Below are 109,033 nucleotides of genomic sequence, written 5' to 3'. Positions count from 1 at the left end.
CACCTGGACGAGCGTTACGCGCTGGCCGCGGAGTCCGCGCCGCCGCTGTCCATGGAGACGCTGGCCGACCTCGTGGGCAGCTCCCCCGACGTGGTGCAGCGCCAGCTCACGCAGTGGGTCCAGCGGGGCTGGCTGGTACGGCCCGGCTACCGGCGGCTGCGCATCGCGGACCCGTCCGCGCTGCGCGATGTGGCGGGCGGCTGGGAGCACCTGTCGGAGCCGTGGCAGGGACGGGTGACGCCGTTCCTGACCAGGCCGGGAGCGCTCGCGGAGCCGCTGCCCCTCGGCGAGGTGCCGAAGCCGCGCCAGCTCCCCGCCGACGTGTCCGACTTCACCGGCCGCCAGCAGAGCCTGGACCTGCTCACCGCCTGGCTGGAGCGGCCCAGGCGGACGAACACCATGATCGTGCAGGGCCTGCCGGGCGTGGGCAAGACCGCGCTGGTGACGCACTGGGGGCACCTGCACGCCGGCCGGTTCCCCGACGGCCAGATCGTGATCGACCTGCGCGGGCAGTCGCCGAGCCAGCCGCCGATGACCCCGGCCGAGGCGCTCGGGCAGATCCTGCGCTCGCTCGGGGTCGGCGAGCACATGCCCGCCGACGACGAGGCCGAGCTGACGCTGCTCTACCGCAGCAGGATCGCCGGGCGCAGGCTGCTGCTCATCCTCGACAACGCCGCCGACCCGGCGCAGGTGCGGGCGCTGCTGCCGGGCGGCAAGGACTGCGTGGTGCTGGTGACCAGCCGCACGCGGATGGCGCCGCTGCGGGCCACCGGGCACGCCGACCTCATGGACCTGCCGGTGCTCGACCCCGGCAACGCGGTGGCGCTGCTGGTGGCCGTGCTCGGGGAGCACTCCCCGCGGGCCGCCGACCGGGACGCGCTGGCCGAGCTGGCCAGGGTGTGCTCGTACCACCCGTTCGCGCTGCGGATCTCGGCGGCCAAGCTGGCCGAGAGCCCCGGGCTGAGCGTGCAGGAGCGGGTCCAGGAGCTGCGCAGGCCGGGGACGCTCCTGGTGGGCGATCCGGAGGAGGCGTTCAGGTCGGCGCTCGACCTGGCGTATGAGTCGCTGAGCCCGGGGCAGCGGCGCGCGTTCCGGCACGTGGGGCTGCTGCCGGGCCGGGACTTCACGCCCGAGGTGCTGGCCGCCGCGCTCGGCGCCTCGGTCAGCGAGGCCGTGGTGGCGGTGGAGGGGCTGCACCGGGCGTATCTCGTCGAGCCGCTGGCCGGGCCGCGCTACCGGGTGCACGACCTGGTCAAGCGGCTGGCCAGGGAGCTGGGCCGGCATGCCGAGGCAGGCGTGCGGGAGGCCAGGGCGCGGCTGCTCGACCACTACCTGGCGGTGGCGACCGACCCCGCGACGGCGCCCGAGTGGTTCGAGGCCGAGCGGCGCTCGCTGGTCTCGGCCGTGCGGCTGGCCGAGGAGAGCGGCGCCCAGGGGATGGCGTGGCGGCTGGCCGAGGCCGTGTTCGAGCCGTTCAGGAAGCTGCGGTACAACGAGATCAACCTGGAGATCCAGCAGGCCGGGCTGACCTCGGCGATGCAGGTGAGCAACCGGCGGGCGATCGCGCGCATGCGCAGCAACCTGGGCTCGATCCACCGGGACATCGGGCCCTCGACGCTCGCGGCCAGGTTCATCGGGGAGGCGCTGGAGGAGTTCGCCTCGCTCGGCGACGCCGAAGGGCGGGCCCGCGCGCTCAACGACCTGGCCGAGGTGCACGGCATCGCGGGCCACAACGAGGAGGCCCTGCGGTGCGCGGACGAGGCGCTCGACCTCTACCGCGAGATCGGCGACCTGACCGGGGTGGCGAGCAGCCTGCACACGCTCTCGCGGCTGCACCTGTCCCAGGAGCGCTACGAACTGGCGTTGCAGCACGCGGGTCAGGCCCTGGAGGTACGCGAGGAGCTCGGCGACCGCAGGGGCACGGCACAGAGCCTGATCATCCTGGCCACGGTGCAGCGGGACCTGGGCGAGCCGAACGCGGCGCTGTCCGAGGGCCTGGAGGCGCTGTCGATCTGCCACGAGCTGGGCGACGAGCACGCCGAGGCCGAGACGCTGCTCTGCCTGGCCGAGATCTACGACCTGCTGCGGCTGCCGCACGACGCGCAGCGGGACGCCGAGCGGGCCCTGGCCGGGTACACGGCGACGGGCGACCAGCACGGCTGCGGGCGCGCCCTGTGCGCGCTCGGCCGGATCGCGCGCAACGGCTCCCGGTACGACGAGGCCCTGGCCTACTACGAGCAGGCGCTGGCCGTGCAGGTGGAGCTCCACCACGAGCAGGGCAAGGCGGAGACGCTCGGGGACATCGGGCTGGTGCACTGGCGGCTGTCCGACTACCTGCGGGCCGACGACTACCTCAACCAGGCGCTGACGATCAGCCGGGTGATCCGCGACGAGCCGGTGGAGGCCCGCATGCTCAACCGGCTGGCCAGGGTGCGGCGGCGGCAGGGGCTACCGCACGTGGCGTTCGTGTACGCGCTCGAAGCCCTGGACATCGTGCAGGGCATGGGCAACCGGCGGGCCGAGGCGGACGTGCAGGAGACGCTGGCGAACACGTACCTGTCGCTGGGGCAGCACCAGCCCGCGCTGCGGGCGGCCAAGTCGTCGCTGGCGATCAGGGAGGAGCTGCGGGACAACCGGGCCAGCGCGCTGCTGTCGATGGCGCAGGCGCTGCACACGGCGGGCGAGCCGCAGGAGGCGCTGAAGCTCGCGTGGGAGACGGTCGAGCTGCAGAACGAGACCGGCACGAAGGACCGGTGGGCGGCGGCGCTCACGACGCTGGCCATGGTGCTGCTGGACCTCGGTCTGGCCGGGGAGGCGCTGGTCCACGCGCGCCAGGCCAGGGACGTCCATCTGGAGTGCGGGACCAGGCGGGACCTGGGGTGCGCGCTGCGGGCGCTGGGGCTGATCTCGGCCAGGCTGGGGAACCGGGGCCCGGCCGGCGGCTATCTGCGGGAGGCGCTGCGGCTGCTGGAGGAGGTGGGGGACGTCTTCGAGGTACGGCGGGTGTCGGAGGATCTCCGCGAGCTGGGGGCCAGCCCCACGTCCTGAAATATCGCTAAAAGTCGTGAAATCTAGGATGTGAGGTCGCAGATCTTCTCCGGAAATTTCCGTTAGCTGGTGCTACCAGCTACTCCAACGGGGGTGATCCGGATGCTCAAGAACCATCTGCGTCGAGACCTTCAGTGGCTCAAACGCCAGGCGCGCAAGGACCGGCGGATCACTGTTGTCCTGCTCACCGGCGTGCTGGCCGCCTGGGTCCGCCAGCTCCCGCCGTCGGACCTCCTGGGCGGCTCCCCGATCCTGCTGGCCCTCTCCCTGGGGCTGCTCGGCGGATCGGGGGCGGCCTGGCTGATGTCGGCGTACTTCGTCACCAGGACCCTCAAGGCGCGCAGGGAGCCCGCGGAGGAGCTCCGGTGGATCTCCAGGATCAGCCGGGGCAAGGAGTGGGCCTTCTGCTCGCTGAGCGCCTACGTGGCCTGGCACCTGCTGCAGTTCGTCACCGCGGTGGTGCTGGGCTGACCTGGACGACGGCGGGGCGCCATCCTCGGAATGGGGCCGGGTGGCGCCCCGCCGTCACGCCCGGCCCAGCCGGGCCTCCTCCAGCGCCTTGACGTGGATGCTCGTGTCCGCGAGCACGAACTGCACGATCTCCGCCGTGTCCAGCTCGGCCAGGCCGAGGTCGACGTCGGCGTGGGCGTCGCACCATTCGACGATCGGGCGGGGGCTGGCGAGCGGGCCGGCGAAGTGGACGAGGCTGACGTACCAGCGGTCGCGTACGCGTCCGTGCTCCAGGTCCCGCACCCCGCGCGAGGCCATCGCGACCGCGAACCGCTCCCACAGCCTGACCAGCGTGTCGTCCTCCGGATGGCCGCAGACCAGGACGCCGCCGGGATGCGGGCTCACGCCCGCCAGCCGCACCCGCGCGGCCGGGACCCCCTTCGCCGCCTCGGCCAGCGCGTCCCGGTAGACCGCGCGGAGCGGGTCGCCGGCCGGGATCCGGTCGCGGTAGGGCTCCAGGGACCTGAGCGTGACGTGCAGGGTCCGCCTGCCGTGCACCCAGTGCCCCGGCGCCTCGATGGTCCCGGCCAGCGTCGCCAGCCGGTCCAGCACCTCGCCCGAGGGGCGGAGCACGGCCGCCGCTCCCCACCGCCTCGCGCCCTCCACCATGGGACTGTCGTGGGTCGCCCGGCCCGCCAGCAGAGCCGCCCGCCCCTCGATCCGGAAGTCGGCGAAATCGGACATCCGTGCAGTATGCCTGATCACCCATACCGGCGCGGATAGACCAGGGCTTGTACGGGCAGTGGCAGGTGGACGGGGAGGGAGGTGGGGCACGTGTCCGGCGATCTGGTCGTTCCCGACGCCGCTCATGGAGTGGTGGTGTTCGCGCACGGCAGCGGCAGCAGCCGGCTCAGCCCGCGCAACCGCTACGTGGCCGGGGCGCTCAACAAGGCGGGGCTGGGCACCCTGCTGTTCGACCTGCTCACGCCCCAGGAGGAGGCCGACAGGGCGAACGTCTTCGACATCGCGCTCCTGGCCGAGCGGCTGCTGGAACGTACGCGCCGGCTGCGCGAGGAAGAGGACGCGGCGGGGCTGCCCATCGGCTACTTCGGGGCCAGCACCGGCGCGGCGGCGGCGCTGTGGGCGGCGGCCGAGCCGGACAACGCGGTCTCCGCGATCGTCTCGCGCGGCGGGCGGCCCGACCTGGCGGGACCTCGGCTCGCGGCGGTACGCGCGCCCACGCTGCTCATCGTGGGCGGCCGGGATCCGATCGTGGTGAAGCTGAACGAGGAGGCCCAGCAGCGTCTGAGTGCCGAGAGCCGCATCACCGTCGTGCCCGGGGCCACTCACCTGTTCGAGGAGCCCGGCGCGCTGGAGACCGTGGCCGAGCACGCCAGAAACTGGTTCACGACCCATTTCAGGAGTCCCGCATGAGGTTCAGGTGGTCGACCGTCTGTCTGGAAGCGCTCGACGGGCCGGCGCTGGCCGCCTTCTACCGCGAGCTGCTCGACTGGCGGGTCAAGGACGAGGAGCCCGACTGGGTGCTGCTCGCCGCGCCGGAAGGCGGCCCCGGGCTGGCCTTCCAGAGCGACCCCGGCTTCGTCCGCCCGGCCTGGCCCGCGCCGCCCGGCGGGCAGCAGATGATGATGCACCTGGACATCGAGGTCGACGATCTCGAGTCGAGCAGCGCCCGCGCCGTCGAGCTGGGCGCGACCGTGGCCGATTTCCAGCCACAGGACGACGTACGCGTGCATTTCGACCCGGCAGGGCACCCGTTCTGCCTCTGGGTGAGCGGGTAGCGCCGGATCGACACGTTGCGGAAGCGGTCAATTACGTTGCCGTGATCCACTGTTTGTGAAAACGTCGAATGGTGGTCGAGGTCGCGCCGGTTCTTGAGCTGTCCGGCCTCGCCTGGCAGGCGCACGGCACGCGCCGCGCCCTCGCGCCCGATCCCCTGACCGTCGGCCCCGGCCGCACCGCCGTGGTGGTGGCCGCCGACTGCGCCGAGGCCGACGCGTTCACCGACGTCCTGATCGGCCTGGAGATGCCCGACGACGGCCAGATCCGCATCCACGGCCAGGAGATCACCATGCGGCTGCCCGCCGAGCGCGAGATCGGGCTGGTCCCGGCCGGGGCGGGCCTGCTGCCGCACCTGACCGTCGAGCAGAACCTCGCGCTGACCGCCCGCGACGACCAGGCGTCCCCGCCCATCCGCGGCATGGTCGCGTACATGGCCAAGAAGACCGACATCCAGGGCTTCCTGCGGTCGCGGCCGCACGAGCTGGCCCACGACGAGCGGCTGCACGTGGCGCTGGCGCGGGCCCTGTGCCGGCGGACGGCGGTCAAGGTGATGGTGGTCGAGGACCGCACGGGCTGCGGGCCCTGCCACGCGGCCGTGAGCGCGGCGCTGGGCACCGACCCGAGCCTGGCCGTGCTGGTCGTCACCGACGACCGGACCAGGGTGGCCAGCCTTGCCTCCCCCTCGCGCTTCTGGGAGATCGCCGATGCCCCTGACCCGTAGAGCGTTACTGGCCGCGGTGCCTGCGGCGGCCCTGGCCGGCTGCGCCCGCGAGCGGCCGCTGCAGGTGGCGGTGGTGTGGAGCGGCGACGAGCTGCGGCGCTTCCTCGGCGTGGTCAAGGAGTACGGGCGCCCGGTCCACGTCTTCTCGGCGGGCGACAACATCGCCGCCGTGCTGCGCGGGCCCGCGGAGGAGGTCGTCCCCGACGTGGCCGTGATCCCGAGGCTGGGCCTGCTCTTCGATCCGATGATCCGGCCGCGCATCCGGCCGTGGACGGGAGACCACCGGCAGCAGGAGTTCTGGCGCGGGCTCGTGACGCCGCCCGGGAGCCACGAGGAGCTGGGCGCCTGGTTCAAGCTCGCGCACAAGTCGCTCGTCTGGCACCGGGCCGGGGAGTACACGCCGCCCGCCGACCTCACCTCCTGGCAGCCCACCCCGGGCAGCCTGGCGATCGGGGCGGCCGACGGGTGGGTGCTCAGCGACTGGTTCGAGAACGTGCTGCTCGCCTTCGCCCCAGAGGTCTACGGCGGCCTCTTCCCGCCCGGCCTGCCGGGCAATCCCGACTGGTGGAGCGCGCCGCAGGTCGCGGACGCGCTGGAGCTGCTCGGCACGATCTGGCGCGGCGCGTTCACCCCCGAGCAGGCCCGGCGGGCGCTCACCATGCAGTTCCACGACTCGATCTTCGACGTCTTCGCCTACCGCACCGCCGCCGTGGTGGCCGCGCCGGACTTCGCCCTGCCGGTCATCGAGCACTACGGCGGCAAGGGCGTCGCGGCGCACTTCCGCTTCCCCGCCTACGGCAGCAATCTGCCCCCGCTGGTCGTCGGCGGCGACGTGGCGGTGGCGATGCGGGCCGGGCCGGCGCACGCGATCGACTTCGTCAACTGGCTGACCAGGCCGCGGGCGAGCGGCGAGCGCGACGCGCTGACCGGCTGGATCGCCGACGGCGGCTTCCTGACGCCGTTCACGCCGCCCTCCCACCAGTTGCTGCGCGGCCCCGCCCAGGAGCTGAACGCCGCCGTGAACGCCCACTACGACCTGTCCGACCGGCTCATCGGCGGCCTGGAGGGCGGCGACGGGCGCGGGCTGTGGCGGGTGCTCACCGAGCTGTTCACCGACGTCGCCGTCAACGCGGTAGATCCCGCCACGGCCGCGGCTGCGGCCCGCGACAAGCTGGTCGCGGGCAGCAAGGAGGGGGCCCTGTGAGCCGGCGGAACGCCTTCCTGTTCGAGGCCGCCTCGCACCACGACGCCAGGATCCCGCTGGTCGGGCACGGGATCGGCCGCCTGCGCGCCTCGCTCTACCTCCTCCTGGCGGTCCTGCTGTCGGCGGGCGTCATCCTGGTGCCGCTCTGCGCGACGGTCGTGCTCAGCCTCTCCGCCGGGCCCGGCGCGTACGACGTGCTGCTCGACGGCCGGGTGCTCCAGTCGCTCGGCAACTCGTTCATGTGGCTGGTGCTGGCCGTGGTCGTGTGCGCCGTGGGGCTCGGCCTGGCCTGGCTGGCCAGGAACGCGGGCCCGGTGCTCGGCGGCGTGCTGCGCTTCCTGCTGGTGCTGCCGGCCGCGGTGTCCCCGCTCACCACGGGTGCGATCTTCCGGCTGATGTTCGACACCAACCCGCGCCGCGGCCTGGTCAACGCCCTGTTCGGCACGGAGGTGGCCTTCCTCGGCCCCGTGTGGATCTGGCTGGTGTTCGGGCTCGCGCTGGTCTGGCAGTGGGCCGGGGTCGCGTTCCTGGTCTTCCACGAGGCGCTGGCCCGGCTGCCCACCAACCTGCTGCGGATGGCCAGGGCGTTCGGCGTCGGGCGGCGGCGCAGGCTCTGGTCCGTCGTGGTCCCGGCGCTCGCCGGGCCGGCCGCGCTGGCGTACCTGTTCGCGCTGGCGGCGGCGGCCCGCGTGTTCGACGTCGTGCTGATGGGCGCGCCCGGCTCGATGCAGGCCGAGATCGAGGGCGGCGGGCTGTTCTGGTGGCGGCACCACGGCGACCTGGGCGACACGCGGGCCTCCGCGCTCTCCGTGGGGCTGTCGGTCCTCGTGGCCGTGATGGCGGTGCCCGCCCTGTTCGGGCTGCGCGGGCGGGTGACCTGGGCCGAGCCGGTGGTCCCGCCGCAGCCCCGGAAGGGCTGGCGGATCTGGCTGCTGTGCGCGGCGGTGTCGGTGCTCTGGGTGCTGCCGTTCCTGGTGCTCGTGCTGACCTCGCTGCGCGACCCGGTCGCCGCGGCGCTGTCCGGGTGGTGGGGCGGCGGTCCCTGGACGCTGGGCTCGTACACGGAGGCGCTGGCCGACGGCGGGTTCGCGGGCGCGCTCGGCACCACGTTCCTGCGGGCCGTCGTGGTGGTGTGCCTGGTGCTGCTGGCCGCCGTGCCGGCCGCGTACGTGCTGGCGCACGAGCACCTGCTGCCGCGCCGGGCCTGGCGGCCGGTGCTGCTGGTCGCGGTGGCCCTGGCCGTGCTGCCGCCGCAGGCGTTCGCGGTGCCGCTGCAGCGCTGGCTCAGCCCGGTCGTCGGCACCGCTCCGGCACTGGCCATCGTGCACGCGGCGCTGGTGATCCCGCTGGCGGTGCTGGTGCTGTACAACGCTTTCGTCCGCGTGCCGGCTCCCATGCTGGCGCGGGACCGCTGGGAGCTGTTCCACGTCGTACGCGAGGCGCGCCCGGCCCTGGTGCTGGCCGCGGTCCTGGCCTTCGTCCTGGTGTGGAACGACACGGTCGTCGGGCTGCTGCTCAACTGGCCGTCGGGCGACCACCTGCCGCTGATCCTGCTGGAGCAGGCCCGCCACTTCATGAGCGCCGCCGGGCCGCTGGCGGCGCAGTCGGTGATCGCGACCGCGGTGCCCGTGCTGCTGGTGGTCGTCACCGGGCGCTGGCTGTACCGGGGGCTGACGCGAGGAGTGCGCCGATGACGGATATCTCGCGAAAGGACCGGCTGCGCTTCCGCCTGTCCCAGCTCTCCCGGCAGGCCGGGGCGCACCTGCCCGAGCTGGGGCTCGGCGGGCTGCTGACCGCGGGCGGCACGGTCCTGCTGCTGCAGGAGAAGCTGATCGAGCGGGTGACGGAGTGGCTGCCCGTCTGGCTGCTCGTCATCCTGATCGTCTCCCTGCCGGTCGTGGCCGGCTGGCTCACCCATTTCGTACGCAGCCGCCGCAAGGCCCCACCCCAGACGATCTTCCAACGCCTGCCCTTCCCCGACCGGATCGACGGGCTCGTCGGCAGGGACGCCGAGGTCCAGCAGGTCAAGGAGCGCGCGAAGGAGCGCGGGATCGTCGTCGTGCAGGGCGCGATGGGCATGGGCACGTCCTCGGTGGCGACCCTGGCCACGTGGGACCTGACCGCGGACGCCCGCAAGCAGCGCTACGCCGACCTGCGCGGCCCCGACCGGGACCACGCGGAGACGCCGCTGAGCGTGGCCCAGCGGGTCCTGCGCACCCTCGACCGGCCGCCCGGCGCGATCCAGGAGCCGGAGGACGCCACCGCGCAGGTGATCGACGCGCTCACCGGCACGGACCGGGTGCTCCTGCTGGACAACGTCAGCACCTGGAGCCAGATCGCCTGGCTCCCGCCCCGGGTGCCGGGCGCGCACATCGTGGTGGCGGGCACGTTCACCGACGAGCTGCCGCAGCACATCGAGCCGATCCAGCTCGGCCCGCTCGCGCCCGGGGCCGGGCAGGCGCTGCTGGCCCGCCACATCGGCGACGAGCGCGTCAACCGCGACCCGAAGGCGCTCGGGCTGCTGGTGGACGCCTGCCTGGGCAGCCCGCTGGAGATCGTCAGGATCGGCCGCTGGCTGGCCCGCAACCCCGGCGTCGCGCTCCAGTCCCTGGTCGACGACCTGCGAAACCTGTCCGTCGTCAAGACCCTCGACTTCGTGCTCAACCTCAGCATCAGGCAGCTCAGGCCGACGGCCAAGCAGCTGTTCGTCCTGCTGGCGAGCCTGCCGATCGCCGAGGTGGACCACCGGGCGGCCGCCGCGCTGCTCGGCGTGCCCTCCGCCGCCGACGCGATCGGGGAGCTGGCCGACCTGGGCCTGGTGGAGAACGTACGGATGACGCGCGTCAGGGTGACCGGCGCGTTCCCCAGCGGCACGCCCGGGCCTCCTCCCTCGCCGAAGGACGCCGCGGCCTGGCGCCGGCTGGTCGAGCACTTCGCCGACGAGGCCGACTCGTTCGCCGCCCTGTTACCCGGCGAGGAGGCCCGCGCCTGGTTCGCGATCGAGGACAGGGTGCTGCTGGAGGTGCTGGCGCACGGGAGCCCCGCGCCCAAGACGGCCCGGGCGCTGGCGCGCATCGCGGACGGGCTGGAGACCTGGTTCCGGCTCGAACAGCGGCACGAGGACCGGCTGCGGGCCGCGGAGGCGCTGGCCGAGGCGGCCAAGGCGCTGCGCGACGAGCACGTGCAGGCCACGGCCGAGCTGCGCCAGTGCGCGATCCTGCTCACCTGGGGCGACCCGACCACGGCCCGCCAGCACTTCAACCGGGCGGCCAGGCTGCGGGTCAGGGTGGAGTCGTGGCCCGCCGAGCTGCACCTGGAGCACGCGGCCATCCTCCTGGCCGCCGGCGACGAGTTCACCGCCGTCGAGTCGGCGCTCGTACGGTACGGCCAGGCGCTGTCCGGCGGCGACCTGGCCGGGCACTCGCTCCGGCTGATCAACGTGGCCGCGCTGCTCCTGCGCCAGGGGCAGACGCTCGACGGCGACGGGCGCGACCCCGAGGCGCGCCGCCTGTACGCCGACGCCCGCGCCGTGCTGTTCGAGTCGCTCGACCTGGCCACGCGGGCCGGCGACGACGGCGCGGCGGCGCACGCGCAGGAGTTGCTCGCGCTCGCACACCACTACCTGGGGCTGCGCTTCGACGCGAGGTCCAACCTGAAGGAGGCCGAGCGGCTCTACACGGAGACCGCCGACGAGATCGGGCGAGCCCGCTGTCTCGTGCAGCGGGCCGGGGTGCTGCTGGAGGAGCCCGATCACCGTCCCGAGGAGGTCGTCGCGCTGCTGGCGGAGGCCGAGCCGCGGCTGCCCCCGACGGGGGTGAGCACTGCGCTGGCCCACCTCCACCTGGCCCGGCTGCGGGCCGGGAGCGCCGCCGAGCACCGCGACGCGGGGCTGGCGGCGCTCTCCCCCTGGGACGGGATCGCGGAGCCGCGGCAGGTCCGCGAGCTGCGCGCGAGCCTGTCGGAGCTGTGAGCTCACACCGGGATCGTGGCCAGGCTCCTGCCGTCGAAGGTCTCGACCGTGAAGTGGTTCAGCTCGGACTCCGGGAGGCTGGTGCCGCCGTGCAGCAGCAGGGGGTCGGGGGCTCCGGGCACGCCGTACCCCTTGTCGGGCACGCCCCAGCTCGCCACCACTTCGGAGCGGCCGTCATTGCCCACCGCCAGGAGGCGGCACTGCAGCGGGCCCTTGACGCCCTTGAGCTCCAGCGCGACGTGGCTGCCCCAGCCCTTGTCCTCCAGCCCGACGAGAGCGGACACGCCGGTGTTCTTGTCGGTGGCGGAGTAGGTGTGGCCGGTCATGAGGAGCGCGCGGGCCGGGCTGTGGACGCTGTCGGGGTTGGGGCCGCTGGTGACCGAGCTGACGGCGAGGAAGACGCCGGCCGCGACGAGCACACAGGCGGCGGCGGACATGAACGTGCGGTGCAGGCTCCGGCGGCGGCGTTCGGTGGCGGCGCGGCGCACCAGGAGTGATTCGACCTCGGGGTCGGGCGGGCTGGGCAGGAGGTCGTCCGGGTGGACGGTCTTGATCAGCTCCCCCATCGCGGCGAACGCCCCGGCCTCCTCCGCGCAGCTCGGGCAGCCCCTCAGGTGGCGCTCGAAATCGGCCTTCTCCTCCCCGCGGAGCAGGCCGAGCGCGTACGCGGCCACGTCTTCGTGACGCACCTCGGTCATGAGAGCGTCACCCCTCTTGCTGCGTGACGCATCTCCGACATGAGCGCGTCACCCCCCTTTTCGCGGTGGCTTCCGTAGTGACGCGCCTCCCTCGTCATGGCAACGTCACCCCCCTTTCGGTGTGGCTCTCATCGTGACGCGCCTCCCACGTCATGGCAGCGTCACCCCCCTTTCCTCCAGCGCCACGCGTAACGCGCGCATGGCGTAGTACACGCGGGACTTCACGGTGCCCACGGGCACCCCGATGATCTCCGCCGCCTCCTGGACTGTGCGGTCCAGGAGGAACGTCTCCGTGAGCACCTGCCGATGGGCCGGTGAGAGCGACATCATCGCGTCGGTCACGACGATCTCGCGTAACAGCTGCTCGTCCTCCGCGGCCACCGAGTTGAGGCGTTCCGGGACGTCCTCGACGGTGTCGAGCGGGCGCGAGCCGGAGCGGCGCCGGTTGTCGATGACCACGCGGCGGGCGACGGTCGCCAGCCAGGGCATCAGGGAGCCGGAGTCGGTACGCAGGTCGGGAAGGTTACGCCAGGCGCGTACCAGGGTCTCCTGCACGACGTCCTCGGCCCAGCGCCGATCGCCACCCGTCAGCCGGACGGCGAAGGCCATCAGGGGGGCGCCGTATTCGCGGTACAGGGCTCGGACCATGGCCTCGTCGGTCACGCGGTGATTCACCCGCGACTCCTCGCGCTGCGGATACCAGGGAATATCCCGCCGATATTGGAATCATCACTCTAGCCACGGAGGGGGCCAGATGCTGGCAGTTTGCCCTTCTCACCGCTTCGGTGGATTTACCGCCTAAATCATGCTTTGCCCACCTGCGGCGACCCCGCAGACCGACGGCTTAATGATCTTCCGGCTCGGCGGTGAACAGCTCGTAGCTGTGGCCGTTGGGGTCGCGCACGTACACGCCGCGGCCGCCCGCCAGATGGTTGATCTCGCGGTCCCAGCCGTTCATCGGGCCGGAGCCGTACTCGATCGCCGGGTCCCTCTCGAGCCGCTCCATGAGCGCGTCGAAGGTGTCGTCGTCGACCAGGAAGGCGTAGTGGCCGGACTGGGGCGCGCGGCGGTCGTCGAAGTCGAGCGTGAGGTCGTCGTTGACGCTGACGGGCGCGAACGGCCCGGCGGGCGGGCCGACCCGCAGCCCCAGCAGGCCGGCGAAGAACGCCGCCGCCGCCTCGCGGTCGGCGGCGGGGACGATCAGGTGGTTCATGACGATGGCCATGACGGCATGCCTTCCGGAGAAGATGTATGTGAAACGCACATAATCATACGTGCGTATCGCATGCAACCTGTCGTAGGGTTGGGGCATGAGCGAGGAGGCCGACGGCGGACCGGCGCTGTTCCACCTGGTGCGCTTCTGGTCCCGCCGGTGGGCCGGGCGGGCGTCGGAAGAGCTGACCGGGGAGCAGCGTCACGTGCAGCACATCCTGGTGGTGGAGGCCGTGCACACGAACGCACGCGCCGGCGGAGAGGCGCCCGAGCCGCCCACGGTCGGCACCGTGGCGCACCAGCTCGGCCTCGATCATTCGGGCGCCAGCCGCATGGTCAGGGACGCCGTCGAGGCGGGCTACCTCGCCCGCGACACCTCCGAGCGCGACCGGCGCCGCGCCTCCCTGCGGCTCACGGACAGCGGGCACGCGCTGCTGGCCGGGGCCAGGCAGTGGCAGCGCCGGGCCTTCGAGGAGCTGACCGCTTCCTGGGACGAGCGCGACCGGCGGCAGTTCGCGACCTATCTGAGCCGGCTGGCCGACGACCTCGGCGCCTGATCCCCGACCCCCGGTGGTCTCAGGCTCCGCCCGTCTCCGTGAGCCGGTCGAGCCTGAGGCCGAGGTCGATCATCTCGCAGCGCAGCGAGTCGATCTTCCCGAGCAGGTCCGAATGAATGGCCTTGTAGTTCTCGGTCATCTGCACGCGGACCCCGGCGACCTCCACGATCAGAGCCTCGAAGTCCTGGCTCACCTCGGTGCGGATGTCCGCCATCTCGGCCCTCAGCTCGGCCACGCCGATCGACACCTGCGCGACGAGGGCCGGCAGCTCGGACCGGTAGGGGCCGGCCTGGGCGGGGATGATGTCGTCGTGCCGGGCGTTGGAGCGCAGGGCCGCTTCGAGAGCTTCCACCCGGAGCTTCAGGTCGAGGATCTCCGCCTCTACGTTCACGCACACCTACCTTCGCTGCGGTCGGAAGGGATCCCGGCCCAGGTGGCCGGGGCCCTTGCTTTGTGTGAGCACATGATGGCAAGCCGTTCATGATCAGGAGTGATCGATCGTCGAAGCGGGTACGGATTTTTCTCCGCCGGCAGGCGTGCTGTCCCCCCGGGACGTGCAGATTCGACCCGGGCCGGATGACCTCGCCGGTTTGCGGGTGTCATGTCCGCAATGGTGACGGCCATCGCATGAACGCTCCCGCGAAAGAGCCACGCTTCACGTTTCGCGGAGAGCCGACGATGGCCGCAGGGACAGTCTGCTGTCTGGCCGACCGCCGGTGAAGTCCCATCGCGATCGGTGACTCCTACTTGTTGGGTGCGGAGCCGCATGACCGTACTTTCGGCCGGTGCGGCGGGCGGGCGGCGGCTCCTAGCCTGGGCGGTGTGCGGGTGCTGGAGTGGCGGGCCGGGATCGCGGCCGACGTGGTGATCGGCGCGGTGTCCGCGGTGGTGCTCGCCTTCTACGGCTACCGGATCGGCGCGAGCTGGGGTGGCGCGTACTGGGTGTCCGGGTGCACCGCCGGGGCGGCGGTCTGCGCGCTCGCGCTCGTCCGCCGGCGGAGCCGGTTGTGGACGGCGTTCGCGGGGATGGGCGTCGCGGCGGCCGCCATCGTGGTCGCCCGGGTCGCCCACCTGCCCACCGAGCCCGGCCCCGGCGTGACCTTCGGGTTGTCCGTCCTCGTCGGGTCCGCCGTCCGGGTGCTTCCGCCCCGTCCGGCCTGCGCCGTCGCCGGTGGCGGGCTCGTGGTGGTGGCGGGGGCCTTCGCCGCCGGCTCCCAGGCGGCCGTGGGGACGATGAGCGCCGTGGGCTGGGCGGGCGCCGTCGTGGCCGGGCTGTGGCCGCGGCTGCTGGCCAGCCGCCGCCGGGCCGTCGAGGAGCGCGTACGCCGTGGCGAGCGCATGGAGCTGGCCAGGGAGCTGCACGACGTCGTCGCCCACCACGTCACGTGCGTCGTGCTCCAGGCGCAGACCGCGCGGCTGCTCGCGCACAAGCAGCCGGAGCGGCTGGCGACCTCGCTGGCGGACATCGAGACGGCCGGCTCCGACGCCCTGGCCGCCACCCGCCGCGTCGTCGGCCTGCTCCGAGACCCGGCCCGGGGACTGCCCTCCCTCGACGGCCTCGACGAGCTGGTCAGGCGCTTCGGCGGCCACGGACCCGCCGTACGGCTGCGGCTCCCCGAAGGCGAGGACACCTCGCTCTGGCCGCCCGAGGTGGCCACCACCGTCTACCGGATCGTGCAGGAGTCGCTGACCAACGTCTCCCGCCACGCCCCGCAGGCCCGCTCGGTCACCGTCACCGTCACGCGAGCCCGGAGCTCGGTCACCGTCGAGGTCGCGGACGACGCCCCTCCCGCCCCGGCCCGGCGGCTCCGACGCTCCGGATATGGCGGATCGGGCGGATACGGCCTGGTCGGGATGCGCGAACGCGTCGAGGCCCTCGGCGGGACGCTGCGCGCGGGCCCGAGCCCCGGCGCCGGCTGGTCCGTGGTCGCCGCCCTCCCCGTCCCGGCGCGGGAGCACCCATGAGCGCCGCGGACATCACCGTCATGCTGGCCGACGACCAGGCGATGATCCGTGACTGCCTGCGCCTCATCCTGGAGGACCAGCCCGGCATCAGGGTCGTCGCCGAGGCCGCCGACGGCGCCGAGGCGGTCGCCCTGGCTCGCCGGCTGCGCCCCGACGTGTGCCTCGTGGACATCCAGATGCCCGGCCTCGACGGCATCGAGGTCACGCGGGCCCTCGCGGGGCCGGAGGTCGCCGACCCGCTGCGGGTGGTCGTCGTCACCACCTTCGACCTCGACGAGTACGTCCACGGCGCCCTGCGCGGCGGGGCGACCGGCTTCGTGCTGAAGGACGTCGGCCCCGACCTGCTCGTCGAGGCGGTCCGGGCCGCGAACGCCGGCGACGCCCTGATCTCCCCCTCGCTCACCCTCCGGCTGCTGCGCCACCTCACGGCCACCGCCGCCCCGGTCACCCATGCGCCCGCGCAACCGCTGTCGGACCGGGAGTTCGAGGTCGTCCGGGCGGTCGCCAGGGGCCGTACCAACCAGGAGATCGCCGCCGAGCTCTTCATCTCGCTGAGCACCGTCAAAGGCCACGTGTCCGGCATCATGACCAAGCTCGGCCTGCGCAACCGGGTCGAGATCGTCGCCTGGGCCTGGGAGCGCCGCCTGGTCGACTGAGCCGCCACGGATCCCCGGCCGAAGTACGGCGGGATGTGGACGCCGGGCGACGTTTCGGGAGCGGTGGCAGCGGGTAAGGCCGTCGGTAATTTCTGAGCTACCTGGTCTTCAGGAGCCACAGATGCCCCGTGTCACGCTCACGCCGGCCGCCCGTGAAGCACTGCGCGACGACGAAGTGGTGTTCTTCGACTGGCACGTGACCGGCCTCTGCTGCGCCGACGCGGGTGAGTTCTCGGTCCGGCCGTTATCCCGCTCCCGGCTCCCACGGCGAGCGCGCCGGCTCGGCGACGAGGACGAGAAGGTCTACGCCCATCCGACCGCCTGGGTGCATCTCGCCGAACTCCCCGTCACGATCGACTGCCGCCCGCTGTGGCGCTGGCGGCGTTTCACGACCGATCTGCCGCCGGACGCCGGACTGCGCTGCTGCCTGGGGCGACCTCTGTATGGCCCTTCGCATATGGGAGGTAACCGGTGAAGTTACGTTCCATCATCATCTGGACGGCGGTCGCGCTCGTCGGGGCCGTGGGGTGGGCCGTGCTGGCCCTGTCCAGAGGGGAGAACGTCAACGCGGTCTGGCTGCTGGCCGCCGCACTCGGTTCGTACGCCATCGCCTACCGGTTCTATGCTCGTTTCATCGTCCGCAGGGTGCTGGGCGCGGACGACCGCAGGGCCACCCCGGCCGAGCGGCTCGACAACGGCATCGACTACCAGCCGACCGACCGCCGGATCCTCTTCGGCCACCACTTCGCGGCCATCGCCGGGGCGGGGCCGCTGGTGGGGCCCGTGCTGGCGGCCCAGATGGGCTATCTCCCCGGCACCATCTGGATCGTCGCGGGAGTGATCTTCGCGGGGGCCGTGCAGGACATGGTGATCCTGTTCTTCTCCATGCGGCGCAACGGCCGCAGCCTCGGCCAGATGGCCCGCGAGGAGATCGGGCCGATCGGCGGGGCGGCGGCGCTCGTCGCGGTCTTCGCCATCATGATCATCCTGCTCGCCGTGCTGGCGCTGGTCGTGGTCAACGCCCTGGCCAAGTCGCCGTGGGGCGTCTTCTCCATCGCCATGACCATCCCGATCGCCCTGTTCATGGGCTTCTACCTGCGGGTGCTCAGGCCGGGCAGGGTCGTCGAGACCACCGTGATCGGGGTCGCGCTGCTGCTGCTGTCGATCGTGGCCGGCGGCTGGGTGCAGGAGTCGAGCTGGGCGCCGTTCTTCACGCTGAGCCCGTCCGCGCTGGCGCTGTGGCTCATCGCGTACGGGTTCGTCGCCGCGGTGTTGCCCGTCTGGATGCTGCTCGCGCCGCGCGACTATCTCTCGACCTTCATGAAGATCGGCACCATCGTGCTGATCGCGATCGGGATCGCCGTCACGATGCCCACACTGAGGACGACGGCTTTTACGGACTTCGCGTTCAGCGGCAAGGGCCCGGTGTTCGCCGGGTCGCTGTTCCCGTTCGTGTTCATCATCATCGCGTGCGGCGCGCTGTCGGGGTTCCACTCGCTGATCTCGTCCGGCACGACGCCCAAGATGATCCAGAAGGAGACCCAGGTCCGGATGATCGGGTACGGCTCCATGCTGATGGAGTCGTTCGTGGCCGTCATGGCCATCACCGCGGCCTGCGTGCTGACCCCCGGCCTCTACTTCGCGATGAACTCCCCGGCCGGCGTCGTCGGGGCCACCGTGCAGAGCGCCTCGCAGGCGGTCACCGACATGGGCTTCGTGATCACGCCGGAGCAGTTGCAGGCCGCGGCGGCGGCCGTACAGGAGCAGACCCTGATCGCCCGGACGGGCGGCGCGCCCACGCTGGCGGTGGGGATCTCGCAGATCTTCTCCGGGTTCATCGGCGGGGCCGGGCTGCAGGCGTTCTGGTACCACTTCGCGATCATGTTCGAGGCGCTGTTCATCCTCACGACGGTCGACGCGGGCACCCGGGTGGGGCGGTTCATGCTGCAGGACACGCTGGGCAACCTGTGGAAGCCGATCTCCAGGGTGAGCTGGTGGCCGGGGCTGGTGGCGGCCAGCGCCGTCGTCGTGGCGGCCTGGGGATACTTCCTGTACGTGGGCGTCAACGACCCCCTGGGCGGCATCAACCAGCTGTTCCCGCTCTTCGGCATCGCCAACCAGCTGCTCGCCGCGGTGGCGCTCACGGTCGCCACGACGTTGCTGATCAAGAGCGGCCGGCTGAAGTGGGCCTGGGTGACGGGGGTGCCGCTGGCCTGGGACGTGGCCGTCACGCTGACGGCCAGCTACCAGAAGGTGTTCTCCGCCGACCCCACGCTCGGCTTCTTCGCCCAGCGCGACCGGTACCAGACGGCGCTGGATCAGGGGAAGCTGCTCGCGCCGGCCAAGACCCGGGACGCGATGGAGCAGGTCGTGCTCAACTCCACCGTGGACGGGATCCTGGCGGCGCTGTTCGCGGTCCTGATCATCATCGTGATCCTCGACGCGCTGCGCGTGTGGGTGAAGGCGGTCAGGTCGCGTGAGCCGCTGCCGACCACGGAGGCGCCGTTCGAGGAGTCGAAGATCCTCGCGCCCGCCGGGCTGATCCCCACCCGCGAGGAGCGGGAGACGATGGCCAAGGCGGCCCCCTAGAACGCGTTGATGACGCGGCTCAGCGTGGTGTTCAGCTCGGCGAGGCCGTCCTCGCCGAGCAGGGCCGCGAGGCGTCGTTCGACGTCGTCGATCGCGGTGTAGCCGACCCTCAGCGCCTCGTCGCCGCGCTCGGTGAACTCGATGAGCTTGGCGCGGCGGTCGGCCGGGTCGGGCACCCGGCGCAGGTAGCCCAGCTCCTCCAGGTCGTCGACCAGCGCCCCCATCGCCTGCGGGGTCATCTGCGCCTTCTCCGCGAGCCTGCTCAGCCGGATGCCGTCGTGCTCCATGTGGAAGAACACCGCCGAGTGCGCGGGCCGGATGCGGGCGTCGTACGACCTGCCGACCTCGAGCACGACGTCCTGCAGGCGCAGGTACGCCTCGTACAGCAGGGCTATGACGTGCGGTGGATGTGTGGCGGCCAAACCCCTTCTCCAATCGCTCAGGAAGCCTTATATTAAGGCCACCTTAGCAATGGGAGGGTGCGATGAACCAGGAAGAGATCTGGGCCGCCCTCGAGATCGAGCGGCGCGGCGTGGCCGACCTGCTCGGCTCGCTGCCCGCCGACGACTGGGAGCGGCCGTCGCTCTGCGAGGGCTGGCGGGTCCGCGACGTGGCCGCCCACCTCGCGCTCGCCACCAACGTGAACGTTCCGCGGGCGCTGGTGGACTTCGTCCGGGCCCGTGGGAGCTTCGATCGTTTCGTCCGCGACACGGCGGTACGTCACGCCAGGCTGCCGGTCGGCGAGCTCGTCGCTCAGGTGCGCGAGTCGGCCACCTCGCACCGCCGGGCGCCGACGACCAAGCCGCTCGACCCGCTCTTCGACGTGCTGGTCCACGCCCAGGACATCGCCGTGCCGCTCGGCCTCGACCGGGCCATGCCGCTGGAGGCGGCCCGCGCCTGCGCCGTGCACATCTGGGAGCGCGGCTTTCCCTTCCATCCGCAGCGCCGCCTGCGCGGGCTGCGGCTCGTGGCCACGGACGTGGACTGGTCGGTGGGCGAAGGGGACGTGGTCGAGGGGCCCGTACAGGCGTTGCTCCTGCTGATCAGCGGGCGGCCGGCCGCGCTGCCCAGCCTGCGAGGAGCTACAGGCGCAGCTCTGGCGGGAATCCGGTCCACCTGAGCTCGGGCGGCAGGTGCGCCATGTCGTTGAAGAAGAGCACGGAGGACGGGCGGTCGGACGCGTACCGGATGACGGTCAGGGCGGCGTTGCAGTGGTTGAGGCCGAGCCAGCGCCAGCCGGGGGCGTCCAGGGCGGCGCGGACGAGCCAGCCGATCAGGAAGTTGTGCGTGACGACGAGCTCGTGGCGCGTCTCCTCCACCGGACCTGTGAAGAGCTCCTCGGCCTGGCGGACGAGCCGCGCGCCGCCGTCCGCCGGGAAGTTGGCGAGGAAGCCGAGCAACCGGTCCGCGTGCTCCGGCGGCAGCTCACTCCTTGCCGGCACGTACGGGAGGTAGTCCCCGGCCGCCTCCGAGACGCGCACGGGCACGCCGGGAAGGTGCTCGGCGATCAGGCGCGCGGTCTGGGCGGCCCTCGGGAGCGGGCCGTGGTGGACGGCGGAGAGGGGGACGTCCTTCAGCCGCCCGCCGAGCAGCGCGGCCTGGCGGCGGCCGTTCGCGGTCAGGCCGGTCTCGTCCGGCGTGGCCTCGCCGTGGCGGGTGAGGTAGAGGTAGCGAGTCATCGGGCTCCAGTTGTTGACCTCGGACACACGTCATGGGCATCGTAGGGCGGGTGGCCGGCGATGAGACACGTGACGGGGTGGCGCTCACCAACCTCGACCAGCCCCTGTTCGACGGGGCCGGCGCGACCAAGCGCGACCTGGTCGACTACCTCGACGCGGTCGGCGACCGGATCATCCCGGTCCTGCGCGACCGGGCGCTCTCGGTCATCCGCGTGCGGCCGGGGCAGGAGCCGTTCATGCAGAAGAACCTGCCCAAGTACGCCCCCGAGTGGGTGCAGTCGGTCTCCGTGTGGGCCGAGGCGTCGCGCAGGCAGGTGACGTACGCGCTGTGCAACGACCGCAGGACGCTGCTCTGGTTCGCCAACCAGCGGGCGGTGGAGTACCACCCCGGGCTGTTCGTGGGCTCCCATCCCACCCACATGATCCTCGACCTCGACCCGCCCGACGGCAGCGACGCCTTCGAGCTGGCCGTGCGCGGGGCCTTCCTGGTGCGCCAGGCCCTGGACGACGCCGGGCTGGCGGGCGCGGTGAAGACCAGCGGGGCGAAGGGCGTGCACGTGTTCGTGCCCGTGGCCGAGGGGACGGGCGTGGAGGACCTGGCCGCGGCCACGCGCGCGCTGGCGGCCCGGGCCGAGCGGGTGGACCCGGCGCTGGCCACCACGGCGTTCATCCGCGAGGACCGCGCGGGCAAGGTGTTCATCGACTCGACCAGGGCGGGCGGGGCCACGGTGGCGGCCGCCTACAGCCCTCGCATACGGCCCGGCACGCCCGTGTCGTTCCCCGTGGCGTGGGAGTCGCTCGATCAGGTGGTGCCCGCCGACTTCACCGTGCACACGGCGGCCGGGCTGCTCAAGGACGCGGACCCGTGGGCCGAGTCCATGCCCGAGCCGCAGCGGCTGCCCGCCGACCTGGTCGAGGAGGGGCACACGATCCCGGTCGCCCGCGTACAGGCGATGCACGAGGGCAAGCGGCGCGCCCGCGCCCGCCGCGCCGAGTGACCCTCGGCGCGCCCGTGCCCGCCGGGCCGAGTGAACCAACCGGATATGTCCGGATATTGACGCACTAGTGGGCCTTCTCAGTGATCCTCTGCCGGGTTACGTTCACGTGGCGGCTCGGGGGAATCATCGCATTCGTCCACCAGGGGAACCCTTATGCGTCGAATCGCCATCGCACTGATCACCGCACTGGCCCTACCACTGGCTCTGACCACCCCGGCCAACGCCGACGGCCTTGACGACCTCTTCGCCAAGTTGCTCGTCAAGCAGGTGAAGGGCCCGAACGCCAAGAAGCACCTCGACGCCCTGCAGGCGATCGCCGACGCCAACGGCGGCACCCGCGCCGCGGGCACCCCCGGCTACAACGCCTCCCGCGACTATGTGGCAGGCAAACTACGCAAGGCCGGATACAAGGTCACGCTCCAGCCGATCAACTTCGTCGAGAGCTGGACCGAGAACTCCCCACCCACGCTCAACCTCACCGCGCCGGGCTCGAAGACGTACGTGCCTAACGACGACTTCTTCTCCTTCGAGCCCTCCCCCGCCGGTGACGTGACCGCGCAGGTCCAGGCCGTGGACCTGACCCTGCCGCCGACCCCGACGCCCACCTCGACCAGCGGCTGCGAAGCGTCCGACTTCGCCGGGTTCGTGGCCGGCCGGATCGCGCTCATCCAGCGCGGCACGTGCGCCTTCGCCCTGAAGATCCGCAACGCGGGCCGCGCCGGGGCGTCCGGGATCATCGTGTTCAACGAGGGCCAGCCGGGCCGGACCGACGCCTTCCCGCTCGACATCGGCGAGTGGCGGGCCGGGGTCCCGATGATCTTCGCCGACTTCGCGGTCGGCAACGAGCTGGCGGCCACGGCCGGGGCGACCGCACGGCTCAAGGTCGACTCCACCCTCGTGCTGGGCACCAACGACAACGTGATCGCCGAGTCCCGCTTCGGCGACCCGCGCAACGTGGTGATGGTCGGCGCCCACCTCGACAGCGTGCCCGCCGGTCCCGGCATCAACGACAACGGCTCGGGCTCCGCCTCCATCCTGGAGGTCGCCGAGGAGATGGCGCTCTACCCGGTCAAGAACAAGGTCCGCTTCGGCTTCTGGGCGGGCGAGGAGATCGGGCTGCTCGGGTCCGACCAGTACGTCGCGTCGCTGTCGGAGACGCAGCGCGACCGGATCCGGGTCTACCTGAACTTCGACATGGTGGCCTCGCCCAACTACGCGTACAAGCTGTATGACGGGGACAACTCGGACAACGAAGGCTCCCCGGCCGGGCCGCCCGGATCCGATCGGATCGAGAAGCAGCTCGAGGCCTTCTACGGCTCGCGCAACCTGCCCACCGTCGGCACCGACTTCGACGGGCGCTCCGACTACGGCCCGTTCATCGACGTCGGCATCCCGGCGGGCGGAATCTTCACGGGCGCCGAGGGCATCAAGACGCCCGAGGAGGCGGCGAAGTTCGGTGGCACGGCGGGGGTCGCGTACGACGCCTGCTACCACCAGGCGTGCGACACGACCGCCAACATCAACGACACCGCGCTGGACGTGGACCTGGACGCGATCGCGGACTCCGTCGCCCGCTTCGCCTTCAACCTGCGCTCCATCCCGCCGCGAACCGCCCCCGCGGCGGCGGCGCCCCTGGCCGCCAAGACGGCCGCCTGACGGCTCCACACCGGGTGGGCAGCACCCCTGCCCACCCGGGCACCACCTAGGCACCACGGCACTTTGGCACCACCGCACCATCGAACCTTCGCACCACGGCACCACGGCACCACCGGTTCCAACGAGCACCATCTCGGGATCTTCCACCCTCGACCCTCGGATGGAGGCGCCGCAATGCGATCGATCATCGTCGCGGCAACAGCGTTATCCCTGGCCATCACCGCCCTGACGGCCGTGCCGGCGCAGGCCGCAGCAGCCCCGAACATCTCCCTCACCAACGTCAAGGCCCACCTCACCCAGCTCCAGTCCATCGCCACCGCCAACGGCGGCAACCGCGCACACGGCCGCCCGGGCTACCTGGCCTCCGCGAACTACGTACGCGGCCAGCTGGACGCCGCGGGATTCACCACCACGCTCCAGTCGTTCACCTACAACGGCGCCACCGGCTACAACGTCATCGCCGACTGGCCCGGCGGGGACCCCAACGACATCCTCATGGTCGGCGCGCACCTCGACAGCGTCACCGCCGGTCCCGGCATCAACGACAACGGCTCGGGCAGCGCGTCCATCCTGGAGACCGCGCTCGAAGTGTCGCGCCAGGCGCTCCAGCCGGCCAAGCATCTGCGCTTCGCCTGGTGGGGCGCGGAGGAGCTGGGGCTGCGCGGGTCGCAGTTCTACGTGAACAACCTGCCGGCCGCGGACCGGGCGCGGATCAAGGGGTACCTGAACTTCGACATGGTCGGTTCCCCGAACCCCGGATACTTCGTGTACGACGGCGACAACTCGGACGGCACCGGCTCCGGTCCCGGCCCGGCCGGATCCGCGGAGCTGGAGAAGGTCATCCAGGACTACTTCACGTCGATCGGCGTGCCGACCCGGGGCACCGACTTCGACGGCCGCTCCGACTACGGCCCGTTCATCGCGGTCGGCATCCCGGCGGGCGGCACGTTCACGGGCGCGGAGGGCATCAAGAGCTCGGCCCAGGCCACGCTGTGGGGCGGCACCGCCGGTCAGGCGTTCGACGCCTGCTACCACCGCTCGTGCGACACCACTTCCAACATCAACGACACCGCGCTCGACCGGAACGCCGACGCGATCGCGTACTCGGTGTGGACGATCGCCACCGCCGTACCACCCGCCGTGGTCTGGCAGGACACGTTCGAGACGGCCAACGGCTGGACGGTCAACCCGTCGAGCACCGACACCGCCACCACTGGCCAGTGGGAGCGCGGCGACCCCGAGGACACCAACTCCAGCGGCGCCAAGCAGCTCGGCACCACGGTCAGCGGCACGAACGACCTGGTCACGGGCCGCCTGGCAGGCTCGGCCGCCGGTGACTTCGACATCGACGGCGGCATCACCTCGATCCAGTCGCCCCCGATCACGCTCCCGTCCACGGGCCCGCTGAACCTGTCGTTCTCGTGGTACTTGGCGCACGGCTCGAACGCCTCCAGCGCCGACTACTTCCGGGTCCGCGTGGTCGGCAACACCACCACCACCGTTCTGAACCAGGCGGGCGCCGCGTCCAACCGCAACGGCGCCTGGGCCACCGCGACGGCCGGCCTGAACGCGTTCGCGGGCCAGACCGTCCGCATCCTCATCGACGCCGCCGACGCCTCGGGCGCCTCCCTGGTGGAGGCCGGCGTGGACGACGTCAAGATCACCCGCTAACCGCGCGGAGGGCCGGGCCCGTTACGGCCCGGCCCTCGACTCCCTCACGGGCCGGGCCCGTTGCGGCCGGGCCCTCAGCTCCCTCGCGGGCCGGGCTCCACGGCCCGGCCCGCGACGCCCCCGAATCAGGCGGCCTCAGCGGTCCGGTCAGTACGCAACGCCGCCACCACCTTCTCCGGCTCATCCGCGAAGAACCGGATCGACGTGGCCTCCCCCCGGCGGCCGAACGGGCGCACGAAGGCGACCGGCTCGCTCAGCTCCACCGTCATGTTCGTCTGCGAGGAGACCGCCACGCCGAGCCGCCCGTCCTTGACGGTGACCATGCCGCTCTCGTTGTAGTTGCGACTCGTCCGCACGGCGGCGATCCGCTCGACCGGCACGCGCACGTCGAAGTACACGCCGAACCGGATGCGCAGCTCACCAGAGGTGATGACATGCGGCCTGGTGGCGCAGGCGGCGGCCAGCATGACCCCGAACAGCAGCCCGTACACGTCAGCGATCAGCACCGCGAACCGCAGCCACGCCGGCACGTCGAGCGCGACCAGCAGCAGATCGACCACCACGGTCTCGACCGCCATCGCGAACAGCATCAGGGACAGCATGAACGTCTGCGCCTTCGTGTACGTCACGACGGTCGCCCCCGCCGGCACGCCATCACGACACCGGACGATCCACTGCCCGATGGCCAGCAGGCCTTTCAGCTCGAACACCACGATCCGCAGCGCGGCTCTGACCATCGGTCCCCTCACTTTCGGCGCTCTGGGCCCGGTCGATCCCGATTAGACACGTTGACGTCGCGTCAAGGTCAACCCGAGAGGATCCGGTCTTCCCGACTGGTCAGGGGAGGTACAGAAAGTCTTATTGATCTTTGGGAGCCACGGAGACCCAGCCGAGCACGACCGGCAGCGGATCGGCGTCGGCCAGGTCCTCCGGGCCAGCCACTACGCCTCCGGCATACTCGGCTTCGCGGCCGCGGGCTTGTACTTGACGGGCTTCATAGCGGCCTGGACGGACGCGAAGTCGGCCGGGTTGGCGCCCTGGACGTAGCCCGCCGAGACCAGGCGGTGCGCCTGCTCCCACGGCCGACAAGCATCCAGACCGATCACCTCGGTCACGACCCGCCACGGTGGGAGAAAGTGGCAGCCCTCGGTCTGAGGATTCCAACGCATGCGATGCCGCACGTCTTTGGCGCGCGGCAGCCGCTCCTGGAGGACGGCATTGACCAGGAGGCGTGACTGGCGAAAACATCACGTGTTCCACCAACTCGGATTCTTTGTCTCAAGTGCCCAGCTATGGTGAGCCCGTGGGCGAAGATCTTCAGCGGATCTCGGCGGGGCGGTATCGCGTTCTCGGCCCCCTCGGCAAGGGCGGCATGGGTGCCGTGTGGCGGGCGCTGGATGTGGAATTGGGGCGTCCGGTCGCGGTCAAGGAGTTGCAGCTTCCGGAGCACATCTCCGAACAGGACCGGCGCAACCTGTACGCACGGATGGAGCGCGAGGCCAGGGCCGCCGCCAGACTGAAGCACCCTGGGATCGTGACGGTGTACAACCGTCTCGTGGGTGACGATGGACGCCCATGGATCGTCATGGAGCTGATCCAGGGGGGCTCGCTCGAAGACCGGCTCCAGCGCGAAGGACGGCTCCCTATCGGCCAGGTCTCCGACATCGGCGTGAAGATCCTGGACGCTTTGATCGCGGCGCATGCCGCAGGCGTCGTGCATCGTGATCTCAAGCCTGCCAATATCCTCCTCGAGGGCGAGCGTGTCGTCGTCACCGATTTCGGCATCGCCGCGCTCGAGGGCGACACCAAGCTCACGATGTCCGGCGCCGTCCTCGGCACTCCGACCTTCATGTCGCCCGAGCAAGTGTGCGGACTTCCCGCGACGCCCGCGTCCGACCTGTGGTCTCTCGGCGCCACCCTCTACACCGCCGTGGAGGGTCGTCCGCCGTTCTCGGGCCGTACCCTCAGTGCCCTCTTCGTCGCCATCGCGACTCAGGATCCTGCTCCGCAACAGCACTCCGGGCCGCTCACTGCGGTCCTGGACGGGCTGCTGCACAAGAACTCGGCCGAGCGCCTGACCGCCGAAGCCGCTCGTGACCAGCTCAGGCTGCCGACCGGCACGTCCGAACCGCACAGATCGGCGCCCGTCTCGCCGGTGGATGCCGTCGAACCGGCTGTTCTCGTCGACACCTCCGGCCCCGCGTCCTCCAGCATCGCGCCCGTAGCGGGTCCATCGACGAACGTCGCCCCACCTCCCACGGTCGTCGAAAAGCCGATCACAGAGCGGCCGCATCCTCCGCCGCGTCGCCTTGTCCGATCCCGAAAAGTGATCATCCCACTGACTGTGGTTCTCGCGCTCGCTACCAGCGCGGCGGTATGGCTGATGAGAGGTCCCAGCGAATCCGAGCCTCCCGCGACGCAGACCTGGTTTCCCCGGACGGTCAGGCTGCCGATCGAGAACTACGGCTACGGGTTGGCGCTCAGTCCGGACGGGAAGACCGTTGCCCTGGGAGGCGACGACGGCATCGACTTCTGGGATCTCGCTTCACGTCAACGATCAGCGCCCCCCATCCAGCCCAGCGGGGCGCTGAGAGCCGGCGGCAAGATGGCCTTCAGCCCCGACGGGCGGCTCCTGGCCGCGACCGACGACGGACGTGGAGGTGATGACGTCCGCGCCTTCGACCAGGTCAGGTTGTGGGACGTACGGTCACACAAGCAGATCGGCAAGCCCTTCGGCCGGCCGCGCGACACCATCGGCTCGCTGGCCTTCAGCCCGGACGGCCAGGCGTTGGCGACTTCTCACGAAGAAGAAACCCGGCTCTGGAATCTCACCACCCAGCGCCAGATAGGCGCCTCGTTCCCCAACAACGCCGCCGGCCCGGTCATCTTCCTCAACCGGGCCGGAAAACTTCTCGTAACCGACAACGACCTGATCGTCTGGAACATCAAGACACGACGGAAGTCCGGCCGGCCGTTCATGGCCACGACGGTGGGTCTGTGCGGTCTGGCCGCGGTCAGCCCCAACGGCAAGTTCTTGGCCGCCACCATGGATGACGACGAAATCAAGCTCTTCTCGGTCGACTCGCGGAAGAAGATCTCAAACCCCATCAAGATCACCGCTTCGCCCCCGTACGAGGAGGTCATTGCATCCCTCAGCTTCAGCCCGGACGGCAGGCTCCTGATCAGCGCAGGCTCTACCGTACGGATCTGGGATGTGAAAACGGGCAGGCAGGTCGGCCCACCCCTTACCGGGAAGGCGGTGATTGCGGGCTTCGGCCCCTGGAGAAGCGCCGCTGTGTCCCCGGACGGCAGGTCCCTCGTCACCGCCGGCGACGGTGCTCTTGAAGTCTGGGACATCCGCCGTGCTTATCAGTGAAAAGGAGTCTCGGTGAGCGTGGGGCCTGTGCACCTCCTGGCGGACCGGTATCAGATCCAAGGAGCACTCGGCCGGGGCGGCATGGGAACGGTCTGGCAGGCATGGGACACCGATCTGGACCGGGCCGTCGCCATCAAGGAACTACGCCTCTCCGACGACATCCCGGAAGAGGAACGCCGCAACTGGTACGCCCGGATGGAGCGCGAGGCCAGGGCCGCCGCCAGACTGAAGCACCCCGGGATCGTCACGATCTACGACCGCGTGATCGAGGAGGACGGACGCCCATGGATCGTCATGGAACTCATCCACGGTTCTTCCCTCGACGACCTGCTCCGCCAGCGCGGACGTCTGCCCGCGGAGAGGGTGGCCGCGATCGGCCTGCAGATGCTGGACGCGCTGATCGCCGCGCACGCCACAGGCATTGTGCATCGTGACGTCAAGCCGGCCAACGTCCTGTTGGAAGGTGATCGTGTCGTCCTCACCGACTTCGGGATCTCCACGCTGGAGGGCGACGCTCCTCTGACGAGGTCCGGCGCCCTCCTCGGAACCCCGTCCTTCATGTCCCCTGAGCAGGTGCACGGTGGTCCCGCCACGGCGCAGTCCGATCTGTGGTCCCTCGGCGCCACTCTCTACACCGCTGTGGAGGGCCATCCGCCCTTCCCCGGCACCACCCCCGGATCCGTCTTCGTCGCCATCGCCACCGAGCGACCGGACCCCACGCATCATGCCGGACCACTTGTGGCCGTCCTGGACGGCCTGCTGTGCAAAGATCCCACCGTACGGCTGACCGCCCAGGCCACCCGCGACAAACTCACCCACCTCGCGGCCGCCCAAGAAACCCCGCAACCCGTCTTCGGCCGCTCCTCGAAAACCGGTACGGGACCGCCGCCCAGCGGCGTGCCCCAGCGACGCGGACCGCGGACCCTGAGAACGCTTCCCGCCTTAGGGCTCATCGTGACTCTCACCGGCATCTCCGCTGCCCTGGCCATCTGGCTCCAGTCCCCACCCAGCCCGGTGCAGAACAGGTTTCCCAGACTCGCCTGGCTGTCGGAGTCGGAAGCGGACTGGGGGTCTGGGCTGGCGCTCAGCCCAGACGGGACCACCCTGGCGGTGGGAACCAGGACCGGCGTCGAGTTCTGGGACGTCGCCACGCGCCGGAAACTGGGTGACACGGTAGAGATTTCCGGAGTGCACCGCGTGGACGAGCTCGTATACAGTCCCGACGGCAAGAAGCTGGCCGTTCTCAACTATGGCCTCGGCGGCCGGCAGCTCCATCTCTGGGACGCCGTCGGCCGCAAGCCAGATGGACCGGCGCTGATGAGCGGCGGCGAGATCCTGGGAGTCGCCTTCAGCCCCGACGGCAGGACGATCTCGGCCACCAGCACGGAGAGATCGTGGACCGAGCTGTGGGCGGTTGCGTCGCGGCGACCTGTGGGAACGCCGGTCAAGACCGAGCCCCTGGCAGTCTCCATCACATTTCTGGACCCTGGCGGCAAGCTCTTCGTCTCGGACGGCCCTGAGGTATGGGATGCCGCCACGGGCCGCAAGCACCGTCGCCAGTTCCCCATCACTCCCTGTTCGAACAGCGGCTCCCCCTCAGCCCTCGCGCCAGACGGTCAGACCATGGTCATGATGAGCTTTCAAGAAAGGCAGCTCTGCTTCTACTCCACCAAGACCTACACGCAGATCGGGCTCACCCGAGAAGTACCCGAAGAAGCGAAAATGGGCCCGGTCGCCTTCAGCCGGGATGGCGCCATCCTGGCCAGTGGCGGGAAGACTGTCCGGCTCTGGAACACCCGCACCTTCGAGCAGATCGGGCCGGACATGACCCCCGTCGAGACGGAGGTCGTGTCACGCGACGGCGACCGAGTCGCCATCACCCCTGACGGCAACGTCCTCATCAGCCTGACCAGTGCGGGCGTCGAGTTCTGGGACATCAGCTCCGCCCGTTGAGCGATTCCCGGCATCACGCGCCGGGCCGGTCAGCGATCCCAGGACATCTGGACAGGTTCGTCAGGGACATCCTCGGCGAACATACGTTCCAGCAGGTCGGGAAGGCGGACGGGGAGGATCTGCTCCGTACTGCCGCGCAGCTCGTCCAGGGTCCACCAGCGGAAACAATCGAGCTGGGCGCGCCCGTACTCCTACATGCCGGAGGTATCGATCTCCAGGCCGGGGACGCGGTAGTCGGGCGTCAGAGCCAAACCAGGGCTCTATACACCGACAGGCTCAGGGCCAGGGCCAGGATACCGACCAGGACACCCATGGCGCGGCCGGGATGGCGGCGAATGCGCGTGTTGTCCGCCGCGTGTCACGGCTTCTCGGCGGCGCCGCCGCCGGCGCGACTGTGACACAACCATGACGCGGCGCGAACGAGGCGGGGACGCGGCCGGCCGACAGTGGACGGGGTTGACCGGCGGGCGAGTTACGGAGCGTGCTGCGAAGCGATCCGGCCGCCCGCATCGGGACGACGCCGTACGGCCCGGGTGGCCCCGGCACCACGGCGTCGCCCTCATCAAGCAGGGCGAGCCGAACCGGCCGGAGCCGCCGGGACAGAACGTTACGACGAAGGCGATCACGAAAAGGAGAAGGCGTGGCTGATGACGGGAAATGGGACCGGCGTTCGCTGTTTCAGGGCGCCGCTGTGCTGGCCGGTGCCGCCGCGGCCGCGCCGCTGATGGGAAAGGCAGCCACGGCGCTGGCCGGCAGCGGTGACGCCGACGCGCTGTTCAAGGCCGGGAAGTTCGAGCTGGCCGGCCGGGCGTACGAGGAGATCCTTAAAAAGGACCCCACGAACCTGCACGCCGCCCGCCAGCGCGGCTATGTCGGGCTGCTGTCCAACCGGTTCCCCGACGCCGAGAAATACCTCAAGATGGCCCTCCAGTTGGCGCCCGACGACAAGGAAACCAACGGGCTCCTGGGCGACTGCTACATCCGGCAGGACAAGTTCGGCCTGTCCGCACCGCACTGGAAAGCGGCCGGTGAGGACAGCTACGCCAAGTGGTTCGCGGCGGTCAGTGGTGACGCGTACCAGGTCCACGGCGACATCGCGCGGCTGGAAATCAAGCAGATGGACCCGATTCCGCTGGTAGAGGCCTCGGTCAATGGCGGACCGACGAAGCGCTTCATGTTCTACACCGGCGCCCCGAATCTGAGCATGCGGGCGTCGGTGGCCAAGGAGGCCGGGCTGAGTCCCGTTGCCAGTCAGAAGGTGGAGTACGAGAACGGGATCATATGGGCGTACTACGGGATACTGGACTCCTTCAAGCTGGGTGGCATCGAACTGCGCAACGTCCCGGTGGGCTGGTCGTCGACGGAGTCGGGCGAGGATGTCGGAACTGACAGCGACGGCCTGATCGGCACGTGGGTCTTCTACCACTTGCTGACCACCTTCGACTACGCGGGCCGGCAACTGGTCCTGCGCCGCCGTACCCCCGAAACGGCCAGGAAGGCACGCGCCGCCGCCAAGTCGGCGGGCGCACAGCCCCTTCCAATTTGGCTGGCCCGTGAGCAATACCTGCACAGCACGGGCAGCTTCGCCGGCACCGCCGGTTCCCGCACAGGGGTGGTGGGCGTCAACCTCGGCGGAACCAGCGAGATCGTGGCGGGCCTGCGGGGCAAAACGGCCGAGCAGTTGGGAATCCGCAGCGACTACGACCGCGAGATCGGGACTTTCGGCAGCAGCCACCCGGCCGTCGTCTACCCCTGCTACCCGAAGGAGATCCGCCTTGGCAACGCCGTCGCCAAGGAGGTCTACTGCTACACGAACCCCAACCAGCCGGCCAACGTGCCCTGGCCCTATGGGACAGGGTTCGACTCGATGGGCTGGTTTTCCCACTGCTTCTGGAAGCCCTATAACGTCACCGTCGACTTCACCGACATGAACCTCTACATCGCCCGCGGCAAGGCCACCTGATCAGGAGCTACGTGGAGCTGCCGGCTCCTACAGGCGACGGGGTAAGGGCGAACCAGACGCCTTCACCCCCTCGCCCGGTGCCGTACCAGGTAGCTCCCCCGGGCGCCGCCGTAGCCATGCGCGGCCGGAGTCAGGCGCCCGGTGGGGCGACGGCGTCGGGTGGGAGGTGGTGGGAGAGGCGGAGGAGGGTGAGGGCGGCCAGCGCGAGCAGGACGGTGAGCGTGCCCCACAGCAGCGCGGGCGCGGCGCCCAGCAGGGCCGAGAAGGCGGCCGGGGCGACGACGTTGCCGATGGCCCAGGTCTGCTGGTGGATCGCCAGGTAGCGGCCGCGGAGGGCCGGTGGTGCCGTCGCCGCGGCCAGGGCCCATGACGGGGTGGCGTGCATCAGCTCACCCGCCGTGAAGACGAGGGTGGCCGTCACCAGGGCGATGACGCGCGGTGGTCCCGGGGGGAACGCGGCCGCCGCGGCGTACGCGACGCACGACACGATCAGGACCGCCCCGCCGAGGGCCATGGCGTGGGTACGGCGGGCGGCGCGCTGCCGTCGCCGGACCGCGAGCTGGCCCACAGCCACCAGGATCGTGTTGAGCGTGTACAGCAGGCCCAGCAGCCAGGCGGGGGCGCCGAGCACCGTGACGGCGTACACCGGCAGCGCGACCGGAAGGACCAGGCGCGTCAGCGTGAACGCCTGCTCGGCCGCCACCAGCCCGAGGAACGGCCGGTCCGCCAGGACCCGCCGGTACCCGCCCCGCTCCGGGAGCACCGGATCGATCGGTGCGCGCCGCCCCGACAGGACCAGGCAGCCGGTGGCCACGACGAAGCTGGCCGCGTTGACCGACGCGATGATCACGAAGCCGGTCGTGCCGCCCAGCGACACCACCCCCGCTGAGAGCAGCCCGCCCAGGCCGAACGCGACGTTCCTGGCGGTCGACATCAGCGCGTACAGCCGGTCCCGGTCCGCGCCCGTGGCCAGGACCGAGATGTAGCCGCCGGAGGCGGGATAGTAGGCCCGATCTCCGAACGCGACCACCGCCGCGACCACGATCAACGCGGCGAAACCGTCCACGAACGGGTACGCGGCGAAGCCCAGCCCGCGCAGCACGTACGTACCCATCAGCACCCGCCGTGCGTCGAACCGGTCGATGAGCACGCCGGCCACCGGATTGGCGGCCAGCCCCACCGCGGCCGCGGCCGTCACCCCCAGCCCGACCACGGTCATGGGCAGGCCGGTGACCCGGTGGATGAACAGCAGGGTGAGCGGGTAGTACAGGCCGCTGCCCAGGGCGTCCACGAACATCCCGACGAGAAACGGCCGCACGCCCGACTGGCGCTGCGCGGAGGCGATCGACATGTCCAGAAGTATCAGCACGCGCGAGGGCCGTCGCGGATCGGCCGCCCGCCCTAGACGTTCTACGCCGATGGTCCTAGCACCCGGGTGAGCGCTGCGGCGATCCACGTAAAAGGCCAGGTCAGGAACCGTGCGACACGCTCTTTGGGCGAATGGGGCCTATCGCTTGCGGGTATCGGTCGCATGCATCTCCGCCAACACGACCAGGCCTGAAAGGGAATCAGATGACCCAGACCGCAGAGCGTACCGAGACGACTGAGCGCGAAACCGAAGAGCGCGAGGCGTTCGAGTCGCTGATGTTCGCCGCACTCGCGGCCCGCCGCGAGGAAACCACCGAGACGGGCATCGAGCACCCGCTGCTGCTGGCCATGCTCATGCGCCGCCGTAAGGAAGGCGGCACGAGCATGATCGAGCACCCCCTCCTGCTCGCCATGCTCATGCGCCGCCGCGAAGAAGGCACCGAGATGGGCATCGAGCACCCGCTCCTCCTCGCCATGCTCATGCGCCGCCGTAAGGAAGGCGGCACGAGCATGATCGAGCACCCCCTCCTGCTCGCCATGCTCATGCGCCGCCGCACGGAAGGCGAGGAGACCGGCATCGAGCACCCGCTGATGCTGGCCGCGCTCATGCGCCGCCGCAGGGAGAGCGGCATGAACATCATCGAGCACCCTCTCCTGCTCGCCGCGCTCATGCGCCGCCGCACGGAAGGCGAAGAAGCCGGCATCGAGCACCCGCTGATGCTGGCCGCCCTTGCGGGCCGATAAGCACCCGATAACCGCCCGACAACCACCCGACGACCGCCCGACGACCGCGCCCGCCGGCCCGCAAGGAAGAACGCCGTCTCCTGGTTTCCCGGCAAGGGGAAATCGGGAGACGGCTCACACCGACGTAAAGGAGCACCTCATGGCGCCGGAGCAAACCGGTAACTCATCCGAGCACAACCCTCTGGAGTCCATGATCGACGACCTCATCCGCGACATCCTCAGCGAGTCCGGCCAGACCACCAAAGCCCGCACACGCGGCATGGATCCCATGGCGAGCCTGATCGAATCGGCCCTGTCGTCGACCTCGCGTACGGCGTCGAAGGCGTCGCCGATGGAACGGCTCCTGCTCACGCAGGTGTTGTCGTCCGCGTTGGCGGACGCGCTCGCGCCGGCGCTGGCAGACGTCCTGGCACCCGAGATCATGAAGTCCCTGGAGCATCATCTGTCTCCCGGCCCGACCAGCGGCATGGCTTCGACGCGCAGCACCGCCAAAGGAGCAACGGGGAGCAGGAGAAAGACCTGAGTCTCCGGCCGCGGCGACAGGGCCCGGCCGCCGTCCGGCAGCAGCTCCGGGACGGCGGCCGGGCCCTGCTGCCGGACGGACCGGGACAGGCGCCCGAAAACAGGGCCCAGTCGGCTTATGGCGCGTGCTGATCAGGTGGAATCATCGGCGCATGAACGCTGACGTCATCGTCGTCGGGGCCGGGCTGGCCGGTCTGGTGGCGACCTGCGAACTGATCTCCCGGGGCAAGAAGGTCGCCGTGGTCGACCAGGAGAACGCCGCCAACCTGGGCGGCCAGGCCTTCTGGTCGTTCGGGGGGCTGTTCCTGGTCGACTCCCCGCAGCAGCGGCGGCTGGGCGTGAAGGACTCCTTCGAGCTGGCCTGGAACGACTGGCAGGGCAGCGCCCAGTTCGACCGCCTGGACGACGAGGACTCCTGGGCCGTGCGGTGGGCGCGGGCCTACGTCGAGTTCGCCGCCGGGGAGAAGCGGGCCTGGCTGGACGGCCTGGGCATCAAGTTCCTGCCCACGGTCGGCTGGGCGGAGCGGGGCGACCTGCGCGCGGACGGGCACGGCAACTCCGTGCCGCGATTCCACGTGACCTGGGGGACGGGGCCGGGGGTGCTGAAGCCGTTCGTCCGCAGGGTCCGGCAGGCGGTCGGCAGCGGGCTGGTCACCTTCCACCACCGCCACCAGGTGGACGAGCTGATCGTCAGCGGCGGAGCCGTACAGGGCGTGCGTGGCACGCTGCTGGCCGAGGACGACTCGCCGCGAGGAGTGGCCTCCAACCGCGACAGGATCGGCGAGTTCGAGCTGACGGCATCGGCCGTGATCGTCACCAGCGGCGGCATCGGCGGCAACCATGACCTGGTGCGCCGCTACTGGCCGGAGCGGATGGGCAGCGCGCCGGAGAGCATGGTCACGGGCGTGCCGGCGTACGTGGACGGCCGGATGCTCGACATCAGCGCCGAGGCCGGGGCGCGGCTGGTCAACCGCGACCGCATGTGGCACTACACGGAAGGCCTGCGCAACTGGGACCCGATCTGGCCGGGCCACGGCATCCGGATCCTGCCCGGCCCCTCCTCGATGTGGTTCGACGCGCTGGGACGGCGGCTGCCCGACCCCTGCCTGCCCGGCTACGACACGCTGAGCACGCTGCGCCACCTGTGCGGCACCGGCCATGACCACTCCTGGTTCGTGCTCACCCAGAAGATCATCGAGAATGAGTTCGCCCTGTCGGGCTCCGAGCAGAACCCCGACATCACGGGCAACGACCGCAAGGCGTTCCTCCGGGAGCGCCTCCTCGGGAAGGGCGCCCCGGCCCCGGTGGAGGCGTTCAAGCGCAACGGCGCCGACTTCGTCGTGGCCGACACCTTGGACGAACTGGTCGCCAAGATGAACCAGCTGACGCTCGAACCCCTGCTCGACGCCGACCTCGTGCGCCGCCAGATCGAGGCCCGCGACCTGCAGGTGGCCAACCCGTTCAGCAAGGACTCCCAGATCCAGGGCATCCGCAACGCCCGCCGCTACCTCGGCGACAAGCTGGGCCGGACGGTCGCCCCGCACCGGATCCTCGATCCCACCGCCGGGCCGCTGATCGGGGTCATGCTCCACGTACTCACGCGCAAGACGCTCGGCGGCATCCAGACCGACCTCGACTCCCGCGCCCTGGGACCGACCGGCGAGCCCGTCGACGGCCTGTTCGCGGCGGGTGAGATCGCGGGCTTCGGCGGTGGCGGCGTCCACGGCTACAACGCCCTCGAAGGCACCTTCCTCGGCGGCTGCCTCTTCTCCGGCCGCCAGGCCGGCCGCGCCGCGGCACGCTGAGCTACTTCCACAGATAGTCGTGACGCGGCGAGGCCCGGCCGACGAGGACCCCGCCGTCGCGGACCTGCCACTCCTGCTGCCCCTCGACCTCGTGGAACACGAGGAAGAGACCGCAGACGCGATCGCCGTCCGCGTCCGCGGGCGGCAGGGCGGCGATCCGGCGGATCAGCGCGAGAACCTCGCCGGATCGGCTCTCGCGGACGGCACGCGCGTAACAGGCGGCATCGAGCCAGCCCCCTTCGGGGAAGGCCCAGCCCTCCGTCTCGCCCTGCCGGATGATCCGCTCCGCCTCGGATCGTTGACCCGAGAACTCCAGCCAGCCGCGTATGTAGACCCACGCACTCATAACCACATGATGGCTTGCGGGAAGTCGAGAGCATTTGTCGGAATTGCCTGCGAAGGCCACCGCCCGGACGGCAGACTGTTGCCGCGGCCATCACGAGCCTTTCTCCGTTCTCTGACGAGAGCCCGCGGAGGGGGCCGGGGTGGCCGTCACCATTTCCCGGACACCCTCAGCCCAGCAGCCGCGCTTCCACCTCCGGGGCGAGGCCGACGCTCGGCCGGTCCGGGCGCGTCGGGGGCAGGCCGCCGATGCTCCGGAGCCACTCCCACGTGTCGGCCACCGTCTCCTCCAGCGGACGGCACCGCAGGCCCGCCGCCACCGCCTTGGACACGTCGCCCCCGTGCATGAAGTCGTAGCTCTCGCCCACCAGCCAGATCGGCAGGTCCGTCCACGGTTTCACGCCCGCCGCCAGGATGCGCTCGGCCGCCACCCAGCGCAGCTCCGCGTCCGATCCGGTCACCTTGACGCAGGTCTCCAGGAGTTGCCTCATCGTCGCGAACCCCGGCGGGCTCACCACGTCATAGGCCCCGCCGAGCCCGCGCCCGGCCGCCGCCAGGCACCAGCCGGCCAGGTCGCGAACGTCGATGTACTGCAGGCCGAGGTCGCGCGGCTCCGGGGCGAGCACCGGGCCGCCGCGGGCGATCCGGCTCAGCCACCAGGGCAGGCGCCCGATGTTCTCGTACGGGCCCAGGATCAGGCCCGCACGGGCCAGCAGCGCCCGGTCCCCGAACGCCGCGACCGCCCCGGCCTCCGCCCCCGCCTTGTCCTTGGCGTAGTCGCCGTCGCCGTCGTCCGCCGCCACCGCCACGACCGGGGCGCTCTCGTCAGCGCCGAACGGCACCGGCGGCGCGTACACCGACCGGCTGGACACGTAGACGTAATGGCCGGCCCGGCCGGCCAGGAGCGACGCGGCCGCACCGACCGCGGCCCGCGCCCACGACCAGGTGTCGACCACCAGGTCCCACTCCCCGCGCTCCAGCGCCGCCAGCCCGCCGGGGGCCGTGCGGTCGCCGCGCAGCGCCGTCACGCCGGCCCGCGGCTCGTGCGTGCCGCGATTGAACGTCGTCACCTCCCAGCCCAGCGCCACCGCCTCGTCGACGAACGCCCGCCCCACGAACTCCGTGCCGCCCAGCACCAAAATCCTCATGGCATCCACCATGGCCCGCCGGGTTCGGGCGCGGTAGGTGTGCACGCCCTCAGCGGAATCGCCACCAGCGAATATGCCGGGGCGAACGCGGGCCCGGTCATGTTGCGACGGCCCTGCGCGGGTAAATGTCACAGACAGTGATGAAGTCGGGACGGGACGGGATGGTGAGCCGGCTGTTTCCACGCTCGATCCGCGCACGCCTGACCACGGTCGCGACCCTGATAGCGGCCGTGGTCTTCATCGCGACCGCCACCATCACGCTCGCCACCGTGCCCGACAACCTGCGCGACGTGGTCCAGACGAGGGTCGAGCTGGCAGCACGGCGGGTCGCCGCCGAGGCACGTGCCGGAAACCTCCCTCCGGTGCTGGAGACGCCGTCACGCGTCCATGTCCTCCAGGTGGTCTCGGCGGACGGCAGGCTGCTCGCGAGCAGCCCCGGCCTGGCCCAGGGCCTGCGGCTGACGGACCTCAAGCCCACCTGGCCCCAGGTCGTCCGCGTCGGCGAGCGCACCGTGTCCCGCAGCCCCGACGAGCCCGAGACCCACTACCTGGTCATGGCGATCGCGGCGCAGACCCCTCAAGGGCCTGTGACGGTCTACGGGGCGTCCTCGCTGACCGACGTGGACCGAGCCCTCAACTGGATATATGTCCTGGTATTCATTGGCACTCCGCTTGTCCTGGTGAGCGTGGCGGGCATCACCTGGATCTCGGTCGGGTCCGCGTTGCGGCCCGTCGAACGCATCCGTGCGGAAATGGCCGAGATCACCGGCCAGGACCTCAGCAGGCGCGTGCCCGTGCCCGACACCGGCGACGAGATCACCGACCTCGCCGCCACCACCAACGACACCCTCGACCGCCTCGAACGCTCCGCCGAGACCCAGCGCCGCTTCGTCGCCGACGCCTCCCACGAGCTCCGCAGCCCCATCTCGGCCCTGCGCGCCCAGCTGGAGGTGGCCCACGCCTACCCCGACGAGACGGACTGGCAGGCCACCGGCGAGCAGGCGCTGGCCGCAGCCGACCGCCTGGCCGGCATCATCGACGAGCTGCTGATGCTGGCCCGGCTGGACGCCGGCGCGCTCAGCGAGCGCCGCGTGGTGGACCTGGCTCACGTGGCGATGGACCACGTCCGCCGCCGCGAGGGCAATCGGGTGCCCATCATCCCCGACGTGTGCGCCGCGGCGCCCGTCCACGGTTCCCTCATGCAGCTCGACCGCCTGCTGACGAACCTGCTCGACAACGCCACCCGGCACGCCGCCACCCGCATCGACCTGGAAGTGGCCGTGGAAGGCGACAAGGTGATCGTCACGGTGACCGACGACGGCGACGGCATCCCGCCGGAGGATCGGGAGCGGGTCTTCGAACGCTTCACCCGCCTGGCCCCCGCCAGGGCCAAGGACAAGGGCGGCAGCGGCCTCGGCCTGGCCCTGTGCCGCGACATCGCCTCGGCCCACGACGGCGCCCTCACCGTCGCCGACCACTCGCCCGGGGCCCGCTTCGTGGTCGTCCTCCCCCTTTACGGGGAGCCGTGATCGGCCGCGGTCTGCCGTAGGCTCGCGCCCATGGATCTGCGCCAGCTCGCCGCCGAGATCGAACCCATTTCCAGCCGGTACGCGGACAAGCTCGGGATCGAGCGCGACGACGCCTGGTTCCTGCTCAAGCTCCAGGAGGAGATCGGCGAGCTGACCCAGGCGTTCCTCATGCGCTCCGGCCGGGCCAGGACCAAGGGGCGCACGGCGGACGAGCTGGACGCGGGGTTCCGGGAGGAGCTGGCCGACGTGCTGTGCCACGTGGTCCTCCTGGCCCACCATCACGGGGTGGACCTGGAGGCGGAGGTGGCGCGCAAGTGGCTGGCCTGGAAGCGCTGATGCGTGCGCCGTTACGGCGGCCGGGCCCGTGCGGGTCAGCGGGCGTCACCCTGGAGGCCCCTCGCCACGTGCGGCGGGTGGTGCCGCCCGTGCTCTGCCGTACAGGATGAAAGAGCCCCGCCACGTGCGGCGGGAAAAGGGGCGGCCCGCCCGGGAGGAAACGGGCGGGCCGGAGGGAAGAGGGGTCAGTTGACGGCGGTGATCCGGTTGGTGGCCGGCGGGGCGATGGGGTTGTCCTTGCCGAGCTGCTCGACGAAGGCGTCGATGTCCAGCGGCCCGCTCCACAGGTCGGTGCCGTCCTTGAAGCCCGCGAAGGCGTCGCCGCCGCCCACGAGGAAGTTGTTCGCGGCGACCCGGATCGACTGCGTGTCCGTCACCGGCACCCCGTCGATCTTCATGTCCGACACCTTGGAGCCCCAGGCGGCGCTCCGGCTGTAGGTGTAGGTGAAGTTCGCCGACGGCTGCAGGATCTTGGCGAACGGCTGGTTGTTGGGACCGCCGGTGAACTGCTGCTCGAGCACGGTCTTGAGCTGGGCGCCCGTGAGCGTGACGACCTGCATGAGGTTGTTGAACGGCTGCACGGTGAACGCCTCGCCGTACGTGACGACGCCGTCACCCTCGTTCGCCGGGGACGTCGCGTACGTCAGGGGCGCCCGCACCCCGCCCGGGTTCATCAGGGCGATCTGGGCGTTGCCGCCGGTCTTCGTCCCGGCCAGCTGGCCGTCGGCGATGAGGTCGCCGAGCGCGGACTCGCCGGACGCCGCGGCCGCGTTCGTGATGTCGGCGGTGATCTTGCCGACGGGCCTGTTGGCGACGGGGGCGACGCGGTCCCTCCACGTCTGCACGAACGCCGAAATTTCGGGATCCGGGGTGACTGTCCGGGTCACGACGTGGTTGTCCGCGACGACCGAGGCGCGGTCGATGTCCCGCGTCTTGACGTTCACGTTCAGGTCCACCTGCGTGATGACCCGCCCGAACGAGCCGCCCTGCGAGTAGACGCGGTCGTTGCCCGCCGGGTCCTTGACCTTGCACAGGTACGCCTGGTGGGAGTGCCCGCTGAGCACGACGTCGATCTCCGGGTCCACCTGCGTGGCGATGCGGTTGCCCGCACCCGGGACGGCGCTGCAGGCGTCGGGCGACTGGCCCGCGTTCACCTGGTCGCCCTCGTGCACCAGTACGACCTGCGCCTTCACCCCGACGAGCTTGAGCAGCTTCGAGGCGACGTTCGCGGCCTTCACCTCGTCCACGAACTTGAGGTCCTTGATCCCCTCGGCCGTGACGATGTTCGGCGTGGTCTGCGTGACGAGGCCGATGAAGCCGATCGGCACGCCGTTCATCCACTTGATGCTGACCGGCGGCAGCGCGGGCACGCCCCAGTCCGACAGGACCTTCTTGACCTGCGCCGAGTCCGAGCCGCCGAGGGCGGCGAGCGCGTCGGTCTTCTCGTTGCGGTTCTTGAACAGGACGTTCGCGCCCACGTAGTCGAACTTCGCGCCCTTCCACGGGCCGGCGGGCGAGCAGCCGTCCACCGGGTGGCAGCCGCCCTTCATGATGCGCCGCAGCTCGGTGTAGCCCTCGTCGAACTCGTGGTTGCCCACCGCGGCCACCTTGAGCCCCAGCTTGCCCATGAACTCGACCGACGGCTCGTCGTGGTAGGCCGCCGAGATCAGCGGCGTCGCCCCGATGAGGTCGCCCTGGGCCACGGCGATGGTGTTCTTGTCGGCCAGGGCCTTCATGTGGGTGGCGACGTACGCGGCGCCACCGGCGTCCACGGTCTGGCCATTCTCGTCCACCATGCGGCCGGAGGATCCGGTGGGGGGCTCGAGGTTGCCGTGGAAGTCGTTGAGCGCAAGCAGCCGTACGGGCACCGTACCAGGGGCTTTGCTCGCGTCCGCCGGGAGCGTGGCGAGCATGACCGCCCCCGAGGCGACGGCTCCGGCCAGCGCCAGCCGGAGGAAGGAACGAGACGTCATGGCCCAAGACGTTACGTTGGGAACCTATGCAGCCAATGGCGCAAAGGTAACGATTTGCCAGGCTGTCACATGGCGTTATTTGCCAGTCATACGCCTAGAGTTCGTTCTGTGAGCGAACGGGGGGATTGGCGCCACGTGATCGCTCACAGCGAAGGAGGGCCTGTGGGCGGGCATGTGAAGGTCAGGGAACGGCTCGATGACACCGAGGTCGCCTCGGTGCTCGGCCTGGTGGAGGCGGCGACGGAGGCCGACGGCGTCCGGCCGCTCAACGAGCACGTGATGCTCCATCTCCGCTACGGGGGCGACCCGCAGGCCCGGTCCCTGCTCCTGGAGGCGGACGGCACGCTCGTGGGCTACGCCCACATCGACCCGACGGACGAGGTCGAGGGCCCGAGCGCCGAGCTCGTCATCCACCCCGCCCACCGCCGTCAGGGCCACGGCGCGCGCCTGCTGAGCGCGGTCGCGGAGCTGGCGGACGGGCGGCCTCGCCTGTGGGCGCACGGCGACCACGCGGGCGCCGGGGCGCTGGCGGCCGCGTTCGGCTTCGAGCGGGTGCGCTCGCTCTGGCAGATGCGCCGCTCCCTCTTCGCCCCTCTTGAGGCTTCCGCCCTGCCCGACGGGGTCGTGCTGCGCACGTTCGTACCGGGTCAGGACGAGGAGGCCTGGCTCAAGGTCAACGCCGCCGCCTTCGCCCACCACCCCGAGCAGGGCGCCTGGACGATGGACGACCTGCTCCGCCGCGAGCAGGAGCCCTGGTTCGACCCGGAGGGGTTCTTCCTGGCCTTCCGCGGCGACCGGCTGGCCGGCTTCCACTGGACGAAGATCCACGGCTCCTCGTCCCACGGCCACGAGCCCCTGGGAGAGGTGTACGTCGTGGGCGTCGACCCCTCGCAGCAGGGCACCGGCCTGGGCAGGACGCTGACCCTGGCCGGGCTGTGCCACCTGCGCTCGCGTGGCCTCGCCCAGGCGATGCTGTACGTGGACGAGGCCAACACGGCGGCGATCAGGTTGTACGAGTCCCTCGGCTTCAACCGCTGGGACGTGGACGTGATGTACGCGCCCGCCGAGGAGGCGGCTACTCCACGATCGAGTGAAGGATGAAGTAGGAGACGGCGGCCACCAGGGCGGCGGCCGGGATGGTCAGGATCCAGGCGGTCACGATGTTCCCGGCGATCCCCCATCGCACGGCGCTGAGCCGCTTGGTGGCCCCCACGCCCATGATCGCCGTGGTGATCGTGTGCGTGGTGGAGATCGGTGCCCCGAACCCGATGGCCGCCCCGTACAGGACCGTCGCCGCCGCCGACTCCGCGGCGAAGCCCTGGGGCGGGTCGAGCGCGATGATGCGCCGGCCCAGCGTACGCATGATGCGCCAGCCGCCCGCGTACGTCCCCAGCGAGATCGCCCCGGCTGCGGCCAGGATGACCCACTGCGGGATGGGGTCGGACGGGTTGGCGAACCCGCCGACGGTGAGCGCCAGGAAGATGACACCCATGGTCTTCTGCGCGTCCTGCAGCCCGTGCCCGAGCGCCATGGCGGCGGCCGAGACGGTCTGCGCGTAGCGGAAGCCGCGGTTGGTCTTGCCCGGCTGGCTGTTGCGGAAGATCCAGTAAATTGCGATCATGATCAGGGCCGCCAGCGTGAACCCGATCAGCGGCGACAGCACCATCGGGATGACGACCTTCTCGACCACGCCGTCCCAGTGCACCACGCTGGCCGAGGCCAGGGCGGAGCCCACCAGTCCGCCGATGAGCGCGTGACTGGAGGAGGAGGGCAGGCCGAAGTACCACGTGATCAGGTTCCAGGAGATCGCACCGATGAGCGCCGCGGCCACGACGACCAGTCCGTGGGGGCCGTTCGGAGCGTCGATGATCCCCTTGCCGACCGTCTGCGCGACCTGGGTGCCCAGGTGGGCGCCGATGAAGTTCATGGCCGCGGCCATGAACAGCGCGGCCCTGGGGGTCAGGGCCCGGGTCGAGACGGAGGTTGCGATGGCGTTCGCCGCGTCATGGAACCCGTTGGTGTAGTCGAATACCAAAGAGATGACGACCACGCCGATGACGAGGGCGAGCGTAAGGTCCACTACTGGGCCTAGCTTTCCTTGACCGCGATCGACTCGACGGTGTTGGCCACGTGCTCGAAGGCGTCGGCCGCCTCTTCGAGGGCGTCGACGACCTCCTTCATCTTCATGACGGTGAGCGCGTCGTACTCACCGCTGAACAGCTTGGCCAGCAGCCTCCGGTAGACCTGGTCGCCCTGGTTCTCGAGGCGGTTGACCTCGATCCAGTACTCGTTGAGGTTCTTCATGGACCGCAGCCGCGGCATCGCCTCGGCCGTCAACTCGGCGGCCCGCTCCAGCACCTCGACCTGCCTGACCACGTCTTTCGGCAGGTGGTCGAGCTGGTACAGGACGATCAGGTCGGAGGCCGCCTCCATGGCGTCCATCACGTCGTCGAGGTTGGACGCGAGTCGGTAGATGTCCTCACGGTCGAACGGAGTGATAAAGCTCTCATTGAGCCGGTTCATGATCGCATGGGTGCGTTCGTCCCCGGCGTGCTCGCATGCACGCATCTTCTCGGCCAGGGCCTCCCTGTCCGATCCGTCACTAATGATCTCTACCAGCAAACGGGATGCGGTGACCAGGTTGTTCGCGGAGTCTGCGAACAGGTCGTAGTAGCTGTCCTCACGTGGCGTGAGACGCAGGCGCACGTCGTTCTCCAGATGTGCGGGGATGGTCCGTGGAAAGGGTACGGGCTACCAGGCGAAATGCGAACTTCATGTCCCCTTCTCCTACTGGTTACCCTGCGTATGTTGTGCGACACCCGGGACAGAGGGTACTTTGGTGTCTTTTTTGTCACGTTACCGGGGGACCGATATCAAACCTTGGTCCGATGGAAGTCCCGGAACGACCTCGACGGCGTCGGCCCCCGCTGCCCCTGATACCGCGACCCGTACTTCGCGGACCCGTACGGGTGCTCAGCGGGCGAACTGAGCCGGAACACGCACAACTGCCCGATCTTCATCCCCGGCCACAACTTGATCGGCAACGTGGCCACGTTCGACAGCTCCAACGTCACATGCCCGCTGAACCCCGGATCGATGAACCCCGCGGTCGAATGCGTCAGCAACCCGAGCCGCCCCAGCGAACTCTTCCCCTCCAGCCGCGACGCCAGATCATCCGGCAACGTCACCACCTCATAAGTGGAGGCCAGGACGAACTCCCCCGGATGCAGGATGAACGGCTCATCCCCGTCGGGCTCGACCATCCGCGTCAGATCCGGCTGCTCGACCGAGGGGTCGATGTGCGGGTACCGGTGGTTCTCGAAAACCCGAAAGAATCGGTCAAGCCGTACGTCGATGCTGGAGGGCTGGATCATGTCCAGGTCGAACGGCTCCAGCCCGAGCCGGCCGGCTTCGATCTCGGCAAGGATGTCACGGTCAGATAGCAGCACGGTGAGCAACCTACCGTCCGATCGGAAACTCTGTGGGGTTGGGATTGCTGTTGTGCGCCAAGTTTCCGCTACAGTGGGGGACGCGGCTTCGGGTCGCATGCGGGTGTAGTTCAATGGCAGAACATCAGCTTCCCAAGCTGACAGCGCGGGTTCGATTCCCGTCACCCGCTCTCAGACTGAAAAGCCAGGTCAGGGATGGATTCCCGACCTGGCTTTGATTGTTTCAGGGGCTCTCTTCGATCTTCCGTGCAACTAGCGTGCAATTAGCCCACGGGAGCCAGCGCACCCGCCGAGCCGTCATCGTCGCCCTCGTCGTACTTCTTGAGTTGCTGATCGATGGCGTCTGTGATCACCTGGTCAGCGCCCCTGACCGCGTGCTGGTAGATCATGGCCGCCCTGACGTTGTCGTGCCCCATCCGGGCCATCAGGTCCTTGAGACCGGCCCCCGACATCGCGGCCAGCATGTTCCCGGTGTGACGGAGATCGTGGAAGTGCAGGCCGGGGAGTCCCATGTCCTTGACCACGTCCACCCAGCGCGTACGGGTGCTGAACCCACTACGCCGCATCGGCCCGCCCTTCGCTGCCGGGAACATCAGCGCCCCTGGCTCGTCCTGGACGTAGGTGTCCGTGTGCTCCTTGAGGATGGGGATGATGCCCACGGTCCGCCGGCCCGCCTTGGACTTGGGAGGCCCGAGGAGCAGCCTACCTGTGGAGCGTTCCACGAAGGCGACGCGCACGCGAACGGCCTTGGCGACAAGGTCCACGTCCATCGACAGTGCGAAGGAGATCAACGCGGCGGGACTGTCGCTCAACATCATCTGCCAGAGCTACCCCGACCATCAGCTCAGGCGCCTGCTGAACTCCGGCACCCGCATCCGTTGCCTCTTCCTCGACCCCAGGGCCAGGCGATCCGCGCCCGCGAAGCAGAAGAGCGCTACACCGACAACACTCTGACTCACAGCCCTCAACATCACCATGCTGACCAGGCTGCGCGATCGACTCAACACCGCGTCGGCCCAGCGCCTCGAACTCCACATCTACGACGAGACGATCCGCTTCAACTTGCTGATCGTTGACCGTGCGTTCTGCGTGGTCCAGCCGTACCTACCGGAGGCCCGCGGAGTCGACTCGCCAACCTTCGTGATCAAAGACAACACCGCCGCGGAGGGGGTGTTCCCCATCTTCGACCAGGTGTTCAGGGATATGTGGGAGCGGAGCAAACCTGTATGACCATCGACGCCCGAACGCTTCTTCCCATCGCCGAACGCGCTGTATCGATCGCCAGCGAGATCATCAGAACCAAGGCCCCAGGCGTCGTCACCGCCAAGGGCGACCGCGACATGGCCACCGAGGTGGACTACGCCGTCGAGCACGCCGTACGGGAATTCCTGTCTCGCGAGACACCCACCCGGGACAAGCCGAGCAGACCAGGGCGGGCAGGTGCGCGCAGTGCGGCGACAAGACCGTAAGTCACGGGCTGGTTGCCCTGCCATTGGCGACGGCTATAGGGGTGGTTCTGGCACGGCTCCCCAGTAAAAGGTGGAATCTGCCAACAGTTGCCGGGTCAGTGTTATCCCGGTGAGGCGCTCGGCGAGCAAGAAGGCCGGCCCTTCGTAGAGATAAGGTAACCCGGGGTAGAGCCTGTCGATCTCCGCCATGGTGTCTACGAGTTCGTCCGGTGTCTCCATCATGTATCCCTCTTGCGCCCAGAAGCCGAATCTGATCTTGCCGTCCTCGAACCAGTAGAAGTAGTCCAAGCCCTTGATGCTGAGCGCGAACTGGGAGACAAGGCGGGTGCCCTTGGACAGCGAAGGGAGCACGTCTTCTTCGCGGGTGCCAAGCGAGCCAGATTCGACGATGAACGACCATTCGCCGATGGAGGCGATGCCGATCGGGTCGCCGGGGAATGGGAACTTGTCGGGGTTACCGGGGAATGGGCCGGGCGTGAAGTCCTCCCAGCGGCCGCCGAGGCGAGTGATTACCTGCTCGGGCGCGTCACGGACGTAGATGAAGCTGTAGCCATACTCGGTGTACTCTCCGCAGAGCCAGGAGACGTCAAGGGGATGCGTAGTCATGGCGCCATGCTGCCAGCCGCCACCGACAGTCGCAGACGCCCAGCAGTTCGAGGCTGCAGTTGCTCGCTTTGGGACCCTCAGGCATTCGCCGGGCACCGCCTGCGCAGGCCGCATTGCAGGAGCTTCTGGTGATCGTCGTGCCATTAGCGTGCCATTAAGGGCGGTAGCGAGGGGTCAACCACGGTCACTCACGACCGGTCTCAACCGCAGGTCAACGCTCTCACGAGCCAAGATCCCTGCAATTCCCAAGCTGACAGCGCAGGTTCAATTCCCGTCACCCGCTCTCATCGTGAAGGCCCAGGTAGACCGACGAAGTCGGTATCTGAGCCTTGATCTTTGTTGGGGCCAGATGCAACCGGGCCAGGCGGACCATCCACGTCCCCGTCATCATCGTGGCGTATCGGATGAGCCCTACCGCTCCGGACAACGCCAATCTCGACCATCCTGAGTGGATCAACGTCCTGAACTCGGCTGACGCCGCCTACCCCGCCTTGTCCTCCGACAAGCACAGCTTGTGACGAAACTCCGCGCAACGCCCTTGCACATAGGAGCGTCAGGCGCGTGGGGTGCGCGTCGCGCGAACGAGACCAGGTCGCGGGAGAACGGTGGCGCCTCGTGGCGCACCTCCCAGGCGGTTCATCACGTACGTCCTCGGCTGACGGGTGTGAGGTGCGAAAACCGCCGCTATTCGTTCTTCCTCCGCAAAGCCTGGCCTGAAAGCTTCACCAAAGCCGGAAGTGTTACGGCTGGTCGCCATTGGAGAGCTACGCTCCCCCTTTGCCGGGCTCCTATACGAAGGCCGGTGGACCGAGCTAGTAGCGATCGGGGAAGGGAGGCATCGTGGGACAGCCGCCCTACCACGCCGGGCCCGGTGCGTGGCAGCCGCAGGGCCAACCGCGCCATGCCAGAAGCGGGCCGCAAAGCGTATACGGGAATGCGCAACCGCCCTACCCGTTTGGTCCGCCGTATGCGCCTGGCGGGCCACCGCCCCCGCGGCGGCGCAGGAATTCGGGGTGTACGGCGGCGCTGTTGGGCGTCTCAGGGCTGCTGATAGCCGCCTTGGTGATCGCCGTCGGCTTCGTGGCGGTGTCCAAGCTGCGGGGCGATGTCCGTCCGATCGCACGGGGAGACCGCACCGCCTCGCCGGAGCCCGGGCGGGACATCGCCGAGGGCGGCGCCAAGCTGAAGACGGTCGAGCGTGACGGCTACGACGAGCTGAAAGGGGAGGAGGCAGAGGGGATCGCCGATCCTGGGCCGCTGGTGGCGAAACCCGGCCGCTCGCCGCGCCGGTACGCCGGCTCACCGGTCATCTCAGCCTGCACTCTGCTGACGTTCGCCGATCTGAACAAGCTCGGGCTGCTTCTGCACCCCAATCCCCTGGTCGGATCGTACCGGCGTTCCTACTTCGACGGGCAGGGCAATGGTCCGATCGAGAAGGGCGGGCTGTTCGTCCCGACCGACGCGCCGAACAGCTGCAAGTACGTGCTGTGGCCGAAGTCCCCGGTGGAGATCGCGGTTTTTCAGGAGAGCTACACCAGTTCCCGCGCCATGGACTACTCCTTCGATCGCTACAGCACGAGGCCGGCGATCGGCGAAGTGACGGTGCGGGAGCGCAAGCGCAGCTCGAGCCGAGTGAACGAGACCATCGACTACCTGCACTACGTTCTACGGCTGAAGAACACGGTCGTTCAAGTGGAGTTGTCGCTCCAGCGCGGACCCCAGCAGGAGAAGCTCAGGCGGGCGCTGCTGAAGACGATCGCCGGCAACCTGGTGGAGCGCTCGGCGGATCCGGCGGGCATCCCTTCTATCGCCTATGACAGCCCTCTGATCACCGCGAAGCCGGCGCCTGCGTGCGCCCTCATCGAGGCCAAGGACTTCCGGACGCTGTTCCACCGGCCGGCCGCGCCGTTCGTCGGGGAGGAGTTCGGCAGCGCGGCCGGCAGGACGAACTTCAGCATCGGCACGGGCATCCCCGACCAGAACGAGTACGCCTACGTCTACACACGGTGCGAGCGGAGCACGGGGCACAACTACCTCACCGACCGATACAAACTGCAGGTAGAGGTCATCAGCTACATGGCCGATGCCGCGCCCGCGCACTCTATCGACTTCACCAGGCCGCTCGACGGCGGGCAGCCGCTGACCCGTCCTGCGGGCGAGGAGTCGTACTGCGTGACCCGGCCCTATGCCCGATCGGCCGGCGCGCTGGTGTTCCGGAAGGGGCGATTCCTGGTGACGCTGTCGATGACTCAGCCCGATGATGTTCAGCGCTTTGATCCGCGCGAGCGCTGCGGGCGCATCGCCTCCGTGGCTCAGCGGGTGGCCGGCAGGCTGTAAGGCCCCTGCCCTGGAACGCACGCCGACCGCATGCTGCGGCTCGTCGCAACCGCCGAGGCGAACGTTTCCGAGTTTGACGACTGACTCGCCTGTTGCTGAACGGCGAACGCCGCGCGCGAGTTCTGATCGTGGGCCCGTGGCCGTGCCCGTTGCGTGTCCGTCAGGTTGGTGCATAGCGGGGAGTCACGGAGACTCATGGTCGCTCGGCTGGCATTTGCCCAAGCCGGCGTTTTCCCAGTTCAAACCGTGTGATCTTGAAGGCTTCCCAAGCTGACAGTGCGGGTTCGATTCCCATCACCCGCTCCATACCAGAAAGCCCAGGCCAATCGGCATTTTCAGGATCCGAGCTTTGATCTTGTTCGAGCTTATCGATCCTCTCGTGCCATTAGGCGTGCCGTTAGGGCCGATGATCACTCAGCGGGTACCAGCACGCCAGGCGGGTCGTCCTCGCCGTCGCCGCGTGCTCGTTCGTTCCCGATCAGGTGCTTGTCGATCGCTTGCGTGATCACCTGGGTCCGCCCCGCGCACCGCATGCTGATAGATCATCGCGGCGCGCACGTTGTGATGGCCCATTCGAACCATCAGGTCCTTGGGGCCCCGCACCCGACTCCGCCGCGATTGTGTTCCCCGTGTGGTCAAGGTCGCGCAGGTGGAGACTCGGCACCCCGATGGCCCGTACGGCATGCGTCCAACCGCTCACTTGTTGAACCCACTCCGCCGCATCGGGCCGCCCTTGACCCCCGCGAAGATGAGCGCGTCATCCTCCGGCTTCACGTAGATCCTCATGTACTCGCGCAACTCCGGCAGGATGGGCCTCCGGGATACCGATCACGCGCCTGCCGGCCTTGAACTTGGGCGGCCCGAGAATCATCTCCCGGTCCCCGGCGCCTCGGCAAGGACCAGATGTTGGTCCTGGAGTTCACTGGGAGCGAGGATGACGCCCCAGAGGAGCGGAACGTCCTGTGGCGGCTTACGGGATATCTGACCATCGGCCTGATCGGGCCGCCCGTCGCCATCGACGACACGGCGTGGAACAACGGCCGCACCCTCCACCTGCGACAATGTCCTGCCATAGCGGAACGCCCCGGCGTTCGGTGCGCTCCACGGCCGCACTGATGACGCCACCTCCGGGCTATTCCACCAGCGCGCCGAATACGTAGGTTCCGGGAGCGTCCGGGTCGTCGCCGGCCCAGAACTCTGTCCAGTGGGTGCGGAACTCGTCGCGGGTGAGGTGACCGTCACCGTCCAGGTCGAGGCGCGGGAAGATCTCATCGGTCGCTGAGGGCGCCCCGTTCCACGTCTCGATGAGCGCGCCGTATTCCGAACAGGAGATGAGGCCGTCGCCATTGAGGTCGATGGCCTCGAACATCGCGTCGGCAGTGCCGGAGACCGCGTCGGTCATGTCACCAAGTCCATCCACGACGCGAAGCACCTCGTCGAGGGAGACAGCGTCGTCGCCACCGGGGCCGGAGGCGGCTCGGAGCACGGGCCACCAACCGGTCATGATGGAGGCCAGTCGCTCTGGGTCGACGGACCCCCCGACTGCCGTCCAGCGGTGGGCGAGCGCCTGGAAGTCGGCCTGGGTCAGTCGGCCGTCGCCGTCCACATCCATCGCCCGGAAGACTCTGCCGACCTTTCTACGCTGGAACTCACTGGCCACATCCGCCTCCACTCTTCGGGAGACTCAATGTTTTCGAGAGATCACTAATCGCGACCATAGTCATTTGAGTGATGAACACATTACTTAGCGTAGAAGCCCTGGTTCGTGACGTAGGAAATCGCCATCCGAAGGACCGGGTCAACGAGGACCAGAGAGTCGTCCCGGCCGCCCCGAGGGCACGTGCGGTCGATCGCGCCACAGCCACCTTGCGGCCGTGGGACCAGAGCCAAATGGTGGCGACAGTTTCTAGTGGGAGGGAACAGACCGGTCCTGGTCAGGGACTGTTCTCGCACGGTGTATCACCGTGGCACTACACACCGTGCCTATCGAACTCGCTGACCGAGTGCCGTACCGCCGCTCACGCACCAGAGCGCAGCTGCTCCACGGCCGACTCCACCGTCTCGCGGAACCTGAACGCCCGGTCCAGCCTTATCTGTCGGCAGTGTGCCAGCAGGTCAGCAGGAGCTGCCGCGACAACCAGCGCTCCGCCACCTGTCATCACCCGCTTCGCGCTCGAAAGAACCGCTCCGATGGTCCAGCTGTCCCAGGCGTCAACGCCGGCAAGGTCGAGGACCAGATAGGGCGGATCCGGCATGGGCAGCGCCATCATCGCATCGCGAAGACGAGCCCCTAAGCGAGCATCGTGGCAGAACTCACCGCTCCCGTGCAGGACCGCATACCAATCGTGCAGCGCTCCATGTATTTCCAGCGCAGTGCCAGGTTGCTCGCTCATGCTGCAACCCCCGTCTCTGCCGATTGCCCTCCATTCTGCCTCCGGCTCGGGCTCCAACTCCGGCTCCGGCTCCGGGTCCGGGGTGATCGCCGTACTGCGGCAGGATCGTAGATGGCTGAGGTGAAAGCCTGATCATCCCGCCTGTCACCACCCTTGGAGAAGGCGAGCAGGCCGGGAGCCAATGTCGTTCCTCATGCGTCGCGCGAGGAGTGCCAGGTGGCGGGCTGATCGTCGTGCCCGCGCGCAGTTAGGGCGAGCCTCCGGTGAGTGGTGGATTGGGCTGAGGCCGGCTCAGTTCAATGAGCGGCCGAAGCCGATTTCCTGCCCGGGCAGGGTGTTCTGGTCAGGGCTGATGAACGTGGGCCTCGTCGTGTTCACACCGTCTGACGAGCCTGAGCCGCCGAACCCGTCGCCGTCCACGGAACCTGCGAGCAGGCCGCGAGAGTCCTGGGAAATCAGTACGCCCTTGGCTGTCAGTCCCTGGGGTGAGCCGCGGTGAACGTAGATCTGGCCTCCGGGGTCGGCTGCGTCGGCATAGCTGTTGCCCGCGATCACGTCGCCAAAGCCGATCGCCGACGCTCAAGGCCTGTACGCCCCACGCGTCGAAAGTGCGACCGGCCACGTCCTTCAGCCCGCCGGAGGAGCCACGGTAGACCGCCCCCTTACCCTCATCAGCTGGATCGTCGTCAGAAAAGGCGGCCACGAGATCGTCGATCCCGTCGCCCGTGACGTCGCCTGCGGCCAGCGCATTGATCTCGCTGGACTTCTTGACTATTCGAGGCCATGGCGGATGCTGCCGTATCCGGCTGCTCTCATAGACCACCCCGACCGACTGTTCCGTCACCAGTCCCAGATCCTGGTAGCCGTCCCCGTTGAAGTCGCCCGCGGTCAACAACTCCCCGAACGTCGCGTCTTCGGGCTCGAGCAGAACCGCCGAGCGGCTGGACAGCCCCTCCTTGCTGCCGAAGAAAATCGTCACAGCAGCAGGCGAGATTGGATTCGGGAGTCGCGCCGACGGCGAGATCGGCGTATCCGTCGCGATCGAAATCGCCGCTGGCGGACGACACGCCGAAACTGCTGCCATTGGTCGAAGCCCCCGGCTGGCCCGCCTGTTCAGGCTGGAGAAGCTTCTGACGACGCGTGGTGAGTCCGTCGGCTCCGCCGTACGAGACGATGACGTATCCGGAAACCGTGGAAGGTTTGCCCTCCCACCATGGTCCAGGAGCACCGATGGCGAGGTCGGCGTAGCCGTCGCCGTTGTAATCGCGGGCCTTCACCGTGTCGCAGCCCACGCGGCATTTCCGCGGGTTCCCGGCAGCTTCAGCGGCGCCTTCGTCGGAGTCGGTGAGCGGGTCGCAGAGGGAATCTCGGCAGGTTCAGGCGCATGAACGGGGGCGGATGTGATCGGGAGCCGAGCCGCCGGAGCCTCGGCGGAACACGCGGCCAGACCTACCGCGATGGTCATGGTCGCGAACCCTCGCGTGATGGTCGTCCGCATGACCGGCAGGATGAAAGGTCGCCGTGAGAGGAGTACGACGACGGCGCCGATTGAATCTTGGCGCGCTTTCGTGTCGCCACGTCGTTCCAGGTCGCCGTTGCTGGTGGGGCAAGAAGTATGCCGACCGATATTTACCGGTGCGGCTCAAAGGGTGCCGCTCCGCGCGGCCTCGCGGTCCTGCGCTTGCCAGGGGTGGCCAGAGTTGTGCCTGTGCTTGGGGCGATCGGCGGCAAGTTTCGGGACGGCAGATGTACTAATGGCGTTCGGGAGGCAGTTCACCGACTCGCGCCACCGTGTGAGTTCCATTGCCTGTGCATCGCCAGACAGCGATTTTGTGTTCCAGTTCGGCGCGCAGGCCTAGATCATGAGCGGAGCAGACGGGCCAGACCTTCCAGAGCAGCTCCATGATCACCTCTTGGGCGGCGTCCGCGACGCTCGCGAGCGCCTCCTGAGCATCGCGTCCCTCGGCGGGCCTGATGCCGTTGCCGTGGTAACCATCCCGGAACTCCACCCAGGCATGACCGCTGTCGTCCCAGTCAGGGATGACCAATCGGAGGGTTCCAGTGATTCCCCTGCTGCGGACGTCGCGCTCGACGAGCTTCAGTGCCTGTTCCAACGCCACCCACAGACTTGGTTTGAGGGCGAAGGTGGGCTCGAACCGGACGTCACGGAGAAGCCTCTTGCCCAGGCGGGTCACGTCGGCCGTTGTCAGATGAGCGGTTGGGCGTTCGAGGAGTTCCCGCGTGGCAGGGGTACTTATGTCGGCTTCCTCCAGCAAGCAGGCCAGCGCGATGACGGGTTCGGCGTCAAGGGCGCCGTCGCGCAACGCCAGGTAGATGCGGCCCGTCAACTCGTCGATGACCTGCCGGGCTTCCTCATGGGAGTGCACGCTGCAGTGTTGCCGATCGGCTGAAGCCAGGCAACCGAAATCGTGGCGTGCGGCTCGGTCAAGATGGCGGCTGGGCTGTGTCCCCTTCCTGCAGCGCTAGGGAGCCGAAGGTGCTCTTTGAGAGCGTGCCTGCCTGCGAACGTTCCGCCGTGTCGCTGACACTGGATGCGATGCCCCTTGCCCTCTTCTGGAACGAGACGCGCTGGCGTGCGAATCGCTCACTGCTCTGTTTGTCGCAGGTCTGGATAAGGCGCCCATCGGTCGATATGTCGAAATCCTTGACGAGCTCGGCCTGATTCGGTGACCTTGCCGCGGTCATGGCAGTGCGTCCCGGCTCTGAGCGCTCGTCAGGCAGGACAGGAGATTGTCGTACGGGGTGGCTACGGTTCGGGGTGTGACGTATCCCGAGGTCATCCCGATTTCGTACGAGCCCGACTATCACACCGACCGCATCGGCCGATGGCGTGATGGTCAGTTCCTTGGCGGGGTTGTGCCTGCCTTCCGGGAAAGCTACTCAAGAACAGAGGATTGGTTATCCCATAAGCGGTGGTATGCCGCTCTTCACCGCTTCAGCCCCGAAGGTCACTACCTTGACTCTCGTGTCGAATGTACCGGAGCCGATGACAGGCATAGGGAGTCGGTAGACGCCGCAGATCGGCGGCTGGACGAATGGCTCACTGAGCTGCCCGACCTCGAGTTCGGCGACATCGCCATTCGTCCGTTTCGGCTGGAATTCGATGGCGTGGTGTTCGGGCTGATCCTGGAAGACCATGAAGGCGAGGAGTGCGCGGAGCTTTACCCCGACAACCTTGGCTTCTATGCACCCTGGGACGGCCTCTACGACACCTGATCACCATCATTACGGGCCACAGAGAGCCGGAGTGGCCTGGAGTTCGGCCCCGTCGGTCATAGGGTGCTGGGCGACAGGGGGCCAGTCGCCCGAGCTGGGCGTATTTCGGCACGTCAGGTGCAGTTCGGGCCGCGCCTGGACCTTCCCGCGAGGATGGCCTGTTCTGAATACTTCCGGCCTCCATCGAGAGCTAGTGCTTCGCTTCGCATCGACGCCGACAAGGCCAGCTCTCGGCTGATCGTTGCCGTCAACGGGCCGAGGGCGGTCTCCGGCGCAGGTCAGCGCCACTACGAGCCAAGGTGCTTGCGATTCCCGCGTCGGCAGCGCACTCTTCGGGAAGCATCGCGGGACGTTGCCCAATCTGGTGAGGCGGTCTTTCGTCGTTAGGAGAAATGTTTCATGAGCGGTGCGACAGCGGCTGACTATGCGTGGCTGGCGGACGAACGCACTGGTTACGATGGCGAGGCAGGGCTGTGCCTGACTTTCGTGCGGGGGTTACCTCCCGACGAAGCCTTTCGGCGGATCGGGGCCGCCCCTGGAGCTGCCGGCGAGTTCGGAATCGCCGCCTATGCCGTGCAGAGCGGGACCGTTCTTGAGTACGGATGGGCGGGGATGTTACGGGAGCAGTCGGTTCCCTTGTCCGTCGGCACCGTCGTGGCCACCGTATTCGTTGACATCAACCACGATGACTTCTTCTATCTCGTCGGCGGCCGGCGGATCAGCTCATTCAGCTGGTACGCCTACTCCCTTCGCCACGGTCTCGACCCTGATCCGCTCCTGGCCGACGTACACGAGTTGGGGCTCGACCTGGACGATGGCACCGAAGCACCGCTGCCGAGCGCGCTCGCGCTGGCCGAGCGTGCCACCGGAGTGCGGTTGCACCGCGCCGACTACATCAGACCTTCACTGATCGGCTCGGTTGGTCAGGCCTGAGCGAAGCGCGAGGAGATCGCGACCGCCTGCACAGGAACCGCCTACGCACGCTCATCGAATCCCGATGGCCTTCCAGCGACTCGGCGCGGTAGGCGAGGTCATCGGCGGACGCGGTAGCGGAGGTGTGTGGCTTCCCGTCCTCGGATGACCTGGATGGTCTCCAGTTCGATGTGGTCGGCGCCGAGGTGTTCGAAGAGTCGGCGGCCCTCACCGAGCAGGACCGGGACCAGGTGGATCTGTATCTCGTCGAGGAGTCCGGCCAGGAGACAACCCTGGGCAGTACCCACGCCATGGACCAGCACGTTCTTCTCGCCGGCGGCCTCCTTGGCGCGGCGTACGGCGTCCTTGAGGTCGCTCAGATAAGTGACGTTGGGCCACTTCGCGTATCGGGGGCCGGGTTGGTGGCGGCTGAGAATGAAGATGGGCACGCCGTCGTGATGATCTCCGTCCCAGCCTCCGGCTGGTTCGAAGGTCCCGCGGCCGGCGAGCACCGCTCCGGTGGAGAGAGAATCGTCAAGGACCTCACGATCGGCGCCGTCCAGTTGTTCGGCGTCGCCGACGCCTCCCGTCCATTCGTGGAGGCGGTGTCCGCCGTCACCCAGGCCGTTATCGAGTCCCTCATTGGGCCCGGCGACGAAGCCGTCGAGGGACATGGACATGTAGAGGACGGTCGACGACATGACGGGGGTTCTCCCTTGTTCGAATGATGAGCAGGGGTGGCACAAATCTGATATCGCGCGCACAGCCGTGGGACGCCAGGTGTGTGAGTTGACCGACCTGATTCTCTTCGCGATCGGTGGCGTTCAGAACGAGCTGAAGGGGTGTGCGTCTGGAAGGTTGGGATCCTTGTCGGCCTTGCTGGCGTTGGTCGAGCGATGGATCGCCGCCCAGACGCCCAGACGCCCAGAGGTCCGAAAAGTGGTTGGTTGCCGCATTACCGGTCGTGTAGCTGGTCAGGCCATTCGCCAGGTTCGTCGAGGTTTGTTGTGCGGGCGGCCGGGGATGCCGGGGCGTTGCTGCCATGGGCGGGGTCCGTCGGGCGGGCGGTAGGCGACGCCCAGCGCGTCCAGGCGGGCGTAGTGTGCCGCGTTCATCCGGCGCTCGAAGCCGTCGAAGTCACGTTCGTCGGGAGCCGGCAGGTCCGACCAGGCCACTTCGGCGAACGCGACCAGCCGGGGAAACGCCTGGTAGTCCACTCGCCCGCGATTTTCGGCGACTTCCGTCCACAGGTTGGCCTGGGTGCCGATGACGCGGGCCGCGTGAGCCGTGCCCGCCAGCCGGGGCGGTACGGGCTCGAACCGGTAGACGTCCTCCAGCGTGTGCACCCAGCCGAACGGCACGGGCTCCCGGACATCGTGGGACTGGACGTGATCGAGGTAGACCTCCTGTTGAGGGCACATCACCACATCGTGACCGGCCTCGGCGGCGGCGATGCCGCCCGTGTACCAGCGCCAGCACGCGACGGCGGCGCCCTCCGCCAGGCCGCCCTCCAGGATCTCGTCCCAGCCGATGAGACGACGGCCACGCTCGGCGAGCCAGCGGCCGAAGTGGCTGATCATCCAGGACTGGAGCCCATCTTCGTCCTTGAGCCCCAATTCCCTGATGCGTGCCTGCGCCGTGGGTGACTCGCGCCATTGGCCTTTGAGGCACTCGTCGCCGCCGATGTGGATGAACAGGCTGGGGAAAACCTCCAGCACCTCTTCCAGAACGCCCTCATAGAAGCGCAGTACGGCGTCGGTCGGCGCAAGCACGTTCGGGCTCTTTCCCCATTCGGTCCACACCTCCAGCGCGGTGGTGTCGATGACGTCGGTGTTCCCCAGTTCGGGATAGGCGGCGATGGCCGCCTGCGAATGACCTGGGATATCGATCTCCGGGACGACCGTGATGTGCCGCTCCCCGGCGTACGCGACGATCTCGCGTAAGTCGTCCTTGGTGTAGAACCCGCCGTGCGGCCGTTCCTCCCAGATCGCCGGCTCGCCCCAGCCCATGCGGGTACGCGGTCGCCACGCGCCGACCTCGGTCAGCTTGGGATAACGCTCGATCTGGACGCGCCAGCCCTGGTCATCGGTGAGATGCAGATGGAACACGTTGAGTTTGTGCGCGGCCAGCAAGTCGACGTACCGCATCAGGTCTTCCTTGGGCAGGAAATGGCGTGCGACGTCGAGCATGAATCCCCGCCAGGCGAAACGCGGCGCGTCGTGTACGGTCACGTACGGCACCATGACCGGCTCTCGTGCGATGGGGGCACGGCGAAAGGCGTCCAATCCCTGGATCTGCCGTAAGGTCTGACGCCCCCAGAAAACCCCGGCCTCGTCTCCGCCCGCGATCTCGGCGCCGTCGGCCGACACGGTCAGTCGATATGCCTCAGGCCGGAGCAACGGATCGACGCGGGTACGCACGACGCCTGTGAACGGCCCGGAACCTCCGGCCCAGTCGAGCCGGACCGGTGCGGGAATCAAGCCCGGTTCGATCGCCACCGGCCTATTCTGCGCTCGGCCGGCGGCATGGGAAAGGCAGCCGGCCCGGCAGAGATATCCACTGGAAATTTCGCCGCCGGGCCGCGAACCTGGCGAGCATCCATCAAGGCCAGTGTTCGAACATCTGGAAGGCGTACCCGATGACGCAGACCTCCCAAGAGCATCCGGACCTGCTGGTGAAGGGGCATCCTTTCCGGCAGTGGAAGACGTGGCGGATCCCCGGCACCGCGTTCACCCTCACCGGTTACTCCCGGGCGAACGACAAGACCTTCTTCCACATACCGGAGTTGCGATGCGCCCTGGACGCCGGGTTGTGCGAAGGGCGGCAGCCCGAGACGGTCTTCTTGACGCACACGCATCACGACCACGTCAAGGATCTCGACTACCTCGCCTCCAGGCCATCCGGCGCCGACATCTACCTGCCGGCCGAGGCGATGCCGTATGTGGAGGCTTTCCTGCGTGCGTCCGCCGAGCTGAATCACGCGGCGCCGTACGATCCGGCGCTGGCCCCGGCCTATCGTCTTCACGGCGTACGGCAGGACGACGAATTCGCTTTCGGCTCCCATGGCCACCACGTGCGCGTGGTGGGATGCGAGCACAAGGTGCCCTGCGTGGGCTACGCGTTCAGTGAGAACGTCAAAGAACTGCTGCCCGAATTCCAGGACCTGCGGGACGAACTCGTCCGGGACGGACGCGGCGCGGAGTTCGGCCGGATCATGGCGCGGAAACGGCGAGAAGGCGTGGAGGTCGACCGGCAGGTACGCCGCCCCCTTTTCGCCTTCCTCGGCGATACGCATGTGTCGGTGTTCGAGCGGAACCCCTGGCTGTTCACCTATCCGGTCATCATCACCGAGTGCACCTTTCTCCACGACAGCGAGCTGCCTCGCGCGGACCGGGTCGGGCACACGGTGTGGAGCCGGCTCAAACCCGTGGTCGAGGCGCACCCGGACACGCTGTTCGTGCTGACCCACTTCAGCCTGCGCCATTCCGACCAGGAGGTGGTCGATTTCTTTCGGCGGGAACGGCATGACAACGTCCTGGTGTGGGCGCATTCGGAAAGCCATCTGCCCGAGCAGCACCAGTCCAGGCACGTAGACCAGTAGGCGGTCGAAGGAGAGGATGAGGTCATGCTGCCCGCGGACAGTCATGTTCACAGCGAATGGTCGTGGGATGCGCCGGGCGGCTCGATGGAGCGGACCTGCGCGCGGGCGGTGGAGTCAGGGCTGCCCGCGGTCGCGTTCACCGAGCACGTGGATTTCACGGCCTGGGTGGTCCTTGCCGACGACCTCGACGAATACGCGCATCTCAAGCCGTTCGTCACGCCGGCCGGAACGCTGGCTCCACCGAGATTCGAGCCCGACGGATATCTGGAGTGCGTGCGGCGCTGCCGCGATCGGTTTCCGAGCCTGCGCATCATCACCGGGGTGGAACTGGGCGAACCGCATTGGTACGGCGACGAGGTCGCGAGGCTGCTCGACGCCGGGCAGTTCGACCGGGTGCTCGGTTCGCTGCACTGCCTGCCGGTGGGGCGGCAGTTCTCCGAGCCGCCGCACCTGTACCGTCAGCGACCGGCCGCGGAGGTGATCCGTGAATACCTAGCCGAGGTACCTCGCCTGATCAAGAGCTCGGACGCCTTCGGGGTGCTCGCCCACATCGATTACCCGCTGCGTTACTGGCCTGCGCAGGCCGGGCCGTTCGATCCGAACGCGTTCCAGGAGGAGTTCCGTCATGCCTTGCGCGTGCTCGCCGACAGCGGCCGGGCTCTGGAGGTCAACACGCGGGGGCCGCTCCATCCCGAGATCGTTCGCTGGTGGCGCGACGAAGGCGGAGACGCGGTCACCTTCGGCAGCGATGCCCACGACCCGACCGGAATCGCGTACCGCTTCGCCGAGGCGACGGCCATGGTCGAGGCCCAGGGGTTCCGGCCCGGCCGTCACCCCCATGACTACTGGACGCGTACGGGCTGACCGCCGGTGAAGTACTTCCCCGCCATCCGCGTGTGCAGCGGGAACGCCAGCTCCTGCGGCCGGTCGATCACCAGCCACTCCGTCGTTTCGGCCGTGGCCGTCACCGGTGGAAGGGCGGCCGAGCTCGTACGCGGCCCCAAACCGAAGATCAGCACCGTGCCGTCGGGGGCGCTGAGCACGTCGAACAGCCGGACGTCGTCCGCCTCGACGAGGATGCCCGTCTCTTCCCGAAGCTCTCGGGCGGCCGCCTGCTGCCAGGATTCGCCCAGGTCGATGAAGCCGCCGGGCAGGGCGAGCTCGCCGCGGCGCGGCTCGACGTCGCGGCGGATCACCAGCAGTCCCTCGTCCACCGGCAGCACCATCACGGCGACGGGCAGCGGGTTGAGGTAGCTGGTGTTGCCGCAGTCGGCGCAGGTCCGCGGCCACGGCTGATCCGGGACGTAGGCCGTGCCGCAGAAGGAGCAATGTGAGTTTCTGGTCGTCACGATCACGAGGCTAACGCCGTGACCGGAAACAGCCGCCGGCCGCAAGAAGGAAGCGATGGAGAAGAGACACGGAAGCCCCGGCTGCCAGGCTTTCGGCTCAATCGAGAAAGGATGAGTGGCTTCATGCTGTGGAACAAGGTCAGGAACGTGGCGGCGGCGGGGGCCGTCGGCGCGTTCGTAGCGGCAGGGGAGCCGGCGGTGCCGCAAACTGACGGGTGAGCACTGGGACCACAGCGCTTCGGCATCCTGGCGACTCCGCTGAGCAGGGGCTCCTCCCAGGGGGGCGAAGGGCCAGGAGAAGTGCACAACGGCGGGCTTCACCAGTGCGGGCCCGTCGAAGAAGCTGGTGGCGTGGAGCGTCACCTCCAGCGCCTTGGCCTTCGGGGGTTCGGAGGCCAAGGCGCTCTTGGAGACCGGCCAGGTGACTACCCGGCCGGCGCCTGTCCCGAGGAACGAGGGTCCGAGGGCAGTTCGGGTCGTTCGTCGGTTATGGCACGCTCTGACCCATGCAACTCAGAACGGGCATGCCGCGCGACGCCGACCTCATCGCGGCGTTGCACGCCGAGAGCTGGCAGACGGCCTACGCCGGGATCATGCCCGCCTCCTTCCTCGACGGCCCGCTCCTGGAGGACCGCAAGGCGCTCTGGGCCGCCCGGCTCGCGGACAGCGAGCCGGGCACCGTCGAGAACGCCTCCCACCTGCTGCTCGCCGAGCAGGACGACGCGCTGCAGGGTTTCACCTACCTGATCGCGCAGCCCGACGGCCGGGTCCTGCTCGACAACCTCCACGTCCGCCCCACCCGCAAACGCTCCGGCATCGGACGCCTGCTCATGAGCAGCGCCTTCGGCTGGGCAGCCGCCCAGCACCCCGGCAAGGCGGTCTACCTGGAGGTGCTCAGGGACAACGCCCCGGCCATCGCCTTCTACGAGCGATGCGGCGGCAGCGCCACGCGGGACTTCTGGGAGAGCGTGCCCGGAGGGGTCGAACTGCCCGTGATCGAGTACGCCTGGACGCCAGAAAGCGTCAAGGCCCTGGCCGGCTGATCAGGGGTTCAACCAGGAGAATCCGGTGTTGACCAGTTCGGCGAGGGCCTGGGGTTGGGTGAGAACGAGGAATCCGACGAAAAGGAATGCCGGTACGACCACGACGTACCCGAGGACGAGCCCCGCTATGGCCATGCCGTGGCCGGGCCTGATGCCGCGTTTCGTCTTGCCGGTGGCGGCATGGCCCAGGACGACGGCCACGATGGACGGGATCCCGAGCAGGAACCAACTGCTGAAGAGCCCGAGGATGCCGAAGATGAGGCTGGCGACGGCGAGACCTGAGGTGGGCGCCGGACCCCTCAGCGGGGGAAGGTGGTACTCGCCGCCCTCGTGCGGAGGCTGCATTTCGTCTCCGTCCTGAATGGGCTTGGATTCGCCACGATCCCCCACTTCTCCTGGCCGATCAAGAAGCGTTATTCCTTGATGACGTTGTCGCGTGGACCGCCGTAGACAGGGTTGCGGTCGTAACGCTTGTCGGTGACGAGCAGGCGGATCACCCCGGGCTCGCGGATGGACTCCTCCGCCTCCCAGACGACCCAGTCGTCGCCCACGGGAGTGGTCCGCGTGGGGCCCTCGCCGAAGCCGCCAGGGTTGCCCGGCGCGATCTCCATGATGAGGAAGGTGACCTTCAGTCCGCGCTTCCTGAGCTCGGGCAGGACCTCGCCGACGGTCTTCTCGTCCACCCGGAGCCCGGCGAGCGAGCGACCCTCCACGGTCGCCAGCCGGTAGTCGGGCTTGACCTCCTTCTGAACAGGCCTGTCCTCCAGGACGCACGGCCCGACCGGGCCGGTCATCAGGATGGTGGTGGTGAGCGTTTCCCCGATCGTCCAGACGAAGGTCTGGCCGGGCTTGAACAGCTTGGTGTCGATCCGCATCTGCCAGCCGTGCCCCTCTTCTCCGGGAATGTTCTCCGGTGCGGAGTACAGGCCCCGGGGGATGTCCTCGACGTGGGTCCCGCGCGGCTCCCGGCACATCTTGCCCGGAGGCACGTAGTCGACGATGGCGGGGACGTTGAGCTCCTGCAGTTGCCTCGTCAGCCCCGCGGCGTCACGGAAATCCCGCAGCTTGACGTACACGACGCCGTCGGAGTCCTTGGTGACCGCGTACGAAGGCGGCACGCCGGTCCGCAGCAGGCCCTGCCCCACCACGATGCCCACGGCGAGTGTGGCCGCCACCGCCAGCCCCAGGAACAGGCGCCGGGCCCGGTACGGGCGTGGGCGGGCCGCGGGCGGGCCGGGTTCGGTGGCGGTGATCGAGGCCAGCAGCGTCCGCGCCCCCGCGTCGGACGCCTGCCCCCCTGGCCGGCCCGGCTCCACTCGGGCCAGTGAGCGGGTGATCGTGTCGATGTCGTCGGTGTTCTTCACAGCTGCCTCTCCGCCGGGATCAGCCGGCTCTCCGACGTGAAACGGACGTCCGCCTCGGCCAGCGCGCGGGCGAAGCGCTTGCGGGCGCGGTGCAGCCTGATGCGTACGGCGTTGCGCGACAGGCCGAGCACGGCGGCGATCTCCTGCCGGTCCAGGCCCTCCCACGCGACCAGCGCCAGCAGCTCGCGGTCGTCGTCGGACAGGCTCCGGAAGACGTGCGCGATCGCGGACAACTCGACCCCGCTGTCGGGCGAGGCTCCGTACAGGTCGGCCATCTCGGTGTCGAGCTCCACGCTGCGCGCCTGACGGCGGACCTCGCCGCGATAGTGGTTGGCCAGCACCTTGCGTGCCGTGCCGTACAGCCACAGCGTGGCTTCCTCCCCGTCCGGGAGGTCGTGTATCCGCCGCCAGGCGACGGCGAAGGTCTCCGCCACCACGTCCGCCGCGTCCTGCGGGGAGTCGCAACGGCGCGCCGCGTACGCCGTGATCAGGCCGTACGTTTCCTGGTAGACGGACTCGAACCTGGCCCGTTCCTCATCCACGAGGCATCCCCATGCCCGGCTCCTTCATAGTGCGATGTACGGACATCTGTGCCTATGTAGGGAGGCGGGCCATCATTTCGCGTCAGAGCGGAGAAAGTTCGAGGGAGCTCAGTCAGTCGTGCGTTCGAAGGCGCTGAACACGCGGGTGGTCGGGTCCGGCGCCCCCTCGTCTCTGAGGCGGTCGGTGAGGAGGAAATCGGTCAGCTCGAACGCGGCGGCGTGCTCGTCCTCGCTCAGGACGAAGACCCCGCCGGCGGCGTCGGGGTCCCAGCCATGCGTCAGCGCATGGTCGATGACCTCCCGCACGTCCTTCGGGGTCGGGTAGGAGTTGTCGCTCGCGCAGCCCCACGGCAGGACCGCCTTCGACAGCAGGTCCGCCTGGAGCACGCGGCTGTTCTTCCCGGCGCCCCAGACCCGCAGGCGGACGCATCTGTGGCAGTCGCGCCCGCCGGACACGTGGTGGATCTCGCCCTTCCATACGAACTCCCGCCCACCCGCGCGGAGCTTGCGCAGTCTCGTTCGTATGGTGCCCACCCCCGCGCCGAAGCCTAGCCGACCCGGCGAAGGGGAAGGCCTGGTCATCCTTCGAAGCGGATCGTCGCCCCCCGGTCGCTGATCGACAGCACGCGGAAGTTGAGCGTGCGCTTGCTCCCGTACCGGAACTCCCCCCTGGCGCCCTCCCCCAGCGACGAGGTGAGGCCGGGGGCCCGCACGACGACCATGTCCTGGTTGAAGAGGCCCCCCATGTACTCCTTGGAGACGCGCACCCTGCCGAGGCCGTACGCGCTGGAGACGCGGAAGCTCACGGCCCTCGTGAACGTGAACTTACACTTCCCGTCGTAACAGGCCCGCAGGTTCGGGGCGGAGGCGGCTGCCGGGGTCGCGGCGAGGACCGGCGTCGCGACCAGCGCGCAGGCGAGGGTCAGGGCGGTGATGGCCTTCCGGGGGTGCATGGTCTCCCTTTCGTCGGCTGTTGCGGCCCGGTACGCCGTGCTCGCGTGGCTCGGCCGCAGGGGGTGAGGCCTTTCTACAGGGCATGCGCCGGGAGGGGTCCCGAGCGGAGGCGCTAACGCGGGCGGGCGAGGTCGTACACGGCGGCCACCAGGGAGAGGAAGACGAACAGCAGGACCACCGCCAGGCCGTGGCGGAAGGCGATCGCCCAGTCCGCGCCGAGCGCGCCGAAGAACGTGGAGCCGGCCGTCGCGATGCCGATCGCCGAGCCCAGCCGCTGGCCCGTCTGCAGGACCCCCGCCGCGCTCCCGCCGCCCTCGGGCGGCACCTCCGACAGCGTGATGGCCTGGTTGGGCGAGATGACCAGGCCGCTGCCGATGCCCGCGACCAGCAGCGGCAGGGCGGTGGCCAGGCCCGCGCCGGGCCCCGGCACCAGCACGGTGGCGGCCATGGTCGCCGCCAGGCCGGCGATCACCGTGAGCAGGCCGATGACCACCACGCGGCGCCCCGCGCGGGACACCAGCCGCCCGCCCACCACGCTGGACGACGCCGAGCCGAGGGCGAACGGCGTGATCGACAGGCCCGCCAGCAGGGGGCTGTAGTGGAGGCCGCTCTGCAGGTACAGGGTGAAGATGAAGAAAATGCCGGTGAATCCGGCGAAGTAGAACAGCCCTATGGCCGTGCCGAGGCGATAGGAGCGTTTCCTGAACAGCGCCAGGTCCACGAGAGGCTCGCGGCGGTAGAACCGTTCCCACGTCACGAACCCGCCCAGGATCAGGAGCGAGGCGGGGATGATCAGCCATTTGGCGTTGCCCTCCCACTGGTGGCGCTGGATGAAGGGCAGCAGCAGGCCCGCCACCCCGACGCCCAGGAGGAGCACGCCCACCGGGTCCATGCTCTCCCGCCGCCGCGGCACCTCCTGGCGCGGCGCCGGCAGGACGTGCCAGGCCAGCGGCAGCAGGGCCAGCCCGATCGGCACGTTCACCAGGAACACCCACCGCCACCCCAGCTCGGGCCCGGACAGGGTGACCAGTGCGCCGCCGATCAGCGGCCCGGCGGCCGTGGAGAGGCCGATGGTGGCGCCCAGCGCGCCGAACGCCCGCCCCCGCTCGTGCCGCGCGAACATCTGCTGGATCAGCCCCGACACCTGCGGGTTCACCGTTCCGGCGGCCATGCCCTGCACGAGCCTGGCCGCGATCAGCACCTTCATGTCCCAGGCGAAGCCGCACGCCGCGCTGGCGAGCGTGAACAGCGCCACACCCCACATGAACAGCGTCCTGCGGCTCCTGGCGTCCCCCATGCGCCCGGCCGGGACCAGCAGCAGGCCGAACGTCAGCGCGTAGCCGGAGACCGTCCACTGCAGGCCGTCCGCCGTCGCGTGCAGGCCGGCGCGGATCGACGGCAGCGCCACGTTGACGATGCTCACGTCCAGCCCGGTCATGAACGCCGACACCAGGCACACGGCCAGTGCGTGCCGCCGCCTGTCGAACCCGGTGGTCTCCGCGCTCATGCCGTCCAGACTCTCACCGACCGACTGAGGGTTCTCTTACCGGGTATGGGGCGAGTAACGTCCGATCATGGACACGATGACCGTCGAGCAGAACGGCATCAACGCGGTCCCCGAGGCCGAGCGGCACGGCCGGCCGGGGGATCTCTTCTGGCCGTGGGCCGGCTCCAACCTCTCCCTGTTCGGTGTCGCCTTCGGCGTGTACATGGTCGGTCTCGGTCTGGGCGTGATCCCCGCGATCATCACCGGGGCGGTCGGGTACGCGCTGTCGTTCCTGCTGGTGGGCCTGGTCGCGGTCGCGGGGACGCGGTCGGGCGTGCCGACGATGACGCTGGGACGGGCGCCGTTCGGGTACCAGGGGAACAAGCTGCCCGCCGTTTTCTCCTACATCTCGAACGTCGGCTGGGAGATCGTGCTCGTCACGCTCTCCGCGCAGAGCGGCGCGGCGATCCTCGCGCGGCTCGCGCCCGGCGTCCCCGCCACCACGGCCACCGCCGTGTGCTTCGCCGTCGCGGCCGTCGTGGTGATCGCGGTCGGCGTGTACGGCCACGCCCTGATCATGGCGGTCCAGCGCTACCTGACGTACGCGTTCGTCGTGCTGACGATCGTCTACATGGCCCTCATGGTGCCGAGGCTCGGCGGGGCGCTGAAGAGCGACGCGGGTCCCGGCGAGTGGGTCGGCGGGGTCGTCTTCGCCATGACGCTGCTGGGCCTGGGCTGGGTCAACTGCGGCGCCGACTACTCCCGCTACCTGCCCTCGAACTCCCGGGCCAGGTCGGTGGCGCTGTGGACCACGCTGGGTGGCGCGGTGCCGCCCATGGTGCTGCTCGTGTTCGGCGTGCTGCTGGCGGGCGGCGATCCGAAGCTGGCCGAGGCCGCCGGGGGCGATCCGGTGGGCGCGCTGGCCCAGGCGCTGCCGACGTGGTTCCTGCTGCCGTACCTGCTGACCGCCATCGGCGGCTTCCTGGCCGGGGCGATCATGGACATCTACTCGTCCGGGCTGTCGATGCTGGCGCTCGGCGTGCCGGTCAGGCGGCACTACGCGGTGCTGATCGACGGCGTGCTCATGGTGCTCGGCGGCTACTACCTGCTGTTCGTGTCCAGCAGCTTCCTCGGCACCTTCCAGGCGTTCCTGGCGATCATCGGGGTGGTGATGGCGGCCTGGGTGGCGATCTTCCTGGTGGACATGTGGCGGCTGCGCGCGGGCGGCAGGGCGTACGACGAGCGGCTGCTGCGGCCGGGCGCGCCCGCGCTCAACTGGGCCGGGCTGGTCTCGCTGGTCGCGGCGTCGGCCGTGGGCCTCGGGCTGATCACCTCGGGCGACCCGAACATCGCCAGGATCGTCGGCTTCCTGATGAGCGACGAGATGAAGACGGGCACGTTCGGGGGGGCGAACATCGGCGTGGTCATCGCCCTCGTGCTGGCCGGGCTGCTGTACTTCCTGATCACCATCTTCACCGGGCGGCGCCGCGAGGCGTGACGGCGCCGAGTCCTGAGGTTACTCTTGGTGAGTAATGATGGACATTCCGTCGCGGTTGCTGCGGTGGGCGGTGCATGCCACGGCCTGCGGGCTTCTGGTGCCCGCGGTGGTGGGCTCGCTGCGCGAGGACCAGGTGGCCGTGGCCGTCGGGGGGCTGGTGCTCGGCTTCGCCTATGCCGCCGGTCCGCTGGTGTCCGGAGGGCTGCGGGTCGTGTGGCTCGGGCTCGTGACGGCCGGATGGGTCGTGCTGGCGGTGGCGGCGCCGCCGTTCGTGTGGCTGGCGTTCCCGCTGCTGTTCGCGTACCTGGACGTGCTGCCGCTGTGGGGGGCGATGTTCGGGGTGGCGGTGCTGACCTCGGCGGCGATCCTGGCGGCGGTGTGGCACGCCGGTGAGCTGACCCTGCCGCTGGTGCTCGGGCCGGGCATCGGGGCCGCGGTGGTGACGCTGCTGGCGCTGGCCTGCAAGGCGCTGCGCCACGAGGTCGAACGGCCCGAGCAAGAGCCCTCGCTCAGGCCGTGACGGCAGCCCGGCGAAGGCTCGTGTCGTGACGGCCCGAGCGAGGGCAGAGGCTCAGGCCGTGACGATGGCGAAGTCGGGTGTCGCGTGGTCGAGGACGGCGACCAGCCGTTGCAGCGCCCCCGTGTCCCCCTCGCGCTCCACGCCCCCGACCCCCTTGCCCGCCAGCAGCCCCACGAGCTGGTCCTTCGTCAGCCGCAGCGTCAGGTCGGCGCTCTCGTCCGCGGGCTCCCGCTGCTGGATGAGCGCGCCGTTCGAGAGCGTCGTACGGTACCGCTGCCCCAGGTCGGTCAGGTACCAGTCGATCGACAGCCGCTCGTGCCAGGCGCGCGGCCCGTCCACGCGGATGGCGAGCGAGTCGAAGATCTGCTCCACGGACAGCGCGGCGAGCAGGTCGAGCGAGCCGGCGTCCACGCTGGCGGGCACGATGCCGTCGGACAGCTCCAGGGCTCCCATGAGGTAGAAGTTGCGCCACACGGCGTTCTCGGCGCCGTGGCCGAGCCGGGTGTAGACCTCGGCGAGCAGGTCGCGGGCCTCCTTGTTGCCCTCGTCGGCGAAGACGGCGTGGTTGAGCAGCTGGGCGGCGAAGCGCAGGTCGTTCTCGTCGATGTAGCGCCTGGCGAACGCGACCACGGCCGAGCCGCCGCCCAGGCAGTCGACGTACCGGACGGCGCTCTCCCGCGGCGGGTGCTCCCACAGATGCGCCGGATTCCCGTCGAACCATCCCAGGTAGCGCTGGTAGACGGCCTTGACGTTGTGGCTGACCGAGCCGTAGTAGCCGTGCGTGTGCCAGGCCTGCTCCAGCTCGGGCGGCATGTGCATGGCCTCGGCGATCTCGGGCCCGGTCAGGCCCTTGTTGAGCAGCCGCAGCGTCTGGTCGTGCAGGTACGCGTACATGTCCCGCTGCTGTTCGAGGAAGCGGACGATGCCGTCGCGGCCCCAGGTGGGCCAGTGGTGCGAGGCGAAGGCGACGTCGACCCGGTCGGCGAACAGCGTGACGGCCTCGTTCAGGTAGCGCGCCCAGGCGCGGGCGTCGCGGACCATGGCGCCGCGCAGGGTGAGGACGTTGTGCTGGTTGTGCGTGGCGTTCTCGGCCAGGCACAGGACGCGGCGGTCGGGGAAGAGGAAGTTCATCTCGGCGGGGGCCTCGGTGCCGGGCGTGAGCTGGAAGAGCATCCGGATCCCGTCGACGGTCTCCTCCTGGCCGGTACGGGTGATGTCCGTCGTGGGCGGGATGAGCGACACGGTGCCCGTCGAGTTGGTCATGCCGAGGCCGCAGCCGATCTGGCCCTCGGGCGAGCGGGGCAGGGCGGGGCCGTACATGTAGACGGCCCGGCGGGTCATGGCCGGGCCCGCGTAGACGTTCTCCGACACCGCGTGCTCCATGAACCCCTCCGGGGCCAGGATCGGCACGCCTCCCCCGGTGACGCCGCGTACGCCGCCGAAGTGGTCGACGTGCGAGTGCGTGTAGACCACGCCGGTGACCGGGCGGTCGCCGCGGTGCTCGCGGTAGAGCCGGAGCGCGGCGGCGGCGCACTCCGTGGAGATCAGCGGGTCGATCACGAGGACGCCGCGCTCGCCCTCGACCAGGGTCATGTTCGACAGGTCCAGGCCGCGTACCTGGTAGACGCCCTCCGCGACCTCGTACAGACCTTGCCTGGCGCACAGCTGGCCCTGCCGCCAGAGGCTGGGATGGGCCGTCGCCGGGCACTCCCCCTGGAGGAAGTCGTAGGAGTCGTTGTCCCAGATGACCCGGCCGTCGGCCGCTTGGATCACTGCCGGACTCAGCTTCGCGATGAAGCCGCGGTCGGCGTCCGCGAAGTCGTCCTTGTCGTGAAATGGAAGGTCTGCCATGTCTAGCCGAGTGCCCGGGAATCACTCCAGATAGCTCAATAAACACCCCTAATAGCATGAATCTAGGGCAATACGGACAGGCCTGGCCCGGCTCCTCAGCGCCGAGTGATCGGGCCGTGTGGTTGGCTGGTCGGGTGGAAGCGTGCGTGTTCGACCTCGATGGCGTGCTGGTGGACTCCGAGCCCGTGTGGGAGGAGGTGCGCCGGGCGTTCGTCGCCGAACACGGCGGCACCTGGCAGCCCGACACGCAGTCCAGGCTCATGGGCATGAGCACCGGGGAGTGGGCCGCGTACCTGCACTCGCTGGGGGTGTCGATGCCTCCCGACGAGATCGCGCGGGGCGTGGTGGACCAGATGGCCGCACACTACCGCGACGGGGTGCCGCTGATGCCCGGGGCGGTGGAGACGGTGCGGCGGCTGTCCGACGCCGTCACGCTGGGGCTGGCCAGCTCGTCCCCGCGCAGGCTGATCGACGTGGTGCTGGACGCGGCCGAGCTCGAGGAGTGCTTCGCGGCCACGGTCTCGACGGAGGAGGTCGCCCGCGGCAAGCCGGCGCCCGACGGATACCTCGAGGCCGCCCGGCGGATCGGGGCGGACCCGCGCAAGTGCGTGGCGGTGGAGGATTCGAGCAACGGGCTGCGTTCGGCGCACGCGGCGGGCATGCGCGTGATCGCCGTGCCGCACCCGCGCTACCCGCCCGCTCCCGACGCGCTGGCCCTGGCCTGGCGCGTCCTGCCCGGCCTCGACGAGCTGACCGCCGATCTGCTGCTCGTTTGACCGCGCCCCCGGGTCGCTCACGCGAACGCCGAGGCCGGGTGGCTATGCTTACGGAATCGTGCGAGACATCACGGTTTTCTCTGGAAGCGCCCACCCTGAGCTGGCTGAAGAGATCTGCAGGCATCTGGGTACGCCACTCCACCCGGTGCGCATCGAGCGCTTCGCCAACGACGTCCTCGAAGTACAGCTCCAGGCCAACTGCCGTGAACGCGACGTGTTCCTCATCCAGCCGCTCGTACCGCCCGTACAGGAGCATCTGGTCGAGCTGCTGCTGATGCTGGACGCGGCGCGGGGCGCGTCCGCGGCGCGGACCACTGTGGTCCTGCCGCATTACGCCTATGCCAGGTCGGACAAGAAAGACGCCCCGCGCATCTCGATCGGCGCGCGGCTGGTCGCCGACCTGATGGTGGCCGCGGGCGCCAGCCGCGTGCTGGCCATGACGCTGCACTCTCCGCAGGTGCACGGCTTCTTCAGCGTCCCCGTCGACCACCTGCACGCGCTGCGCGAGCTGGCCGCGCACTTCCGCCAGTACGACCTGTCGAACACGGTCGTCGTCTCCCCCGACCTCGGCAACGCCAAGGAGGCCGCCCACTTCGCCCGCCTGCTCGGCACCGGCGTCGCCATGGGCGCCAAGCAGCGCTTCAGCGACGACCGCGTGGTGATCAGCTCCGTGATCGGCGACGTCACGGGCAAGGACGTGATCATCCTGGACGACGAGATCGCCAAGGGCAGCACGGTCATCGAGCTGCTCGACCGGCTGCGCGAGCGGGGGGCCCGCTCGGTGCGGGTGGCCTGCACGCACGGGCTGTTCGCGGGCGGGGCGGTGGAGCGGCTGAGCGCGCTGCCGGAGGTCGAGGAGATCGTCTGCACCAACACCGTGCCGTCGCCCAAGCCCAGCGACAAGCTCACCGTGCTGTCGATCGCGCCCGCGCTGGCCGAGGCCATGCGCCGCATCCACGACGGGGAGTCGGTGAGCGCGTTGTTCAACGCGTCGTGACGACCTGACCGGAGCCGCGCGGAACCGCTGTGATCTGCGCGGCTTTCCCACTCGGCGGTTTATCGATCATAGTGACCAGTATGCACGCGGCCACCGAACGACTGCTGAGCGACTTTCTCCGGGGCGTCGAACCGGCCGTGCCCTTGGTCGCCTTATGGGCACACGGTTCGCTCGCCACCGATGATTATCAGCCCGGCCGCAGCGATCTGGATCTGATCGCGGTCATCGACGCCCCGGTGACGATGGAGCAGTGGCGCCGGATCAAGGCCGTCCACCGGGCGCTCGACGGGCCGCTGGCCGCGCACCTGCACTGCTCGTACCTGGCCAGGGAAGAGCTGGCAGACCTCTCGGTCGAGCACGTGACCTGGGCGCACGAGCGCATCTTCCGCCGTCCCGTCAGCGCGGTCACCCGCCGCGAGCTGCACGAAGGGGCCCTGGAGCTGTACGGCCCGCCGCCCGCCGGGCTGCTGCCGCCGGTGTCGGACGAGGAGCTGACCTACTTCGTACGCGGCGACCTGCGCGACTACTGGCTCGTCAAGACGCGGGCCCGGCGGCGCTGGCTGCGCGACATCTGGGTGGATCTGGGCCTGCTCACGGTCGCCCGGGCCACGGTCACGCTGCGGGAAGGGCGGATGATCAGCAAGCGGGAGGCCCTCGACGTGCTCGCAGAGCTCGGGGCGCCGGAGAACGTGGTGGCCGACATCCGGGCACGCAGGTACGGCACGGCGCGGCCGGTGCTGAGCCGGTTCAGGAGGGGGAGGCTGGCCCGCGCGTTCCTCAGGTCCGCCATCAGGAAGGCCCTGACCTGAGGGTCGCCGTGAGCTCGGCCAGCGCCCGCGTGATCTGCTCCGGGGTCAGGCCGAGCACCGAGCGCTGGTAGCCGTACACCTCGGGGGCCAGGGGCGCGAGCAGGACGTCCACCAGCGCGTCGGGATCCGGGGTGCGGGCCGCGACCAGGAGCGCGCGCACGTGCGCCCGCCAGAAGCCGTACGCGCCCGTCTCGAAGCGCGAGCGGCCCACCTCCGAGCCGAGGACCAGGTGCCGGTGGTCCTCCAGCAGGCGCACCATCGCGGCGTAGAAGGCGGCGAGCCGCTCGGCGGGCGGCGCTCCCGGGCCGAGCGGCGGGTCGCCGCGCAGCAGCCGTTCCTGCAGCGCCCGCTCATGCTCGTCGAGGAGCGCGACGGCGATCGACGCCCGGTCGGGGTAGCGGCGGTAGAGCGTGCCCCGGCCCACCCCGGCCTTCTTGGCGATGTCGTCCATCGTCACGTCCTGCGGGAGCCGCTCCGCGAAGAGCTGCGCGGCCGCCTCCAGGATGCGCGCGCGGTTCCGCGCGGCGTCGGCTCTCTCCATGCGTCCGATTGTATGTGGACACGGCGTCCGGTTATATTGAAGTGGACAGTGTGTCCGCTTAGGGCCTTTCAAGGGAGAGATCATGCTGCTGCATCTGGACGCGAGCGCGCGCCGGGCGTCGTCGTTCTCGCGCAGGCTGTCCGCCGTGTACGCCGACACGTGGCGGGCCGCGCATCCCGATCGCGGGTACGCGTACCGGGACCTGGCCGCGCAGCCCGTGCCGCACATCGGCGAGGCGTGGACCGAGCTCTGCGACCACATCCTCGAACACGAGATCACCGACATTTCGCGCTATCGGGAGGCGGTGCGGACGCCTGCCCAGCGGCAGGCATGGGCCGTCGTGGAGCCGCTGCTCGACGAGGTGGTGGCGGCCGAGGTGATCCTGATCGGCACGCCGATGTACAACTACTCGATCCCCTCCTCGCTCAAGGCCTGGCTCGACCAGATCACGTTCCCGAAGATGTCGCTCGAAGGCCGCTCGTTCGTGGTGACGAGCGCGCGGGGCGGCGCGTACGGGCCGGGCACGCCCCGCGAGCCCTACGACCACCAGGAGCGCTACCTGCGCGACTTCTTCAAGGGGCACTTCAGGGTCGAGGACGTGACGTTCATCCACGCGGAGCTGGTCAACGCGCGGCTCGACCCGGCCCTGGCGCACCTGCGCGACAGCCACGAGCAGTCCCTGGCGGCGGCGCTCAAGGAGGCGGCCCGGTGAACTGGATCGTCCTGTTCCTCGCCGGACTCGTCGAGGTGGCGTGGTCGCAGAGCATTAAACCGACGCAGAACTTCACCCGGCCGGTGCCCACGCTCGTGTCCCTCGTCCTGATGGCCGCCGCCGTCTGGCTGCTGTCCCGGGCGATGAACACGCTTCCCGTCGGCACCGCGTACGCCGTCTTCACGGGCATCGGCGCGGTCGGCGCGATCACCCTGGGCATCGTGCTCAACGGTGACCCCGTCTCGGTCGGCCGGATGGCGGCGCTCGGCCTGATTGTCGGAGGGATAGTCTTGGCGCGAGTTACCACCTAAACCAGGGGAAGGGCGGCAAATGGGGGAAATCAGGCAGTCCTATCTGGTGGCCGCGACGTCGGCAGTCTCGCTGCTGCGCGATCCCGCCGTGGCGGCGGCCTGGGACAAGCCGAGCGCGCTGACCGAGTTCAGCGTCGCGGGGCTGGCTGGGCACCTGGCCCACCAGCTCGTCCGCGCCCGTGACGTGCTCGTCCCCGACGGGGTGGCCGGCGAGCCGGTCGGGCTCCTGGAGCACTATTCGAGGTCGCCGTGGGTGCAGGCGGGACTCGACCACGAGAGCAACGTGAGCGTCAGGCGCGGCGGCCAGGCCGCCGCCGCGGACGGGCCCGGGGCGCTGGTGGACCGGACGCAGGAGCTGCTCGACCTGCTGACCGCCGCCCTGCCCGCCGAACCCGACGACCGGGTCGTGGGCCTGCCGTGGACGGGCTGGTCGCTGCGGCTCGACGACTTCCTGCTCACGCGGCTCGTGGAGCTGGTCGTGCACTCGGACGACCTGGCGGCGAGCGTGGGGCTGGACACGCCGGAGCTGCCGTCCTCGATCATCGATCCCGTGGTCGAGCTCCTGGCCCGGCTGGCCGTCCACCGGCACGGGGCCACGGCGGTCATCCGCACGCTCAGCCGCACCGAACGCGCCCCCGCCACCATCAGCGCCTTCTGACCGTCTCGTCAGGAAGCGAATGAGCGCAGGGCCGTGACGACCTCGCGGCCCGACAGGGCGCTGTCCGGGTCGAGGAGCCACTGCGACAGGAAGCCCGTCAGCAGCGCCTGGTAGAGCGTCCCCGCCAGCCGCTCACGCTCCGGATCACCCCCCAGCTCCACCCCCTCGAACAGCTCGGCCAGCCCCAGCCGCGCCTCCCCGGTGGCCCGCACCAGTTGCTCGCGCACCTCCGGCAGGTGGTCGATCTGCCCCAGCAGCTCGAACTGCGTCAGCCACAGCGGCCGCAGGCGGGTGAACGACTCCACCACCCGGTCCCAGGCCGTCTCGAACCGCTCCAGCGGCGTGGCATCCGGTTTGACGTCGGCCGTCAGGGTCTGCGCCAGGTCGTCTCCCCACTCCCGCATCGCCTCGAAGAGCGCCTCGTTCATCAGCGCCTCCTTCGACTTGAAGTGGTAGCCGATGCCCGCCAGGCTCACCCCGGACGCGTTGGCGATGTCGCGCGCCGTCGTACGCGAGTAGCCCTTCTCGATCAGGCATCGCTTGGCCCCGGCCAGCAGATCGTCCCTGTTTCCCATGCTCGCAGCCTAGCACAAATGTCTTGAAAATTCGTCCTAGACAATCGTCTGAGACATATGTACCGTCAGGGCCATGACGAAGAGCATCCTCATCTCAGGCGCAAGCATCGCCGGCACCGCGACCGCGTACTGGCTCAGGCGGCGCGGCTTCGACGTGACCGTGGTCGAGCGGGCCCCCGCGATCCGCGAGGGCGGCTACAAGGTGGACATCCGGGGCGTGGCCCTCCAGGTCATCGAGCGCATGGGCCTCATGGAGGCGGTCCGCGCGGCGAGCACGGACATGCGGATCGCCACCCACTACGACGCCAGGGGCAGGAAGATCGCGACCATGGACGCCGACCTGTTCGGCGGGCGCACGGGCGACGACGCCGAGATCATGCGCGGCGACCTCAACGAGCTCCTGTACGACCTCACCCGCCGCGACGTCGAGTACGTCTTCGACGACTCCATCATGGGCATCGCAGAGGACGGCACGGTGACGTTCGAGCGCTCGGCGCCCCGCAGGTTCGACCTGGTCGTCGGGGCCGACGGCGCGCACTCCAACACCAGGAGGATCGCCTTCGGCGAGGAGTCCCGGTACGCCCGCGACCTCGGCTACTACATCTCCATCTGCACCGTCCCCAACACCCTGGGCCTGGACCGCGAGGAGGCCGTGCACGTGGCCCCCGGCCGGACCGCGAACGTCTACAGCACGCGCCAGGACACCCGCGCCAAGGCGCTGTTCATGTGGTCGTCCGAGCCGCTGGCCTACGACCACCGCGATGTCGAGGGCCAGAAGGAGCTGCTGGTGAAGGCCATGGCGGGGGTCGGCTGGGAGGTGCCCGCGCTGCTGGAGTCCGTACGCGACGCCAAGGACTTCTACTTCGACTCGGTCACCCAGATCCACATGGACCGCTGGTCCACGGGGCGCGTCGTGCTGGTGGGCGACGCGGCGTACTGCGCCTCGCCGGCCGCCGGGCAGGGCACGAGCCTGGCGCTCGTGGGCGCGTACGTGCTGGCCGGCGAGCTGGCCGGCGGCGGCGGGACGGAGGGCTACGAGCGCGAGATGCGCGAGTTCGTCGAGGCCAACCAGGCGCTCGGGCCGGCCAACGTCAAGGGCATGGTGATCGGCTCGTCCCTGGCCGTCTGGCTCCAGACCAGGATGATCAGGCTGCTCCCGCACCTGCCCGGCCGCGACCGGATGATCGACAGGATCGCCGGCCCCATCCACCGCGCCGCGAACGCCATCTCGCTCAAGAATTACTCGGAATGAAGCGTTCCGTTCTGCTATAGTAAGAGCAGAACATTCCGTTCCGAAGAAAAAGGGGTTCGCCATGACCATCCTCGTCACCGGAGCCACCGGGACCGTCGGCCGTCTCGTCGTCGAGGAGCTCCTCGCGGCCGGGCAGCACGTACGCGCCCTGACCAGGAACCCCGCCAAGGCCGGACTCCCCGAGAGCGTCGAGGTCGTCGCCGGTGACCTCGCCCGGCCCGAGACGCTGAAGGACGCCTTCGAGGGCGTCACCGGCGCGCACTTCATCAACTTCGCGGGCGACGACTATGCGGCCCTGCCGGACGGCGCCGCGATCGTGGAGCTGGCCGTCAAGGCGGGCGTGCGGCGGGTCACCGTGCTGGGCGGCCGCGAGGACGGCCCGCTCGAGCAGGCGCTGGCCGCGACCGACCTGGAGTGGACGCTGCTGCACCCGGTCGAGTTCATGTCCAACACGCTGCGCTGGTGGGCGCAGACGGTGAAGACGGAAGGCGTCATCAAGGAGCCGTTCGGCGACCGGCTGAGCGCCCTCGTGCACGAGCGCGACATCGCCGCCGTGGCCGCGACGGTGCTGGTCGAGGGCGGCCACGGCGGCAGGACGTACGTGCTGACGGGTCCCGAGGCGATCACGCTCAGGCAGAAGGTCGAGATCCTGGGCACGTCGATCGGCAGCCGCGTCGAGTACGTGGAGCTGACCGTGGACGAGGCGCGGGCCAAGTGGGCCGCCGACGGCATGGGCGAGCAGACCATCGAGTTCCTCGTCCAGGCCCTGGGCAACACCCCGGAGGTCGGCTACACGGTGGTCCCGACCGTGCGCGAGGTCACCGGCCGGGACGCGCGCAGCTTCGCTCAGTGGGCCTCGGAGAACGCCGACGCGTTCCGGGTGTGATCGGTGACCTCGGGATGGTCCTCGACCGGAGTCCGCTTGCCGAGCAGGTGCAGGTCGAGGAAGCTGACCAGGTGAGCGCGGGTGATCCGCAGCGCCCGCGCGCCGTCCAGCTCCTGCGCGGGCAGACCGAGCGCCGGCCTGAGCACGGCGTAGTCGACGAACGCCGAGTGGTCGGTCCCCGCCACCGTGATCCAGCGCTTCCAGCCCTTCAGGTTGACCCAGGCCTTGTCCCAGGAGCCGTAGCCGGGGGCGTGTCCCGGTGCCCCGACCAGCATGAACGGCCGGTCGAGCGGCTCGTCCAGCGCGAACGTGCCGTCCAGGTTGACGCCCGCCTTGATCCGGGTGTCGGCGAGCATGGTCTGGGCGGTGGCGTACCCGCCCATGGAGTGGCCGGCCATGGCGATCCTCGACCGGTCGATCGCCTTGCCCCACCGGCCCTTGACCAGCTCGCCGAGCACGAACCTCACGTCCTTGACCCGGCTCGCGGCCACCTTGACGTTGTCCTGGCCCTTCACGCAGGCCAGGCAGGTGGTGGTCCGGCCGTCGGGGAACGTGGTCGCGACCGACTCGTACGTGTGCTCCACCGCCGCCACCAGGTATCCCCTGCTCGCCAGCTCCTCGGCCAGCGAGGTCAGGGTGGCGCGCGGGAAGGAGAAGCCCGGCGACATGACGACCAGGGGCAGCCTGCCCCCTCTCACAGGGGCGTCGAGCCTGGCGTACGTCCTGGTCTTCGTGAGCGCGTCCGGGGAGACGCCCGGGAAGCCCTTCACGATGGCGGCCGACTCCTGGGGCGTCACGTACGGCGCGGGCCGCCCCACGGCCTTCCTGGCCGGGTACCAGAGCGAGACCATCAGCTCCCGCCGGGACGCCTCGGGGTTCCAGGGGTCGGGGCGGCTCGAATCCACGAGGTGCAGGCTGGTCGTGCCGACGGGCCGCGGCCCGGTCGGCTTCGGAAGGGCGAGGTCGGCCGCCTGCGCCGGAGCGGCTCCGGCGAGGACGGCCAAGGACATCGCGACTGTCGCGAGGGTTTTACGCATGGGCCCAGGCTGGTGCCGGAGGCCGCCGCCCGGGACGCCCCGATCGTCGATCGGCGCTTACTACTTTCGTCGTAATGTCCCTTTCCGGGTGGCCCATACGCTGTGAGGCATGCGGTTCGTGCTGCTCGGCGCAGGTGTGTTCGCGGCCTCGCTGCTCGTGGTGAAGGGACAGATCGGGGTGCCGTCGAGCCTGCCGTTCCCGGTGCTCGTCGCGGTCGCCGCGGTCGCGGGCCTGGCCGCCTGGCAGGCGCGGCGGTCCTGGTGGCCGCTGGCCGCGGTGGGCGCCGTCGGCTACGTGTGGCTGGTGATGTGGCCGCCGCTGCTGGTGGCCTCCTACTTCGCGGGCCTGACTCTGAGCGGGCGCCGCCTGGCCGCCTACCTCGGCGGCTGCCTGGCCGTGTGCGGGGTCGCCGCGCTCGCGGGCGCGGGGCGGAGCGGCCCGTACGAGCTGATGACCGCCACCACGGGCAACGCGCTGATCCTGGCGCTGGCCGTGATCGGGCTGCCGCTGGCACTCGGCCTCCTGGTGCGCACCCGCCGGGACACGGCCAGGGAGCGTGCGGAACGCCGCGAGCACGAGCAGGTCATGCGGGCCGAGCAGGCCAGGGCGCAGGAGCGGGCCAGGATCGCCAGGGAGATGCACGACGTGGTCGCGCACCGGGTCTCGCTCATGGTGCTGCACGCGGGGGCGCTGGAGATGCGGGCGTCCGACCAGGAGACGGAGCGGGCCGCCGCCCTGATCGGCGGGATCGGGCGCGAGGCCCTGGCGAACCTGCGCGACGTGCTCGGCGTCCTGCGCACGCCCGAGAACCCTCCGCTCCGGCCACCGCCCGCCCTGGAGGACCTTGACCAGTTGCTCGACCAGTCCCGTGCCCTGGGCATCGCGGTGACCAGGCACGACAAGGGCGAGGCGCGGCCGGTCGAGCCGACCGTGGAGCGGACCGCGTACCGGGTGGTCCAGGAGGCGCTGACCAACGTGCACAAGCATGCGGGCGACGCCGCCACGGACGTGCTCATCCGCTACGGGCCAGAGGAGCTGGAGGTGGAGGTGCGCAACGAGGCGCCCAAGGAGCCGCCCGGGGAGCTGCCCGGCGCGGGCTGGGGCCTGGTGGGGCTGCGGGAACGGGTGGAGCTGCTCGGCGGCACGCTGCGTACCAGCGCGCAGGACGGCGGTGGCTTCCTCGTGAGCGCCAGGATCCCGGCATGATCAGGGTGCTCGTCGTGGACGACGAGGAGCTCGTCCGTTCGGGGCTGCGGCTGATCCTGGAGGCGGCGGGCGACATCGCGGTCGCCGGCGAGGCCCGCGACGGCGCGGAGGCCGTCTCCGCCGTGCGGCGGCTGCGGCCCGAGGTCGTGCTGATGGACGTCCGCATGCCGGGCATGGACGGCCTGACCGCCGCCGCGCGGCTCCTGTCCGAGCCGGACGCGCCCAAGTTGATCATGCTGACCACGTTCGACCTGGACGAGTACGTGCACGAGGCGCTACGCCTGGGCGCGGTCGGGTTCCTGCTCAAGGACACCCCGCCGAGAGAGCTGGCCGCCGCCGTCCGCACGGTCGCCGGCGGCCAGGCCATGCTCTCGCCCTCGGTCACCAAGCGCCTGATCGCGTCGTACGCCAACCGCGCCCCCTCCCGCGCCGAGGTGGCGCGCAGGCAGCTCGACCGGCTCACCGGGCGGGAGGAGGACGTGATCAGGGCCGTCGCCCGCGGCCTGTCCAACGCCGAGATCGGCCGCGAGCTACGCCTGACGGAGGCGACGGTGAAGGCGCACGTCAGTCGCGTGCTGGCCAAGCTGGGCCTGGCCAACCGCGTCCAGGCCGCCGTCCTGGTCCACGACGCCGACCTGGGCTAAGCGTCGAGGGCATCCGCGTAGTAGCAGGCCGCCTGGGCCTCGGGCACGGCCGGCAGGATGTCCAGCAGCTCCGAACGGCACCTGGCGTCCACCCCCGCCTCGGCCGCCTTCCCGGAGGCGAGCACCTGGCAGCGGGCGTGGAAGCGGCACCCGCCCGGGATCCGGGTCGGGTCCGGCGGCTCGCCGGTCAGCACCACCCGCTCGGGAGACTCCGGCAGCACCGACATCAGGGCCTGCGTGTACGGGTGCCGCGGCGCCGTCAGCACCTGCTCCACCGGCCCCGACTCGACGATCCGGCCCAGGTACATGACCGCCACCCGGTCGGCGATGTTCCAGGCCAGGCCCAGGTCGTGGGTGACGACCAGTGCCGACAGCCCCAGCTCGTCGCGCAGCCGCAGCATCAGGGCCAGGATCTCACCGCGTACGGAGGCGTCCAGCGAGGCCACCGGCTCGTCGGCGATCAGCACCTTCGGGTTCAGCGCCAGCGCCCCGGCGATCACCACGCGCTGCCGCTGCCCGCCGGACAGCTCGTGCGGGTAGCGCAGGAAGAACCGGTCCGGCGGCCGCAGCCCAGCCCTGGACAGGGCCTCGGCCACGACCTCCCGCTCGTCCGGCAGGCCGTGGATGCGCGGGCCCTCGGCGACCGCCTCGTACACGGTGTGCCTGGGGTTGAGCGAGCCGGTCGGGTCCTGCAGGACGAGCTGCACCTGCCTGCGGTACGCCTTGAGCGCCCTGGAGCCGTAGTCCAGGGCGGCGCCACCGTAGCGGACCTCACCCGAGGTGGGACGTTCGAGGCCGAGCAGCGTGCGTGCCAGCGTGGTCTTGCCGCAGCCCGACTCGCCGACCAGGGCCACGATCTCGCCCTCGCCGACGGCCAGGTTCACGCCGTCCACGGCCTTGGCGCGGCGGCCGCGCGAGGAGAACTCCACGCGCAGGTCGCGGGCCTCCAGCAGGCTCGGCCGGGCCGTCGAGACCGCCTCGGCGGTGGTCTGCGTCTCGGTCATGAGGCCCCCTCCTTCTCGCGTACGTGCACGCAAGCGGCGGAACGGCGCTCACCCGCGGGCCACAGCTCCACGTCCAGCGTGGCGCATTCGTCCAGCGCGACCGGGCAGCGCGGGTGGAACGAGCAGCCGCCCGGGAGCTGCATCGGGTCGGGCGGGTCGCCTCCGAGGCCCTTCGGGGCCAGCCGCGAGGCCGGGTCGCCCACCGTGGGGAACGCCGCCGCCAGCGCCCGGCTGTAGGGGTGCTTGGCGTCGTGGAACACCTCGGCGGACGGGCCGTACTCGACGACGCGGCCCGCGTACATGACCGCGAGCTGCCCGCACACGTCCGCCAGCACCGACAGGTCGTGCGAGATCATGATCAGCGAGATGCCGTGCTCGGCGACCAGCTCCTTGATCAGCGTCAGGACCTGGGCCTGCACCATCACGTCGAGCGCGGTGGTCGGCTCGTCGGCGATGATCAGCCGGGGCGAGCAGGCCAGCGCCATCGCGATCATCACGCGCTGCCGCTGCCCGCCGGACAGCTCGTGCGGGTAGCTGCGGGCCCGCCAGGTGGGCAGGCCGACCTGTTCGAGCAGCTCGGCCACGCGCTTGCGGGCGGCCTCCGGCTTGGCCAGGCCGTGGACGAGCAGCGGCTCGGCGATCTGGTCGCCGATCCTGCGCACCGGGTTGAGCCCGTGCTGCGCGCCCTGGAACACGATCGAGGCCTCGGCCCACCGTACGGCGCGCATGCGGCCCCACTTCATGGTGAGCACGTCCTCGCCGTCGAGCAGGATCCGGCCACCGACGCGCGCGTCGCGGGGCAGGAGCCGCATCAGCGCCATGGCCAACGTCGATTTGCCGGATCCCGACTCGCCGGCGACTCCGAGTGCCGCCCCGGAGTCGAGCGTCAGCGACACACCGCGCACGGCGGGCACCTCGCCCGAGGCGATCCGGTACGTCACCGACACGTCGTCGAGTTCTAGGAGACTCATGCCGCCCTCCTGAGCCGCGGGTTCAGCACGGCCTCCAGCGCCCGCCCGACGAGGGTGAACGCCATGACGACGGCCAGGATGGCGAGACCGGGGATGAGGATGTACCACCACGCGCCCTGCGTGGCCGCGCCGTAGTCGTAGGAGGAGCGCAGCATGGTCCCCCATGACGTCTTGTTCGCGCTGGCGCCCAGGAAGGCCAGCGTGGACTCGGTGACGATCGCGCTGGCCACCTCCAGCGTGGTGCTGGCCAGCAGCAGCGGCGCCACGTTGGGGAGCACGTGCCGGGTGGTGATGTGCCAGTGCCCGCCGCCGAGCGCCTTCGACCGCTCGATGTACGGCCGGGCCTCCACGGCGAGCGTCTGCGCCCTGATCAGGCGGGCGGTCGACGGCCAGGAGGTGACCGCGATCGCCATGATCACCGTGAACGTGGTGCCGCCCAGGATGGCCGCCAGCACCAGCGCGGTCACCAGCGAGGGCAGCACCAGGAACCAGTCCGTGACCCGCATGAGCGTGCCGCCGGCCCAACCGCGGAAGTGCCCCGCGGCGATGCCGATGACCGTGCCGATCACGATGCTGAGCAGGGCGGCCAGGAAGCCGATGAGCAGCGACGTGCGCGAGCCCCACCAGACCATCAGCAGGATCGAGCGGCCGGACTCGTCGGTCCCGAAGGGGAAGTCGAGGCTCGGCGCGGCGAACTTGTCCCCGGTGGCGTCGACGACGCTGGTCACGCCCTCGTCGATGAACAGCGGCGCGATCAGTGCGAACACCACGGCGATGAGCAGGACCACCATCCCGGCGAGGCCTGCTCGGTGGGTGCGGAACTCGGCCCAGAACCGGCTCAGGACGAGCCGTCTGCGGGCCGCGGCGACGCTGGTCATGCCGACCTCACTCTCGGGTCGAGCATGTGGTAGACCACGTCGGCCAGCGTGTTCATGAGGATCACGGCCACGGTGATCAGCAGGAACGTCCCTTGCATGAGCGTGAAGTCAGGCACCTTGATCGCGCGGTAGAACAGCTGCCCCAGGCCGGGCCAGGTGTAGATCGTCTCCACGGTGACCGCGCCGCCGACCACGAAGCCGATGCGCATGAACACCAGCGTCACCGTGGGCAGCAGCGCGTTGGGCACCGCGTGGCGCCGCCGGACCTCGTCGTCCCGGAGTCCCTTGGCCCTGGCCACGGTCACGTAGTCCTGGCTGACCTCCTCCAGCAGCGACGAGCGCATGATCAGCAGGTACTGGGCGTAGACCACGCCCACCAGGGTCAGGCACGGCAGGACCATGTGCGAGGCCACGTCCAGCACGTACGCGAAGCCGTCGGGCGCGTCCACGCTCTCGATGCCCCTGAACGGGAAGAGGCCGGGAATGGGCCCGATACCGACGCCGAGCACCATCATCAGCAGCAGACCCAGCCAGAACGTGGGCACCGACCAGAGCACCAGCGACACGCTCGTGGAGAAGCGGTCGAACTTGGTGCCCGGCCGCCATCCGGACCGCGTGCCCTGCCAGATCCCGAGGCTGACGGCGATGACCAGGCCCGTGCCCGCGAGGAGCAGCGTCGGGCCGATGCGCTCGCCGATCAGGTCCAGGACCGGCCGCTTGTACTCGTAGGACGTGCCCAGGTCGAGCCTGAGCGTGTTGCCCACGAAGTCGAAGAACTGCTGGAGCACCGGCTTGTCCAGGCCGAGCCGGTGGCGTTCGAGGTTGAGCTGGTCCGGCGTCATGTTGCGGCCCTGCGCCAGGTTGCGCACCGGGTCGCCGGGCAGCAGCCGGAACACGAAGAACGTCCCGACGATCACCATGGCGATGCTGAACAGCGCCCCACCGGCCTTGGACAGCGCGTACTGCAGCGTGCCGCGGCCGGTGGAGCGCTCATCACCAGGGCCCGCCGCCTGGACGGCGGGCTCTGCTGCTTCTAGCGGAGTGGTCATTCGCGCTCGTCTGCGACGCTCTTACGCCGCCTGCTCAGGAAGAAGCCGGCCAGTCCGATGACCACGACGCCACCCACGATGCCGGCGATGAGGCCGGTGTTGGAGCCGCCGCCGCCGCTGCCGCCGCTCGCCGCCGCGGCCTTGACGTCCACGGTGTAGAACGGCCAGTAGCCGCTGCCGCCGTACAGGAGGCCCTTGTCCTCGGGGATCGGGGTGATGCTGGTGACCCGGTCCTTGCGGTAGCCCTCAAGGTCGTTCGGGTAGTAGATCGCGATGACCGGGGCCTCGGTGTAGAGCCGCTCCTCCATCTTCTTGATGGTCTCGGCGCGCTTGGGCCGGTCGAGCTCCTTCAGCTGCTCCTGGTAGAGCTTCTCGAAGGTCTCGTCGCAGAAGAACGACTCGGTGCCGCCGCCCTCGCCACCCGGGGCCGGCCTGCGGCTGCACAGGTGCGTGGCCAGGACCTCCTCGGGGTCGGGGTTGACCGACCAGCCGCTGATCGCGATGTCGAACAGAGCGGTGACGCCCGTCTCCTCGGAGAACTTGCTGGAGTCGACCTTCTTGGTGGTCAGCGTGATGCCGATCTCCTTGAAGAAGCCCGTCAGGTATTCGGCGAGCTTGTCCTCGACCGGGGTGTCGGTGTGGATGCTGAAGCGGAACTCCAGCTTGCGCTTGCCGTCGGGCATCGTGCGGATGCCGTCGGAGCCCTTCTTGTAGCCGGCGTCGTCGAGGATCTTGTTGGCCTTGGCGGGGTCGTAGCTGACCTTCTCGTCGCCCGTGGCCTCCCAGAAGAAGTCCTTGAACATCGGCGGCACGATCGAGCCGTCGGCGGGCTTGGCCAGGCCGTTCTGGACCTCGTCGACCAGCTTCTGCTTGTCGATGGCGTAGTGCAGCGCCTGGCGGACCTTGACGTCCTTCAGTGCCGGGTGGCCGTCACCGACGGGCTTGTTGTCGGTGGTGGTGGCGCCGTGGTTGATCTGCAGGTACGCCGCGCGGCGGCCCTGGGTGTTCCAGGCCTCGATGTTCGCGTCGTTCTGGATGGCCTCGAACTCGGCCGGGGACATGCGGCCGAGCAGGTCGATGTCGCCGTTCTTGAGACCGGCGACGGCGGCCTGCGGGTTGTCGTAGAAGATGACCTGCAGCTCGTCGATCTTGGGCTTGCCCCGCCAGTAGTTGGGGTTGGCCTGCAGCTTGACGTACTGGTCCTTCTTGTGCTCGATCGCGATGTACGGGCCGCTGGTGACGGCCGGGTACTTCTCGGCGTCGTAGTTGGCCATGTCGGTGACCGACTCCCAGACATGCTTGGGCATGATCGGGATCGGGTTGTCCAGCATGGACGCCTGCGGCGACTTGAGCTTGATCGTCAGGTCCTGGCCGCTGGCGGTGACGCTCTCGAAGTTCTCGACCGCCGGACCGTTGGCCGTCTTGGCGGCCTCGTCCGTCATGATCTTGTTGAACGTCCAGGCCGCGTCATCGGCCGTGATCGGCTTGCCGTCCGACCACTTGGCCGCACGGATCTTGAACGTCCACGTGAGCCCGTCGGGCGCCGTGGTCCACGACTCGGCCAGGTCCGGGCTGGGCTGCAGCGTCTTGGAGTCGGGCACCGTGAGGAAGCCGTACATCCAGCGGTGGATCGACGTCGAGACCAGGCGGACCGCCAGGAACGGGTTCATCGAGTCCATCGACTGGGTGGCCCCGACGCGAAGTACCTTCTTCCCCGCCGCGGGCTCCTGGGCATGGGCGGCTGTCGCGCCCTGACCCGCTACTAACAGCGCGACACCCAGCGCTGCCAGGCGCGCGATCCATTTCCTCATATGTGCCTCACCTTCAGGCGGGGGTTTTCCTGTGTAGAGAAAGGCACACCATAGGGAGTCCGCGTGTCAACGCGCTGCGGAAAATTGTTTCATTCTCGTTTCCTTTTGCGGTGTAAATTTTCAGTCCCCTTGGGACTGCCGTGATGCGGCACCCCCAAGGGGACGATGAGGCATCCTACGGGGCCGATCAGTGGCAGCCGCCGGAGCCGCAGCACGAACCCCCCGCCTGCGGCAGGAGCTCGATCGCTCCCGCAAGCTCGTAGCCGGCCTCCACCACCGCCGCGTCGATCAGCACGCGGTCGATCGGCGCCTCGCTCGTGACGGTCACGGCCTTGGCCGCCAGGTCCACCTGGACCCCGCTCACGCCCGCGACCTTGCCGACCTCCTCGGTCACGGCGCTCACGCAGTGACCGCAGGTCATGCCCTCAACCTGGTACGTCGTGACGGTCATGCCTCGCTCCTTCACTCCTTGATCCTTGGTCGTCACTATACCCCCTAGGGGTAAAGGTGCATACTACGGCCGCACCCGGAAAGGAGAGAGGGAAGCACTCAGCCCCAAGGGGGAGATCACATGTTGGACGGCAAGACCATCGCGTTCCTCGTCGCTCCCGAGGGAGTGGAGCAGGTGGAGCTCACGGAGCCGTGGAAGGCGGTCAAGCAGGCGGGCGGCACGCCCAGGCTCGTCTCCACCAAGCGGGGCCAGATCCAGGCGTTCCACCACCTGGACAAAGGCGACCGGTTCGCCGTGGACGACACGGTGGATGACGCCGACCCGGCCTCGTTCGACGGTCTCGTGCTCCCTGGCGGCGTCGCGAACCCCGACTACCTGCGGATGGACCCGCGGGCCGTCCGGTTCGCCCGCGCCTTCTTCGACCTGGGCAAGCCCGTGGCCGCCATCTGCCACGCGCCCTGGACGCTGATCGAGGCGGACGTCGTGCGCGGCCGTACGATCACGTCCTGGCCGAGCCTGCGGACCGACCTGCGCAACGCGGGGGCGACGTGGGCGGACCAGGAGGTCGTGATCTGCACGTCAGGGCCCAACACCCTGGTCAGCAGCCGCAAGCCGGACGACCTCAAGGCCTTCTGCCAGGCCGCTACCGACGCGTTCGCGGAGTAGCCGCACCCTGGAGCAGGGTCTCGGCCAGGCCCCTGACCGCGGACTTGAGCCGCGCCACCCCGCCGTCCGCCATGACGTGCCGGGCCAGATCGGCATCGAAGGAGCCCAGCAGCGCGTGGGCGGCGAACTCCGCGTCCAGGCCACCTTCCGGCCGGGCCGCGGCGATCAGGGCCGTCACGTGCGCGTGCCAGCGCAGGTACGTCGGATCGCGGTACTTGTCCTCGGCGCAGGCTCGCTCGTGCGCGGCGAAGAGCGCCAGGTTGCGCTCGGCCAGCTCGCACAGCTCGTCCAGGAAGGCCGTCAGCCGGCCCTCGGGCGGCGCGCCGGGCCCGAGCGCGGAGCCGGGCGCCTCGATGGCCAGCGCCAGCGCGGCGGCCCGCTCGGCGAGCAGCTCCTGGAACAGCCCGGTACGGCTGCCGAAGCGCCGGAACAGCGTGCCCTTGCCGACCCCCGCCGCCGCGGCCACCCGGTCGAGGGAGATGTGCTCGGCGCCGTGGGCGGCGAGCAGCTCCTCCGTGGCCCGCAGGATCGCCTCCCGATTACGGGTCGCGTCTGACCGCACCGGCCTTACCTCCTCTTGCAAACGGACCGTCGGTCCTCATACTATCCCTGCCATCGAAGCGGACCGACAGTCCGCATCCTGACAGCGGGGAGAATGAGCATGCGTGCGTTGGTCGCGGGCCCGGGAGCCGAGGGACGCTTCGCGGAGGTGCCGGAACCCGAGCCGGGGCCCGGGCAGGCGCTCGTCGAGGTCCGTCACGCGTCCGTCAACTTCAGCGACCTGCGGCACATGGGCCGCCTGCCGGAGGGCACCGTGCTCGGCTACGACGCCGCCGGAGTCGTCCTGCGCGCCGCCGAGGACGGCACGGGACCGCGCGAGGGGGCGAGGGTGGCGGCGTTCGGGGCGGGCGCGTGGGCCGAGCGGGCGGCGTTCGACACCGGCTCGCTCGCGGTGGTCCCCGACGGGGTGGACCTGGTACGGGCCGCCGCGCTCCCGATGGCCGGCCTCACGGCGCTGCGTTCGCTGCGGGCCGCCGGACCCGCGCCGGGCTCGCGCGTCCTGGTGACCGGGGCGTCGGGGGCCGTGGGACGGCTGGCCGTGCAGCTGGCCGGGCGCGCCGGCGCCCACGTCATCGCCTCCGTCAGCAGACCGGAACGCGCCGAGCGACTGGCGGCCGGCCTCGGAGCTCCCGTCGACATCGTGGTGGGCCTGGACGGGGTCGAGCCGGTCGACGTCGTGATCGAGACGGTCGGCGGCCCGGCGCTCGTCGCCGCCTGGGCCCTGCTGAAGCCCGGCGGCAACCTCCAGAGCGTCGGCTGGGCCTCCGGGCAGCCCGCCGCCTTCCCTCCGAACTCGACCTTCTCCCTGGGCAGGGCCAGGTCGCTCAACTCCTTCGGCGACGTGACGGCCCCCGCCGACGACCTCGCCCACCTGCTCGCCCTCGTGGCCGCGGACGACATCTCCCTCGAAATCGGCCTGGCCGGCTCGTGGGAGGACCTGGACGCCGCGAAGGCCGCCCAGCTCGGCGGTTCCCTCACCGGGAAGATCGTCCTGGCGGTTGGCCGAACGCCCTGACGGGCCCGAAACCCACCTGTAACGCCTTGTCGTCGCCAAAGAAATGGTCTAGATGTAGTCCAAATGGAGCGTCCTCCACGCCCCCCAGGGAGACCTCAATGACCACTGAAGAGGATTCCAGGCGACTCGCCGAGCTCGGCTACAAGCAGGAGCTGGCCCGCACCTGGAGCGGTTTCTCCAACTTCGCCATCTCCTTCTCGATCATCTCCATCCTCGCCGGCTGCTTCACCACCTTCGGACAGGCCTGGAACTACGGTGGCCCGATCGCCATCTCCTGGGGCTGGCCGCTGATCTCCGCGTTCATCCTGATCATCGGTTTCTGCATGTCGGAGCTGGTGTCGGCGTACCCGACGGCGGGCGGCATCTACTGGTGGGCCGCCACGCTGGGCAAGCCGATCCACGGCTGGTTCACCGGCTGGCTCAACCTGATCGGCCTCATCGCCGTCACCGCGTCGGTGGACTACGGCTGCGCCACATTCCTCAACACCACGCTCAAGCTGGTCACCGACGGCGCGTGGGAAGCCACGTTGTCACAGGCGTTCCTGCTGTTCGTGATCATCCTCGTGGCCCACGCGCTGATCAACATCTACAGCCACAAGCTCATCTCGCTGCTGCAGAACGTCTCGGTGTGGTGGCACGTCGCGGGCGCCGCGATCGTCGTCGGGATCCTGATCTTCGCGCCCGACCACCACCAGTCGCTCGGCTTCGTCTTCGGCGGCACGAACAACAACTCCGGCTTCGGCGGCGGCTCCGACGGGCTGTCGTTCTGGTTCTACGTGCTGCCGCTCGGCTTCCTGCTCACCCAGTACACGATCACCGGCTTCGACGCCTGCGCGCACGTGTCGGAGGAGACCCAGGGCGCGGCCAGGACCGCCGCCCGCGGCCTGTGGCAGTCGATCTTCTACTCGGCGATCGGCGGCTGGATCCTGCTGCTGTCGTTCCTGTTCGCGGCCACGAACGTGGACGAGATCAACAAGCAGTCCGGGTTCGTGGGAGCCATCTTCGAGACCGCGCTCTCAGCTCCGCTGGCCACCGCGGTGTTCGCGATCTCCACGATCGGCCAGTTCTTCTGCGGGATGAGCTGCGTGACGTCGATGTCGCGCATGACGTACGCGTTCTCCCGGGACCGCGGCGTGCCCGGCTGGCGGCTGTGGTCGAAGGTGGACCGCAACCGCACCCCGGTCAACGCGATCATCGGAGGCTGCGTCGTGGCCGCCCTGATCACCCTGCCCGCCCTCTACGCGCCTCCCGGGCTGACCACGCCGGTCGCGTTCCTGGCCGTCGTGTCGATCGCGGTCGTCGGCCTCTACCTGGCCTTCCTCATCCCGATCTGGCTCCGGCTCCGCGCGGGCGACGCCTTCAAGCCGGGCCCGTGGACGCTCGGCCGCAAGTACAAGGTGCTCTGCTGGATCGCCTGCGTCGAGATCGTCGTCGTGTCGATCTACTTCATCATGCCGATCTCGCCCGCCGGGGTGCCCGGCAACAAGGCCTTCGACTGGACCTCGGTCAACTACGCCCCGATCGCGGTCGGGGTGGTGCTGGTCGGCATCGCCCTGTGGTGGGCGCTGTCGGCCAAGCACTGGTTCACCGGCCCCCGCCGCACGGTCGACGAGGTCCCGATCTCCTGACCCGGCCCGCGGGTACGGCCACCGCGGCCGTACCCGCCGCTCAGGAGGCTTCGAAGGCGGTGGCCACGGCCGCGCGGACCTCGGCCATCGAGGCCGTGCCGAGCTCGCGCTTGAGCGAGGTCATGTCCACGTCGGGCATGCCGCAGGCGACCGCCCAGTTCCACGGCTCCAGGTCGCCGTCGACGTTGAGCGCGAACCCGTGGCTCGTGACGCCCCGGCTCTGCCGCATCCCGATCGAGATGATCTTGCGGCCGGTCTCGGCGGTCCAGACGCCGGTCAGCAGCTCCGAGCCCGGCGGCGTGTCGCGACGCTCGGCGGGCAGCCCGAGCTTGCCCAGCGCCTCCACCAGCCGCAGCTCCACCTCGCGCACGTAGTCGACGATGCCCTGGTCCTCGGCGAGCTTGACGATCAGGTAGCCGACGAGCTGGCCGGGCCCGTGGTAGGTGAGCTGGCCGCCGCGCCCGGTCTCCATGACGGGGATGCCGCGCTCGGGCGCCGGTAGGTGGGCCATCGGCGTGCGGCGCCCGATCGTGTAGACCGACGGGTGGCTGAGCAGCCACAGCGTGTCCGGCCGCTCGTCCCGCTGGCGCTGCCCGACGAGGTCGGTCATGCGCTCCATCGCGGCGTCGTAGTCGACGAGATCGTCGTGGACGAGTGTCAGCGGCCTTGCCCTCATCCTTCGAGGATAAGCGGCATCCCGGGCATCGGCGCACGCGGCCCTGACCGCCAGAAGGTGTGGTCTTGTAACCCTTTTCCGGTTTCTCACCAAGCAGGGGCGTGAACCGACGAAGGGAGCTTGGCCGGTGCGTCTCAAACAGGCGAAGATCGCCACGGACCCCGTGGCATTCGAGGCCTTCTACCGGCGGCACGTCGACGCGGTCACCCGGTTCCTCGCCCGCCGCGTCGAGGATCCGCACACCGTTGCGGATCTGGTCGCCGAGGTCTTCGTGGCGGTGCTGGACTCGGCCCACACCTACCGCGCCGACCTCGGCACCGAGATCGCCTGGCTGTACGGCGTGGCGCGCAAGACGATCTCGGCCGAGCGGCGGCGGGCGTACAAGCAGTACCGGCTGACCGACCGGGTGAGCGGGCGGAGGCCGTTGGACACCGACGACGTCGCCCGGCTCGAAGAGCGCATCGACGCGGAGCGGCACGCCCGGCGGGCCTTCGAGGCCATGGCCGGCCTGCCCGAGGGGGAACGCGCCGTGCTGGAGCTGGTCGCCATCGACCAGCTCACGGTCACCGAAGCGGCGCACGCCCTCGGCATCCGGCCCGGGACCGCCAAGGTACGCCTGCACCGCGCACGCCAGACGCTGCGGAACCTGCCCTTCGTCATGGATGGAGCACCACGATGAGATTCGAGGAGCAACTGCTGATGGATCTGAAAGCGGAGATCGGCGCGCGGACCGAACGGCGTCGCCGTGTCACCCGCCGGCTGCTCGCCGGGGGCGCGGTGGCCGGGCTGGCCGCCGCGGCGGCGATCACGGTACCCCTGCTGGCCGGGGCGGAGACGCCCGCGTACGCCGTGACCAAGCAGGGCGACGGCACGATCCGGGTCGAGATCAAGGAGTTCGGCGACGCCGGCAAGCTGGAGCAGGACCTGAAGGCGGCGGGCGTGACCGCCGACGTCACCTATCTCAAGCCCAGGACGACGTGCGCCCCGGGCAGAGGCGAGCCCGTCGGAGGCGAGGCCACCACCCCTGAGGAGTGGCGCCGGTCCGTCTCCTACAAAGCCGCCCGCCCCCGGACCTCCGGGGTGGACATCAGTCCCCAGTATGTCGGCGCGGGCCAGACCCTGGTGCTGGAGTTCGCCGAGAAGCCGTACTGGAAGCTCAAGGCTCAGGTGATCACCGGCCAGGTCAAGCCCTGCACGGTGATCGACGACCCGGACGGCTCCTCAGCGGGGCAGCCGCCCATGGGTGACTAGCGACCGGTCGAGCCGGCCGTCCGCCGATCCACGGCGGGCGGCCCACCGGCGCCTGTCGCGGACGTCACGCCGCCGAACGGTAGCCCCTCGGCTCCTCCGGGATGAGGATCCACATGACGACGTAGACGACCCACAGCGGCCCGGGGATGAGCGACAGCAGGAGCCACAGGATCCGGACGAGAGTGGGCGGCAGGCCCATCTTGTCGGCGAGACCGCCGCAGACGCCGGCCAGAATCCTGTGCTCTCGTGAGCGGTACATGATGTTTCCTCCGTGTGTGACGACCTACCTGTTCAACGGACGGACAGGCCGACGGACTCCCGTCAGGAACCCTGAGAAAACCCTGTAAGGGTCAGCCACTCATGTGCCATGCCCAGATGTCGGCTGGTCAGTCCCCGCGCCGGGTCCACGTGGATGAGCAGGAAGTCAGCCAGACCCTGATGCACCCTGAGATACTCCTCGTCCTCCGCCCACACCTGGTCGTCGAACCAGACGAACGGCCGCCGGCCCACATAGCGGGCCACGTGCTGCGTCTTGAACATCTCCCCGCGCTCCGAGACCACGTTCGGGTCCACGGGGATGACGGGCAGCGAGGGCAGGCCGATCCTGGGAGCGATCCAGTCGTTGGCGTGGTGCTCCCACGTCGTCGCCCAGACCAGCTCGGAGCCGGTCGCCAGGGCCAGGTCGAGGAGCCTGCGGCCGTGGCGCGGGTTGAGGTGCACGGTGTAGACCTCGCCGTCGATCGTGCACCGGTAGCGCCGGAAGTCCGGAGTGGGCCGGCCCATCGGGTTGAGCACGCCGTCCACGTCCAGCAGCAGCAGTGGTTTCATCCGGCCCGGTACTCCTGTGGGCTGACGCCGCGTACCCGCTTGAAGGCCGCGCTGAGCGCGAACGGGCTCCCGTACCCCACCTTCCTGGCCACCGAGCCGATCGTCGCGTTCGGCTCCCGCAGCAGGTCGGCGGCCAGCGCCAGGCGCCAGTCCGTGAGGAAGGACATCGGCGGCTCGCCGACCAGCTCGGTGAAGCGCCTGGCCAGCGACGCTCTGGACACGCCCACCTCGGTGGCCAGCGCGGCGACCGTCCACGGGTGCGCCGGGTTGTTCTGCAGCAGGCGCATGGCCCGGCCCACCACCGCGTCGCCCATCGCGCGGTACCAGGCGGGCGCCTCGTTCGCGTGAGTGGCGAACCACGAGCGCAGCACCGCGATGAGCAGCAGGTCGAGCAGCCGGTCGAGGACCGCCTCCTGGCCCGGCTCGTCCTTGACGATCTCGGCGCCGAGCAGCGAGATGATCGGGTCTCCCGGCTGGACGAGCAGTTGCGGCAGCGCGTCCAGCAGCCGCCTGCTGACCTCGCCCTCCAGGTTGTACGTGCCGGTGAGCAGCACGGTGCCCCCTGACGGGTCGTTCCCCCACGTGCGCACGCCCATGGACATGGTGTCGTAGGGCGACTCGCCGTCGATCGTGCGGCACTCCTGGCCGGGGAGGATGACGACCTGCGGCTTGAGGCCGGGCTCCGAGGCCACCGTGTACGGCCGCGGCCCCCGGGCGATCGCGACCTCCCCCGGCGACAGGCGCACGGGCTCGCCCGAGTCGAACGCGATCCACGACTCCCCGCGCACCTGCGCGATCAACGACAGCGGGGCCTCGTCCTGGATGCGCATCGACCAGGGCGGATCCAGGATCGAGCGGAGCAGGAAGGCGCCACGGGCCCGCGGGCCGTCCAGTAGCGCCGCCAGCTGGTCCATGGGTTAGACGATCGCATATGCCATTGCGCTTCTCAACCATGGAGAGTCTTATGGGTATGGCGGCTTACTAGATATATGACGATTCTGGTTCTGGGCGGCACGGGCAAGACCGGCCGCCGTGTGGTTGACCGCCTCAACGCTCTCGGCCTGCCTGTGCGGATCGGGTCCCGCCCCCTCTTCGACTGGCAGGACCGCTCCACGTGGCCGACGGCCCTCGACGGCGCGACGGCCGTCTATCTCGCCTATGTCCCCGATCTGGCCTTCCCCGGCGCGTACGAGGACGTCAAGGCGTTCACGGAGCTGGCCGTGAGCGGCGGCGTGCGGCGGCTGGTCCTGCTGTCCGGGCGGGGCGAGCCGGAGGCGGAGGCCAGCGAGCGGACCGTGCGGGAGTCCGGGGCCGAGTGGACGATCGTCCGCTGCAGCTGGTTCATGCAGAACTTCAGCGAGGGCTTCTTCTACGACCAGGTGCTCGAAGGCGTCATCGCGATGCCGGTCGCCGATGTGCCCGAGCCGTTCGTGGACGTGAACGACATCGCGGACGTGGCCGCCGCCGCGCTCAGCCGGGACGGCCACGCGGGCCGGCTCTACGAGCTCACCGGGCCGCGGCTGCTGACGTTCGCGCAGGCGGCCGAGGAGCTGTCCAGGGCCACCGGCCGGGAGATCTCGTTCGTGCGGGTGACGCCGGAGGAGTACGTGACCGCGGCCGTCAAGAACGGCGTGCCCGAGGAGGAGGCCGCGGGCCTGGCCGCGCTGTTCACCGGCATCCTGGACGGCCGCAACGCCTCGGTGGCGGACGGCGTGCGGCAGGCGCTCGGCCGCCCGGCCCGCGACTTCACCGACTACGCCGAGGCCGCCGCCGCGATGTGGCAGCGCCTCTGAGATCTCACGGGGTCGGTGCTCCTCGTGGCCGTACGGGACTCTGTACGCGACGCGAGCAACCCACCGGCCCCGGCATCCGCTAGCCTCACCCTCGTCACTCCCGCGTTCTCGGAAGGTTGTCGTCGTGATCGGCTGGCTAGAAGCGGTGGTTCTGGGGTTGGTCCAGGGGCTCACGGAGTTCCTGCCGATCTCCTCCAGCGCCCACATCCGGGTGGTCTCCGCCATCGCCGGCTGGCAGGACCCAGGGGCGGCGTTCACCGCCGTCATCCAGATCGGCACCGAGCTGGCCGTGCTGATCTATTTCCGCAAGGAGATCTGGGAGATCATCTCCACCTGGACCAGATCCCTGTTCAACAAGGACCTGCGCGGTCACTGGGCCGCCCGCATGGGGTGGTACATCATCGTCGGCTCGCTGCCGATCGTGGTGCTCGGCGTGACGTTCAAGGACCAGATCGAGACCGTCTTCCGCGACCTGCGCCTGGTGGGCACCACGCTGATCGTCTTCGCCCTCCTCCTCTGGTTCGCCGACCGCACCGCCCGCAACAAGCTCACGCTGGAGAAGCACCTCAGCTTCCCCCACGCCATCGTGTACGGCTTCGCCCAGGCGCTCGCCCTGATCCCCGGCGTGTCCCGCTCGGGCGGCACCACGACCGCCGGCCTGCTGCTCGACTACCGCCGCGAGGACGCCGCCAAATACTCATTCCTGCTGGCCATCCCCGCCGTGCTGGGTTCGGGCGTCTTCGAGCTGCGCGAGATCGGCAAGGGCCCGGCCCCCGAGTGGGGGCCGACGATCCTCGCCACGGTCATCTCGTTCGTCGTCGGATACCTGGCCGTGGCCTGGTTCCTGCGTTACATCAGCACCCACCGCTTCACCGGCTTCGTGATCTACCGGATCGTCCTGGGCTTCTTCCTCATCCTCGCGGTCACCGCGGGCTGGATCCCGGCCCTAGGCTGACACGAGGGCCGGAGCCGGATAGTACGCCGCCCACGCCTCGTCGCCCATGCGCAGGATCTTCAACCCGGTCCAGCCGAGGGCGACGACGGGCAGGATCCAGAACACCACGGTCAGGGGCCCGTACGGGACGGGGAACGAGACGACGTAGCCGACGAAGACGAGCAGCGGCACCCACCAGCCGACGAAGCCCGCCCGCCACACGGCCGCGGTCAGCAGCGGCAGGCCGAGGATGGCGAAGAACATCCACGGCATCTGGAAGCCGATGATGACGCCGGGCAGGTTCAGCATCTCGTCGAGGATGCGCTGCGCCTCCGCCGGCGAGTTGTGCTGCCCCAGCCACCACTCCACGGGGTCGATCATCAGCAGCGCGGACAGCGCGAGGTAGCCGATCACCGTCATCCCCGCCCCCACGTGGCCGAGCCGCGTGGCCCTGCGCCGGGTCAGATGGGCCAGGCCGAGCGCGGCCACGCCCATGAGCAGGTAGCTCCAGTGGTAGAGCGCGGACTCGGTCTGGGCCAGCGCGGGGTTCGCGCCGTAGCTGACCGCCTCCCGGTCGTCGCCCCAGGTGCCTGGATCGACGACGACGGCGACGGCCTGGAGCAGCGGGGCCACGATGAGCAGTACGCCCGCCGCGATGCGCCGAAAGGTCACCTGGTCGTTCAACATGCCGCCGACGGTAGGCGCCGCGCCCGCCGCCCGTCGTCCGCCTGCGGACCGATCCGGCGTCCCCTACGCGGTGGAGAAGATCACGTCGGCCGGAGGGTCCGGGGGTAGCGGCTGCAGAGGGCGAAGACGACGGCGAAGAGGGTCCAGGCGGCGACGTACGCGACGGGGTGGGCCCAGACGTCGCCGACGAGGTCGCTCAGCGCGGCGCGGCCCTCGAAGTAGAGCGCCAGGCCCGCCACCGCGCCGGGGATCGCGCCCCACCAGCGCTGCCACCACACCTCGTGGACGACCACCTCGAACACGACGAGGGCGATCGGGCCGAACAGCAGGAACTTCAGCCCGGGCGGCTGGGACAGCAACGCGGTGAGCCCCATGATCGCCGCCGCCGATGCGGCCGTCAGGAGCACCACGGCCCCGAAGGGCGCGGGCTCGTTCCGGGGATCGATGTCTTCGGACATGATCACCATTCTGGCCGACGGCGCGCTACCCGACGGACACGCCCTCCTTCGGGGAGACCGCCTGCGGACGGTAGGTGGCCAGCGTGAACAGCAGCGCCACCAGCCCGAACGCGGTGGCCAGCACGATCACGCCCGTCCTGCCGTACCAGTCGAGCGTCGCGCCGCCGGCCAGCCCCGCCAGGAAGAGGCCCACGTACTGGGCCGACGACAGCAGCCCCAGGCCGATCGGCACGTTGCCGGGCACCACGGAGACGGTCCTGAACTGCTGGGCGGGGGCCACCAGCCACCCGAGCGCGCCCCACAGGAACGCCCATACGAGGGCGACGGGCAGGGCCAGGTTCGCGACGGGGATGAGGGCCAGGAACAGGGTGCTCGCGCCCAGGGCGAGCAGCACCATCCTGCGCGGCCCGTACAGGTCGGTGAAGCGCCCGCCGAGCTGGTTGCCCACGATGCCGCCGATCCCCCACGCCCACAGCACGGCGGGCAGCGGCAGGTCGATCAGCGACCCGATGTAGGTGTACGCGGTGAACGCCGCCGCGAACAGCAGCAGCTGCGTCACCAGCACCGCCAGCACCTGCCGGTCGCCCAGCGGCGCGAGACGCTCCCGCAGCCGCCCCGACGTCGGGATCCTGACCACCGGCACCACCGTCGCGACCCAGGCGAACCCGATCACGCCCAGCCCCGCCACCATCCACAGCGTGGACCGCCAGCCCGAGACCGAGCCCAGCCAGGTGCCCAGGGGCACGCCGATCGCGTTCGCGACCGTCATCCCACCCATCACCAGCGCGAGCGCCCGGCCGCGCCGCTCGGGCTCGGTCAGCGCGTTCGCCACGCCGGACGCGGTCGGCGTGAACATCGCCGCCCCCGCCGCCGCGACCACCCGGGTGGCCATGACCAGCGGGTACGTCGGAGCCAGCGCGGTCAGGACGTTGCCCAGCACGAACACGCCGAGGGCCACCAGCAGCACGGTCCTGCGCGACAGCCGGGCGGTCAGGGCGGCGAGGACGGGCGACAGCACCGCGTACGCCAATGCGAAGACGGTCATGAGCTGCCCCGCCGCGGAGGACGAGATCCCCAGTTCCTTCGAGATGGGCGGTAAGAGCCCGGCGGTCACGAACATGCCCGTACCGATGGCGAAATTTCCGGCAGCAAGCGGGTAGAGCCGCGAAGTCATGGGGCCTCCAGGAAAAAGTTGGACATGCATCAAACTGACGTATAGTTGGATTGTTGTCAAACAATAGAACGAAGGTAGGGTTTGACCATGCGCCTGCTACCTCACCCGGCAACGGAGGACATCGAGCTCACGGAGGTCCTGCGGGCGCTGTCCGACCCCGTCCGCCTGGAGATCGTCGTCCGGCTCGCCCTCAGCGGCGTGATGAACTGCGGCGAGGCGGGCGACGACCTGGGCGTGCACAAGTCGACGGCCTCGCACCACTACCGGACGCTGCGCGAGGCGGGCGTGGTCATCACCAAGCAGGAGGGACGGCTGAAGTTCATGAGCCTGCGCCGCGACGACCTCGAGTCCCGCTTCCCCGGCCTGCTCGACTCCGTCCTCTCCGCCGCCGGGATCCCGAGCCCTGCCCTGATCCCGAGCGCCGACGTCCCCGCCCCGCGTTGATGCGCCACGACTCGCTGCCCATCCGGCACGTCCTGCCCGACCTGCTCGCCGCGCTCGACCGGCACGGCAGCGCGGTGCTCACGGCCCCGCCCGGCACGGGCAAGACGACGGTCGTGCCCCTGGCCCTGGCCGAGGCGGGCATGCGGGTGCTGGTCGCCGAGCCGCGGCGGCTGGCCGTGCGCGCGGCGGCCAGGCGGATGGGCGTGAGCTACACGATCAGGGGCGAGCGCCACACGGGCGCGAACCCGATGGTCGAGGTCGTCACGACCGGCGTCCTGCTCCAGCGCCTCCAGCGGGACCAGGAACTGGCCGGGGTGGACGCGGTCGTGCTCGACGAGTGCCACGAGCGGCACCTGGACGCTGACACCTCCCTGGCGTTCCTCCTGGACGTACGCGACACGCTCCGGCCCGACCTGCGCCTGCTGGCCACCTCGGCGACCGCCGACGCCGAGCCGTGGTCCCGGCTGATCGGCGGCCCGATCGTCGCGGCCACCGGCGCCGCGTACCCCGTCGAAACGGTGTGGGCCCCGCCTGCCCGCCCGGTCGCCCCGCCGCACGGCCTCCGTGTCGACCCCGCGCTGCTGTCCCACGTGGCCTCGGTGGTCCGCAGGGCGCTGGCGGAGCGGGACGGCGACGTGCTGTGCTTCCTGCCCGGCGTGGCCGAGATCGCCAGGGTCGCCGGGATGCTGGACGGCGTGGCGGTGCTCCAGGTGCACGGGCAGGCCCCGGCCCACGTCCAGGACGCCGTGCTCGCGCCGGGCCCGGCCCGCCGGGTGGTGCTGGCCACGTCGGTCGCCGAGTCGAGCCTGACCGTCCCCGGCGTCCGGGTGGTGGTCGACTCCGGCCTGGCCCGCGAGCCCCGTACCGACCACGCCCGCGGCCTGGGCTCCCTCACCACGGTCAGGGTCTCGAAGGCGTCGGCCGGCCAGCGCGCGGGCCGGGCGGGACGCGAGGCACAAGGCACGGTCTACCGGTGCTGGTCGGCGGCCGACCACGACCGTCTCGCCGACCACGCGCGGCCGGAGATCGCGCTCGCGGACCTGACGGGGTTCGCGTTGCAGGCCGCCTGCTGGGGCGCGCCCGACGCGTCGGGCCTGGCCCTGCTGGACCCGCCGCCGCCCGCCGCGATGTCCGCCGCCGGCCGCACCCTGGAGGCGCTGGGCGCGCTGGACCCGGCCTCGCGGGTGACGGAGCGCGGGCGCCGGATGGCGCTCGCGGGCGTGCATCCCCGCCTGGCCAGGGCCCTGCTCGACCTCGGCCCGAGCGCGGCCGAGGTGGTGGCCCTGCTGTCGGAGCAGCTGCCGCGCGACGCCGGCGACGACCTGGTGGAGGTCTGGCGCGCGGCCCGCCGGGGCGGCACCGGCTTCGCCGCCCGCTGGCGCCAGGAGACCAGGCGCCTCCAGCGGACCGCCGGCACGGGCCGCCCGGACCTGCCCGGCGACGCGCCGGCCGGGACGGCGGTGGCGCTGGCGTTCCCCGAGCGGGTGGCGCGCAGGCGGGGTGGCGGCTACCTCATGGCCTCCGGCACGCAGGCCCAGCTCCCGGAGGGGTCCAGGCTGCACACCGCCGAGTGGCTGGCCATCGCCGTCGCCGACCGGCAGTCGGGCTCGGCCTCGGCCCGCATCAGGCAGGCCGTGGAGATCGACGAGGCGACCGCCAGGCTGGCTCACCCCACCACCACCCAGGACGAGATCGCCTGGCACGTCCCTCCGGGCGAGCGTCGCGGCGACGTGCTCGCCCGCAGGGTCGAGCGCCTGGGCGCGATCGAGCTGTCCGCCGCCCCGCTCAAGGACGCCGACGTCCGCGAGGCCGTCCTGTACGGCCTGCGCGCGGAGCCCGACGTCCTGACCTGGACGAAACAGGCCAAGGACCTACGGGATCGCCTGGCCTTCTGCCACCGCGCCATCGGCGCCCCCTGGCCCTCCACGGACGCGCTCATCGACCTGGCCGACCAGTGGCTGGAGCCCGAGCTGTCCAGGGCCCGTCGCCGGACCGACCTGGAGCGCATCGACGTGGCCGCGGCGCTGAAACGCCTGATCCCCTGGAGCGAGCGCCTGGAGCGGGCGGCTCCCGAACGCATCGAGGTCCCCAGCGGCTCCCACATCCGCGTCGACTACTCGGGCGACCGGCCGGTGCTGGCGGTGAAGCTGCAGGAGCTGTTCGGCTGGCAGGAGACGCCCGAGATCTCCGGCGTGCCCGTCCTGGTGCACCTGCTCTCCCCGGCGGGCCGCCCGGTGGCCGTCACCGCGGACCTGGCGTCGTTCTGGCGCGAGGGCTACCGTTCGGTACGCGCGGAGCTCCGCGGTCGCTACCCCAGGCACCCCTGGCCGGAGGACCCGCTGACCGCGCCTCCCACCCGCCGCGCCAAGGAGAGACGAGCATGACCAGCGTGGCAGCCGCCGCCCGCGACAACGCCGAGTGGTGCGACGCGATGTGCCGCGCGCACGGCACGCCCGGCGCGTTCGCGGACCGGGCCTGGACCAACCCCGCCAGGACCCCGCCCTTCTACCCGGACGCGGTGACGCTCTCGCCCGACGCGACGGCGGCCGACGTGCTCGGCCGCATCGACGCGGGCCCGGGGGCGTCGGTCAAGGACAGCTTCGCCACGCTCGACCTGCCGGGCTTCGAGGTGCTGTTCGAGGGTCAATGGATCCACCGTGAGCCACCGGAGCGCCGCGAGCCCACGATCGCCATGGAGGTGGTGAGCGACGCCGCCACGCTGCGCGCCTGGGAGCAGGCGTGCTTCGACGGCGAGGTCGGCGGCCTCTTCCTGCCCACGATCCTCGACGAGGTCACGATTCTGTGCGGCAGGAGAGGGGACGCCGTCGTCTGCGGCTCCGTGCTCACCCCGCGCCAGCAGGTCGTGGGCGTCTCCAACGTGTTCGGCGAAGCCGTGTGGGAGGCGACCCTGGCCGTGGCGGCCAGGACGTTCCCCGGCCGGCCCCTGGTCGGCTGGGAGGTCGACCCGGCGGACGCCCTGCGGCACGGCTTCACCACGATCGGCCCGCTACGCGTCTGGAGCAAGATCGCCTAGGGTCGGGTTCTCCAGCACCGGAAAGCGCTCGGCCCCCACGCCCACGTCCTTGAACCCACTCGACGTGGCCACGCACACGACGGGCCCGTCGAAGTCCCGCCGCAGCTTCCGGTGTCCCGCCAGCCCCGCCGCGCCCGACAGCTCCTGCCACAGCCCCTGCCCGGCCAGGTCCCGCTGCGCCGCCCGCAGCTCCTCGTCGGTCACGAGCAGGGCCTCGCCGCCGCTGTCGCGCACGGCCACCACCCCGCGGTGCCCGCCGACCGGCCCGGCGATGCCGTACGCGTCGCTGGCCCCCAACTCGACGATCGCGGCCGGAGCGCCGGTGGCCAGCGCCCGCGCGTGGGGCCCGCCGGCCGCCGTCTCGCAGGAGAACATCCGCGGCACGGCCTCGGTCAGCCCCAGCAGCCGCAGCTCCACGAACCCCTTCCACATCCCGTAGAGCAGCTCGGCGTACCCGGTGGGGGTGAAGACGGCCGCGGGCACGCCTCCGAGCTGCAGGAACAACTCGTAGGCGATCGTCTTGTAACCCTCGGGCCCGAACGGGTGCCCGGTGTGCGTCACCGTCTGGTTGCTGACCGGGTGGTAGCCGAGCCGGTCGACGACCTCGCGCAGCAGCGGCCAGCGTGCCTCGGCGGGCACGGAGACGACCTTGGCCCCGTACGCGCGCACGAACGCCTGCACGGCGGGCGGCGAGTCCGCCGAGGTCAGCACGATGGCGGGCAGCCCTGCTCGGGCGGCGTAGGCGGCGGCCGAGGCCCCGTGGTTGCCGGACGAGGCCACGACCACGCCGGGCGCGCCCGAGGCGACGGCGGCGCTGACCGCGACCCGGTTGAGGCGGTCCTTGTGCGACCAGGTCGGGTTACGGGACTCGTCCTTGACGTAGATCCCGTCGAACTCCACCAGCGGCGTCCCGCCCTCTCCCAGCGTGGGCGCCTCCAGCGGCGGCAGCAGTGGCGACCAGCGCGCGAGGTCCGTGCCCGGATCCTGCTCGAACAGGCGCGGATCAACCCGCCCGTAGTCGTACGTGATCTCCAGCGGATAGGCGATCTCGTCCGTGCTGGTCCTGGGACAGCCCCGCGTCAGCGGCGGGAACAGCGGGAACTCGGTCGCGGGGTCACCCAGCGAGCGCTGGCGGAGGGCAAGGGAGGGTCCGTTCACGTGCATCGACCCTATCGAGCCGCGCTGCCAGGATGCAGACTCTAGTCATGTTGTGGGCAGGCAGGTCCGCTGTCGAGATCGCGACGGCCGTCCGGCGTGGGGACGTCACGGCCACGACCGTCGTCGAGGAGCACCTTCACGCCATCTCGGAGCGGGATTCCAAAGTAGGGGCGTTCCGTCGGATCAGAGAGCGGGCCGTGGAGGAGGCGCAGGCCGTACAGAAACGGCGCGACCTGGCGGACCTGCCGCTGGCCGGCGTGCCCGTGGCGGTCAAGGACAACCTGGAGGTCGCGGGCGAGGCCACCCGCGGCGGGTCCGCGGTCACGGCGGACGCGCCCGCGCCGGAGGACCACGTGACGGTGGCGCGCCTGCGGGCCGCGGGGGCGGTGGTCGTCGGCCTGACGAACCTGCCCGAGCTGGGGCTCGTCGCGCTCGGCGACAGCGCGTACGGCATCGTCCGCAACCCCTGGAACCCGGCCAGGACGGCCGGCGGGTCGTCGTCGGGCAGCGCCGCGGCCGTGGCGGCGGGCATGGTGCCGCTGGCGCTGGGCAACGACGGCATGGGTTCGCTGCGCATCCCGGCCGCCTGCTGCGGCGTGCTGGCCGTCAAGCCCGGCACCGGGCTCGTGCCCCCGCCGACCGACCACTGGGACGGGCTGACGGAGAACGGCCCCCTGGCGACGACCGCGTCCGACCTGGCGCTGGCGCTGTCCGTACTGGCCGCCGACCCGGCGCTGGCCGAGTCCTGGCGCGGCGGCCGCCGGATCGAGCCACGGCCACCCATGCTGCGCTCGGTCTGGGCGGACGACGACGAGATCTGGGAGCCGCAGCCGCCCCAGGACAGCCCCGAGCCGTTCGACCTGCGGGTGGCGTACGCGCCCCAGCCGCTCCCCGTCGGCCTGCCTGTCGACAGGGAGTTCCAGGCCGCGGTGCGCGGGGCGGCGGAGACGCTGCGCCAGGCCGGGCACACGGTGGTCGAGCACCGCGACAAGCTGCCCGCCTGGCTCGGCCCCGCCACGATCGCCACCTGGCTCACCAGGGCCGCCGCGTCGGCCGACGGCCTGGACCGGCGCCGGCTCGAACGCCGCACCCGCGGACTGGCCCGTGCGGGCCGGGTGCTCGGCGCGCTCAAGCTCGACGGCGTGCGCGGCCGGGAGCGCTGGAGCGGCTACGGGGCCGACCAGTGGTTCGGGGACGCCGACGTGCTGATCACGCCCGCACTGGCCACCGTCCCGCCGAAGGCCGAGCGCTGGGGCGAGCGCGGCTTCGTCCGCAACGCGCTGGCCAACATCAGGTACGCCCCCACCACCGGCCCCTGGAACATGTGCGGCTGGCCCGCCATCACGGTCCCCCTGGCCACGCACTCCACCGCGCTGCCCATCGGCATCCAGATCATCGCCCCACCCGGCGGCGAACCCCACCTGCTCGGCCTGGCCGCCCAGCTCCAGGCCGCCCATCCCCCGGTCAGGCCGCCCGGCTTCGCGTTCTGAGCGGCTGTTTCGAGCCGCTGTTTCGAGCCGCTGAGGGTGCACCTGACAGGTGTACCTCCAGCGGGGCGCTGGCCGGCGTGCGGGCCGTGCCGCAGCCTGGTCCGCATGAACACACGTGAATGGCTCGTGCTCGTCACGCTGTGCGGCGCGACGTTCATGACAGGTCTGGATTATTCGATCATCACGGTCGCGCTCCCCGAGCTCGGCCGCGATCTGGGTTTCGCCACGCGGGGCGACCTGCAGTGGGTGGTGACGGCCTGCCTGCTGCCGACGGCCGCGTTGATGCCGCTGTTCGGGCGGGTGTCGGACGTGGTGGGGCGGCGCAGGCTGTTCGCGGCCGGCGTGACGGCGTTCACCGGGTTCTCCCTGCTGGCGGCCCTGGCTCCGGTGCCGGGGGTGCTGGTCGGCGCCAGGGCCGGGCAGGGCGTGGCGGCGGCCATGATCGGCCCGACGGCGCTGGCCCTCATGACCACGGCCTTCGCCGAGGGCCCGAAGCGTACGAGGGCGATGGGCGTCAACGGGGCGCTGCTCTCGCTCGGCTTCGTGGCCGGGACCATCGGCGGCGGCCTGGTCACCAGCGGGCTGAGCTGGCGCTGGACCATGCTCATCCTGGTGGGGATCGGCGTGGTCGTGCTGGTGGGCGCGCTCACCGTGCTCCCCGGCGACTCCGGCGGGAGCGCCGTCCGGCTGGACGTGCCGGGGGCCGTGCTGGCGAGCGGCGGGCTGTTCGCCCTGGTCTACGGCATTTCTACGCTCACGTGGGTCGGCGTCGCGGCGGCCGTGCTGCTGCTGGGGGCGTTCCTCGCGGTCGAGGCCAGGCACGCCGCCCCGCTGGTGCCACTACGGCTGCTGCGCCGGCCCACGGTGAAGTGGGGGATGGCGGTGGCGCTGGTGACGTTCGGCATGTGCGGCGGGGCGACGCTGCTGCTGAGCGTCTACATGCAGGACGTGCTCGGCTGGTCCGCGCTGCGGACGGGGCTCGGGTTCCTCGGCGAGGGCGTGGCCGCCCTGGTCGCGGGCGGCCTGGCGGCCCGGCTGATCGGCGCGTACGGCGCCCCCGCGACCGTGGCGGCCGGCTTGACCGCGCAGGCCGTGGGGACGGCGGCGATGGTGTTCCTGCCCGCCTCGGGAGGGCTGGGGGTGCTGCTGTCCACCTCGGCGGCGATGGGCTTCGGTCACGTGCTGACCGTGGTGGCCGCGATCACGACGATCACGTCCGGGCTCGACCCGGCCGACCAGGGGGTGGCGGGCAGCCTCGCGCAGATGCCCACGTTCGTCGGGGCGATCGGGGTGGCCGGGCTGACCGCCGTCGCATCGGCGTACGCCGAGCTGCTGACGGGCCTGCACGCGGCGTTCGCGGTGGCGGGGGCGGTCGCCCTGCTCGGGGCGGCCGGGGGCGCCCTGCTGCTGCGCCGCGCTACCCCTGCCGCAGCAGGCGTCTGAGCGGCTCCTCCGAGCCGGGCTCCGGCTGGAAGAGCACCACGCCCTGCCCCTCGTCGTCGGGCGTACGCAGCAGCTCGGCGGTGAGCGTGACGACGCCGAGCTCGGGGTGGCGGTAGCCGCGCGAGATGGAGGCGCAGTTGCTCACCGGATGCCGCGTCCACATGGCCCTGAACTCGGCGCTCCCGGCCGTCAGCTCGTCGACCAGCGCGCGCAGCCCCTCGTCGCCGGGGAACTTGCCGAGCGACACCTGCAGGTACGCGATGTCGTCCAGGGCCTTGCTCTCCCAGTCGACGTAGAACTCGCGGGAGCGGGGGTCGAGGAAGTCCATGCGGGCGAAGTTGGGGCGCGGCTCGCGCTCCGGCGCGTCGAAGTCCAGGTGCGGGGTGAACAGCGCGTGCGCGAGCCGGTTCCAGGCCAGCACGTCGGCGCGCCGGCCCACCGCCCAGGCCGGCACCTCCGTGAACGACTCGACCATGCGCCTGATCCCGGGCCTGAGCAGCTCAGGCCCGACCGGCGGGCGGGACCGGACGGCGCGGGCCAGGCGGTGCAGGTGGGCCCGCTCGTCGTCGTCCAGCCGCAGCGCGCGGGCGAGCGCGTCGAGCACCTCGTCGGAGACGTTCGGGCTCTGCCCCTGCTCCAGCCGGGTGTAGTAGCCGACGCTCAGGCCCGCCAGCGGCGCCAGCTCCTCCCTGCGCAGCCCTGCCACACGCCGGTGCCGCACCCCCGGCCCGAGCCCGACGTCCTGCGGCTTGAGCCGCGCGCGCCGGGCCCGGAGGAATTCACCGAGACTCATCGATGTGCCGTGCTCAGACCCCGACCGGATGCCAGACGGTCTTGGTCTCCAGGAACCGCGTCATCCGGCCGGTCCCCGGGTCGGCCGCCCAGTCCTGCCGGGAGGGGCGCAGGACGCGCTTGAGGTTCTCCGCCGCCGCCTGCTCGCAGCTCAGCGCCAGGTCGGCGTCCTCGACCCCGGTCAGGTCGAGCCCGTTGACGTCCATGTGCGCCGCCAGCCAGGGCGCCAGCTCGGCCTGGTGCCCAGTGAGGACGTTCACCACGCCCCCGGGCAGGTCGGACGTGGCCAGGACCTCCGCCAGCGTGATCGACGCGAGCGGCGTGCGCTCGGACGCCACGACGACGCACGTGTTGCCGGTCACGATCACGGGCGCGACCACCGACACCAGCCCGAGCAGCGGATCGGCGGGCGCGATCACGGCCACCACACCGGTCGGCTCGGGCGAGGACAGGTTGAAGTACGGGCCCGCGACCGGGTTGGCCGCGCCGTGCACGGCGGCGATCTTGTCGGACCACCCCGCGTACCAGACGAGCCGGTCGATCGCGGCGTCCACCTGCTCCAGCGCCGCCTTCTTGCCGCCGCCGACCTCCTCGGCGAACTGCGCGCGCCGCCCCTCCAGCATCTCGGCGACCCGGTAGAGGATCTGCCCCCGGTTGTAGGCGGTGGCGCCCGACCAGCCGGGGAACGCCTTGCGCGCGGCCACCACGGCGTCGCGGGCGTCCTTGCGCGAGGCGCGGGACGCGTTGCCGAGGAATTCGCCCTTGGCCGAGGTCACGGGGTAGGACCTCCCACTCTCCGAGCGCGGGAACGCCCCTCCGATGAACAGCTTGTAGGTCTTTCTGACGGACAACCTACTCATCGCCCCGCCCCCTCCACGTGGACTCCTGCGACATCTGGACCGGCACGAAGACCTGGCCGCACCGGCTCACGCCGCAGCGGTGGGCGTACCAGCCGGTGCGTACGGGCCGCCCGGCCCTGGCGAAGGCGTGACCCCTGGTGGCCTGTGCCCGCCGCCTGGCGCGGCGGGGACGGCGATGCTCACACGTCAAGGTAGGCCTCCAAGCCGTGCAGACCGCCTTCGCGGCCATAGCCGGACTCCTTGTAACCGCCGAACGGCGAGGCCGGATCGAACTTGTTGAACGTGTTGGCCCACACCACCCCCGCCCGCAGCCGGTCAGCCATCCACAGGATCCGCGACCCCTTCTCCGTCCAGATCCCCGCCGACAACCCATACGGCGTGTTGTTGGCCTTCTCCACCGCCTCGGCCGGCGTGCGGAACGTCAGCACCGACAACACCGGCCCGAAGATCTCCTCCCGCGCGATCGTGTGCGACTGCGCCACCCCCGTGAAGATCGTGGGCGGGAACCAGAACCCCCGCTCCGGCAGCTCGCAGGCGGGCGACCAGCGCTCGGCGCCTTCCGATTCCCCGACCGCCGACAGCTCGCGGATCCTGGCCAGCTGCTCGGCCGAGTTGATCGCGCCGACGTCGGTGTTCTTGTCCAGCGGGTCACCCACCCGCAGCGTGCCCAGCCGCCGCTTCAACGCCGCCAGCAACTCCTCCTGAACCGACTCCTCCACCAGCAGCCGCGACCCGGCGCAGCACACGTGACCCTGGTTGAAGAAGATCCCGTTCACGATCCCCTCCACCGCCTGGTCGATCGCGGCGTCGGCGAACACGATGTTGGCCGCCTTGCCACCCAGCTCCAAGGTCAGCCTCTTGTCCGTGCCGGCCACCGTCCGGGCGATGATCCTGCCCACCTCGGTCGAACCGGTGAAGGCCACCTTGTCCACATCCGGGTGCGCCACCACCGCCGCGCCCGTCTCGCCCGCGCCGGTCACGATGTTCACCACCCCCGGCGGCAGATCGGCCTGCCGGCAGATGTCGGC

At 70.2% G+C, this 109,033-nt stretch carries 111 protein-coding genes, 1 tRNA gene and 2 pseudogenes (1 of these 114 cut by a window edge); 59 read left to right on the top strand and 55 right to left on the bottom strand.

Translation table 11 applies throughout. The annotated features are described in order from the left end of the window. Both ACIHFD_RS26625 and ACIHFD_RS26620 read left to right on the top strand, forming a co-directional pair. Positions 1–3,048, top strand: partial view of a tetratricopeptide repeat protein gene (locus ACIHFD_RS26625; protein ID WP_397369152.1) — the 3' portion only. 414 nt of this gene lie to the left of the window's left edge; 3,048 of the gene's 3,462 nt are visible here — the last part of the coding sequence; its start codon lies beyond the left edge, outside the window; the stop codon is at positions 3,046–3,048. A gap of 102 nt (positions 3,049–3,150) precedes the next feature. Further along, positions 3,151–3,519 (top strand): hypothetical protein, encoded by a 369-nt coding sequence (locus ACIHFD_RS26620; RefSeq protein ID WP_357725317.1) that lies wholly within the window; start codon positions 3,151–3,153, stop codon positions 3,517–3,519. Between the two features lie 54 nt (positions 3,520–3,573). On the opposite strand, the gene ACIHFD_RS26615 is transcribed toward ACIHFD_RS26620, so the two are convergent. Next, positions 3,574–4,242, bottom strand: coding sequence for a hypothetical protein (locus tag ACIHFD_RS26615; RefSeq protein ID WP_397369151.1), 669 nt, complete (start codon positions 4,240–4,242; stop codon positions 3,574–3,576). Between the two features lie 90 nt (positions 4,243–4,332). Between ACIHFD_RS26615 and ACIHFD_RS26610 the strand changes: the two genes are divergently transcribed. From ACIHFD_RS26610 to ACIHFD_RS26585, 6 genes are all read left to right on the top strand, one after another. Next, positions 4,333–4,932 (top strand): dienelactone hydrolase family protein, encoded by a 600-nt coding sequence (locus ACIHFD_RS26610; protein ID WP_397369150.1) that lies wholly within the window; start codon positions 4,333–4,335, stop codon positions 4,930–4,932. Then, positions 4,929–5,297 (top strand): VOC family protein, encoded by a 369-nt coding sequence (locus ACIHFD_RS26605; RefSeq protein WP_350733169.1) that lies wholly within the window; start codon positions 4,929–4,931, stop codon positions 5,295–5,297. Before ACIHFD_RS26610 ends, ACIHFD_RS26605 begins: the two co-directional genes overlap by 4 nt. A 68-nt stretch (positions 5,298–5,365) precedes the next feature. Beyond that, a complete protein-coding gene (locus ACIHFD_RS26600; protein ID WP_350733168.1) occupies positions 5,366–6,019 on the top strand; it encodes an ATP-binding cassette domain-containing protein in 654 nt (217 codons plus the stop codon). After that, positions 6,003–7,223 carry a hypothetical protein gene (locus tag ACIHFD_RS26595; protein WP_397369149.1) on the top strand — a complete coding sequence of 407 codons (1,221 nt, stop codon included), beginning with the start codon at positions 6,003–6,005 and terminating at the stop codon, positions 7,221–7,223. The genes ACIHFD_RS26600 and ACIHFD_RS26595 overlap by 17 nt, the downstream gene beginning before the upstream one ends. Beyond that, on the top strand, positions 7,220–8,917 hold the full coding sequence (locus ACIHFD_RS26590; protein WP_397369148.1) for an ABC transporter permease subunit: 1,698 nt from the start codon (positions 7,220–7,222) through the stop codon (positions 8,915–8,917). Before ACIHFD_RS26595 ends, ACIHFD_RS26590 begins: the two co-directional genes overlap by 4 nt. Then, a complete protein-coding gene (locus ACIHFD_RS26585; RefSeq protein WP_397369147.1) occupies positions 8,914–11,193 on the top strand; it encodes a hypothetical protein in 2,280 nt (759 codons plus the stop codon). The genes ACIHFD_RS26590 and ACIHFD_RS26585 overlap by 4 nt, the downstream gene beginning before the upstream one ends. 2 nt (positions 11,194–11,195) lie before the next feature. On the opposite strand, the gene ACIHFD_RS26580 is transcribed toward ACIHFD_RS26585, so the two are convergent. The 3 genes from ACIHFD_RS26580 to ACIHFD_RS26570 form a co-directional block, all read right to left on the bottom strand. Beyond that, entirely contained in the window at positions 11,196–11,891 is a 696-nt protein-coding gene (locus tag ACIHFD_RS26580) for a zf-HC2 domain-containing protein (RefSeq protein ID WP_397369146.1), read from the bottom strand. 150 nt (positions 11,892–12,041) lie between these two features. Then, a complete protein-coding gene (locus tag ACIHFD_RS26575; protein WP_350733159.1) occupies positions 12,042–12,566 on the bottom strand; it encodes a sigma-70 family RNA polymerase sigma factor in 525 nt (174 codons plus the stop codon). Positions 12,567–12,735: 169 nt separating this feature from the next. Next, positions 12,736–13,116: a VOC family protein gene (locus ACIHFD_RS26570; protein ID WP_350733157.1), complete on the bottom strand. Its 381-nt coding sequence runs from the start codon at positions 13,114–13,116 to the stop codon at positions 12,736–12,738. Positions 13,117–13,201: 85 nt separating this feature from the next. Between ACIHFD_RS26570 and ACIHFD_RS26565 the strand changes: the two genes are divergently transcribed. Continuing rightward, on the top strand, positions 13,202–13,660 hold the full coding sequence (locus tag ACIHFD_RS26565) for a MarR family transcriptional regulator (RefSeq protein WP_364258966.1): 459 nt from the start codon (positions 13,202–13,204) through the stop codon (positions 13,658–13,660). Positions 13,661–13,679: 19 nt separating this feature from the next. Here the strand turns inward: ACIHFD_RS26565 and ACIHFD_RS26560 are convergent, their stop codons facing one another. Beyond that, a complete protein-coding gene (locus ACIHFD_RS26560; protein WP_397369145.1) occupies positions 13,680–14,051 on the bottom strand; it encodes a hypothetical protein in 372 nt (123 codons plus the stop codon). Between the two features lie 431 nt (positions 14,052–14,482). On the opposite strand from ACIHFD_RS26560, the gene ACIHFD_RS26555 reads away from it, so the two are divergent. The 4 genes from ACIHFD_RS26555 (at position 14,483) to ACIHFD_RS26540 (ending at position 18,870) form a co-directional block, all read left to right on the top strand. Next, on the top strand, positions 14,483–15,625 hold the full coding sequence (locus ACIHFD_RS26555) for a sensor histidine kinase (protein ID WP_397369144.1): 1,143 nt from the start codon (positions 14,483–14,485) through the stop codon (positions 15,623–15,625). Then, the gene (locus ACIHFD_RS26550) at positions 15,622–16,281 is read left to right on the top strand and encodes a response regulator transcription factor (protein WP_363962032.1); all 660 of its coding nucleotides are present in this window, start codon (positions 15,622–15,624) and stop codon (positions 16,279–16,281) included. The genes ACIHFD_RS26555 and ACIHFD_RS26550 overlap by 4 nt, the downstream gene beginning before the upstream one ends. 121 nt (positions 16,282–16,402) lie before the next feature. Beyond that, a complete protein-coding gene (locus ACIHFD_RS26545) occupies positions 16,403–16,756 on the top strand; it encodes a hypothetical protein (RefSeq protein ID WP_355204211.1) in 354 nt (117 codons plus the stop codon). Next, the gene (locus ACIHFD_RS26540) at positions 16,753–18,870 is read left to right on the top strand and encodes a carbon starvation CstA family protein (RefSeq protein ID WP_397369143.1); all 2,118 of its coding nucleotides are present in this window, start codon (positions 16,753–16,755) and stop codon (positions 18,868–18,870) included. The genes ACIHFD_RS26545 and ACIHFD_RS26540 overlap by 4 nt, the downstream gene beginning before the upstream one ends. Here the strand turns inward: ACIHFD_RS26540 and ACIHFD_RS26535 are convergent. Next, a complete protein-coding gene (locus ACIHFD_RS26535) occupies positions 18,867–19,292 on the bottom strand; it encodes a MarR family transcriptional regulator (protein WP_355204205.1) in 426 nt (141 codons plus the stop codon). The genes ACIHFD_RS26540 and ACIHFD_RS26535 overlap by 4 nt on opposite strands. Positions 19,293–19,354: 62 nt before the next feature. Here ACIHFD_RS26535 and ACIHFD_RS26530 point away from each other — a divergent pair, with 62 nt between their 5' ends. Beyond that, positions 19,355–19,990 (top strand): maleylpyruvate isomerase family mycothiol-dependent enzyme, encoded by a 636-nt coding sequence (locus ACIHFD_RS26530; protein ID WP_364258989.1) that lies wholly within the window; start codon positions 19,355–19,357, stop codon positions 19,988–19,990. On the opposite strand, the gene ACIHFD_RS26525 is transcribed toward ACIHFD_RS26530, so the two are convergent. Beyond that, entirely contained in the window at positions 19,953–20,576 is a 624-nt protein-coding gene (locus ACIHFD_RS26525) for a histidine phosphatase family protein (protein ID WP_397369142.1), read from the bottom strand. The two genes, ACIHFD_RS26530 and ACIHFD_RS26525, sit on opposite strands and share 38 nt — an antisense overlap. A 23-nt stretch (positions 20,577–20,599) precedes the next feature. On the opposite strand from ACIHFD_RS26525, the gene ACIHFD_RS26520 reads away from it, so the two are divergent. The 3 genes from ACIHFD_RS26520 to ACIHFD_RS26510 all read left to right on the top strand — a co-directional run bounded on the left by ACIHFD_RS26520 (position 20,600) and on the right by ACIHFD_RS26510 (position 24,874). After that, entirely contained in the window at positions 20,600–21,547 is a 948-nt protein-coding gene (locus ACIHFD_RS26520; RefSeq protein ID WP_397369141.1) for a DNA polymerase domain-containing protein, read from the top strand. Between the two features lie 153 nt (positions 21,548–21,700). Continuing rightward, the gene (locus ACIHFD_RS26515) at positions 21,701–23,203 is read left to right on the top strand and encodes a M28 family metallopeptidase (RefSeq protein WP_397369140.1); all 1,503 of its coding nucleotides are present in this window, start codon (positions 21,701–21,703) and stop codon (positions 23,201–23,203) included. A gap of 174 nt (positions 23,204–23,377) precedes the next feature. After that, positions 23,378–24,874, top strand: coding sequence for a M28 family peptidase (locus tag ACIHFD_RS26510; protein WP_397369139.1), 1,497 nt, complete (start codon positions 23,378–23,380; stop codon positions 24,872–24,874). 125 nt (positions 24,875–24,999) lie between these two features. Here the strand turns inward: ACIHFD_RS26510 and ACIHFD_RS26505 are convergent, their stop codons facing one another. Together ACIHFD_RS26505 and ACIHFD_RS26500 are read right to left on the bottom strand one after the other, a co-directional pair. Beyond that, the gene (locus ACIHFD_RS26505; RefSeq protein WP_397369138.1) at positions 25,000–25,611 is read right to left on the bottom strand and encodes a hypothetical protein; all 612 of its coding nucleotides are present in this window, start codon (positions 25,609–25,611) and stop codon (positions 25,000–25,002) included. A 204-nt stretch (positions 25,612–25,815) separates the two neighbouring features. Then, on the bottom strand, positions 25,816–25,989 hold the full coding sequence (locus tag ACIHFD_RS26500; RefSeq protein ID WP_397369137.1) for a hypothetical protein: 174 nt from the start codon (positions 25,987–25,989) through the stop codon (positions 25,816–25,818). Between the two features lie 188 nt (positions 25,990–26,177). On the opposite strand from ACIHFD_RS26500, the gene ACIHFD_RS26495 reads away from it, so the two are divergent. The 3 genes from ACIHFD_RS26495 to ACIHFD_RS26485 all read left to right on the top strand — a co-directional run bounded on the left by ACIHFD_RS26495 (position 26,178) and on the right by ACIHFD_RS26485 (position 32,166). Then, positions 26,178–28,250 carry a WD40 repeat domain-containing serine/threonine protein kinase gene (locus ACIHFD_RS26495; RefSeq protein WP_397369136.1) on the top strand — a complete coding sequence of 691 codons (2,073 nt, stop codon included), beginning with the start codon at positions 26,178–26,180 and terminating at the stop codon, positions 28,248–28,250. A gap of 12 nt (positions 28,251–28,262) precedes the next feature. Further along, complete coding sequence (locus tag ACIHFD_RS26490; RefSeq protein ID WP_397369135.1) at positions 28,263–30,203, top strand: WD40 repeat domain-containing serine/threonine protein kinase; 1,941 nt, start codon at positions 28,263–28,265, stop codon at positions 30,201–30,203. Between the two features lie 640 nt (positions 30,204–30,843). Further along, a complete protein-coding gene (locus ACIHFD_RS26485) occupies positions 30,844–32,166 on the top strand; it encodes an aspartyl protease family protein (RefSeq protein WP_397369134.1) in 1,323 nt (440 codons plus the stop codon). A gap of 130 nt (positions 32,167–32,296) precedes the next feature. On the opposite strand, the gene ACIHFD_RS26480 is transcribed toward ACIHFD_RS26485, so the two are convergent. After that, a complete protein-coding gene (locus ACIHFD_RS26480) occupies positions 32,297–33,517 on the bottom strand; it encodes an MFS transporter (protein ID WP_397369133.1) in 1,221 nt (406 codons plus the stop codon). Between the two features lie 221 nt (positions 33,518–33,738). On the opposite strand from ACIHFD_RS26480, the gene ACIHFD_RS26475 reads away from it, so the two are divergent. The 3 genes from ACIHFD_RS26475 (at position 33,739) to ACIHFD_RS26465 (ending at position 36,605) form a co-directional block, all read left to right on the top strand. Further along, positions 33,739–34,278 carry a hypothetical protein gene (locus tag ACIHFD_RS26475; protein ID WP_397369132.1) on the top strand — a complete coding sequence of 180 codons (540 nt, stop codon included), beginning with the start codon at positions 33,739–33,741 and terminating at the stop codon, positions 34,276–34,278. 139 nt (positions 34,279–34,417) lie between these two features. Continuing rightward, complete coding sequence (locus ACIHFD_RS26470) at positions 34,418–34,801, top strand: hypothetical protein (protein ID WP_397369131.1); 384 nt, start codon at positions 34,418–34,420, stop codon at positions 34,799–34,801. Between the two features lie 151 nt (positions 34,802–34,952). Beyond that, positions 34,953–36,605, top strand: coding sequence for an FAD-binding dehydrogenase (locus ACIHFD_RS26465; protein ID WP_397369130.1), 1,653 nt, complete (start codon positions 34,953–34,955; stop codon positions 36,603–36,605). 1 nt (position 36,606) lies between these two features. Here ACIHFD_RS26465 and ACIHFD_RS26460 read toward each other — a convergent pair whose 3' ends face one another. Both ACIHFD_RS26460 and ACIHFD_RS26455 read right to left on the bottom strand, forming a co-directional pair. Beyond that, a complete protein-coding gene (locus ACIHFD_RS26460; RefSeq protein WP_355204180.1) occupies positions 36,607–36,951 on the bottom strand; it encodes a hypothetical protein in 345 nt (114 codons plus the stop codon). Between the two features lie 166 nt (positions 36,952–37,117). Then, positions 37,118–38,095: an NAD-dependent epimerase/dehydratase family protein gene (locus ACIHFD_RS26455; RefSeq protein WP_397369129.1), complete on the bottom strand. Its 978-nt coding sequence runs from the start codon at positions 38,093–38,095 to the stop codon at positions 37,118–37,120. Between the two features lie 140 nt (positions 38,096–38,235). On the opposite strand from ACIHFD_RS26455, the gene ACIHFD_RS26450 reads away from it, so the two are divergent. Then, complete coding sequence (locus ACIHFD_RS26450) at positions 38,236–39,624, top strand: sensor histidine kinase (protein WP_397369128.1); 1,389 nt, start codon at positions 38,236–38,238, stop codon at positions 39,622–39,624. 30 nt (positions 39,625–39,654) lie between these two features. Continuing rightward, complete coding sequence (locus ACIHFD_RS26445) at positions 39,655–39,960, top strand: pyrophosphatase (protein WP_355204173.1); 306 nt, start codon at positions 39,655–39,657, stop codon at positions 39,958–39,960. Positions 39,961–40,145: 185 nt separating this feature from the next. Here ACIHFD_RS26445 and ACIHFD_RS26440 read toward each other — a convergent pair whose 3' ends face one another. Further along, positions 40,146–41,933: a bifunctional metallophosphatase/5'-nucleotidase gene (locus ACIHFD_RS26440; protein ID WP_397369127.1), complete on the bottom strand. Its 1,788-nt coding sequence runs from the start codon at positions 41,931–41,933 to the stop codon at positions 40,146–40,148. 162 nt (positions 41,934–42,095) lie between these two features. Between ACIHFD_RS26440 and mshD the strand changes: the two genes are divergently transcribed. Continuing rightward, on the top strand, positions 42,096–43,034 hold the full coding sequence (gene mshD, locus ACIHFD_RS26435; RefSeq protein WP_363961989.1) for a mycothiol synthase: 939 nt from the start codon (positions 42,096–42,098) through the stop codon (positions 43,032–43,034). On the opposite strand, the gene ACIHFD_RS26430 is transcribed toward mshD, so the two are convergent. From ACIHFD_RS26430 to dcd, 3 genes are all read right to left on the bottom strand, one after another. Continuing rightward, positions 43,009–44,013, bottom strand: coding sequence for an inorganic phosphate transporter (locus ACIHFD_RS26430; RefSeq protein WP_350733100.1), 1,005 nt, complete (start codon positions 44,011–44,013; stop codon positions 43,009–43,011). The genes mshD and ACIHFD_RS26430 overlap by 26 nt on opposite strands. Positions 44,014–44,021: 8 nt before the next feature. Next, the gene (locus tag ACIHFD_RS26425) at positions 44,022–44,639 is read right to left on the bottom strand and encodes a DUF47 domain-containing protein (protein WP_043625094.1); all 618 of its coding nucleotides are present in this window, start codon (positions 44,637–44,639) and stop codon (positions 44,022–44,024) included. 167 nt (positions 44,640–44,806) lie between these two features. Further along, entirely contained in the window at positions 44,807–45,382 is a 576-nt protein-coding gene (gene dcd / locus ACIHFD_RS26420) for a dCTP deaminase (protein ID WP_397369126.1), read from the bottom strand. 99 nt (positions 45,383–45,481) lie between these two features. Here dcd and ACIHFD_RS26415 point away from each other — a divergent pair. Then, a tRNA-Gly gene (locus ACIHFD_RS26415) sits at positions 45,482–45,552 on the top strand. Positions 45,553–45,645: 93 nt separating this feature from the next. On the opposite strand, the gene ACIHFD_RS26410 is transcribed toward ACIHFD_RS26415, so the two are convergent. Next, a complete protein-coding gene (locus ACIHFD_RS26410) occupies positions 45,646–46,200 on the bottom strand; it encodes a tyrosine-type recombinase/integrase (RefSeq protein WP_397369125.1) in 555 nt (184 codons plus the stop codon). On the opposite strand from ACIHFD_RS26410, the pseudogene ACIHFD_RS26405 reads away from it, so the two are divergent. Together ACIHFD_RS26405 and ACIHFD_RS26400 are read left to right on the top strand one after the other, a co-directional pair. Continuing rightward, a pseudogene (locus ACIHFD_RS26405) lies at positions 46,091–46,612 on the top strand (DUF5919 domain-containing protein). The gene ACIHFD_RS26410 and the pseudogene ACIHFD_RS26405 overlap by 110 nt on opposite strands. Beyond that, positions 46,609–46,851 carry a hypothetical protein gene (locus ACIHFD_RS26400; protein ID WP_397369124.1) on the top strand — a complete coding sequence of 81 codons (243 nt, stop codon included), beginning with the start codon at positions 46,609–46,611 and terminating at the stop codon, positions 46,849–46,851. Before ACIHFD_RS26405 ends, ACIHFD_RS26400 begins: the two are co-directional and overlap by 4 nt. A gap of 33 nt (positions 46,852–46,884) precedes the next feature. Here the strand turns inward: ACIHFD_RS26400 and ACIHFD_RS26395 are convergent, their stop codons facing one another. Then, positions 46,885–47,457 (bottom strand): DUF6461 domain-containing protein, encoded by a 573-nt coding sequence (locus ACIHFD_RS26395; protein WP_397369123.1) that lies wholly within the window; start codon positions 47,455–47,457, stop codon positions 46,885–46,887. Positions 47,458–48,297: 840 nt separating this feature from the next. Between ACIHFD_RS26395 and ACIHFD_RS26390 the strand changes: the two genes are divergently transcribed. Continuing rightward, entirely contained in the window at positions 48,298–49,794 is a 1,497-nt protein-coding gene (locus ACIHFD_RS26390; RefSeq protein ID WP_397369122.1) for a hypothetical protein, read from the top strand. A gap of 1,132 nt (positions 49,795–50,926) precedes the next feature. Here ACIHFD_RS26390 and ACIHFD_RS26385 read toward each other — a convergent pair. The 6 genes and pseudogenes from ACIHFD_RS26385 to ACIHFD_RS26360 all read right to left on the bottom strand — a co-directional run bounded on the left by ACIHFD_RS26385 (position 50,927) and on the right by ACIHFD_RS26360 (position 54,574). After that, complete coding sequence (locus tag ACIHFD_RS26385; protein ID WP_397369121.1) at positions 50,927–51,454, bottom strand: EF-hand domain-containing protein; 528 nt, start codon at positions 51,452–51,454, stop codon at positions 50,927–50,929. 358 nt (positions 51,455–51,812) lie between these two features. Beyond that, positions 51,813–52,187 carry an STAS domain-containing protein gene (locus ACIHFD_RS26380; RefSeq protein WP_397369120.1) on the bottom strand — a complete coding sequence of 125 codons (375 nt, stop codon included), beginning with the start codon at positions 52,185–52,187 and terminating at the stop codon, positions 51,813–51,815. Between the two features lie 291 nt (positions 52,188–52,478). After that, positions 52,479–52,742 carry a hypothetical protein gene (locus ACIHFD_RS26375; protein WP_397369264.1) on the bottom strand — a complete coding sequence of 88 codons (264 nt, stop codon included), beginning with the start codon at positions 52,740–52,742 and terminating at the stop codon, positions 52,479–52,481. Positions 52,743–52,947: 205 nt separating this feature from the next. After that, positions 52,948–53,010, bottom strand: a pseudogene (locus ACIHFD_RS26370) (hypothetical protein); the annotation flags it as partial. Further along, on the bottom strand, positions 53,000–53,464 hold the full coding sequence (locus tag ACIHFD_RS26365) for an FG-GAP repeat protein (RefSeq protein WP_397369261.1): 465 nt from the start codon (positions 53,462–53,464) through the stop codon (positions 53,000–53,002). The gene ACIHFD_RS26365 and the pseudogene ACIHFD_RS26370, both read right to left, overlap by 11 nt. Before the next feature lie 474 nt (positions 53,465–53,938). After that, the gene (locus ACIHFD_RS26360; RefSeq protein WP_397369119.1) at positions 53,939–54,574 is read right to left on the bottom strand and encodes a hypothetical protein; all 636 of its coding nucleotides are present in this window, start codon (positions 54,572–54,574) and stop codon (positions 53,939–53,941) included. A gap of 394 nt (positions 54,575–54,968) precedes the next feature. Here ACIHFD_RS26360 and ACIHFD_RS26355 point away from each other — a divergent pair, with 394 nt between their 5' ends. Together ACIHFD_RS26355 and ACIHFD_RS26350 are read left to right on the top strand one after the other, a co-directional pair. Further along, on the top strand, positions 54,969–55,424 hold the full coding sequence (locus ACIHFD_RS26355; protein ID WP_397369117.1) for a hypothetical protein: 456 nt from the start codon (positions 54,969–54,971) through the stop codon (positions 55,422–55,424). 399 nt (positions 55,425–55,823) lie between these two features. After that, positions 55,824–56,357, top strand: coding sequence for a DUF6461 domain-containing protein (locus tag ACIHFD_RS26350; RefSeq protein WP_397369116.1), 534 nt, complete (start codon positions 55,824–55,826; stop codon positions 56,355–56,357). Positions 56,358–56,455: 98 nt separating this feature from the next. Here ACIHFD_RS26350 and ACIHFD_RS26345 read toward each other — a convergent pair whose 3' ends face one another. Beyond that, entirely contained in the window at positions 56,456–57,037 is a 582-nt protein-coding gene (locus tag ACIHFD_RS26345; protein WP_397369115.1) for a dihydrofolate reductase family protein, read from the bottom strand. Positions 57,038–57,310: 273 nt separating this feature from the next. Beyond that, positions 57,311–58,834: a beta-N-acetylhexosaminidase gene (locus ACIHFD_RS26340; RefSeq protein ID WP_397369114.1), complete on the bottom strand. Its 1,524-nt coding sequence runs from the start codon at positions 58,832–58,834 to the stop codon at positions 57,311–57,313. Between the two features lie 140 nt (positions 58,835–58,974). On the opposite strand from ACIHFD_RS26340, the gene ACIHFD_RS26335 reads away from it, so the two are divergent. Both ACIHFD_RS26335 and ACIHFD_RS26330 read left to right on the top strand, forming a co-directional pair. Next, positions 58,975–59,937, top strand: a complete 963-nt coding sequence (locus ACIHFD_RS26335; protein WP_397369113.1) for an MBL fold metallo-hydrolase — start codon at positions 58,975–58,977, stop codon at positions 59,935–59,937. A 24-nt stretch (positions 59,938–59,961) separates the two neighbouring features. Continuing rightward, positions 59,962–60,801, top strand: a complete 840-nt coding sequence (locus ACIHFD_RS26330; protein ID WP_397369111.1) for a PHP domain-containing protein — start codon at positions 59,962–59,964, stop codon at positions 60,799–60,801. On the opposite strand, the gene ACIHFD_RS26325 is transcribed toward ACIHFD_RS26330, so the two are convergent. Then, positions 60,780–61,286: an NUDIX domain-containing protein gene (locus ACIHFD_RS26325; protein WP_397369110.1), complete on the bottom strand. Its 507-nt coding sequence runs from the start codon at positions 61,284–61,286 to the stop codon at positions 60,780–60,782. The genes ACIHFD_RS26330 and ACIHFD_RS26325 overlap by 22 nt on opposite strands. A gap of 506 nt (positions 61,287–61,792) precedes the next feature. Here ACIHFD_RS26325 and ACIHFD_RS26320 point away from each other — a divergent pair. After that, entirely contained in the window at positions 61,793–62,329 is a 537-nt protein-coding gene (locus ACIHFD_RS26320) for a GNAT family N-acetyltransferase (protein WP_397369109.1), read from the top strand. On the opposite strand, the gene ACIHFD_RS26315 is transcribed toward ACIHFD_RS26320, so the two are convergent. The 6 genes from ACIHFD_RS26315 to ACIHFD_RS26290 form a co-directional block, all read right to left on the bottom strand. After that, complete coding sequence (locus ACIHFD_RS26315; RefSeq protein WP_397369108.1) at positions 62,330–62,674, bottom strand: DUF4190 domain-containing protein; 345 nt, start codon at positions 62,672–62,674, stop codon at positions 62,330–62,332. 68 nt (positions 62,675–62,742) lie between these two features. Beyond that, complete coding sequence (locus ACIHFD_RS26310) at positions 62,743–63,693, bottom strand: hypothetical protein (RefSeq protein ID WP_397369107.1); 951 nt, start codon at positions 63,691–63,693, stop codon at positions 62,743–62,745. Next, the gene (locus tag ACIHFD_RS26305) at positions 63,690–64,235 is read right to left on the bottom strand and encodes an RNA polymerase sigma factor (protein WP_397369106.1); all 546 of its coding nucleotides are present in this window, start codon (positions 64,233–64,235) and stop codon (positions 63,690–63,692) included. The genes ACIHFD_RS26310 and ACIHFD_RS26305 overlap by 4 nt, the downstream gene beginning before the upstream one ends. A 108-nt stretch (positions 64,236–64,343) precedes the next feature. Next, positions 64,344–64,769 carry a hypothetical protein gene (locus tag ACIHFD_RS26300; protein ID WP_397369105.1) on the bottom strand — a complete coding sequence of 142 codons (426 nt, stop codon included), beginning with the start codon at positions 64,767–64,769 and terminating at the stop codon, positions 64,344–64,346. A 44-nt stretch (positions 64,770–64,813) separates the two neighbouring features. After that, positions 64,814–65,188 (bottom strand): hypothetical protein, encoded by a 375-nt coding sequence (locus tag ACIHFD_RS26295; protein WP_397369104.1) that lies wholly within the window; start codon positions 65,186–65,188, stop codon positions 64,814–64,816. A gap of 113 nt (positions 65,189–65,301) precedes the next feature. Further along, complete coding sequence (locus ACIHFD_RS26290) at positions 65,302–66,696, bottom strand: MFS transporter (protein ID WP_397369103.1); 1,395 nt, start codon at positions 66,694–66,696, stop codon at positions 65,302–65,304. Between the two features lie 67 nt (positions 66,697–66,763). On the opposite strand from ACIHFD_RS26290, the gene ACIHFD_RS26285 reads away from it, so the two are divergent. Both ACIHFD_RS26285 and ACIHFD_RS26280 read left to right on the top strand, forming a co-directional pair. Next, the gene (locus ACIHFD_RS26285) at positions 66,764–68,173 is read left to right on the top strand and encodes a purine-cytosine permease family protein (protein ID WP_397369102.1); all 1,410 of its coding nucleotides are present in this window, start codon (positions 66,764–66,766) and stop codon (positions 68,171–68,173) included. Positions 68,174–68,207: 34 nt separating this feature from the next. After that, positions 68,208–68,693 (top strand): hypothetical protein, encoded by a 486-nt coding sequence (locus ACIHFD_RS26280; RefSeq protein ID WP_397369101.1) that lies wholly within the window; start codon positions 68,208–68,210, stop codon positions 68,691–68,693. 51 nt (positions 68,694–68,744) lie between these two features. Here the strand turns inward: ACIHFD_RS26280 and ACIHFD_RS26275 are convergent, their stop codons facing one another. After that, positions 68,745–70,544: an alkyl/aryl-sulfatase gene (locus ACIHFD_RS26275; RefSeq protein ID WP_397369100.1), complete on the bottom strand. Its 1,800-nt coding sequence runs from the start codon at positions 70,542–70,544 to the stop codon at positions 68,745–68,747. A 146-nt stretch (positions 70,545–70,690) separates the two neighbouring features. Between ACIHFD_RS26275 and ACIHFD_RS26270 the strand changes: the two genes are divergently transcribed. The 3 genes from ACIHFD_RS26270 to ACIHFD_RS26260 all read left to right on the top strand — a co-directional run bounded on the left by ACIHFD_RS26270 (position 70,691) and on the right by ACIHFD_RS26260 (position 73,126). Next, positions 70,691–71,320, top strand: coding sequence for an HAD family hydrolase (locus ACIHFD_RS26270; protein WP_397369099.1), 630 nt, complete (start codon positions 70,691–70,693; stop codon positions 71,318–71,320). A 58-nt stretch (positions 71,321–71,378) separates the two neighbouring features. Next, on the top strand, positions 71,379–72,317 hold the full coding sequence (locus ACIHFD_RS26265; RefSeq protein ID WP_357752793.1) for a ribose-phosphate pyrophosphokinase: 939 nt from the start codon (positions 71,379–71,381) through the stop codon (positions 72,315–72,317). An 80-nt stretch (positions 72,318–72,397) separates the two neighbouring features. Continuing rightward, on the top strand, positions 72,398–73,126 hold the full coding sequence (locus ACIHFD_RS26260; RefSeq protein WP_397369098.1) for a nucleotidyltransferase domain-containing protein: 729 nt from the start codon (positions 72,398–72,400) through the stop codon (positions 73,124–73,126). Here ACIHFD_RS26260 and ACIHFD_RS26255 read toward each other — a convergent pair. After that, positions 73,107–73,667, bottom strand: coding sequence for a helix-turn-helix domain-containing protein (locus tag ACIHFD_RS26255; protein WP_350741902.1), 561 nt, complete (start codon positions 73,665–73,667; stop codon positions 73,107–73,109). The two genes, ACIHFD_RS26260 and ACIHFD_RS26255, sit on opposite strands and share 20 nt — an antisense overlap. A gap of 82 nt (positions 73,668–73,749) precedes the next feature. Here ACIHFD_RS26255 and ACIHFD_RS26250 point away from each other — a divergent pair, with 82 nt between their 5' ends. From ACIHFD_RS26250 to ACIHFD_RS26240, 3 genes are read left to right on the top strand one after another with little or no spacing between them, the layout of a single operon-like run. Beyond that, complete coding sequence (locus ACIHFD_RS26250; protein WP_397369097.1) at positions 73,750–74,379, top strand: FMN-dependent NADH-azoreductase; 630 nt, start codon at positions 73,750–73,752, stop codon at positions 74,377–74,379. Further along, positions 74,376–74,690: a DMT family transporter gene (locus ACIHFD_RS26245; RefSeq protein WP_397369096.1), complete on the top strand. Its 315-nt coding sequence runs from the start codon at positions 74,376–74,378 to the stop codon at positions 74,688–74,690. Before ACIHFD_RS26250 ends, ACIHFD_RS26245 begins: the two co-directional genes overlap by 4 nt. Positions 74,691–74,709: 19 nt before the next feature. Beyond that, positions 74,710–75,348, top strand: a complete 639-nt coding sequence (locus ACIHFD_RS26240) for a maleylpyruvate isomerase N-terminal domain-containing protein (RefSeq protein WP_363961910.1) — start codon at positions 74,710–74,712, stop codon at positions 75,346–75,348. Between the two features lie 8 nt (positions 75,349–75,356). Here the strand turns inward: ACIHFD_RS26240 and ACIHFD_RS26235 are convergent, their stop codons facing one another. Then, positions 75,357–75,923, bottom strand: coding sequence for a TetR/AcrR family transcriptional regulator (locus tag ACIHFD_RS26235; RefSeq protein WP_397369095.1), 567 nt, complete (start codon positions 75,921–75,923; stop codon positions 75,357–75,359). A gap of 73 nt (positions 75,924–75,996) precedes the next feature. Between ACIHFD_RS26235 and ACIHFD_RS26230 the strand changes: the two genes are divergently transcribed. Together ACIHFD_RS26230 and ACIHFD_RS26225 are read left to right on the top strand one after the other, a co-directional pair. Continuing rightward, positions 75,997–77,175, top strand: a complete 1,179-nt coding sequence (locus ACIHFD_RS26230; RefSeq protein WP_397369094.1) for an FAD-dependent monooxygenase — start codon at positions 75,997–75,999, stop codon at positions 77,173–77,175. Positions 77,176–77,236: 61 nt separating this feature from the next. Continuing rightward, positions 77,237–78,061, top strand: coding sequence for an NmrA family NAD(P)-binding protein (locus ACIHFD_RS26225; protein ID WP_397369093.1), 825 nt, complete (start codon positions 77,237–77,239; stop codon positions 78,059–78,061). Here ACIHFD_RS26225 and ACIHFD_RS26220 read toward each other — a convergent pair. Then, complete coding sequence (locus ACIHFD_RS26220; RefSeq protein WP_397369092.1) at positions 78,022–79,098, bottom strand: alpha/beta hydrolase family protein; 1,077 nt, start codon at positions 79,096–79,098, stop codon at positions 78,022–78,024. The two genes, ACIHFD_RS26225 and ACIHFD_RS26220, sit on opposite strands and share 40 nt — an antisense overlap. 109 nt (positions 79,099–79,207) lie before the next feature. Between ACIHFD_RS26220 and ACIHFD_RS26215 the strand changes: the two genes are divergently transcribed. Together ACIHFD_RS26215 and ACIHFD_RS26210 are read left to right on the top strand one after the other, a co-directional pair. Next, positions 79,208–80,305 (top strand): sensor histidine kinase, encoded by a 1,098-nt coding sequence (locus ACIHFD_RS26215; protein ID WP_397369091.1) that lies wholly within the window; start codon positions 79,208–79,210, stop codon positions 80,303–80,305. Further along, on the top strand, positions 80,302–80,949 hold the full coding sequence (locus tag ACIHFD_RS26210; RefSeq protein ID WP_397369090.1) for a response regulator: 648 nt from the start codon (positions 80,302–80,304) through the stop codon (positions 80,947–80,949). Before ACIHFD_RS26215 ends, ACIHFD_RS26210 begins: the two co-directional genes overlap by 4 nt. On the opposite strand, the gene ACIHFD_RS26205 is transcribed toward ACIHFD_RS26210, so the two are convergent. From ACIHFD_RS26205 to ACIHFD_RS26180, 6 genes are all read right to left on the bottom strand, one after another. Next, positions 80,946–81,953 carry an ABC transporter ATP-binding protein gene (locus tag ACIHFD_RS26205; RefSeq protein WP_397369089.1) on the bottom strand — a complete coding sequence of 336 codons (1,008 nt, stop codon included), beginning with the start codon at positions 81,951–81,953 and terminating at the stop codon, positions 80,946–80,948. The two genes, ACIHFD_RS26210 and ACIHFD_RS26205, sit on opposite strands and share 4 nt — an antisense overlap. Continuing rightward, entirely contained in the window at positions 81,950–82,924 is a 975-nt protein-coding gene (locus tag ACIHFD_RS26200; protein WP_397369088.1) for an ABC transporter ATP-binding protein, read from the bottom strand. Before ACIHFD_RS26200 ends, ACIHFD_RS26205 begins: the two co-directional genes overlap by 4 nt. Then, positions 82,921–83,802, bottom strand: a complete 882-nt coding sequence (locus ACIHFD_RS26195) for an ABC transporter permease (protein WP_397369087.1) — start codon at positions 83,800–83,802, stop codon at positions 82,921–82,923. Before ACIHFD_RS26195 ends, ACIHFD_RS26200 begins: the two co-directional genes overlap by 4 nt. Continuing rightward, positions 83,799–84,851: an ABC transporter permease gene (locus ACIHFD_RS26190; RefSeq protein ID WP_350741876.1), complete on the bottom strand. Its 1,053-nt coding sequence runs from the start codon at positions 84,849–84,851 to the stop codon at positions 83,799–83,801. Before ACIHFD_RS26190 ends, ACIHFD_RS26195 begins: the two co-directional genes overlap by 4 nt. Next, on the bottom strand, positions 84,848–86,662 hold the full coding sequence (locus ACIHFD_RS26185; protein ID WP_397369086.1) for an ABC transporter substrate-binding protein: 1,815 nt from the start codon (positions 86,660–86,662) through the stop codon (positions 84,848–84,850). Before ACIHFD_RS26185 ends, ACIHFD_RS26190 begins: the two co-directional genes overlap by 4 nt. A gap of 187 nt (positions 86,663–86,849) precedes the next feature. Continuing rightward, positions 86,850–87,113 (bottom strand): heavy-metal-associated domain-containing protein, encoded by a 264-nt coding sequence (locus tag ACIHFD_RS26180; protein ID WP_397369085.1) that lies wholly within the window; start codon positions 87,111–87,113, stop codon positions 86,850–86,852. A gap of 120 nt (positions 87,114–87,233) precedes the next feature. Between ACIHFD_RS26180 and ACIHFD_RS26175 the strand changes: the two genes are divergently transcribed. Then, the gene (locus ACIHFD_RS26175; protein WP_397369084.1) at positions 87,234–87,779 is read left to right on the top strand and encodes a type 1 glutamine amidotransferase domain-containing protein; all 546 of its coding nucleotides are present in this window, start codon (positions 87,234–87,236) and stop codon (positions 87,777–87,779) included. Here ACIHFD_RS26175 and ACIHFD_RS26170 read toward each other — a convergent pair. Then, the gene (locus tag ACIHFD_RS26170) at positions 87,757–88,341 is read right to left on the bottom strand and encodes a TetR/AcrR family transcriptional regulator (RefSeq protein WP_397369083.1); all 585 of its coding nucleotides are present in this window, start codon (positions 88,339–88,341) and stop codon (positions 87,757–87,759) included. The two genes, ACIHFD_RS26175 and ACIHFD_RS26170, sit on opposite strands and share 23 nt — an antisense overlap. Positions 88,342–88,440: 99 nt before the next feature. Between ACIHFD_RS26170 and ACIHFD_RS26165 the strand changes: the two genes are divergently transcribed. Together ACIHFD_RS26165 and ACIHFD_RS26160 are read left to right on the top strand one after the other, a co-directional pair. After that, the gene (locus tag ACIHFD_RS26165) at positions 88,441–89,355 is read left to right on the top strand and encodes a zinc-binding dehydrogenase (RefSeq protein WP_397369082.1); all 915 of its coding nucleotides are present in this window, start codon (positions 88,441–88,443) and stop codon (positions 89,353–89,355) included. 98 nt (positions 89,356–89,453) lie between these two features. Continuing rightward, the gene (locus ACIHFD_RS26160; RefSeq protein ID WP_397369081.1) at positions 89,454–90,983 is read left to right on the top strand and encodes an amino acid permease; all 1,530 of its coding nucleotides are present in this window, start codon (positions 89,454–89,456) and stop codon (positions 90,981–90,983) included. 40 nt (positions 90,984–91,023) lie between these two features. Here the strand turns inward: ACIHFD_RS26160 and lipB are convergent, their stop codons facing one another. Next, the gene (gene lipB, locus ACIHFD_RS26155; RefSeq protein ID WP_397369080.1) at positions 91,024–91,659 is read right to left on the bottom strand and encodes a lipoyl(octanoyl) transferase LipB; all 636 of its coding nucleotides are present in this window, start codon (positions 91,657–91,659) and stop codon (positions 91,024–91,026) included. A gap of 127 nt (positions 91,660–91,786) precedes the next feature. On the opposite strand from lipB, the gene ACIHFD_RS26150 reads away from it, so the two are divergent. Together ACIHFD_RS26150 and ACIHFD_RS26145 are read left to right on the top strand one after the other, a co-directional pair. Next, positions 91,787–92,338 carry an RNA polymerase sigma factor gene (locus ACIHFD_RS26150; RefSeq protein ID WP_397369079.1) on the top strand — a complete coding sequence of 184 codons (552 nt, stop codon included), beginning with the start codon at positions 91,787–91,789 and terminating at the stop codon, positions 92,336–92,338. Next, the gene (locus ACIHFD_RS26145; protein ID WP_397369078.1) at positions 92,335–92,910 is read left to right on the top strand and encodes a hypothetical protein; all 576 of its coding nucleotides are present in this window, start codon (positions 92,335–92,337) and stop codon (positions 92,908–92,910) included. Before ACIHFD_RS26150 ends, ACIHFD_RS26145 begins: the two co-directional genes overlap by 4 nt. A gap of 64 nt (positions 92,911–92,974) precedes the next feature. On the opposite strand, the gene ACIHFD_RS26140 is transcribed toward ACIHFD_RS26145, so the two are convergent. From ACIHFD_RS26140 to ACIHFD_RS26130, 3 genes are all read right to left on the bottom strand, one after another. Then, complete coding sequence (locus ACIHFD_RS26140; protein ID WP_350741857.1) at positions 92,975–93,169, bottom strand: PspC domain-containing protein; 195 nt, start codon at positions 93,167–93,169, stop codon at positions 92,975–92,977. A 62-nt stretch (positions 93,170–93,231) separates the two neighbouring features. Beyond that, positions 93,232–93,738: an HAD domain-containing protein gene (locus ACIHFD_RS26135; protein ID WP_350741855.1), complete on the bottom strand. Its 507-nt coding sequence runs from the start codon at positions 93,736–93,738 to the stop codon at positions 93,232–93,234. Next, complete coding sequence (locus ACIHFD_RS26130; protein WP_355204026.1) at positions 93,735–94,652, bottom strand: AraC family transcriptional regulator; 918 nt, start codon at positions 94,650–94,652, stop codon at positions 93,735–93,737. The genes ACIHFD_RS26135 and ACIHFD_RS26130 overlap by 4 nt, the downstream gene beginning before the upstream one ends. A gap of 75 nt (positions 94,653–94,727) precedes the next feature. Here ACIHFD_RS26130 and ACIHFD_RS26125 point away from each other — a divergent pair, with 75 nt between their 5' ends. Then, complete coding sequence (locus ACIHFD_RS26125) at positions 94,728–95,531, top strand: NmrA family NAD(P)-binding protein (protein ID WP_397369077.1); 804 nt, start codon at positions 94,728–94,730, stop codon at positions 95,529–95,531. Positions 95,532–95,655: 124 nt separating this feature from the next. Next, positions 95,656–96,486: an undecaprenyl-diphosphate phosphatase gene (locus ACIHFD_RS26120; RefSeq protein WP_350741849.1), complete on the top strand. Its 831-nt coding sequence runs from the start codon at positions 95,656–95,658 to the stop codon at positions 96,484–96,486. Here ACIHFD_RS26120 and ACIHFD_RS26115 read toward each other — a convergent pair. The 3 genes from ACIHFD_RS26115 to ACIHFD_RS26105 all read right to left on the bottom strand — a co-directional run bounded on the left by ACIHFD_RS26115 (position 96,478) and on the right by ACIHFD_RS26105 (position 98,784). Beyond that, on the bottom strand, positions 96,478–97,152 hold the full coding sequence (locus tag ACIHFD_RS26115; RefSeq protein WP_397369076.1) for a hypothetical protein: 675 nt from the start codon (positions 97,150–97,152) through the stop codon (positions 96,478–96,480). The genes ACIHFD_RS26120 and ACIHFD_RS26115 overlap by 9 nt on opposite strands. Positions 97,153–97,232: 80 nt before the next feature. Next, positions 97,233–97,610, bottom strand: coding sequence for a hypothetical protein (locus tag ACIHFD_RS26110; RefSeq protein WP_397369075.1), 378 nt, complete (start codon positions 97,608–97,610; stop codon positions 97,233–97,235). Positions 97,611–97,635: 25 nt separating this feature from the next. After that, positions 97,636–98,784, bottom strand: coding sequence for an MFS transporter (locus tag ACIHFD_RS26105; protein WP_363961868.1), 1,149 nt, complete (start codon positions 98,782–98,784; stop codon positions 97,636–97,638). An 87-nt stretch (positions 98,785–98,871) separates the two neighbouring features. Between ACIHFD_RS26105 and ACIHFD_RS26100 the strand changes: the two genes are divergently transcribed. The 3 genes from ACIHFD_RS26100 to ACIHFD_RS26090 are packed head-to-tail and all read left to right on the top strand — an operon-like array spanning position 98,872 to position 102,262. Then, positions 98,872–99,228 carry a helix-turn-helix transcriptional regulator gene (locus ACIHFD_RS26100; protein ID WP_350741841.1) on the top strand — a complete coding sequence of 119 codons (357 nt, stop codon included), beginning with the start codon at positions 98,872–98,874 and terminating at the stop codon, positions 99,226–99,228. Continuing rightward, positions 99,228–101,612, top strand: a complete 2,385-nt coding sequence (hrpB, locus tag ACIHFD_RS26095; protein WP_397369074.1) for an ATP-dependent helicase HrpB — start codon at positions 99,228–99,230, stop codon at positions 101,610–101,612. The genes ACIHFD_RS26100 and hrpB overlap by 1 nt, the downstream gene beginning before the upstream one ends. Continuing rightward, complete coding sequence (locus tag ACIHFD_RS26090) at positions 101,609–102,262, top strand: hypothetical protein (protein ID WP_397369073.1); 654 nt, start codon at positions 101,609–101,611, stop codon at positions 102,260–102,262. The genes hrpB and ACIHFD_RS26090 overlap by 4 nt, the downstream gene beginning before the upstream one ends. Here the strand turns inward: ACIHFD_RS26090 and ACIHFD_RS26085 are convergent. Next, entirely contained in the window at positions 102,236–103,420 is a 1,185-nt protein-coding gene (locus ACIHFD_RS26085) for a pyridoxal-phosphate dependent enzyme (protein ID WP_397369072.1), read from the bottom strand. The two genes, ACIHFD_RS26090 and ACIHFD_RS26085, sit on opposite strands and share 27 nt — an antisense overlap. 47 nt (positions 103,421–103,467) lie before the next feature. Here ACIHFD_RS26085 and ACIHFD_RS26080 point away from each other — a divergent pair, with 47 nt between their 5' ends. Then, positions 103,468–104,910 (top strand): amidase, encoded by a 1,443-nt coding sequence (locus ACIHFD_RS26080; RefSeq protein ID WP_397369071.1) that lies wholly within the window; start codon positions 103,468–103,470, stop codon positions 104,908–104,910. Positions 104,911–105,015: 105 nt separating this feature from the next. Continuing rightward, on the top strand, positions 105,016–106,353 hold the full coding sequence (locus ACIHFD_RS26075) for an MFS transporter (RefSeq protein WP_397369070.1): 1,338 nt from the start codon (positions 105,016–105,018) through the stop codon (positions 106,351–106,353). Here the strand turns inward: ACIHFD_RS26075 and ACIHFD_RS26070 are convergent. The 3 genes from ACIHFD_RS26070 to ACIHFD_RS26060 form a co-directional block, all read right to left on the bottom strand. Next, positions 106,328–107,146 carry a helix-turn-helix transcriptional regulator gene (locus tag ACIHFD_RS26070; protein ID WP_397369069.1) on the bottom strand — a complete coding sequence of 273 codons (819 nt, stop codon included), beginning with the start codon at positions 107,144–107,146 and terminating at the stop codon, positions 106,328–106,330. The genes ACIHFD_RS26075 and ACIHFD_RS26070 overlap by 26 nt on opposite strands. Before the next feature lie 13 nt (positions 107,147–107,159). After that, the gene (locus ACIHFD_RS26065; protein WP_363961854.1) at positions 107,160–108,005 is read right to left on the bottom strand and encodes an aldehyde dehydrogenase family protein; all 846 of its coding nucleotides are present in this window, start codon (positions 108,003–108,005) and stop codon (positions 107,160–107,162) included. Positions 108,006–108,184: 179 nt separating this feature from the next. Further along, positions 108,185–109,033, bottom strand: an 849-nt coding sequence (locus ACIHFD_RS26060; protein WP_397369068.1) for an aldehyde dehydrogenase family protein, incomplete at its 5' end; no start/stop codon positions are given.

This window comes from Nonomuraea sp. NPDC051941 (assembly GCF_044593615.1).
This window is presented reverse-complemented; position numbering and strand designations above follow the sequence as displayed.

Bases quoted from the DNA above. Each gene is read 5' to 3' on its own strand.
- ACIHFD_RS26125 (WP_397369077.1), top strand. From the start codon at position 94,728: ATGACGATTCTGGTTCTGGGCGGCACGGGCAAGACCGGCCGCCGTGTG.
- ACIHFD_RS26200 (WP_397369088.1), bottom strand. From the start codon at position 82,924: ATGAGTCTCCTAGAACTCGACGACGTGTCGGTGACGTACCGGATCGCC.
- ACIHFD_RS26380 (WP_397369120.1), bottom strand. From the start codon at position 52,187: ATGAGCGAGCAACCTGGCACTGCGCTGGAAATACATGGAGCGCTGCAC.
- ACIHFD_RS26585 (WP_397369147.1), top strand. From the start codon at position 8,914: ATGACGGATATCTCGCGAAAGGACCGGCTGCGCTTCCGCCTGTCCCAG.
- ACIHFD_RS26400 (WP_397369124.1), top strand. From the start codon at position 46,609: ATGACCATCGACGCCCGAACGCTTCTTCCCATCGCCGAACGCGCTGTA.
- ACIHFD_RS26410 (WP_397369125.1), bottom strand. From the start codon at position 46,200: ATGATGTTGAGCGACAGTCCCGCCGCGTTGATCTCCTTCGCACTGTCG.
- ACIHFD_RS26335 (WP_397369113.1), top strand. From the start codon at position 58,975: ATGACGCAGACCTCCCAAGAGCATCCGGACCTGCTGGTGAAGGGGCAT.
- ACIHFD_RS26460 (WP_355204180.1), bottom strand. From the start codon at position 36,951: ATGAGTGCGTGGGTCTACATACGCGGCTGGCTGGAGTTCTCGGGTCAA.
- ACIHFD_RS26190 (WP_350741876.1), bottom strand. From the start codon at position 84,851: ATGACCACTCCGCTAGAAGCAGCAGAGCCCGCCGTCCAGGCGGCGGGC.
- ACIHFD_RS26195 (WP_397369087.1), bottom strand. From the start codon at position 83,802: ATGACCAGCGTCGCCGCGGCCCGCAGACGGCTCGTCCTGAGCCGGTTC.
- ACIHFD_RS26570 (WP_350733157.1), bottom strand. From the start codon at position 13,116: ATGGCCATCGTCATGAACCACCTGATCGTCCCCGCCGCCGACCGCGAG.
- ACIHFD_RS26165 (WP_397369082.1), top strand. From the start codon at position 88,441: ATGCGTGCGTTGGTCGCGGGCCCGGGAGCCGAGGGACGCTTCGCGGAG.
- ACIHFD_RS26130 (WP_355204026.1), bottom strand. From the start codon at position 94,652: ATGGACCAGCTGGCGGCGCTACTGGACGGCCCGCGGGCCCGTGGCGCC.
- ACIHFD_RS26620 (WP_357725317.1), top strand. From the start codon at position 3,151: ATGCTCAAGAACCATCTGCGTCGAGACCTTCAGTGGCTCAAACGCCAG.
- ACIHFD_RS26135 (WP_350741855.1), bottom strand. From the start codon at position 93,738: ATGAAACCACTGCTGCTGCTGGACGTGGACGGCGTGCTCAACCCGATG.
- ACIHFD_RS26445 (WP_355204173.1), top strand. From the start codon at position 39,655: ATGGATCTGCGCCAGCTCGCCGCCGAGATCGAACCCATTTCCAGCCGG.
- ACIHFD_RS26075 (WP_397369070.1), top strand. From the start codon at position 105,016: ATGAACACACGTGAATGGCTCGTGCTCGTCACGCTGTGCGGCGCGACG.
- ACIHFD_RS26255 (WP_350741902.1), bottom strand. From the start codon at position 73,667: ATGGAGAGAGCCGACGCCGCGCGGAACCGCGCGCGCATCCTGGAGGCG.
- ACIHFD_RS26345 (WP_397369115.1), bottom strand. From the start codon at position 57,037: ATGTCGTCGACCGTCCTCTACATGTCCATGTCCCTCGACGGCTTCGTC.
- ACIHFD_RS26220 (WP_397369092.1), bottom strand. From the start codon at position 79,098: ATGCGTAAAACCCTCGCGACAGTCGCGATGTCCTTGGCCGTCCTCGCC.
- ACIHFD_RS26440 (WP_397369127.1), bottom strand. From the start codon at position 41,933: ATGACGTCTCGTTCCTTCCTCCGGCTGGCGCTGGCCGGAGCCGTCGCC.
- ACIHFD_RS26115 (WP_397369076.1), bottom strand. From the start codon at position 97,152: ATGTTGAACGACCAGGTGACCTTTCGGCGCATCGCGGCGGGCGTACTG.
- ACIHFD_RS26510 (WP_397369139.1), top strand. From the start codon at position 23,378: ATGCGATCGATCATCGTCGCGGCAACAGCGTTATCCCTGGCCATCACC.
- ACIHFD_RS26530 (WP_364258989.1), top strand. From the start codon at position 19,355: ATGAACCAGGAAGAGATCTGGGCCGCCCTCGAGATCGAGCGGCGCGGC.
- ACIHFD_RS26505 (WP_397369138.1), bottom strand. From the start codon at position 25,611: ATGGTCAGAGCCGCGCTGCGGATCGTGGTGTTCGAGCTGAAAGGCCTG.
- lipB (WP_397369080.1), bottom strand. From the start codon at position 91,659: ATGAGGGCAAGGCCGCTGACACTCGTCCACGACGATCTCGTCGACTAC.
- ACIHFD_RS26565 (WP_364258966.1), top strand. From the start codon at position 13,202: ATGAGCGAGGAGGCCGACGGCGGACCGGCGCTGTTCCACCTGGTGCGC.
- ACIHFD_RS26320 (WP_397369109.1), top strand. From the start codon at position 61,793: ATGCAACTCAGAACGGGCATGCCGCGCGACGCCGACCTCATCGCGGCG.
- ACIHFD_RS26285 (WP_397369102.1), top strand. From the start codon at position 66,764: ATGGACACGATGACCGTCGAGCAGAACGGCATCAACGCGGTCCCCGAG.
- ACIHFD_RS26235 (WP_397369095.1), bottom strand. From the start codon at position 75,923: ATGGGAAACAGGGACGATCTGCTGGCCGGGGCCAAGCGATGCCTGATC.
- ACIHFD_RS26205 (WP_397369089.1), bottom strand. From the start codon at position 81,953: ATGACCGAGACGCAGACCACCGCCGAGGCGGTCTCGACGGCCCGGCCG.
- ACIHFD_RS26250 (WP_397369097.1), top strand. From the start codon at position 73,750: ATGCTGCTGCATCTGGACGCGAGCGCGCGCCGGGCGTCGTCGTTCTCG.
- ACIHFD_RS26465 (WP_397369130.1), top strand. From the start codon at position 34,953: ATGAACGCTGACGTCATCGTCGTCGGGGCCGGGCTGGCCGGTCTGGTG.
- ACIHFD_RS26230 (WP_397369094.1), top strand. From the start codon at position 75,997: ATGACGAAGAGCATCCTCATCTCAGGCGCAAGCATCGCCGGCACCGCG.
- ACIHFD_RS26595 (WP_397369149.1), top strand. From the start codon at position 6,003: ATGCCCCTGACCCGTAGAGCGTTACTGGCCGCGGTGCCTGCGGCGGCC.
- ACIHFD_RS26550 (WP_363962032.1), top strand. From the start codon at position 15,622: ATGAGCGCCGCGGACATCACCGTCATGCTGGCCGACGACCAGGCGATG.
- ACIHFD_RS26175 (WP_397369084.1), top strand. From the start codon at position 87,234: ATGTTGGACGGCAAGACCATCGCGTTCCTCGTCGCTCCCGAGGGAGTG.
- ACIHFD_RS26450 (WP_397369128.1), top strand. From the start codon at position 38,236: ATGAAGTCGGGACGGGACGGGATGGTGAGCCGGCTGTTTCCACGCTCG.
- ACIHFD_RS26225 (WP_397369093.1), top strand. From the start codon at position 77,237: ATGACCATCCTCGTCACCGGAGCCACCGGGACCGTCGGCCGTCTCGTC.
- ACIHFD_RS26275 (WP_397369100.1), bottom strand. From the start codon at position 70,544: ATGGCAGACCTTCCATTTCACGACAAGGACGACTTCGCGGACGCCGAC.
- ACIHFD_RS26260 (WP_397369098.1), top strand. From the start codon at position 72,398: ATGCACGCGGCCACCGAACGACTGCTGAGCGACTTTCTCCGGGGCGTC.
- ACIHFD_RS26145 (WP_397369078.1), top strand. From the start codon at position 92,335: ATGAGATTCGAGGAGCAACTGCTGATGGATCTGAAAGCGGAGATCGGC.
- ACIHFD_RS26350 (WP_397369116.1), top strand. From the start codon at position 55,824: ATGAGCGGTGCGACAGCGGCTGACTATGCGTGGCTGGCGGACGAACGC.
- ACIHFD_RS26330 (WP_397369111.1), top strand. From the start codon at position 59,962: ATGCTGCCCGCGGACAGTCATGTTCACAGCGAATGGTCGTGGGATGCG.
- ACIHFD_RS26545 (WP_355204211.1), top strand. From the start codon at position 16,403: ATGCCCCGTGTCACGCTCACGCCGGCCGCCCGTGAAGCACTGCGCGAC.
- hrpB (WP_397369074.1), top strand. From the start codon at position 99,228: ATGCGCCACGACTCGCTGCCCATCCGGCACGTCCTGCCCGACCTGCTC.
- ACIHFD_RS26475 (WP_397369132.1), top strand. From the start codon at position 33,739: ATGACCCAGACCGCAGAGCGTACCGAGACGACTGAGCGCGAAACCGAA.
- ACIHFD_RS26290 (WP_397369103.1), bottom strand. From the start codon at position 66,696: ATGAGCGCGGAGACCACCGGGTTCGACAGGCGGCGGCACGCACTGGCC.
- ACIHFD_RS26615 (WP_397369151.1), bottom strand. From the start codon at position 4,242: ATGTCCGATTTCGCCGACTTCCGGATCGAGGGGCGGGCGGCTCTGCTG.
- ACIHFD_RS26070 (WP_397369069.1), bottom strand. From the start codon at position 107,146: ATGAGTCTCGGTGAATTCCTCCGGGCCCGGCGCGCGCGGCTCAAGCCG.
- ACIHFD_RS26600 (WP_350733168.1), top strand. From the start codon at position 5,366: ATGGTGGTCGAGGTCGCGCCGGTTCTTGAGCTGTCCGGCCTCGCCTGG.
- ACIHFD_RS26240 (WP_363961910.1), top strand. From the start codon at position 74,710: ATGGGGGAAATCAGGCAGTCCTATCTGGTGGCCGCGACGTCGGCAGTC.
- ACIHFD_RS26455 (WP_397369129.1), bottom strand. From the start codon at position 38,095: ATGAGGATTTTGGTGCTGGGCGGCACGGAGTTCGTGGGGCGGGCGTTC.
- ACIHFD_RS26280 (WP_397369101.1), top strand. From the start codon at position 68,208: ATGATGGACATTCCGTCGCGGTTGCTGCGGTGGGCGGTGCATGCCACG.
- ACIHFD_RS26185 (WP_397369086.1), bottom strand. From the start codon at position 86,662: ATGAGGAAATGGATCGCGCGCCTGGCAGCGCTGGGTGTCGCGCTGTTA.
- ACIHFD_RS26605 (WP_350733169.1), top strand. From the start codon at position 4,929: ATGAGGTTCAGGTGGTCGACCGTCTGTCTGGAAGCGCTCGACGGGCCG.
- ACIHFD_RS26140 (WP_350741857.1), bottom strand. From the start codon at position 93,169: ATGTACCGCTCACGAGAGCACAGGATTCTGGCCGGCGTCTGCGGCGGT.
- ACIHFD_RS26215 (WP_397369091.1), top strand. From the start codon at position 79,208: ATGCGGTTCGTGCTGCTCGGCGCAGGTGTGTTCGCGGCCTCGCTGCTC.
- ACIHFD_RS26100 (WP_350741841.1), top strand. From the start codon at position 98,872: ATGCGCCTGCTACCTCACCCGGCAACGGAGGACATCGAGCTCACGGAG.
- ACIHFD_RS26470 (WP_397369131.1), top strand. From the start codon at position 34,418: ATGGCGCCGGAGCAAACCGGTAACTCATCCGAGCACAACCCTCTGGAG.
- ACIHFD_RS26180 (WP_397369085.1), bottom strand. From the start codon at position 87,113: ATGACCGTCACGACGTACCAGGTTGAGGGCATGACCTGCGGTCACTGC.
- ACIHFD_RS26315 (WP_397369108.1), bottom strand. From the start codon at position 62,674: ATGCAGCCTCCGCACGAGGGCGGCGAGTACCACCTTCCCCCGCTGAGG.
- ACIHFD_RS26080 (WP_397369071.1), top strand. From the start codon at position 103,468: ATGTTGTGGGCAGGCAGGTCCGCTGTCGAGATCGCGACGGCCGTCCGG.
- ACIHFD_RS26090 (WP_397369073.1), top strand. From the start codon at position 101,609: ATGACCAGCGTGGCAGCCGCCGCCCGCGACAACGCCGAGTGGTGCGAC.
- ACIHFD_RS26065 (WP_363961854.1), bottom strand. From the start codon at position 108,005: ATGAGTAGGTTGTCCGTCAGAAAGACCTACAAGCTGTTCATCGGAGGG.
- ACIHFD_RS26105 (WP_363961868.1), bottom strand. From the start codon at position 98,784: ATGACTTCGCGGCTCTACCCGCTTGCTGCCGGAAATTTCGCCATCGGT.
- ACIHFD_RS26110 (WP_397369075.1), bottom strand. From the start codon at position 97,610: ATGTCCGAAGACATCGATCCCCGGAACGAGCCCGCGCCCTTCGGGGCC.
- ACIHFD_RS26480 (WP_397369133.1), bottom strand. From the start codon at position 33,517: ATGTCGATCGCCTCCGCGCAGCGCCAGTCGGGCGTGCGGCCGTTTCTC.
- ACIHFD_RS26580 (WP_397369146.1), bottom strand. From the start codon at position 11,891: ATGACCGAGGTGCGTCACGAAGACGTGGCCGCGTACGCGCTCGGCCTG.
- ACIHFD_RS26395 (WP_397369123.1), bottom strand. From the start codon at position 47,457: ATGACTACGCATCCCCTTGACGTCTCCTGGCTCTGCGGAGAGTACACC.
- ACIHFD_RS26160 (WP_397369081.1), top strand. From the start codon at position 89,454: ATGACCACTGAAGAGGATTCCAGGCGACTCGCCGAGCTCGGCTACAAG.
- ACIHFD_RS26210 (WP_397369090.1), top strand. From the start codon at position 80,302: ATGATCAGGGTGCTCGTCGTGGACGACGAGGAGCTCGTCCGTTCGGGG.
- ACIHFD_RS26515 (WP_397369140.1), top strand. From the start codon at position 21,701: ATGCGTCGAATCGCCATCGCACTGATCACCGCACTGGCCCTACCACTG.
- ACIHFD_RS26295 (WP_397369104.1), bottom strand. From the start codon at position 65,188: ATGCACCCCCGGAAGGCCATCACCGCCCTGACCCTCGCCTGCGCGCTG.